Below are 115,343 nucleotides of genomic sequence, written 5' to 3'. Positions count from 1 at the left end.
TGGGCCTCGGATCTGTCACCGCCACCGCGATCAGCGATGTGCTCATCGAGCAGATCATCGGCGTGGACCCGATCAGCGAGCCAGTGCTCGCCGTCACCGCCATCGGCTACCCCGGATAGCAGCTCACAACCTGCCCCTTATAGCGTGCCCCTTATAGCGTGCACAGCGGCTGGATAGTCTCCAGCCCGCCGGTCACCGGCGAGGTCAGGAAGAAGCACGGGTTCCAGCCTCGATCCGTGATGACATCCTGGACCCGCTGCCACTGCTCGCCGGTCAGCGTGCCTGATCGGGAGAGCACGAAGCCAGAGGTGCGGGCCGGATCGCCGACGATGGCGGTCTCGTAGCCCTCGTCGATGTAGGTGACGACGTAGTTCGGTACGCCCTCGGGCGGGGAGAACGGCACCGACCCAAACGTGACCTGCAATGATGCGTTGGTCGAAGGATCTGTCACGGTTGCTTTCCCGTCGATGCCCGAGCGACCGCCCGACCACGTGGTGCAGTCATTGCGCACCGAGATGGTGCCGGGCGCTATCACCGCATAGGTGGCGCTGGTATCGCGAGCGCACTCGAGGTTGAACGGCTGCGGCACGGCGGCCACCTGCTGCCAGGTGCCCGCGTAGCGCTCCACATCGAGCGAGGAGATCGATGGCAGCGGAGCGGGCATCATCGAGCCCGGTGCGGCAGAGGAAGCGGCCGCGCTCGTCGTGACGATGCCCGCAGCAAGGATGCCTGCGGCGGCCAGCGCGGGGAGGACCGGACGTGAAAGCGAAGGGCTCATGGTGGCTCCTGATGGCTCGGTGCGTGCCGGGACTGCGCAGCACCACGGCACGATTGAAGTGACACTGCGTTAGCAATCCGTAGGCGACGGCTGCCCGGATGGGTGGAACACGCCACAATCACAGCACACGGATTGTGCGATCGTCGCAAGACCAGCACCATAGAAGCCGTGAAACCCGTCCTCGACCGAGTAATCGGCTCGGCGCCCTACGCGATGGGCTCCCTCGTCGCGATCATCGGCATCCGCCTCATCAGCGGTCACGCCCCCGACGAGGCCGTCCTGGGATCGCTCGGCAGCGGAGCCTTCGGCTGGGGCATGATGGCGCTGCTCGGGATCGGCATGCCCGTGAGCCCCGCTGCGGACCCGGCAGCCAGCGCCCGGTAGCGCGCCTAGCCGAGCCCCGGCAGCGGCGGCTCGAAGTCCAGGGACACATACGGCGCGGAGCCATCCCCCTCCGGCGGCGGCCACGTCGCGACTGCCTCGTGCACGGCATCATCGAGCTGCAGCGTCACACGGTACTCATAGGGGCCCGGAGCCTCCGTCAAGGACATCTCCTCGCCAGTGCCGAAGAACCGCACACTGCCCTCCGGGCAACCGATCGCGGCGGCATCGCTGCTGATCGACTGCGACGAGCCATCAGCAGCAACGATCTCGACGGTCACCGCCGCATTGCCCGGATCCGTGCCGAGGTTCGACACCGACATGTCCGGCCGTGCCTCGCTGAGCGGAACGAACGGCGAGGCAATGGCGAGCGTGGCCTCGGGGTCGGTGATCGTTCCATCGCTCGGCGTGGTCCAGGTGAACGAGACCGCTGCATCGCCGCTTTGGCCGCGGACCGCCAGCAGCACCTCGTACTCGCCAGCGATTCCCATCGGCTCCAGCACGAAGAGGTCATCATCGTCGCGCGACAAGGTCGATTCGAACGTGCGCGCGCACTCCCCGCTGCCGGCCGAGCGCATCCGCGCGATGAACGTCGCATCCTCCTCGGGGAAGGAGATCCGGACGTCCTCGGCCGTGCCCAGCGCCAATGGCTCGACCGGCGGGGCGCCATCCACGCAGGTGCCATCCCAGCAGTATGACCACGGCTCGAGCACATGCTCAGAACCGCCCGCGGACACCGTGATCGGTGGCGGGCCAGCGGTATCGTCCTGGGGCGCGCTCGTGGCGGGCCCGGTGCTCGTCGCCCCGCCTGGGGAGGCAGCCGGGTCGTCGGGCTCCTCGCCCCCGCCGCAACCCGCGAGCACGACAACGGATGCCAGCAGCAGCGTCGCCGCTCTCCGCGATGGCCACCTCGAAGCGGTAGATCTCACCACACGACCTCAGCCTTCTCCACGCACGGACAACTTGCGCGTGATGCTACCCGCTCGTGCAGTGGCGCATGTCACCCCAGCCGGTCAATCCATGACACGTGTCATCGCCGATCCATGACAACCGGACGAGGCGAGTGCCTCCGGCACGAGCCACGATGAATGCATGGACCAGCACACCGCCGTCAGCCTCGCCGGCGTCACCAAGCAGTTCCACCTTCGCGGCGCCACGCCCGTGCACGCCGTCCGCGGCATCGACCTGCGCATCTCCACCGGCGAGATCGTGGCGTTGCTCGGGCCCAACGGCGCCGGGAAGACCACGACCCTCGACATGATCCTCGGGCTCGCAGCGCCCACGAGTGGCACCATCGAGGTGCTCGGCACCAGTCCCCGCGACGCCGTGCGCGGCGGAAGGCTCTCCGCGCTGCTGCAGACCGGTGGACTTCTCGCTGACCTCACCGTCGCCGAGACCGCGACGATTATCCGTTCCGTCACCCCCGGGGCCCTCCCCGTCAACGAAGCGCTACAGCGAGCTGGCATCGCCGAGATCGCCGATCGCCGGGTCGGGCTCTGCTCGGGCGGGCAGCAGCAACGCCTCAAGTTCGCGCTCGCGCTGCTGCCGGACCCCGACATCCTCGTCCTCGACGAACCCACCACCGGCATGGACGTCACCGCGCGCCGCGGATTCTGGGACGCGATGCGCGCCGAGGCTGCGCGGGGCCGCACCATCCTGTTCGCTACCCACTACCTCGAGGAAGCTGACGACTTCGCCGATCGCGTAGTCCTGATCGCCGAGGGACTCGTCATCGCCGACGGCCCCACCGAGCAGATCCGCGCCACAACAATGGGGCGTACCGTCACCGCGCGCCTTGCCCCGCGCGACGCGCCAGGCATCCGCGCGCTGCTCGCCGACCAGCCGGGCGTGCGCGGAATCGACCTGCATGGCGACAGGGTCAGCATCACCACCACCGAATCCGACGACATCGCCCGCTTGCTGCTGAACCACACCAGCGCCACCGATCTCGAGATCACCAGCGCGAGCCTCGAGGCCGCCTTCGTCGCGCTCACCTCGACCCGTGAGGAAACCATGCCATGAGCATCACCTACGCCCGCATCGAGCTGCTGCGCACGATCCGCAACGTCCCCAATGTCTTCTTCATCGCGCTGCTGCCTGGCATCTTCTACCTCGTGTTCGGCGCCATGCAGGAGTACGGCTCGGAGACGGCCGGGAATGGCAACGTCGCCGCCGCGATCATGACGTCGATGGCCGCCTACGGCGCTGCCGTTGCCACGATGACCATCGGCGGTTCCGTGGCCGTCGAGCAATTCCAGGGATGGGGCCGGCAGCTCGCGCTGACCCCGATGAGCACCCAGGGATTCATCACCACCAAGGCCGTCGTCGCCATGGTCGTCGCGCTGATGCCCATCGGGGTCGTCTACGCCACCGGAGCCCTCACCGGCGCCGAGGCGACCGCGCGGGTATGGGTGCTCTCCGCCGCCGCCATCTGGGCCGGGTCGGTCATCTTCGCGCTTTTCGGCCTCGCCGTCGGATTCGCGTTCCGCACCGAGGCCGCGCTCTCCGCCGCCGGTGGAGCGCTCGTCATCCTAGCCTTCCTCGGCAACGTGTTCATCCCGCTCAGCGGAACCATGCTGGCCATCGGCAAGCTCACCCCCATGTATGGCATGGTTGCGCTAGCCCGCTACCCGCAGACCGAGGGCGCGTACTCGACCGCAGCAGGAGAGCCCCTGTGGATCCCCATCGCCAACATCGTCGCCTGGACGATCATCCTCGGCGCCGCGGCAGCGCTGCTCTCCCGCCGCGGGCGGCAGCGGCAGTGAGCAGCACCATCGAGCCTGGCCGCGAGGAGCCCAGCGACAACGGCTGGATCTTTGGCGCGGCGTGGCTGGTGTTCCTCGTTTTCCCCGCCATGCTCATCGTCGAGGACAACACTTCTCTCTCCGCGCGCGCGGCAGCCCTGGCGCTCCTCGCCGCCTACGCCATCCTCTACACGGCTGGCCTGTTCCTGCTCCGGGACATCGCGGAGGACAGTGCCCGCATCAACATCCTCGTCGCGGCGCTGATCGCCATCATCGTGGCCGTCGCGGCAATCGCCGGAATCGGGGCGGCGCTGGCGATGCTTCCCTTCGTCACCTGCTACGTCATCTTCGCCTGGCCGCTAGCACGGTCCCTCGCGCTCATCGCGATCACTGCCGCCACGATCATCTGGACGCCAGTACTCATCGATGGCACGCCCGCCGGGGCGTACTGGGAGATCCTGCTCTTCACCGCGCCCGCCGTCGTGATCTCCCTGATGTGGCGCACCCTGCTGCTCGCCGAGGACCACCGGCGCCACCTCGAGCGCGAAGTGGCCCGCCTCGGCGAGCGCGACCGCATTGCCCGCGAGGTCCATGACATCCTCGGCCACGGCCTCACCGTCATCGCCGTCAAGGCAGAGCTCGCCTCCCGCCTCATCGATGCCGATACCAATCGCGCCCGCTCCGAGATCGACGCCGTCCACGAGCTGTCCCGCACCGCCCTCGCTGAAGTGCGCGCCGCGGTCAGCGGACTGCGAACACGCGGCCTGCCCGAGGCCCTGAGCTCCGCCGAGCAAGCACTCGACGCCGCAGGAATCGACTGGCAGACCGAGATGGCCGCCAGCCCCGACCGCGCCGACATCGCCGAGGTATTCGCCTGCGCAGTGCGAGAAGGAACGACCAACATCATCCGGCACAGCGACGCTCGCGCCTGCTGCATCCACATCGAGCAGCGCAGCCTGCGCATCACCAACGACGGCGCCGCCGCTGGGCCAGTGGGCACCGTCCGCCTCGGCAACGGCCTTCGCGGGCTCGAGGAGCGAGCCACCGCCGCAGGGGGACGCATCGCGGCCGGCACGACAGCCACCGGGGAATTCGTGCTGGAGGTAGAGATCCCATGATCCGCGTGCTGCTCGCCGATGACCAGGCCCTCGTTCGCGGTGCTCTCGCCGCCCTGCTCGACCTCGAGCCCGACATCACTATCATCGCCGAGGCGGGAAATGGCGCGGAAGCCCTCGCGGCCGCGCGCGAGCACCAGCCAGATGTGTGCCTGCTCGACATCGAGATGCCCGGCCTCGACGGGATCGCCACCACAGTGCGCCTGCGCGCCGAGTGCCCCGCCTCCCGCGTGCTGATCGTCACCACGTTCGGGCGCGGTGGCTACGTGCGTCGTGCCCTTGACGCCGGGGCACATGGCTTCGTGGTCAAGGACACCCCCGCCCGCGAGCTCGCCGAAGCCGTGCGGCGCGTCCACGCGGGCGTGCGCGTCGTCGATCCAGCCCTAGCTGCGGAATCGCTGGTCACCGGCAACAACCCGCTCTCCCCGCGCGAGCAAGAGGTGCTGCGCCTTGCCCTCGACGGCGCCGTCGTCTCCGTGATCGCTCGCCGCGTCCACCTCAGCGAGGGCACGGTCCGCAACCACCTCTCCGCGGCCATCGGGAAGACCGGGGCGGCCACGCGTGCCGAGGCAGCCCGGATCGCGCAGCACAACGGCTGGTTGTAGCGGGCGGGCGTTGGTGGCTCGGGGCGCGCCACTGGTGCTGCGGGCTGCGCGGCTGGTCCTCGGGATGCGCTGCTGGCGCTGCAAACGCGATAGAAACCGCGGAAATCCCTGGTGCGCTTCTATCGCGTTTGACGGCTTCCCGTGCTTTTGCCAGCACTGCGGCCGCCCGGGGTACTGCCAGCGCTGTGGCTCAGCCGTCACGGCTGTTTCAGCGTGTTCACAAGCACCAGGCAATCCGGGCGCGAAACCGGGCAAGCAGAACAAATCGGAAGCCGAACGTGACGCCGATCTTGCGGATCCGGTCCCGCAGCGGCAGGACTGTCACCCCCTAGCAATGCGAGGAGCCATCTCTCGAAACAGGGCGTGAATAGCTTGGGTGCTGTCCCTCCGGGGATGGTTCACGACAACCAATCGAAAGGACACCATCATGGGTCTTGTTGCTGGTCTCGTAACGATCGTCGGCGATCTCCTCCACCTGCTCCTCGGCGGACTGTGATCCCTGCGCGCTGAACACCTGGACATAGTGCTGGCCCTCGCTTCAAGCGGGGGCCAGCACGCGTCGCTCGCGAAGCGCTACTGCCGCGCGACGTACTCGAGCCCGTTGCCGGACTCGCCCATCACCGTCAACCGATCGGCCTCGATGGTCGCCTCTACCGTGCCCGCGGACAGGACGGCGAGCACCGCGCTCTCTACCTCGGTCTTTTCCTCGGAGCACGCCCTCCGAGTTGTCGCCAGCGGGGTGAACTCCACCGTGGAGCCATCCACCCGAGCTGATCCCATGATGCCGTTGCAGCCGGCCGAGCCGGTCACCCGCCCTTCCTCGTCGATGCGCAGGCTCGCGCCGGACTCGGCGATGAAAGCGCCAGAGGTGACCGCATCCTCCGAGATCAGCGCTCGCAGTTCCCATGTGGTGCCCACCAGCGGCTGGTCCGGCTCGGCGACCACGCGGTCCACCAGGGTCACGGTGGTCTCCTCCGTTCGCAATACCAGCTCCTCGCCGTCGAGCTGCCATTCGGGCTCGCTGGCGAGCAAGCTGTTGAGCCATTCGTCGGCCCCGGCGGTCTCCTCCGAGCAGCCGATCAGTGTCATCGCGAGCTGCTCGGTCCGGATCCGCCCGTCGGAGAGGTCGACGCCCCCGAAGGCGGTGTTGCAGCCCGCGGTGGCATTGAGCGTGCTGTCCTCGCCGAACTCGACCCGGAGGGGACCACCACCGGGTATCGGCGTGCCCTCGACCGAGCTGGAGATGAACTCGCGCCCCTCGAGACCCGCCACTGGCTCCTCCTCGTCGCTGCTGCCGCACGACACCGCCATGCCCGCGAGGACACCGCAGGACGCGAGCACGCCAATCATGCGCTTCGACACTGATCTCACACGTCCATCCCCGTCCGTCGTATATGTACCTTGCCGTTCTACCAGAAGGTGATAGTCATCGCTGCCGGGCGAGGGAGCGCTGGTCGATCGTCTACATTCGGAGGGTGACCACACCGCAGGACCCCCAGGACCGTGACCGCTCCGATGAGGGCGCGAGCTGGCCGCCACCGCCCGGCCCGCCGCCCTACCCCGGCTCGGGCCACCATGGCGCACGGGGAGACCAGTGGGGTGACAACAGCGGCTACACGTATCCGCCGCTCGGCGGCGCCCCCCAGGGCCCATTTGGCGCGACCGGTCCAGCGCATGACCCCTACGGCCCGCCACCGGAGCATGGCTATCCGATACCGGACCCAGCGCAGGGTGGTTACTACCCGCCGCCACCGGGCCAGGGCGACTATCCCGGCTATCCACAGGGCCCTGGCTATCCACAAGTCCCTGGCTACCCGCAGGGTCCCGGCTATCCCGCTGGACCCGGATCGCCCTACGGGATGGCGCAGCGCACCAACGGGCTCGCGATCGCGTCCCTCATCGTCTCGATCGCTTCGCTGCTGTGCTGCGGGTTCTTCGCGTTCATCGGCATCATCCTCGGCGTGGTGGCGCGCAAGCAGATCCAGCAGAGCGGGGAGAACGGCGACGGGCTCGCAATCGCTGGCATCGCTATCGGAGCCGCGCTCACGGTGATCTTCGTGCTCCTGGTGGGCCTCAGCATCATCGGGAGTGCCGCGGGCTACTAGCCGAGCCGATACGCTGGCGGTCATGGCGGAGGGCAGCAATGTCGATGTGGTCGTCATCGGAGCGGGGCAGGCCGGATTGTCCGCCGCACACTTCCTGGCGCGATTCGGGCTGCGCGCAGGGGAGGGCTTCGTGGTCCTGGATGCCGCTGATCGGCCCGGGGGCGCCTGGCAGCATCGCTGGCCCTCGCTCACCCTCGCCACCGTCAACGGGGTGAGCGACCTGCCCGGCCTCGCCTTCGCCGACATCGTGGACACCACGCGCGGGGAGGTCACCGCGGCGGAGGCCGTGCCACGCTACTACGCCGCCTACGAGCAGAAATTCGGCCTGGACGTGCGACGACCGGTCGCGGTGCAGGTGGTGTGCGGGCCGCACGACGATGATCGGTTCCAGGTCGAGACCAGCGCGGGCACCTGGCGGGCGCGGGGCATCATCAACGCCACCGGTACGTGGGAGAAGCCATTCATCCCGTTCTATCCGGGAGCGGACGCCTTCCGCGGCCGGCAGCTCCACACCCGTGACTACACCACCGCTGACGAGTTCCGCGGCAAGCACACCGTGGTGATCGGCGGGGGGATCTCTGCCATCCAGCTGCTCGACGAGGTCTCCCGCGTCACCTCCACCACCTGGGTGACCCGCAGCGAGCCGCGGTTCCGCGAGGGCCCGTTCGATCCCGGAGAGGGGCGGCGCGCGGTGGCTCTGGTGGAGGACCGGGTGCGCCAAGGGCTGCCGCCCGGCTCGGTCGTGTCGGTGACAGGCCTGCCAGTGACCCCAGCGGTTCGTTCTGCTCGTGACCGGGGGGTCCTGGCGCGGCGGCCGATGTTCGCCCGTATAGAGCCCGATGGCGTGCGATGGGCCGACGGTGAATTCCAGGCGGCAGGGATCCTGTTCTGGTGCACGGGGTTCCGTTCCTCGCTCGATCACCTGGCCCCGCTCGCGCTGCGCGGGCACGGCGGTGGCATCGTCATGACGGGCCGGGCAGCGACCCAGGTCGCCGAGCAGCCACGGGTGCATCTGGCGGGCTACGGACCATCCGCCAGCACGATCGGGGCCAACCGGGCAGGACGGGACGCCGCGCGGGAGCTGCTGGGCACGCTCGGGCTCCGGTAGCAGGCCCACGCGCGCTGCCGAGGTCGTAGGATCACCACGCGGGACGAGCAAGGAGGCAACTGGGTGAGCATCACCATCGAGAGTGGCATCGCCACGGTCATCGTGTCGGATCCGGACCGGGGTTGCAGCCTGGACATCCCGGGGCTCGACCACGCCGCCACCGTGCTGCGCGAGGACGACAGCATCCGGGCAATCCTGCTGCAGGGCCCGGACGGGATGGGGTTCTGCAATGGCGGCGATGTCAAGGCATTCGCCGCGGCGGAGGACCCCGGTGCCTATCTCGCGGAGATCGCTGCACCGTTCCACCGCTTCATCTCCGCGCTGCGCGCCATTGACGCGCCCTCGATCGCTGCGGTGCGTGGTTTCGCTGCGGGCGGGGGGATGAGCATCGCGTGCGCCGCGACGCTCGCCGTGGGCGGTCCAGGCACGAGGTTCCTCCCGGCATATCCGACGATTGGCTTCTCCACCGATGGCGGGCTGAGCTGGAACCTGCCCCGCATCGTGGGGAACCGCCAGGCCGCGCGCATCATCCTCGCCAACCAGCTCCTCGATTGCACCGAGGCGCAGCGCCTCGGGCTGCTTGGTGACGTCACCGATACCGATGAAACCGTCGTGCCGCACGCGCGCGCCATCGCGGAGCAGCTTGCTGGCGCGTCGCGCACCGCGACGAGCGAGATCCTGCGCCTGCTGCGCGCGAGCGACACCAATGCCCTCGACGAGCATCTCGACGCGGAGGCTTCAGCGATCGCCCGCACGGCAGGCAGCGCTGACGGGCGCGAGGGCGTCGCGGCGTTCCTCGCCAAGCGCTCGCCCCGGTTCGAGCGATAGATCCGATCCCTGCGACCTTCTCTTCTGCGACTTTCTCTTCTGCGACCATCAACCCTGCGACCTCAAGGAAACCCATGAGCAGTGACTTCATCGAGACCCTCGACCTGCGCGGCAAGGTCGTCTTCGTGGCCGGGGGAACCAGCGGCATCAATCTTGGAATCGCTGAGGACTTTGCCCGCGCGGGCGCGAACATCGCGGTGCAGAGCCGTTCCCAGGACAAGGTCGACGCGACCGTGGCGAACCTGAAGGAGTTCGGCGTCGCCGCGTTCGGGGCCGCCGCTGATGTGCGGGACTACGCCGCCACCGAGGAAGCCCTGGCGACCGCGGCCGACGCGCTCGGGCCCATCGACGTGCTCATATCCGGCGCCGCTGGCAACTTCCCGGTCGCAGCCCTCAACATGTCCGCCAACGCGTTCAAGTCCGTCGTCGACATCGATCTGCTGGGCACCTTCAACGTGCTGCGCGCGGGCTTCCAGTTCCTGCGCCGCCCGGGCGCATCCGTCATCAACATCTCCGCGCCGCAGTCGGAACTGCCCACGATCACCCAGGCGCACGTCTGCGCGGCCAAAGCGGGAGTGGACATGCTCACCCGCACCCTCGCTCTCGAATGGGGACCGTCTGGGGTGCGGGTGAACGGCGTCATCCCGGGTCCGATCGATGGCACCGAGGGCATGTCCCGCCTTGCTCCCACCGACGAGGCGCGCGATCTGGTCACCAATAGCGTCCCCTTGCGCCGCTATGGCACCCCACGGGATGTCGCCAATGTGTGCCGCTTCCTCGCGTCCCCGCTTGCTAGCTATGTGACGGGCGTCGTGCTGCCCGCCGATGGGGGATGGGTTCTTGGTGGCGCCGCCCAGACCATGGGGGTCATCGGGGCACCGCTGATGGAGCCCAAGCAAGGCTGATCAATGGGGCCAGGCCAGGCCGGGCAAGTCGAGACTGGGCCAGTCCAGGCCAGGAAAGGCCAGTGGCCCCGTGGATCATCCACGGGGCCACTGCGTTGGGGAGGGTCAGGGGCGGTCGGCGGGGTTCCAGGGGAAGACGGGCTGGTAGAAGGACTGCTCGACGTCGACCCACTGGCCGGCCTCGGCGTCCCACTCCTGGCCGATCTCCTGGGTGCCCTGGAGCACGCCAATGAGCTCGGCCTGTCCCGCGTTCATGTCGCCGATGCCGGTGAGGAACTCTCCGAGGGCGGCGTAGTAGCTGGAGTCACCGATCAGGGCGGTGAGGATCTGCTCGAGCATGGTGCATCCTTGGTTCGTAGGGTGCGCGCCGGGCTGGGGAGTGACGCGCTGCCCCTATTTGTATTGAGCCACAGCCGGATTGGTGAGCTAGTCGCAGCAAAGGATGCGCTTCCTTGACCGGTTTGTCGCCTGGTCGATACTCGTTTAACTGCAGGTAAACGGGGGTTTTCGATAAGGGGTCCGGGGCGAGGATGCCGAGTGCTCGAGCGTGGGCCGGTTGGTTTGCCGCTTGGCGCCGAGGGTAGTCCCTAGCAGGGCAGCTCAATGGCGAGCCGCGCCCACCGAGCCGTGCCCCTGGTCAGCGATCCCGACCGACGGCGCGCCTCGAAGGCACCCCACGCGACACCCCAGGAGCTTGCTATGTCCACCGACGCCATTGTCCTGCTCAAGCAGGACCACAAGCAGATCAAGAAGCTGTTCCGCGAGTTCGAGGCAGCGGGTCCGAAAGCCCATGTCCGCAAGGGGCAGATCGTCCGAAAGATCATCGAGGCGCTGACTGTCCACACCTATCTCGAGAACGAGTCTATGTACCCCAGGGTGAGCGAGTTGCTCCCCGAATTGCGCGACGACATCCTCGAGAGCTACGAGGAGCATCATGTGGCGGACCTGCTGGTGGCAGAGCTGGCCATCCTCGACTCCGATAGCGATCGCTTCACCGCGAAGACCACGGTGCTGATCGAGAACGTCACCCACCACATCGACGAGGAGGAGAACGAGTGGTTCCCTCGCGTCCGCGAGGCGCTGGGCCGCAAGCCGCTCCAGGAGATCGGCAAGGAGATGCTCGCGATGAGGGACAAGGCGCCCCGCTCGCCGGCGCAGCCGTCCGCGCTGAAGAAGGCGCTCGATGCTGTCACCAACTGAACGCGGCTGACGGCGCGCCAATCGGCACGGGCATTGAATCGGCACGGATGCCACAGGCTGGTGGCGTAGTTGCTCTGCTCCTCCCAGGAGCGGGGGCGGGGCGCGCCCTCGCTCCCGGGATGAGCGCGACGGTCAGGCGGTGGCGCTGGAATGTCCCGCAGGGGTGTGGTGGCCCAGGCGCGGCAGCAGCAGCCCCAGGGCCAGCATTCCTAGGCCCAGCCCCAGGTGGAGCCAGTTGTCGGCCGTGTTGAGGGGCACGAAGTTGGCCTCGCTGGAGTAGTCGATCACTGCCCCGTACACAGCAAGCAGCAGGTAGATCACCCCGCCGCCCAGGAGGTACATCCGGGCAGCGCTCGCGGTGCGGGAGAGGGCGAGCCCGGCGACGCCGAACGCCAGGTGCACCAGGTTGTGCAGGATGGAGACCTGGAACACGCCGAGGAGGGCGGCCTCCGACTCGTGCCCAGCGAACTGAAGGGTGTCGAAGTCGCTGGTCACGCCGGGGATGAAGCCGGCGATGCCCGCGAGCAGGAATGCTGCGCCCACAATGGCGGCGCCGACCTGGACGGGGGCAAATGCATTGGTGGGCCGGTGGTGTGCTTCGTGGGAGACCATGATGGTCCTTCCTGGTTGGCGGCGCCCCGTGGAGGGGCGCGGGGGGCGCCGAACCGTGAATACCCCCGGGCAGGCGGCTTAACCACCCAGGCCGATCAATCACCCCAGGCCGAGCATGTCGCCAGAACCTGGCGCCTGGGAAATGGAGCGGGAGGGAAACCAGGTGGCTTCCCTCCCGCTCATCAGGGCTGGAGACGCTACGGGTTCATCGTGTAGCTATCGGACATGCTGGCGACGGCATCCCACGTGGAGCTGTCATCGCTGTCCGCGGGACGACGGATCGCAGCGATCATGCGCTTCTGCTGATCGTCGGTCGCGAGCGGCTTGGAGTACAGGGCCACCGCGTAGCTGGAGAAGTCCCGGACGATCGTGGTGAAGATCTGATCGATGAGAGCGTCCTCGATGCCTTCGATGCGGGCCTGCTCGAGGATGAGGTGGCCGTAGACGATCTGGGTGAACAATTGGCCGACCTCGAGCATGAAGTTCATGTCCTTGATCTGGTCGGCCGATGGCGTGGCCTCGGTGAGCAGCGCGAGGAACTCGGTGATCTGCTCGCGGAACACCGCGACGTTCGGGATGCGCGAAGCGGCCTCGAACTCGCTGTTCCAGTCATGGAACCGCACCTTCGACAAACCCCGGGCGGGGCCCTGGTTGAACAGGAAGCTGTCGTTGGCGGCATCGCGGCGCGTGGGCACCTCGGGCAGATCGGCGGGCTGGAACAGGTAGGCAGCCATGAACTTGTTGATCAGCGCGAGGTTCACCGCGACGGTGCCCTCGAGCTTGGGCAGGCCGCGCACGTCATTGGCGGCGATGGTGATGAAGTTGTCCTTCTCGAAGCTCTTGGCCGCCACGATGTCCCCGAGCAGGCCGATGACCTTCTCCGACTCGGTGGTCACCTTCATCTTGGTGACGGCGTTGTAGAGCAGGTAGCGGCGATCATCGGCGCTGGCCTCGCGGAAGTAGTCGATCGCCCGGTCCGAGAACAGGCGCCCACCGATCAATCGGGCGTACGCCTCGACGAACGCGGCCCGAACATGCGGCATGGTGGTCACCGCGGCGCCGTAGAGGACGCGGTTGGAGGCGTGGGTGATGGCCTCGTAGAACGCGTGGGTGGCCATGCCGATTCCGCCGAAGCACAGGTTGAACTTGCCGACGTTGACGGTGTTCATCGCGGCGGAGAACGCATCGTCGCCACGGTGGAGGATGTCCTCCTCGCGAACCGGGTAGTCGTTGAGCTGGAACGCGGCCACATACATCTGCGAGGGCACGATGTTCTTGATCAGCTCGAACGCGGGATGCGAGGAGTCGGCGCGGAAGAAGACATACTCGTGCCCGCCATCGGCCTGGTCGATGCGGCCGAACACCGAGACCGTGCGGGCGCAGTTGCCGTTACCGATGTAGTACTTGCCGCCGTTGGCCCGGTAGCCGTCCTCGGTGGCGGTGAGCCGCATGTCCGTGGAGTAGACGTCAGCGCCGTGGTCCTTGTCGGACAGCCCGAACGCGGCAACCTCGCCGCTGGCGAGGGATTCGGCAGTGATCTGGCGGGCCGAGGAATTGTTGCTCTGCCAGACCGGTCCGAGGCCGAGCGCGGTCACCTGCCAGGGGTACCAGTAGTTCAACCCGTAGAACCCGAGGATCTCTGACAGCGCGGCGACGCGGGCGGTGTCCCAGCGGGCTCCCGGCGCGGCGCCCTCCTGGCCGGCGGGGGTGAGGAACTTCGCGAACAGTTGCTTCTCGGCGACGAAGTCGAGGAACTCCTGGTAGAAGACGTGATCGTGAAAATCCTCGGTCAGCTTGCCCAGGCCGCGGGACTCGAACCAGTCGATCGTCGCGGCGAGCAGCTCGCGGGTCTCGGCGTCGAAGTGCGCGGGGTCGTAGCTGTGCGGGTGCAGCAGAAGGTCGGGGGAGGGCACGGTACCTGCCTTGGTCTCGAACGGAGCATTGCTTGGCTTGTCCTCCGAGACTATGCCTCCGCCGCGCCTGCGTGCCAGAGCACACGCCGGGACGCGATGTCCCACGAAAGCGCTGGTACCCGGCGCTACGGCACTCGCCCCGGCGCGGAGCCGGTGGGGCATTCGTGGTGCTGCCGCCTTCCGGTGTTCCCGCGGCGCCTGGGTATTGCGAAATCCCAGCAACGGAGTAATGTACAACCGTATGGTTGTATATACGGACGCAGATTCCGCTGAGCTCACCGATGGCGAGGTCGACCGGATCTTCCGGGCCCTCGCCGACGCGACGCGCCGCGACATCCTGCGCCGGACTCTCGCCGGAGAGGCGACAGTCTCGGAACTCGCTGCGGATTACGACATGTCGTTCGCCGCTGTGCAGAAGCACGTCGCCGTCCTGGAAGGAGCTGGGCTGGTGACCAAGCATCCGAAGGGCCGCGAGCGGCAAGTCCGCGGCAACCCCGAGGCAATCCGGCGGGCACAGATGCTGCTCGACCGGTACGAACAGATCTGGCGGGGCCGCGTCGCGCGACTCGATGCGCTCCTCGCCGCCGACACCTAATGATCAACTCGAACCGAGAGGCAAAGCCATGCCCGTCACATCTGTAACCCGCGACCCGGAAGCCCTCACGATGACCGTCGTCGCCGACTTCGCGGCTCCGCTCGCGCGCCTGTGGGACGCCTACACCGACCCGCGGCAGATCGAGCGCTTCTGGGGGCCACCGGCCTACCCCGCGCAGTTCACCCGCCACGATGCCGCGCCCGGTGGCCGATCGGTGTACTCGATGACCGGGCCCGAAGGGGAGACCTACCACGGTTTGTGGGAATGGGATTCCGTGCAGCCACAGCAATCATTCGAAGTGCGCGACCGATTCGCCCACGCGGACGGCAGCCCCAACAGTGATCTGCCCGCCGTGCGAATGCGATTCACCTTCGAAGGCACCGACGCGGGATCCCGGGTCACCACCGTGAGCCAGTTCGACTCGCTCGCCGAGCTCGAGAAGCTCCTCGAGATGGGCATGGACGAAGGCATGAGGGAAGCGATGGGCCAGATCGACGCCATCCTCGACGACCTCTCGTCCTTCGCCGCTGGCCGAGCGACCGGCACCACGATCCTCAGCGACACGAAGGTACGCATCAGCAGGGTCATCCGTGGCCCGATCGAGGACGTCTGGCGCGCGCACACCGACGTGAGCCTCCTGCGGCAGTGGATGCTCGGCCCCGAAGGCTGGACGATGCCGGTGTGCGAGGTCGCGGAGAGGGTCGGCGAGAGCTACCGGTACGAATGGGAAGAGGCCGGGAACGACGAGAGCAAGTTTGGGTTCGAGGGCGAGCTGCTCGAGTCGGCTCCGCCGCACCGCATGGTGACCACCGAGCGGATGATCGGAATGCCCGGGGACGGCACGGTCAACGAGATGACCCTCGCGACTGTGGAGGGTGGCACGCTGATGACGCTGGTCATCACGTATCCGAGCGTCGAGCTGCGCGACATGGTCCTCGGGACCGGCATGACCGATGGCATGGAAACGAGCTACCAGCGGCTCGAGCGCGACGTGCTGGCGACGGCAGTCGCGTGACCGTTGCTGCCTGGTGACCGTGCCTGCCGGGCAGCTCGCCTAGCGAAAACAACTGGTCCCGCGCGCCGGGGTGGTGGCACGCGGGACCAGGGGTGGCAGCAGGAGGTGTGCTACTGCTTCACGGCCTCGATGTCGAGAGTGATGGTGACCTTGTCGCCCACCACGGCGCCGCCGTTCTCGAGTGGGGCGTCGAAGCTGAGGCCGAAGTCCTTGCGGTTGATGGTGGTGCTGGCCTCGAAGCCGGCGACCTCGCCCTGGCCCATGCCGGGGCTGACGCCGTTGAACTCGAGGGCCAGGCTGACGGGCTTGGTCACGCCGCGGAGGGTGAAGTTGCCGTCGAGGTACAGCTCATCGCCGTCGCCGCGGAGCCCGGTGGAGGCGAACGTCGCGGTCGGGTTGTTGGCGGAGTCGAAGAAGTCGGCAGTGGCGAGGTGCTCGTCGCGCTGCTTGTTCTTGGTGGTGACGGAGGCGACAGCGATGTGCGCGGTGACGGCCGGGGTGCCGTCCTCGGCGACCTCGAGCTCGCCGGAGAACTCGGTGAACTCGCCGCGGACCTTGCTGACCATGAGGTGGCGGACGCTGAACGACACGGTGGAGTGGACGGGGTCGATGGTCCAGGTTCCGGTGGTGAGGTCGGGCAGGGTGGTGACGGCGGTGGTCATGGTGGCTCCTTGAAAGCGTGGAATCAATGCAAGTAGTTGCGCGAGCAACTAAAACTAGTCAAGCATTCAACCAGGCTTGTGTCGAGGGATGGTGACGGAAGTCACATGCGCGAGGCTGGGCCGCCCGCAGCGCGCTGGCTGAAAGCGGGCCGCCCGAGGGCGAAAGCACGGGGGCAAAAGCACGGGAAACCGTCAAACGCGATAGAAATCGACCTGGGTTCTCCGCGGTTTCTCTCGCGTTTGCGGCGCTGCGGTCCAGCGGCCCGGCCCGCTCGGCCGGCGGAGGCCAATGACCTAAGCCCCGACAGCCGCGGTTCGAGCGAACTAGCCGGCGAGCACCGTGTACGAGATGGAATCTGCTCCATGCCTGGCATCCTGCGCGCCCAGGCTGATCTGCCCGCTGCCGAGCAGGGGGCACTCATCCCGCCGCAGATGCACCCGGGCTCCCTCATGGGTGACCACGAAAGTCCCGTTGGTGCTCTGGTCCTCCAGCACGAACGCGCCACGCCGGTACTCGATCCGGGCATGCTTGCGCGACACCAGCGGAAGGTCCACCACCAGATCGCTGTCCTGGCCCCGCCCTAGCAGGAACGGGGTGTCGCGCTCGGACACGCTCGCGGTCCGCCCGTGGAACAACAATTGCAGCACCTTGCCAGCCTCGCCCGAGGCCGAGCGCCCCAGGCTGACGATGCGGGTCGCATCGGTGTCGTCGTCCCACAGCACCTGGTAGATATCGAGGGGCTCCTTCTTTCCCTTCACCGTGGCGCGATCCACCAGCCGCACCCGCACTGCCCCGCCCGCGGGCAGCAGGGCAACGCTCGCCCCCGACATGACGATCTGCCCCGCCCGAGCGAGCGCCACCATGCGCGCCGCCACATTCACGGCATCGCCGAAGACATCGCCGTCGTCGCGGATGATCGCCTGGCCGAAATGGAGGCCCACCCGGACGCTCATGCGGGGGCCCGCGGGCAGTGGCGCGCGCATCGCTTCCTCGATGGCGATCGCGCCCTGAGCGGCATCGGCAACAGTGCTGAACCGGACCATGACCTCATCGCCGATGGTCTTGATCACGATGCCGCCGTGGCGGCCGACCGCGCGCGCCATGCGATCCACGGCCTCGGCGATCACCATGCTCGCGGTCGCGTCTCCCAGTGATTCGTAGAGCTCGGTGCTGCCGCTGACATCGGCGAACATCACGGCCAGCGCGTCAGGCTCATCCATTCAGCACCTCTCACGCGGGAATGCGGGCAGCAGGACCAGTATTGTCTCGCTGCCCATTATCGCGTCCCGTCGAGCTCGAGCTTGCCCCGGATGGCGACGGTCACCTCATCGGCGAGCCGCAGCGCCCCGAGGAAGGCGGAGAAGGGCGTGATGCCCCAGCGGGACTGGGAGACCTCCGCGGTGACCTCGAACAGTCCGGACTCGTCGATCGAACCGGTCAGCGCAACGGGCTTGGAGACTCCCAGCAGGGCCAGGTCGCCTTCCACCCGGAGCGTGGTGCCGTCGACGACGACCGAGGTCGAGGCGAACGTCGCGGTGGGGAACGCGCTGGGCTTGAGGACCCCACGCATGTTCTTCTCCGTGGTGCGCCGATCCGATCGGGTCATGGGCTTGACGCCGCCGATGGCCTCGGTGATCGCGAGGGAACCAGTCTGGATGGTGGCCGCGATAGTGGCCTCGCCCGGACCGCTCGGCGGCACCGTTGCGCGGGCGGACCACTGGGCAGCGCTGATCACGAGATCGTGGCCGACGCGCGCGCCCACCCCCGTCCGGGAGGTCCGCACTGTGAGCTGGTCGGAATCATGGCCCGGGTTCTCCGGGCCGAGGACGTATTCACCCGCATCGAGCATGGTGTCCACGGTAGTCCGGCGAACGACTAACCGTGCCCGGTCGGCGACGATCAGGAGTCCATTATGCGCTCTAGCGCACTATTTCCTCCGCCGCCCGGTCGAGCCGCTCGGGGAGGTCTGCTTCGGGCAGGTGCAGGCGCTCCGGCAGGCGAGAAGCGATCGCCGTCCCGAATCCCGCCATCCTGATGGTGTCGAGAAGGATGACCTCGATGTCCACGGGCCAGGGAAAATCCGGCTGGCTGATCAGCAGGGAAACATACCCGTGCAAGGCGGACCACAGTCCGATCGCTAGGCGCTGCGGACTGCCCTGGAAGATCCCGGTCTCGATGCACTGCGACACGGTTTCGAGGTGGAACTTGTAGCACTCGCGCGCCGCGAGGGCGACTCCGGGCGAGGAGGACTGGCGCATCATCAATACCCGGTACTGGACGGGGTGATCGAGGGCAAAGTGCGTGAAGGCCCGTGCCTGCGCGGCGAGAGCGGTGAACGGGTCACGGTGGCGTGCCCCCGATTCGCGGACGTGGATGCCTAGTTGATCCCAGACGCGAAGGCACACCGCGTCGACGAGGGTCTCCTTGTTCTCGAAATGCAAGTAGACCGACGGAGTGGTGACCCCGGTGCGGCTGGCTACCGCGCGCATGGTCAATGCGGACTCTGTGCCCGATTCCACGAGCATCGCTTCGGCCGCGTCGAGAATGTCGTCGCGGAGCTGCGCGCCCTCTCCGGGGCGGGCGCGAGCTCGGGTGCGGTGTCGCGATTCGGGCATTCTGGAATTGTCGGCCACTCAGGTTGACACTGTCAACCTGACGTCGTTAACTTAACGATGGGAGCAACGGTGCGCCCACGGCAGCGAAAGTGAGAAACCCATGACCACCTTCGATTCCGCATCGCGGTCAGAAGAAGTCTCGCCAGGCGTCTACGAGGTGAATCTCGACGGCCGCTTCGCCGTCGGCGACAAGCTGCACGGCGGCTACCTGCTCGCCACCACGGCCCGTGCGGCAGCGCATGGGGCCCTCCGCCATCCGGATCTCAGCGCGGTCAGCGCGACATTCATCAGCCCGCCCGGACCCGGGAGGGCCGTCGTCGAGACGACCGTCCTCCGCGAGGGAAAATCGGTCACTCAGGTCCATGCGGTTCTGCGGCAAGGCGGCACGGACTGCCTAGCCGCCCTCATCACCCTCGGAGCATTGCAGAACGCGGACCCGTTCTTCTCCACGGCTGCACGGCCGCAGATCCCCGACGAGGAAAGTTGCGTGCAGATCCCAGCGAACGGGCCTTTCGTGCTGCCCATCATGGATGTCGTGCAGCACCGGGTCGACCCAGGCGTTCTCGGGTTCGTCGCAGGGAAGCCCCGGGGCTCCGGTCAGGTCGGGGCGTGGATCAGGCATGCGGACGGAGCGCCGTGGGATCCGTTCAGCCTGCTGATCCCCCTGGATGCATCTCCGCCTGTTTCCCTGGAACTCGGTGTCACCGGCTGGGCGCCGACCATCCAGTTCACGGCGTTCATCCGGAACGCCCCCGCGCCCGGCCCCGTCCAGGTGCACACCACATCGGCGGAGATCAGTAGTGGCCGGATGGACGAGACGACGACCGTGTGGGACAGCGCTGGCCGTATCGTCGGGCAGGCCATGCAGCTCGCAGGGGTTCGCCTTCCCGACTGAGCCTGGGTGCCGGACACTAATCAGGTGGCTGACAACAAGACCGTACCTACCGATATCCCGCCTGAAGAGTTTATCGCCGGGATCGAGGATGCGCGCAGGCGCGCTGATGCGGAGGAGCTCCTCGAGATCATGCGCGCGCGAACCGGCGAGAGCCCAATGATGTGGGGGCCGAGCATCATCGGGTTCGGGCGCTACCACTATCGGTATGCGAGCGGGCGGGAAGGGGATTTCATGCCGATCGGGTTCTCGCCGCGCAAGTCCGCGATCTCGCTGTACATCTATGGCGACAACGGCGCACGTACTGAGATCCTCGCCCGCCTCGGAACACACAAGCGCGGCTCGAGCTGCCTGTACGTCACGCGGTTGAGCAACATCGACACCGAGGTGCTGGGTGAACTGATCGACGACGGCCTGCGCCGCTGCGCAGCGGACTGGCCCTAGGGCTGGCCCTGCTCGAGGATGGTCTTGAGCAGGCGCAGGTCCTTGCTGCTGGCACGTCGCAGCGCGGCGGAGATCATGGGCCTGGCCAGCCGGGAGAGCCGGGGCGGTCCACCCTCGTTGGTGAGCTCCATGCGCGTGGCACCCTCGCCCGCGTCCGCCCAGGCGTAGGTGGTGCGCATGGGGAACGGTCCCTCGCGGACCTGCATCACCAGTCGCTCGCCGGGCACGTGCTCGACCACCTCGTAGGTGTAGTCGAGGGTGCGCCCGACGAACTCGGCCCGGAACGCGAGCCGCGTGCCCACCGCGAGCGGCGGCGATGTGAGCCACTCGACCGACGAGATGTTCTCGTACCAGGTGGTCGCCTTGTCGGGGTTGGCAGCGAACCGGGCTACGTCGGAACGAGGGCGGTCGATGACGATCGACGTGGTTACCGAGACCATGCCAGTGATGCTAGAGGCCTGTTCTCCTACAGGTCGAACTCGGCCCGGCGATCCTCGGGCACCATGGCTACGTAGTCGGCGTGCTTGGCAAGGAACTTCCGCACGGCCGGGCAGTACGGCAGGATCTCGAGCCCCTCGCCGCGGGTGGTGTCGAGCGCCTCCTCGATGACCTTCATCGCGAGCCCCTGGCCGCCGAACTTGTCCGCGATCTCGGTGTGGACGAAGGCACGGTACTCGCCTCGGGGCTTGTACTCGGTGAATCCGGCGAGCTCGTCATCGACCCAGATCTCGAACCGGGCCTGCTCGGTGTTGTGCTTGACCTCGATAGCCATGGGGCTCCTTGCTGGTAGTGGGCGCGGTCAGAAGTGGGCGTACATCTCCCAGATGAGTATTTCGGATTCGCTTGCCGCTGTCAGCGCTTGGCCGCCGCCATCGGTGATGCGCACGGAATCGCCCGCCGCGAGGACCTCGTCCCCGAGCGCCGCCGACCCGTCCGCAACGAACACATGCACGAACGGCGCGCTCGGCACCGTGATCGATCCGCCTTCCGGGAGCCGCGCGGCGTAGAGAGCGGCGTATTTGTTGGCGAGGCCGATGCCGGGGGACTCGGCGTGCTTGGGCAGCCCGGAAGCGACGACGAACAGCTCTCCGGAGGCGAGCTCGTTGCTGAAATCGGCCTGATCGTATGACGGAGCGAGTCCGTTTGTGTCGGGCGCGGCCCACATCTGCACCACGTGGATGTCCTCGCCCTCGCGCGACAGGCTGCGCTCGGCGTGGCTGATGCCGCGGCCGGCGGTCATGCGCTGCGCGGAGCTCGCGGGGATGCGCTGCGAATTGCCGGTGGAGTCCTCATGGACCACCTCGCCCGACATCACCCACGTGATGATCTCCATGTCCTTGTGCTGGTGGCGGTCGAAGCTGCCGCCCGGGGCCATGATGTCGTCATTGTTGACGAGCAGCACGCCGTGGCCGCCGCGATGCAGGTCGAAGTTGCCCGCGAACGGGAACGAATGCCTGCTGGTCAACCACTCCATGCGGATGGTCGTGCGCTCCTCGGCACGCTTGATGACGATGTCCATCGGATTCCTCCTGGCCACAGGGGCCTTGGTCAGCGTCCGCGGTAGGGGCGGATGCCATCGGCGGGGATCTGGCCGAACGCGCCGGACTGGAAGTCCTCGAGCGCCTCGATGATCTCCTGCTTGGTGTTCATCACGAACGGGCCGTACTGGAAGACGGGCTCGCGGATCGGTTGCCCGCCGAGCAGCAGCACCTCGAGCGCGGGACGGTTGCTGTCCTGCGCGTCCGCTGCCGCGACGGTGATGCGATCACCAGCGCCGAGGACGGCGAGCTGGCCCTGGCGGATGGGACGGGCGTCCGCGCCAACGGTGCCACGGCCGGATAGCACGTACACCAGGGCGTTGAACGCGGGGTTCCACGGGGTGGAGAGCTGCGCGCCCGGCTGGATGGTCGCGTGGGCCATCGTGATCGGCGTGTAGGTGGCGCCCGGTCCGCGGTGCCCGTCGAGGTCGCCGGCGATGACACGCACGAGCGCGCCCCCATCGGCGGAGGAGAGCAGCGTGACCTGGCCGCCCTCGAGGTTCTGGTACTTCGGGGCGAGGAACTTGTCCTTGCGGGGGAGGTTCACCCACAGCTGAAGGCCGTGGAACAAGCCGCCGGAGTCGACGAGCTCCGCGGGCGGGGTCTCGATGTGCAGCACGCCCGAGCCGGCGGTCATCCACTGGGTGGCGCCGTTCTCGATGAGCCCGCCGCCGCCGTGGGAGTCCTGGTGCTGGAACCGGCCGTCGATCATGTAGGTGACGGTCTCGAACCCGCGGTGGGGGTGCCAGTCGGTGCCGCGGGGCTCGCCCGGCGCGTAGTCGACCTCGCCCATCTGGTCCATATGGATGAAGGGGTCGAGGGCGGCGGAGGGGACCCCGGCGAAGGCGCGCGTGACGGGGAAGCCCTCGCCCTCGAAGCCGCGCGGACCGCTGGTGAGGGAGGTGACGGCGCGCTCGGTCTCGGGCGCGGTGGCGGCGTTGATGCGGGGGAGGGTGAGGGTGTTGGCGGTTACGGCAGGCATGGGATGCTCCTTTCACGGCTCTCGAACCATGCAACTAGTTGACGATTCAATCTATTCCGGGATCGGTGCTGGACTCCGGCAGCCCGAGAGGCGCCGCGGGAGACGCAGGGGGTTGCCAAGATCCCGCCATGCGCCGACCCTGGTATCGCAGGGGATTTGGTACGTTTCGGACCATCGGCGAGGCATGGTCCCGCGCCCCACGAGATCGGAGCCACCATGAGCAGCTTGGCGCCCCCCGGAGCTGGCGGATCCGCTTCGCCAGGCCAGCCAGCCCGGCCAAACCAGCAGGACGCGCCCGCGCCCCGGCATGGCGTGCCTGATCCGGGCATCCCCCTGCCTGTGATCGCCGTCCCCACGGTGCTGCTATGGGCGGCGGGCATCGGTTGGTGGGCATTCGTCGCCTGGCTCCTGCTCGGAGCCGGGGTGAGCGCCTGGATCACCATCCCGCTCCATGCCGTCGTCAACTTCACCATGTTCACCGTGCTCCACGATGCCACGCACCACGCCGTGAGCCGCCACACCTGGGTCAACGAGGTGTTCGGCCGACTGTCGGTGCCGTTCGTGGCCAGCTACGCCTCGTTCCCCCTGATCCGCTATATCCATATCGAGCATCACCGCAACACCAACGAGCCGATGACCGAGGACCCGGATGCCTGGACGAGCCACGGCCCGTGGTGGCAGCTGCCGTTCCGCTGGGCCACGATCGACGTCTGGTACGTGCTGTTCTACCTGCCCCGAGCCTTCCACTGGAAGGGGATCCTCGACAAGGACGAGCGCCCGGTCATCCGTCGCCCGCGCACCGAGGTCGCTGAATCGGTATTCCTGCTGGCGCTGTCCGCCGTTGTCTACGGCGCTCTGATCATGTCGGGGCTCGGCTGGTACCTGCTCGTCATGTACATCATCCCGCAGCGGATCGCGCTCACCGCCCTGGCCTGGTGGTTCGACTGGTTGCCCCACCACGGCCTCGAGGCGACGCACAAGCAGAACCGCTACCGCGCCACCCGCGTCCGCGTCGGCATGGAATGGCTGCTCACCCCGGCGCTGCTCTACCAGAACTATCACCTCGTGCACCACCTGCACCCGGCCATCCCGTTCTATCGCTACATCACCGCGTGGAGGCGCAACGAGGACGGCTACCTCGATGCCGATGTCGCGATCACCAAGACCTTCGGCACGGAGCTCACGCCCGACGAGTATCGCGCCTGGCGGCATATCACTCACAACCTCAAGGAGGGATCCGCGTCGCGGGCGGAGTTCCGCAAGCTCGCCCTCCACGAGGTTCTTCCGCTCACCGACGACGCGGTCTCCCTCACCTTCGACATCCCCGACGAGCTCAAGGATGAGTTCGCCTTCGTTCCAGGCCAGCACCTCACCCTCGAATTGACCGTGGACGGGGAGCGTCACCGCCGCACTTACTCGATCTGCTCCTCCGTGGACTCCGGGCGCGTGCGCATCGCGATCAAGCGCATACCGGGCGGCACCGTCTCCCACCAGCTCGTCTCGAGCGCGCGCCGAGGCGACGTGCTGGACGTGCTGCCGCCCTCGGGGCGCTTCACCCTCGACCACGCCCCCACGGACACGACCACCCACTACGTGGCGGTCGCGGCAGGCAGTGGCATCACTCCGATCCTCGCCATGATCACCACCACGCTCGAGCGCGACGAGAACGCCCGGTTCACCCTGCTCTACAGCAATAAGTCCCGCGCCCAGACCATGTTCGCCGACGAGCTCACCACGCTTGCCGAGAAGTTCGAGGGCCGACTGCGGATCAATCACTTCCTGACCACCGGCAAGGAGCCCGCGCTCGACGGAGAGCACGAGACGGTGCGGATGCGGCGGCTGCGGCCCGACGAGATCGTGGAATGCGCGGGAACGGGGCGCGACAGCATCGACGCGTGGTTCCTGTGCGGGCCGCAGGACCTGATCGACCGCGCCACCGAGGAGCTCAAGGCCGCCGGGATCGATCCCGCGACGCTCCATTCGGAGTTGTTCTTCGCCACGTCCTCGCCGCCGACGGCCATGCATGGGGTGGTGGCGGCGGTGACCGCGAGGATCGATGGCGAGCTCTTCAACGGGGTCAGCTCTGGACCCGAGACAGTCCTCGACACCGTGCTGCAGACTGGAGGCGACGCGCCCTATGCCTGCATGGGAGGGGCTTGCGGAACGTGTCGCGCCAAGCTGATCGAAGGCGATGTGGAGATGGACATCCGCTACGCGCTCACCGACGATGAGGTCGCGGACGGCTACATCCTGACCTGCCAGGCGCGGCCGACCACGCACCAGGTCGACGTCGACTACGACCAGTAGATCCTGCTGCCCAGTAGATCCTGATGTCCAGTAGAACCTGATGTCCCGGGGGGATGGCCCGCAGCAACGCTGATGCGGGCCATCCACAGGGCGGGCCGGTTCTATCCGGCGGGACCGGGGAATCCTCCGAGATCGTGGCGCGGATCACATCGCGGCGGCCTCGAGCCGAGTCTAGCGCCAATCAAATTGAAGCATCAACGATTTGGCGGATTCGCCCTGTGGATCCCCCTGCCCGCGCCGCAGCGCCAGGTCGGCCGGGCGCGAGGCCAGGAAGTGTAGCGCGCCCAGCCGGGTCGGGTCCGGCTGGGCGCGAGGGGCGGGGGAGCAGCGGTGATCGGGTGTCGTGGTGGCCTAGAAGGGGAGCCCGGCGAGCGAGCCGAAGTCCAAGCCCGCCTGGTGGAGCGGGCTGGCACCGCCGTCGAGGTAGCGGTAGCGCGGCTCGAGAGCCTTGATCTTGGCTACATAGGGCTGGGTCTGGGTCGAGTATTCCCCGCCAGAGGGCATTCCGCCGGCGCGCTGGACGGCGCCGAGGCCGGCGTTGTAGGCAGCGAGGGCGAGGTCGAGGGCATACCCGCGCATAGTGCCATTGTTCACGCCCGCGGAGGTCTGTCCGTAGAGGTGGCACATGAAGCGGCCCTGCGCCATGACGGAGTCGGGGATGCTGTAGGGGTCGGCGGAGCCGTTGCCGTCGCCGTCGGTGCCCCAGATCGCCCAGGTGCCGGGCATGAACTGGGCTGGCCCCATGGCGCCGGAGCGGCTGACGGCACGGGTGTTGAAGTCGCTCTCCGCGTGGATCTGGGCGGCGAGGACGCTGGCGCTGATGCCGGAGCATTGGGCGGCCGAGCGTTGCAGCCAGGGCTCGAAGCTCCCTGGCGCGTTGGCGGTTGCGGGGCTCGCGAGCGCGGCGGAGGCGCCGAGAGCGGCCACGGTGGTGCTGAGGATTGCTGTGAGTCTCTTCATGGCAGTGAGCAGCCTGACACGCCGGATGCTTTTCGGGATCGTTTTCAACACATTTTGATAACGGCCAGCGTGTTTCTCGTGGTGGTGCCGGGGCGCCTGTTTGGTGCTGGGGCGGGGTCAAGTAGTGGAACTCTCAAATAGTGGACAGTGTGACGCTTGTTTCCCTACGGACGATCCTCGTGCCGCGCCGTCAACACCGTGAAACAATCGCCGGTGCGGCACTCGCCAGGAAGGAGCCGTCATGCTTGTTGCCCTGCTACGGACCTACCTGCCCCGCTACCGGCGCGCGATCGCCGGCATCATCGCCCTGCAGCTCCTCGGCGCTCTCGCAGCGCTGTTCCTGCCGAGCCTCAACGCCGACATCATCGACAACGGCGTCACCGAGGGCGACATCGCCTACATCGTTCGCATCGGCGCCGTCATGCTGGCTGTCGCGCTCGTGCAGATCACCTGCACGATCAGTGCCGTCTATCTCGCCGCGCGCACCGCGACCGCCTTCGGCGCCGACGTGCGCCGCGATGTGTTCCGCCGAGTCACCGGCTTCTCCGCCCGCGAGATGGGCACCTTCGGCGCGCCCTCGCTGATCACGCGCAACACCAACGACGTCCTGCAGGTGCAGACGCTCGTCCTGATGAGCTTCACCTTGCTCGTCGTCGCGCCCATCATGGCGGTCGGCGGCATCTTCATGGCGCTGCGCGAGGAACTGCGGCTCTCCTGGATCATCGCGGTCAGCGTGCCAGCGCTCGCCCTTGCCATGGGCACCATCATCGCCCGCATGATCCCGGGATTCCGCGTGATGCAATCCCGCATCGATGCGATCAACCAAGTGCTGCGCGAGCAGATCACGGGCGTGCGCGTGGTCCGGGCCTTCGTCCGCGAGCGATGGGAGTCCCGCCGCTTCGCCACCGCGAACGATGCCCTCACCGATACGGCGCTCGGGGTGGGGCGGCTCATGGCGCTCGCGTTCCCCACCGTGATGCTCATCATGAACATCACCTCCGTGGCGGTGATCTGGTTCGGCGGCCAGGAGATCGAGGCAGGCCGCATGCAAGTGGGCTCGCTGACCGCGATGCTCAGCTATCTCATCCTCATACTCATGTCGATCATGATGGTGACCTTCATGGCCTCCCAGGTGCCCCGCGCAGCCGTCAGCGCCGATCGCATCAGTGAGGTCCTGCGCACCGAGTCGACGATCGTCCGCGCCCTCCAGCCGCGCACCGACCAGCCCCAGCCTGGCCGCATCGAGTTCCACGAGGTCGGTTTCCAGCATCCCGGGGCGGAGCAGCCCGTCCTCGAGCACATCACCTTCACCGTCGAGCCGGGCACCACCACTGCCATCATCGGCGCCACCGGATCCGGCAAGACCACCATCCTGCAGCTCATCCCGCGCTTGATCGACGCGACCGAGGGGACCATCAAGGTCGGCGGCACCAACGCGCGCGAGCTCGAGCCCACGGCGCTGCGCGCGAGCATCGGCTACGTCCCCCAGCGCGCGTTCCTCTTCTCCGGCACCATCGCGAGCAATCTGCGCTACGGGCGAGCCGACGCCACCGAGGAGGAGCTGTGGGACGCCCTGCGGATCGCCCAGGCCGAGGACTTCGTTCGCGCGCTGCCGCTCCAGCTCGACAGCCCCGTCAGCCAGGGCGGCACCACCTTCTCCGGCGGGCAGCGGCAACGCCTCGCGATCGCCCGGGCCCTGGTGCGCCGGCCCGCGATCTACTTGTTCGACGACTCGTTCTCCGCGCTCGATGTCGCCACCGATGCCCGGCTGCGAGCCGCGCTGGCGACCCGCATCGCCGACGCCGCAGTGGTGCTCGTGGGCCAGCGCATCGCCACGATCCGCGACGCGCACCAGATCATCGTGATCGATGGCGGCCGCATCGTAGGCATGGGAACGCATGACGAGCTGCTCGCGAGCTGCGGGGAGTACCGCGAGACGGTCGAGTCCCAGATGGCAACGGATGGAGCACCATGACCCGCCCCGGACCCATGGGTGGCGCCGCGGACAGCCGCGGCAACCCGAACGCCAAGGCGATGAACTTCGCGGCGTCCACCCGCAGGCTGCTCGGCCTGCTCGCGCCGCAACGCTTCGCGCTCTCCGTGATCATCGCGCTGATCGTCGTATCGGTCCTGCTCAATGCTGCAGGACCGCGAATCCTCGGCTACGGCACCGACATCATCTTCAACGGCATCATCGGCAGGCAGTTGCCCGCGGGAGCGACCCAGGCGCAAGCGGTCGAGCAATTGCGCCAGTCCGGCGAGAACACGTTTGCCGACATGGTGTCCGGCATGGATGTCACTCCCGGCCAGGGCATCGACTTCACCGCGCTGGGCCAGGTCATGATCGTCGCGCTGCTCGTCTACCTCGTCGCCGCGATGTGCGCCTGGGGCGCGGCGTACCTGCTCAACACCGTGGTGCAGAACGTCATCCGGGGGCTGCGCGCCAGCATCGAGTCCAAGATCCACCGCCTGCCGCTGGCCTACTTCGACCGCAACCAGCGCGGCGACACCCTCAGTCGCGTCACCAATGACATCGACAATCTCTCCCAGAGCCTGCAGCAGACCGTCAGCCAGATGCTCAACGCGCTGCTGACCGTGGTCGCCGTGCTCGGGATGATGCTGTGGATCTCGCCGCTGCTCGCCGCGATCGCCTTGCTCACCGTGCCGCTCTCGCTGCTCGTCGCCGCGGTCATCATGCGGCGCGCCCAGCCGCACTTCGTGGGGCAATGGCGCCACACCGGATCGGTCAACGCGCATGTCGAGGAATCCCATACCGGCCACGAGCTTCTGCTCGCCTACGGCCAGGAGGACGTCGCGCAGGCACGCTTCGACGAGCACAACGGCGAGCTGCAGCAGTCCGCGTTCAAGGCCCAGTTCCTGTCCGGGCTGATCATGCCGTTGATCATGTTCCTCGGCAACATCAACTACGTGCTCGTCGCGGTGGTCGGCGGGATGCGCGTGGCCACTGGCTCGATGAGCCTCGGCGAGGTGCAGGCCTTCATCCAGTACTCGCGCCAGTTCACCCAGCCGCTCTCGCAGCTCGCCTCGATGGTGAACGTGCTGCAGTCCGGGGTGGCTTCCGCGGAACGGGTGTTCGAGCTGCTCGATGCGGACGAGGAGCCCGCCGACGCGCAGCAGCAGCCCGTCGCTGACAAGGCCGGGGCGGATCAGGGTGGTGCCAGCCCGGCGCTGCGGGGCCGCGTGGAGTTCGATCGCGTCTCCTTCCGCTATGACCCTGGCCAGCCCCTGATCGAGGACCTGTCGCTGGTGGTCGAGCCGGGCCACATGGTTGCGATCGTCGGGCCTACCGGGGCGGGCAAGACGACGCTGGTCAACCTGATCATGCGGTTCTACGACGTCACCGAAGGCGCGATCCGCATCGACGGCGTGGACATCCGGCGCATGACTCGCGCGGACCTGCGCTCGCGCATCGGCATGGTCCTGCAGGACACCTGGCTGCTCGGTGGCACCATCGCCGAGAACATCCGGTACGGGTCCGCGCAGGCGACCGAGGAGGAAGTGGTCGAGGCGGCGCAGGAATCGTACGTCGACCGGTTTGCTCGCACCCTGCCCGACGGCTACGACACGAACCTCGGCGAGGACACCGGCACGGTCAGCGTGGGCGAGCAGCAGCTCATCACCATTGCCCGCGCCTTCGTCTCCAAGCCGCAGATCCTCATCCTCGACGAGGCCACGAGCTCTGTCGATACGCGCACCGAGCTGCTCATCCAGCAGGCGATGAGCCGCTTGCGCGCTGATCGCACCGCGTTTGTCATCGCGCACAGGCTCTCCACCATCCGGGACGCGGACGTGATCCTCGTGATGGAGCAGGGGCGCATCGTCGAGCAGGGCACGCACGATCAGCTGCTCGAGGCGCGGGGCGCCTACCATCGCCTGTACATGAGCCAGTTCGCCGGCGCCGAGATCTAGCAGGCACAGGGGCTAGCCCGCGTCGGTGTGGGGGTGGGGCTGGCGGCCGACCCAGCGTCCGGCGGCCGACCCAGCGCCCGGCGGCCGACCCAGCGCCCGGCGGCCGACCCAGCCAGCACAAACGCGATAGAAACTGTCGAAAATCCAGGGCAGTTTCTATCGCGTTTAGCGGTATCCCGTGCGTTTGGCCCGGTGGGCACCAGGCCAGGCCAGCTCAGGCCCGGTGGGGACCAGGCCCGGCCAGCTCTGGCCCGGTGGCACCAGGCCCGGCCGCTAGCTGGAGCGCTCGGCGGTGCGAGTCATGTTCTTCACCATGCCACTGAAGATCACGCCGTGGAACGGCAAGATCGAGTACCAGTAGAGGCGCCCGACAAGCCCCTTGGGGAAGAAGATGGCGCGCTGATCGAGCTGCGACCCGGTGCCCAAGGGGTGGACGCGCATCTCCAGCCAGGCGCCGCCGGGCACCTTCATCTCGGCGCGCAGGCGCAGCAGCTTGGTCGGCTCGATCTCCTCGACGCGCCACCAGTCGAGTGCTTCTCCCTTGTAGAGGTGACGCGCGTCGCGCCGGCCCCGGCGCAGGCCCACGCCGCCGACGAGGCGGTCCATCCAGCCGCGGACCGACCAGGCGAGGGGGAAGGAGTACCAGCCGTTCTCGCCGCCGATGCCCTCGACGACTTCCCACAGCTTCTCGGGGGGTGCCGCGCATTCCTGGCGGCGAATATCGGTGTAGACGGTCTCGCCGGACCAATCCGGATCGGAGGGAAGCTTCTCCGCGGGCGCGTCCGGCACCGAGGCATTGGACCATCGGGTCTCGACGTCGCCGTCGTCGATCCGTTGCAGAGCCAGTCGCACGGCGCGCCGGTATGGGGTGAGGCCCTCGGCAGGTGGCGGCACGAAGTCCTTGATGTCGGTCTCGTGGGCGATCGCCTCGCATTGCAGCGATTCGATCAGCGGCATCGCGAGCGCCTTGGGCACTGGAGTGACGAGGTTGATCCAATGCCCGGCAAGCCGGGGCGTGAGGACGGGAACCACGAGCATGTGGCGGCGGGGGAGCCCGGCGATCTCCCCGTAGGTCTGCATCATCTCGCCGTACTGCATCACGTCGGGACCACCGATATCGAAGGTCCGGTTCTCGCCCGCCGCGGTGCGCAGGTCGGCGAGCGCGAGCAGGTAGTGCAGCGCGTCGCGGATAGCGATCGGCTGGATGCGGTTCTTCACCCACTTCGGGGTGACCATGACGGGAAGCCTGTCGGTGAGATGACGGATCATCTCGAAGGAGGCGGATCCGGATCCGATGACGACACCGGCCTGCAGGACGATGGTGGGCACGGTGGAGCCGAGCAGGATGTCGCCGACCTCGGCGCGGGAACGCAGGTGGGGGGACAGTTCGCCGCGGGGCGGGTGCAGCCCGCCGAGGTAGACGATGCGCTGCACCCCGGCCGACTCAGCGGCATGGACGAGATTGAGCGCGGACTGGCGCTCGGTGTCGGCGAAGCGCGTGTCTCCACCCATCGAGTGCACGAGGTAGTAGATGACATCAATGCCCTGGCAGGCCTCTTCGAGGCTGTGGATATCGGTCAGGTCGCCCTGGACGATCTCGGCCTCGCGAGCCCAGGGAACGTCGCGAAGCTTCTCGGGTGTGCGGGCAAGGACGCGAACCGCGTTTCCCTGCTCGATCAGTCGGGGTGCGAGGCGTCCGCCGATGTAGCCAGTGGCGCCAGTGACGAGGCAACGCGTGGTGTGTGCCGAGGAGGTGTCCGCCATGCATCCACGCTACCGGGGAGAGGGGAGTGGCAATGGGTGGTGATGCGGTTTTCCGCTATGGGCGCAATGGCCTGCCCGAGGCGTCGGTGCCGCCGTTGACGAGGGTGATGATGCCGTCGATGAAGCTCCACGCGTGACCAAGGCCGCAGGTGAGGAGCGCGAGGACGAGCTGGAGGAGGCCGATCACGTAGTGCCCGGCATACAGGCGCCCAGCGCCGGGGAGGATCAGGTTGAGCACGCCGACCGCGAGGTTGCCCCGGTCGGAGTAGGGTCGACCGGTTTCGGGGTCGTAGCCATTCGGGGCGCCGGGCGTGCCGAAGATCTGGGCGTAGTCGGAGATCGCGAGCGGCTGGGTGTCGGGCTGCTCGTGCGCACCGCTCCGGCCCACCGAGCGCGGCGGCTGGCGCTCGGTGTGGCGTGCGCTGGGCTGGCGTGGTCGTTCCTCGTTCACGAGGATTAAAGCTACGACAAGGCGTATGCGGTTTGCACCTTTTGGTGACAAACCCCACGCCCTAGCGCAAATGGCTGTGACGTGGGGTTCCGAATTGTCACATTCAGTGGGGCGCGATTGCCCTCGGAGCTATTTCCGGGCGCCCACCATGAACGCATCGACGTCCCTCGCGCTTGCCCGCAGCTGCGGGTCATTGGCCAGGTAGTGCCTCGTCTCCCGCGCCACGAGCCCGGAGAGAACGAGCAGGCCAATAAGATTTGGAATGGCCATCAATCCATTCAGCACATCAGCGAATGTCCAGACCAGAGTTAGCTGGGACACCGCACCGACAAAAACCATGGCGGTGAACACCGCGCGATAAGGGACCACCCCCCGGCGCCCAACGAGCCGCTCCACGCAGCGCTCGCCATAGTACGACCAGCCGAGAATGGTCGAGAAAGCGAAGAAAGCGATGCTCAGCGCCACCACGTAGTGGCCCCAATCGCCAGGCAGGCCAGCATCGAACGCGTCAGCGGTCATGGTTCCGGATGCTTCCCGGTCCCCCTCCCACACGCCCGTGGTGATCAGTACCAGGCCGGTGAACGTCACCACGATGATCGTGTCGATGAAGGTCTGCGTCATCGAGACCAGGCCCTGCCGCACCGGATGCGTCGTTTTGGCCGCCGCTGCCGCGATGGCCGCCGATCCCATTCCCGACTCGTTGGAGAAGATGCCTCGAGCCACGCCAAGCTGCAGCGCGTAGAGGAAGGCCGAGCCGAGGAGGCCGCCCATGGCGGATTGCCCCGTGAACGCCTCCGAGAAGATCATCCCGAACGCGCCCGGGATGGCGCTGGCGTTGAGGGCCAGGATCAGAGTGCCGCACGCCAGGTACAGCACGATCATCATCGGCACGAACGCCGCGGTGACGCGGCCGATGGACTTGATGCCGCCGATCAGGACCAGCCCGGTCAGCACGAACAGCACCAGGCCCGTGATCTGCGGCGCGATACCGAACGCGTTGTCCATCTGGGCAGCCACTGCGTTGCTCTGCGTCATGTTGCCGATGCCGAACGACGCGAGCACCGCGAACACGGCGAACAGCAGGCTCAGCACGAGCCCGAAGCGGTTCGGTATGCCGCGGAACAGGTAATACTGCGGGCCGCCGGACTGCTCGCCCTTGGCGTCGGTCACGCGGAATCGCACGCCGAGGAAAGCCTCCGAGTACTTGCTCGCCATGCCGACGAGGGCGGTCACCCACATCCAGAACAGGGCACCCGGGCCACCGAGGCCGATCGCCGCGGCCACGCCGACGATGTTGCCGACGCCCACCGTGGCGGCGAGCGCGGTCGTCAATGCCTGGTACTGCGAGATGTCCCCGGTGCCGCCGTCGTCGTGGCGCTCGATCAGCGCCAGGCGGAGTGCAGGGCCCAGCTTCCGGAACTGCAGGCCACCGAGTCGGATCGTGAGGTAGAGGCCGGTGCCGAGCAGCAGCGGGATCAGCAGCCACGGGCCCCACACGTAGCTGGAGACGGTGCCGAGCGCGGACTCGAGCGCGTCGGCGAACTCTGCGATGTTGGACATTGCTGAAATGTATACGCGTGGTGTCACGGTCGCGCTTCGAACTGGTCACCAACTGTGAAAACCATGTGAGGTCCGTGCGAACCCCAGTCATTGATCGCGCCGATCACTCCGCACCGGCACACTGGACGGTATGAGACCGCACCGCCAGAGCCAACCCAGCACGCCAGCGGCGCGCTACCTGGAACTGCCGCGGCCGCGCGCCTTCGCCCACCGCGGCTGGCACATCGGCGAATGGGATGGGCTGGAGAACACGCTCGCCGCCATGCGCGCCGCCACGGAGCACGGCTACCGCTACATCGAGATCGACGTGCACGCGACCAGCGATGGCGTGGTCATCGTGCACCATGACGAGACCCTGGCCCGCGTCGCTGGCTCGGATGGCTCGGTGCGCGACCTCTCCTGGTCCCAGCTCGCCGATGTGCGCGTCAATGGCCGCGAGGCCGTCACTCGTCTCGATGCGGCACTGCGGGAGCTGCCCGAGGCCCGCTTCAACATCGACATCAAGTCCGATGCCGCGGTCAAGCCGTTCGTTGCCACCATCGACGCGGCGGGCGCCCGGCATCGTGTCAGCATCGCCTCGTTCTCCACGCGGCGGCTGCACCGGCTGCGCCGGTTGTTCTCCCGCGGTGGCGAGCTGCCCGCGGCCGCCCTCACCCGGGTCGGTGTGGCCGCGGTCTGGGCAGGCTCGCGGCTTGCCCGGCCGCTGCGTCCGCCGCTGAGCCTGCTCCGAAGGGTCGCGTGGGGCCACATGGCGCAGGTCCCGCTGCGCTACCGTGGCCAGACGCTCGTCGATCGGCGATTCGTCGACCTCTGTCATGACCTGGGCATCGAAGTGCATGCGTGGACGATCAACGACGCGGCCGAGATGAATCGCCTGCTCGATCTCGGGCTCGACGGCATCGTCACCGATCGGCCCGACACCCTCACCGCCGTGCTTGCCGACCGGGCGCAGGCCCAGCACTAGCCGTGCTCGCCGGATCCTCCCCCCGGCCTCACGCCACTCCAATGCGAACAGGAAGGAACACGCATGCGCGGGCTGCTCAAGGCCGTCATCACGCTCCTGGTGCTTCTCGCGATCATCGCGGGAGCAGCAGAGATCGCCACACGCTACGTCGTGGGCCAGGACATCCAGGAACCGCTCGGCGAGGCCTGGCAATCCGATCCAAGCACCTCATTCGGGGTGCAGCCTCTGCTCCCTGCCCTCATCAACGATCGCATTGATTCCCTCTCGATCGACAGCGGCACGATCGGAGCGGGCGACCTGCGCGGCTCTGCTCTATCGATCGACCTCGCGGACATCGACATCACCGACCGAGAGAACCCCGTAGCTGCTGATGTCACGGTCACCGCCCGCATCACGGCGGACACGATCTTCCAGGCTATCCAGGAGAATGATGGCGGCGATGTCTCCATCCTCCCCGGCGTGAGCGTCACTATCGATGGCGTGGTCCCGCAGCCCGCGCGCGAGGCTCTCGTCATCGAGCTCATGCGTGGAACCGCTACCGTCGACGCCACGCCGCGCATCGAGGACGGAGAGGTCATCATCGACCTCGGCAACGCCGAGATCCTCGGCCTGCCCCTCCCGGATCCCATCACCGATGCCATCAAGGGCGGGGCGCGACAGTCCGTGGGAGCCCTGCCCGAGGGCCTCTCGGCCACGGCTGTCACCGTCACCGAGACAGGCGTGGAGGTCACCCTGACCGGTTCCGATCTCGCGCTCGCCGACTTCCAGGAAGCGCTCTAGGCTAGGAACCCGTGGAACCCCGCCCGCAGGAGCCTTCCCGCCCGCAGCCTGCCCGTATTCTCGCCGTCCACGTCGGGCGCCCTGCGCTGCTCGGCACGCTGGGCGGAAAGGACGTGCGCAGCGCCATCAGCAAGCATCGCGTGGACAGCGCCACCATCGAGCTTCACCAGCACAACCTCGATGGCGATGAGCAAGCCGATACCGCGGTGCACGGCGGCCCCGACAAGGCGATCTACCTCTACCCGGTCGCGCACTACCACCTGTGGCGAACCGACGGCTATCCGCTGCGGGAGGGCGGCGTCGGCGAGAACGTCACGATCAGCGGCATGACCGAGGACACCGTCCGCATCGGCGATACCTGCACCTGGGGCGGGGCCGTCATCCAGGTCACCCAGCCCCGCGAGCCCTGCTACAAGCTCAGCATGCACGCCGGGGACAAAGCCATCATCGCCCGCATGATCGATACCGGCCGATGCGGGTACTACGCCCGCGTGCTCCAGCCAGCGACAGTGCCCACGGACGGGGTGCTCGAGCCGCTCGCCCGGGCCCCGCATGACGTCACCGTCGCCGAGATATTCCGCATGCTCCTCGCGCACCCGCGAACCTTCGCCACGACCGGGATCACCCCCTCCCGCATCGAGCACGCGATCAGCGTTCCTGAGCTGGCGGAGTCCGCGCGCCGAGGGCTTCGCAAGACCCTCGCCCGGCTCGATCGCGGCTGATCCAGGCACTCGGCCGGAGGGGTAGCGGGTCACAGTTCGGTGAACACATGGCCCGGATCACTCGTCGGCGCTAACAAGATCACCGGCGGGGAGCGATAAGAGGGTGAAGATGCCATCACCGAGAAAGAGGGACCATTGCGCTCCGTCCACACGCTCGCCGTCGCCATCCTCGCTGCCGGGCTCGCGCTCGCCACCGCCTGCGGCACCAGCACCGATCCTGGCGCATCCGCGTCGCTAGATTCCCCTGCACCCGATTCCACGGAAGCCGATTCCCCGGAAGCCGGGACCCCGGAAGCCGAGTCCCAGCGCCCCGCCACCCAGGCGCCCAGCGGGCAGGCGCCCACGACTGGTCCGGGGGCTATGACCAGCGAGCCCACCGCGCATCGCGGCTCTGGCGACCCGGCCGCGGGCCAGCTCGTCGTCACCGCCACCACGACCAGCGAGGCCCCGGTGCCCGGCGTGAAGTTCACCGTGTCGGCCATGGATGCGTGCTACTCCGAAGGCCCCGGTGCTGACCTCAACCCACGGTTCGCCGCGCGCGGCACCACTGGCCCCGATGGCTCGTCGACGATCGAGGGCCTCGCGCCGGGCTGCTACAGCGTCGCGCTGACGGAAGCGCCCACCGCCCACTTGCCCGTGCCGTCGGGCCTCTTCGGTGGGGAGATCACGGGAGACGACGACACGCTGACCGTTCCGTTCGAGTTCTACGATGGCCCGGCCCGCCTCCCCGAGGATGTCGTGGACACCTCCCTGCGTGTCCTTGACGTCGAGAGCAATGAGCCGATGGATGGCCTCGCGATTCGGTTGCAGCGCTGCGAGACCAGCGGCATGGATTACATCACGCCCCCATCCAATGACGCCGGCATGATCAACCTCGAACTGGCCAGCACGTGCTACGACGCGGTGGGAGTGGCAGGCACCACGGCTCCGTGCGCGCCGACGGCAGGCACCAGGTTCACCCCCGAGGGCGAGTCCTACGAGGACGTCATCCTGATCAGGCAGGATGATCAGCGGCCCGGGACCTGCTGAGCGGCTAGCGCACTGGCAGGTCGAGCACGCCACGGCAGAACTCCCACAGCCGCATCACGTCGTGCTCGTCGTGCTTGGTGCCGGGCAGCCGGAACGGGGAACGGCGATGGCGATCGTGCCAGAAGTGCCCGGACTCCGGGGCGGGCCGCGCGGCCGCGAGCCACACGATGGTGTCGGCCCCGGCGCGCGCGTCGCGCAGCAGCGGGCGCATCAGGCGGTGGAACCCAGGGAGCGCATCGACCACGCCGGGAGTGTTCGCCCAGCCTGGGTGCATCGCGTGCACCGCGATGCCGTCCGATGCCCACCGGTGCGCGAGCAGCGGCACCAGGGACACTTGCATGCGCTTGGTGCGGGCATATGCCACCGCTCCCTTGTACTCGTCCTGCGCGTACTCGGGATCGTCGACGGCCAGGCCCTGCGTGTACATCCCGCCGGAGGAGACAAAGACGACCCTGCTGGTGCCGGATGCGCGCAGGGCCGGGCGCAGCAGCTCCGACAACAGCAGCGGGCCGAGGACGTGCGTCGCGAGGGTCACCTCGTGGCCGTCAGCGGTGAGCTCCCGCTCCTTCGGCAGCACGCCCGCGTTGTGGATGACGACGTCCAGCCGGGGCTCCACGGAGAGGACATGGCGGGCCGCGCGGCGCACCGAGGTGAGATCAGCGACGTCGATGTCCACAACATCGATGTCGGCACCCGGCACTGTTTCCCGGATCCACGATGCGGTCGCGGTTCCCTTGCTCGGGGTACGCACCCCGAGCAGCACCCGGGCCCCGAGCATCGCGAGCTGCCGGGCGCACTCGGCACCGATGCCGGAACCGGCGCCGGTCACGAGCACTGTCTTGTCGCGAAGCGCATGCAGTTCCGGATCGCCCGGCCATGCTGGCAGGGCGCGGCGCGCGGACAGGCCCAGCGACGAGAAGCTCCCCACCACGGTGCCCTCGAGCACCGCATCGGCGGTGCGCGCGAGCATCCGGGCACCGCGAGGAACGAACGATGGCGTCAAGACAGGTACCTCGCTGGTTGAGCAATGAAGGATTCGTCCCCCACAGCGTAGGAGAACCTGTTGCGGTCGCGCACCGGGAATGGCCGGTAACAGTGCAGTCACGATCCAGGGTCGTTTGCGCGGCACGGCCCGTGGATGCGTGCATTAATGCTGCTTGGAGAGTGAAATATCAACTGACGCAGCAACGCCAGCAGGGGAGTGATCAGCGTGGGTGACAGAATGATGCACTCGCCGGGACGCCCGGTCTGGCGCGGCGTGCCGCTGGCGCTTGTGGCCGGAGGAGCTGCCCTCGCCGCCGCGTGCAGCTCGCCGGATTCCGAGATGGTGTACAACTACAGTCCGCTGACGCTCGACTCCACCACCGAAACCGTGGCCAATTCCGTACCTGCGGAGGCAGTTCCGGATGCGGGTGCTGCCGGCGCTGCTGATCCCGGGGCCGGTGATGCCCAGCCTGCCCCGGAGCCCACCGCTACCCCAGGAAACGCTGTGCCATCCCCGGCGCGTGTGGTGGCTGAGCCTCCGCCAATCCTTATTCTCGATGGACCCCCAGCATCAGCGCCCGCTCCCGCACCAGCGCCCGCTCCGCAGCCACCCGTAGCGGTGGAACCACCCGCTCCGGTCCCGCCTACCGAGCAGCCTCCCGCCGAGCAGCCGCCTGTGGAGCCCCCGCCTACCGAGCAGCTTCCCGCCGAGCCCGCACCAGCCGAGCAGCCGCCTGTGGAGCCCCCGCCGTCCCCAGTCGAGCCGCCTGTGGAGCCCGCGCCAGCCGAGCCAGATGGTCGTCATCTCGCCGGAGCATCGGAGCAAGCAGCGCCCGAGGCGGCGCCGCTCGAAGTGGTCGCGCGAACGCTAGGTGGCTCGCCGATCGTCGGCGTCGAGGTGCACGCCCACTTGCTCAAGGCCTGCGACGCCCCAACCGGCCCGGAACCCGTCCAACCGATCACGACCCTCACCGGCACGACAGACGAAGCAGGTCGGCTCGTCCTCGAAGGACCTCCCGGCTGCTATCACTTCACGCTCGGTGCACTGCCCGAGAACGCCTACCCCGTGCCCGAGGGGATGCGCCATGTGATGATCGATGGCTCCGGCCAGGAATCACCCGCGGAGATCCGGTTCTTCGACGGGCCTGGCGGTCTCGGCGAGGCATGGCGGGCTGGGTCGCTGAAGGTATTGGACGCGCGAACGGGAGCGGTGGTGCCTGGTGCCAGCCTGCAGCTAGTGCCATGCGAGCCCAGCGCGGGTGAGTCGTATACGACCCGGCCAGCGACAGCGACCGGGCATATCGTGCTCGCGCTCGCCCCGCAGTGCTACGACATCACCAGCGTGACAGTGGCGCACCGATCGCCACTGGTGCTCGAGGGTGGCGCTCCCCAGCGGATCGATACGTCAGGGAGTTTCCCGGAGGTGCCGGTGCGGCTCGTTCCCGCCGGTGCGGAGCCAGTGGAAGGGCCTGCCGCGCCGCCCGAGTAGGCCTTGCGCGCTCTTTCCCCGGACCAGCGCCTATGAGAAGGTAGAGACCAGGCAGGACTCGTCCACGGATGGATGCGCCGATGCAGGTCAATGACTTTCCCCTCATCGCCGGGATCCTTGCCGTGGCCGCTATTGCGGCATTGCTCGCCGTCTGGCTGAAGCAACCCCTGATCGTGGCGTTCATCGGTGTTGGCATCCTCGTTGGCCCGGTAGGCCTGGGCTGGGTGACCGCCGATGGCACGATCGAGCTGCTGGCCCACCTGGGCATCGCGATATTGCTGTTCCTTGTGGGGCTCCGGCTCGATATCCATCTGATCCGAAGTACCGGTCCGGTCGCGCTGGCGACCGGGCTCGGACAGGTCGCGTTCACGTCGATCATCGGCTTCGGCATCGCGCGCCTGCTGGGCATGGACACGGTGACCGCCCTGTATGTGGCAGTGGCGCTGACGTTCTCGTCGACGATCATCATCGTCAAGCTGCTGTCCGACAAGCGCGAGATCGACCATCTGCACGGCCGCATCGCGGTGGGCTTCCTCATCGTGCAGGACATCGTCGTCGTGGCGGTGATGATCGTTTTGACGGCATTCGGGCAGGAATCGAGCGGATCGATGCGCGCCGACATCATCACGGTCATCGCGAAGGGCGCGGCACTGGTCGTTGGCATAGTGCTGCTGATGAAGCTGGTGCTGCCACGGTTGCTGCATTCGGTAGCGCGCTCGCAGGAGTTGCTTGTGCTGTTCGGTGTCGCGTACGCGGTTTCCATTGCCGCGGTCAGCGATTGGCTGGGCTTCAGCTCCGAGGTGGGGGCGTTCCTCGCGGGCATGTCGCTAGCCTCCACGCCGTACCGCGACGCGCTCGGAGCCCGGCTCGTGAGCCTGCGGGATTTCCTGCTGCTGTTCTTCTTCCTCGCCCTGGGCGCGCAGCTAGAGTTCACCGACGCGGGGGAGCAGATCGGCGAGGCCATCGTGCTCTCGATCTTCGTCCTGGTGGGCAATCCCCTGATCGTGATGGTGATCATGGCATTGATGCGCTATCCCGTGCGAGTGGGGTTCCTCGCAGGCCTGACGGTCGCGCAGATCTCGGAGTTCTCGCTGATCCTGGCCGCGCTCGGATTGAGCCTGGGGCATATCACCAATGCCACGGTCAGCCTCATCACGGTGGTCGGCCTGATCACCATCGGCGGATCGACGTACCTGATCCTGTACTCGCACCAGATCTTCCGGCGGATCGGGCCGTGGCTCGAGCGGTTCGATCGGACGCAGGGCCGGGTGCGCCGGCCGACGCCCGAGAGGCCCCCGTGCGACGTGATCCTCTACGGGCTGGGCCGCTTTGGTGGCCGGATCGCGGATCGGCTGACCTCGGACGGTTGGCGGGTGCTCGCGGTGGACTGCGATCCCTTCCGCGTGAAGCATCGGCACAGGCACGGCATGCAGGTGGTGTTCGGGTGCGCGGAGGACGTCCACTTCCTGGAGACGTTGCCGCTCGACACCGCTCGCGCTGTCATCAGCACAGTGCCCGTCGCGGATGTGAACCGGGCGTTGCTGCACGGGCTGCGTCATCACGCCTTCCCGGGACGGATCGTGGTGACCGCGCACCATGAGCGTGACGCCCTGGATCTCGCGGGGGCGGGCATCGAGGTGGTGCTCGAGCCGTTCCGGATCGCCGCCGATGCCACCGTGGAGCTGCTCGAGGAGCTCGTTGCCAACGAGCGGCGCACGGGCGAGGGATCAACCGATCGTGGTGCCGAACGCGAGCCCGAGTAGGTAGGTGAGTGCTGCGGCGCCGTACCCGATGCTGAGCTGCCGCAGGCCGCGCTTGGCTGGCGGGCCGCCGGAGAGCAGGCCAACAACAACGCCCGTGGCGATCAGCGCGATGCCCACGAGCATGCACGCGGTGATCAAGGCCGCGAAGCCCTCGACGCCAAGGGCGTAGGGGATCACCGGGATGATGGCACCGGAGGCGAAGAACCCGAAGCTCGCCAGTGCAGCACGCACCGCGGTGCCCACCGTCTCGTGCGATTCCGCGCTCGGTTGCCCATCAGGATCGTCCGTGCGGAGCCCCGCGAGGACATCGGTGGCCCGCTGCTCGGCCTCCGCCGGGGACATGCCCCGAGCACGGTAGACCAGTGCGAGCTCGTTCTCGTTGACGTCGAGATCAGGCACCGCGTCCCGTGTGTGAAGGCTCGGGGTGGACGCCTCGAGCAGCTCCCGCTGCGACCGCACCGAGATGTACTCGCCGGCCGCCATCGACATCGCGCCCGCGAGCAGGCCGGCCGCGCCCGCTAGCAGGATGACCTCGTTGCCCGCGCCACTGCCCGCGAAGCCGAGGATGAGCGCGAGGTTGGACACCAGGCCATCGTTAGCGCCGAACACGGCGGCGCGGAACGTGCCAGAGAGCCGGTTGCGGCCGCGGGTGGCGAGCGCGCGCACGACCTCCTCATGGATGTGCTCGTCGGCCGTCATGGCGCTCGTGGCATCGGTATCGGATGCGTACGGCGATCGCTTCTCGGCCCGCTGGACGAGGGCGAGCACGAACACAGAGCCGAAGCGACGGGCAAGGAACCCGAGCATCCGGGTACGGAAATCGCCGCGCAGGGGCATGCCGACGTGATCGCCGAGGAGTTGGCGCCAGTGCGCCTCGTGGCGGCCCTCGGCGTGGGCGAGGGCGAGGAGGATCTCCCGCTCCTCGCCAGTGCGGCGCTCGGCGAGATCCATGTACACCGCGGCCTCGGCGCGCTCATTGGCGAGGTAGCGGCGCCAGCGGCGGATATCGCTCGGAGTCGGTGCCGCACGCTCGGTCGCGGGCTCGCCGGAGCGGGTGGCGCGCGGGTCATCGGCCATCGTGCTGCTCCCTCCCTGATCCGTCGGCTCGCTGGCATGACAATACCGCCCGGGCGATGTCCGCGCCGCCCGCACCGCGGTCCTCGGTGGACCCGGGAGGGAGGCAACTTCGGCGTTCTGGTCCCGCGGCGCGGCGCGTCGGGTAGAAATCGGGGTCATGAGCAAGCTGGTACGCGATCACATCCCGCACATCATCCGCGCCTCCGGAAGGGACCCGCGGGTGCATGTGGTCGATGGCGACGAGCGGCGTGCCGCATTGCTGCGCAAGCTCGGCGAGGAATGCTCCGAGCTGACCGAGGCCCATCCCGACGAGGTGCTCGACGAGGCCGCCGACTTGTACGAGGTGCTGCTCTCCCTGCTGGCCCAGCATGGTCACGGGCGGCTCGAGCTCGAGCTCGTGGCAGCGCAGAAGCGCGCCGAGCGCGGTGGCTTCGAGCACGGAGTAATGCTCGAGGCGATCGGCGACGCCGCCGTGCCCGTTGCCGGCTAGCCCGCCCGCCTAGCCCGTGCCGCGCCGCCGCTGGTGGATCTCGTAGGAATCGCGGCCCCGCCACAGCAACGTCCCGGTGGGGATCGTGGTGTAGATGCCGGTTCCCGCATCGGTGGTGCGGTCGAGCAGGACCGGCAGCCCCGACGCCGCGGAGAGCTCGCGCAGCAGGGAGCCGGGGCGCGCGATCGCTCGCTCGTGGTGATCGCGCACTGGCAGCATGGCGAGCTTGTTGCCGTTGCAGCGCGCATCGGTGAGCACGAGGTTCGCGGTGCCATCGAGCGGTATGCGCGACCACGGCAGCACGTGGTCGACATGGGGCGTGGCGCGCAGCAGAGCATCGCAGTAGAAGCAGCGGCCGTGCTGGATATCGCGCAGGGGGTCGTGCAACCGGATCAGCGACGAGCGGTCAGCGCCGAAGAGGAATCCCGCGAGATCCTCCTGGTCGAGCTCGGCGGCGTTGAACCGCACGATATCGGCGATCCAGGTCATCTCGACGACGGGGCGCAGCAGGGGAGCGCATTCGCGGAGCGCGGCGGCCACTCCCGGGCGCAGGACGAGCGGGCCGTGGGCGTCGAGGGCGGCGCGGCTGATGGAGTTGTGGAAACCGCTGGCATCGAAGAGGAAATCCGTGCTCGCCCCCTGTGGCACGCGCACGGGCGTCTGCAGGTAGGTGAGCGGGTTCCGGGCCAGCTGGTACGCGACCTCGCGGACCAGGCGCTGGTAGATCGGCGAGCCCGATTCGCGCGCGTGGCCGGCAGTGGCATGCCCCTCGGCGCGGAGCGCGGCGCGGGCCTCCTCGATCAACCGGGGAATGCGCGGCATGCCGCGGCCCGGACCTGGCGATGATCCCTGGGCCCATCCCTGCCGGAGTGGGCCGCTGGGGCTGTAGGGCTGCACCTGCGGCCAGTAGTAGGCGATCACCCGTTGCGCGAGCGCGGGGACGGTGACCGCTAGCTCTGCCGAGCCCGGTACCGGGTTCTCGACGGCCTCGTCGATCAGGGCGAGCAGCGTGGCGAGCTTGTAGGTGGACTGCCGGGCGCCAGATTCGAGCAGAGCAACAATACGCTGGGCGAGCGCGATCGAATCCTCGGTGCCGCGCGGGTCCGGCGGCGTCGGGCTCGCGGGCTGGCCGGGCATGGTCAGGCGGACATCGCGTCGGCGATGATGGCGATCACCGCGATGGCGGACACGAGCACGACCACCGTGGTGAGCGCGACGAGGTGCTTGCTGCCAGGCATATCGGATCCCGTGCGCAGGGCTCTCTCGACGACGTGCCAGCGCGCGAGGCCCGCTGCGGCGGCGGTGCCCGCGAGCACGACGAGCGAGCCGCCGATGAGGCTGCGGATCGTCTCGTTCGCGAACTCGGGAACGACGTGGATGAGCGCGACGCCCGCGACCATGAGGCCCAGTGAGGTGCGGATCCAGGCCAGGAAGGTGCGCTCGCTCGCTAGGGTGAATCGCTCGTCGGGCCGGGTAGCCTCGGTCAGCGGCTCGTCATCGACGTGTTCGTCAGGCGCATGCTTCTCGGGGCGCAACGATTCTCCGTTCTGGCGATGTGCCCGCCGTGCGGTGGGCATCAGGATGACGGCGTGCCGGGCACCGTGGCTAGCGCCCGCGCGGTGATAGCTACAGTATCCCTGCCACTTAACAGACATAGTGTGAAGTAGTTGTAACGTACATGCATGGAGTGCTGGTGGTCACAGTCCGCGCGGGTACGCGGCGGTTGCCCCCAGAGCCTGGCCAGCGGCCATCGCTCCGCTAGGCGTGGACAATGGTGGCAAGGCCGGGGCAGCGATAAGGAGCCGCATGAACGACGCAGCACTGGGCGGCAGTCCTGGTGGCGCTGTGCCCCCGCATGCGTTTCCGCTCTCGCCGGCGCAGCACGGGATGTGGCTTGCCCAGCGGGTGAATCCCGACGTGCCGCTGAACATCGCGATGTACATCGAGTTCGATGGGCCGATCGATCGTGAGCTGCTGAGCCAGGCGGCCGAGCAGGCAGGCCGGGAGCTTGGTTCCGGCTACCTGAGGATCATCGAGTCCGATGGAACCCCGTACCAGCTCGTGGATCCCGGGATCAATGACCACATCGTCCCGATCGACTTCTCCCACGAGCCCGAGCCGCGATCAGCAGCGCATGCGTTCATGCGGCAGGATAGCTCCACGCCGATCGACATCGTCAATGACCGGCTCGCGGTGTCGTACCTCCTGACGGTCGAGGCAGGCCGTCACTGGTGGTACACGCGGATGCATCACGTCACCATCGACGGCTTCGGCGCGAACACCCTGCTCAATCGGGCCGCCACGATCTACGGGGCACTGCTCGAGGGCGTGCCCGCCAAGCCCGTTCCCGCCAACTCGCTGCAGGAGCTGCAGGAGGATGAAGCCGCCTACGCCACATCCACGCGGCGCCGCCGCGACGAGGAGTACTGGCGCGCCTACACCGAGGACCTGCCCGACCCCGCTTCCCTCGCCACGCGTTCCGCCCCCGCGTGCGCCGTCAGCCGCATCGCCTCGGCGCCCCTCGATGCTGATCTCGAGCAAGGCCTCGAGGAATCCGCGCGACGGTTCAACAGCTCCATCGCGCCCCTCTCCATCGCCGCGCTCGCGACCTACCTCGCGCAGTTCACGAGGCAGGACGAGATCGTGCTGAGCCTGCCCGTCACCGCGCGCACCACCCGGTCGGCCCGCGCCTCCGGGGGGATGATGTCCAACATCGTCCCGCTGCGGTTGTCCGTGCGCCCCGGGACCACGATCGGTGAGCTGCTGCAGTCGACGCAGACGCAACTGGTCGGGGCGCTGCGGCACCAGCAGTACCGTTTCGAGGATATCCAGCGCGGCAACGGTCCAGCGGCGGCGGATCGCAGCTTCTTCGGGCCGATGGTCAACATCATGATGTTCCGGCCCGATGTGCGGTTCGGTGACGTCGTGGGACGCATCAACGTGCTCTCCACCGGGCCGGTCGATGATCTCGCCGTCAACATGTACTCGTCCTCGGGCACGGCGCGCACGCACATCGATCTGGAGGCCAACCCCGAGCGGTACAGCGCGGCGGAGCTCGACCGCCACTATCACCGGTTCATGGAGCTGCTCCGCCGATTCGCCGTCGCGGACCCCGGCACGCTGGCCACCGCCATCCCGCTGCTCGATGACAACGAGCGCGCCCTCGTGCTCACGGTCTGGAACCAGCGACGCCTCGGCATCCCCGGCGATGCCACTCTTCCGGGCATGCTGGCCCGCTCCGCGCAGCGATCGCCCCGCGCCAGCGCGCTGATCGATGCCACGTCCCGCTGGACGTACGAGGCATTCGACCATCAATCCTCCGAGCTCGCACGACTGCTCATCGATGCGGGCGTGGGCCCGGAGCGGCGAGTGGCAGTCGCCCAGCGGCGTTCCGCCGCCATGCTGGTGTCGTTCTGGGCGATCCTCAAGGCTGGCGGCGCGTACGTGCCCGTGGATCCGGATCATCCGCGCGAACGGATCGACTACGTCCTCGATTCGGCAGCGCCGACGTGCATCCTCGTCGAGCAGGCGGACCTCCCCGCCATCTCCCATCGGGCCGAGCCGGTCATGGCCGTCGACGATGCGGAGTTCGAGGCCCGCGTGCGAGGCCACGATGCTAGCCCGCTGCGCCCCGGCGAGCTCCGCGGACCGGTCCTGCCTGGCACGCTCGCCTACATTCTTTTCACCTCCGGCTCGACGGGCAAGCCCAAGGGCGTGGCGGTCAGCCACGGCGCCATCGTCAACCAAGCTGCCTGGCTGATCGACCACTACGGCTTCGGCAACGATGACGTCATCCTCCACAAGACGCCACCGACGTTCGATGTGTCGCTGTGGGAGATGACCGTGCCACTGCTCAGCGGCGGCACGGTGATCGTGGCCCCGCCGGACGCGCACCGTGATCCCGCGGAGCTCGCTGGGCTCATCGAGCGGCACGCGGTCACCGCGACGTCCTTCGTGCCCTCGATGCTGGCTGCATTCGTCGCCACCGCCGATTCCTGCCAATGCCAGTCGCTGCGCCTCGTGCTCGCGGCCGGGGAATCGCTGCCGGCGGACCTCGCGGCGCGCTTCCACCAGTTCAGCAACGCCCACCTGCACAACCTCTACGGCCCCACTGAGTTCGCGGTGCATGCCACGGCCGCGCGCATCGACACGATGCCACATCGCTCCGTTCCCATCGGTGCCCCCGTCGCCAACGCGCAGGCGTACGTGCTGGATAGGTTCCTCGAGCCGGTTCCCATCGGGGCGGCCGGCGAGCTATACCTCGCTGGCTCGCAGATCGCGCGCGGCTACCATGGCCGCGGCGACCTCACCGCGGACCGCTTCATCGCCTCGCCGCACGGCCCGCCCGGCACGCGCATGTACCGCACCGGCGATCTGGTGCGGTGGCGCGACGACGGCATGCTCGACTACATCGGCCGCACCGACTTCCAGGTCAAGATCCGCGGCCAGCGCATCGAGCTCGGCGAGATCGAAGCCGTTCTCGCCTCGCATCCCGACGTCACCAATGCCGTGGCAACGGTGCGAGCGACCGATCGCGGCCAGCGGCTCATCGCCCATGCCGTCCTCGCCAGCACCGGCACCAGTGTCGCGGACCTGCAATCCTGGGTCGGTGCCGCGCTGCCGCTGTACATGGTGCCTGATGAGATCGTCCTGCTCGACGACATGCCGCTCACCGCGAGCGGAAAGGTCGATCGCAACGCGCTGCCCGCCCCCGCTCCGGCCACGACGGGCCACGGGGCAGTCGCGCCCCGCACGCCGGCCGAGAAGGCCCTCGCGGGCATCATGGCGCAGGTCCTCGGCATCGAGGACGCCAGCGTCGACGACTCGTTCTTCGCGCTCGGTGGCGACAGCATCATCTCCATGCAGCTCGTTTCCCGGGCGCGCGACGCCGGATACCTCATAACCCCCCGGCAGGTGTTCGAGCGCCAGACGGTCGCTGAGCTCGCCAAGGTCGCCGTCCGGGATGATCGCGCCTCCCAGCCTCGTCTTGCGGAGCTGCCCGGCGGGCCCGTGGGCAGCGCGCCACTGCTGCCCAATGGGCATTGGATGCTCGAGCGGGGCAGCTACAGCAGCTACAGCCAGGCTGTGCTCGTCACCACGCCGGAGTCCGCCACCCGCACCGAGATCGAGCAAGTCTTCCAGGATCTCGTCGACCGCCATGATGCCCTGCGCCTGATCCTCGTCGACCCAGGCGGCGCCCCGCGCCTGGTGATCCGCCAGCCGGGGGAGAGCAGGGTCGCCCCGCTGCTCGATCACATCGTCGCGAGCGCGGCGCCAGGCAGCGAGGAGTTCGATGCTCTCGTCGGTGCCCAGCTCGCCGCGGCGGCCCAGCGGCTCGACCCGCTCGAGGGCGTGATCCTGCAGCTCGTCTGGTTCACCTGCCCCGGGGCCGCGGGACGGCTTCTGATCGTGGTCCATCACCTCGCGATCGACGGCGTTTCCTGGCGGATCCTGCTCCCAGACCTCGCGATGATCGGCGCCCAGCGCTCGCGGGCCAACGCTGCCCAGCCCGTGAGCGCGGAACCATCGCTTCGGGGTGGGACGTCGTTGCGCCGCTGGGCGCACGGCCTCGCCGAGCTTGCCCAGGAACACCGCGCCGGAGCCACGGTGGAGACCTGGCGGGAGCAGCTCGCCACGGCAGGGATCCCGCTGCTCGATGTGCCGTTCGACCCGCGCCGCGACACCGTCGCCACGTCCCGGACGATCCGGGCATGCTTGCCGCCCGAGGTGACCACCATGCTCCTCGAGCGTCTCCCTGTCGCCTACCGCGGCGGCATCAATGAGGCGATCATGACCGCCGTGGCGGTCAGCATCAACAAGCTCAGGGCAGAGCATGGGATCACCCCTTCGGACGTCACCGTGCTCACCGAGGGGCATGGCCGGGAGGAATCGATCCTGCCCGGTGCGGACGTTTCCCGAACAGTCGGCTGGTTCACCTCCTTGTTCCCGGTCCGGCTCGAGCTTGGTGGCATCGATATCGAGGCCGCCCTCGCCGCGCGGCCGCCCATCGGGGATGCCCTCAAGCGCATCAAGGAGCAGATCGCTGCCATCCCGGGCAAGGGGATGACCTACGGCTTGCTCCGCTATCCCGGCACTGCGGGCGAGGCGCCGGAAGGGATTTCCACAACGCCGCAGGCCAGCGTCAACTATCTGGGCCGACTGACTACCTTCGAGATTCCGGACGAGCTGCGGCAGCAGGGCTGGATCCCGGCCGCGGAGGCATCGGGCCACAACAGCTTCGCCGACCCTGCCATGGCCATGGCAGCAGCCCTCGACCTCAACGCCTACATCGAGGAGTCACCCGACGGACCACGACTCGTCGCCCGATTCGACCATGCGACCCATGTGCTGCCCAGCACCGTCGCCGCCAGGCTCGTCGCGCACTGGACCGACGCGATGCGCGCCATCGCGGCGCACCTCGCGACCCCCGGCGCCGGGGGCCTCACGCCGTCCGACCTGTCGCTCGTTTCGATCACCCAGGACGAGATCAACGACCTCGAGCGGCGCTATCGCCGCATCGACGACATCGTTGCGCTCGCCCCGCTGCAGTCCGGGCTGCGATTCCACGCCGAGCTCTCCGGCCCGGCCCGCGATGTGTACACCACCCAGATCATTCTGGAGCTCGGCGGCACGGTCGATGCGGACCGCCTTCACGATGCCGCGCAGCAACTGCTCGCGCGCCACGCTGCCTTGCGCGCCGCCTTCCCGGCCACCACTGGCGCTCCGCCCCGGCAGGTCATCGTCCATGAGACGACCGTGCCGTGGTCCGAGCACGACGACCTCGCGGGCCCCGAAGCGCTCGAGGAGCTCGCGGAGCAGCAGCGCCACGCGCCGTTCGACCTCGCTGAGCCGCCTCTGCTGCGCCTCGTCCTCGCGCGGGCCAGCACCGGCGAGCAGGCGCTGATCATCACCTGCCACCACATCCTGGTCGATGGCTGGTCACTGCCGTTGCTCGTGCGCGACCTGCTCACCCTCTACGTCCTAGGGCCCTCTGGCGCAGGCGCGGCACCCGGGCGGGCCTACCGCGACTACCTCGAGTGGCTCCAGGGCAAGCCTGGCTCGGAATCCGTGGCGGAATGGTCGCGAATGCTGGAGGGAAGCACCGAGCCCACGCTTCTCGCGCCGCTCGGCCAGGCCAGCGGCTCCGAGGGCGAGGCCGCCGACCTCGACGTCCCTCTGCCCACGCAGCTCGTGGAGGGGATCGAGGCCACATCGCGGTCGCTCAATATCACTACCAACACGATCATCCAGGCGGCCTGGGGTCTCCTCGTAGCCCGCTTGCTCGACCGCGAGGACGTCGTCTTCGGTGCCACCGTCTCAGGCCGCCCCACGGACCTGCCGGGCATCGACCAGACGATCGGGCTGTTCATCAATACCGTTCCGGTGCGGGTCCGGATCAACCCCGCCGACACCATCACCGAACTGCTGCGCCGCGTGCATGACCAGCAGGCCCGCATGCTCGACCACCACCACACCGACCTCGCTGCCATCGTCTCGGCAGTCGGGGACGGCGCCGAGTTCGACACCCTCGCGGTGTTCGAGTCGTATCCCGTGGACCGTGCCGGGATCACCGCCGACACCGACCTCGCGGGCCTGCGGCTCCGAGGCGTTCGCGTCACCGACGCGACCCACTATCCCTTCGCGCTCGTCGCTCTGGTCGAGGACGGGATCACCCTGCGCGCCAAGTACCAGCAGGCCACCTTCACCAAGGCCGACGCGCGCGCTCTGCTCCACGGCCTGAAGGGCTTGCTCGCGGCCTTCGCCAGCGACCCGACCCTGCTGCTGCGCGACACCGACATCCTCGAGGAGGAGCAGAGGGCCGCGCTCGCGCCCGTGCAGGGGCCTCCTGCTTCGGTACCCCTCCCGCTCGGCGAGATCCTCGCCGCCACCGCGCGCCGGAACCCCGTGGCGCCCGCGGTCACCGACGGCGGCCAGTCCTACAGCTACGCGCAGCTCGACCAGGCATCCAGCCAGCTCGCGCGGCACCTCCTCGAGCTCCTGGTCGCGCGCGGTGGAGCCGACGTGGAGCAGCCCATCGCGATCGCCCTGCCGCGCTCCTGGGAGGCGCTCGTCGCGATGTGGGCCATCGCCCGGAGCGGCTTGCCTTTCCTGCCCATTGATCCCCGCTACCCCAGGGACCGCATCGAGCATCTGCTGGCCGATGCGGACGCTGCGATCGGCGTGACGACGAGCGCGCATCGTAGCAGCCTGCCCGCCACCATCGACTGGGTCGTCCTCGACGATCCCGCTACGCGCGACCGTATCGGCCAGCGCGCCGCCGAGCCGCTCGCTGCCAGCGAGGCACCACGCCAGCCCAGGGCGGATTCCTGCGCCTACCTGATCTACACGTCGGGCTCGACCGGGACCCCCAAGGGCGTGGCCGTCACCCACCGCGGGCTCGCGAACTTCCGCGATGAGCAGCAGCAGCGCTACAGCGTCTCGCCCGCCAGCCGAGTGCTGCATGTCTCGTCGCCCGGGTTCGACGCTGCCGTCCTCGAGTACCTGCTGGCCTTCGGCACGGGCGCGCACTTGATCGTCGCCCCGCCCGACACCTACGCGGGGGAGCCGCTCGAGAAGCTGATCCGCGAGCACGATGTCACCCATGCGTTCATTACCCCAGGGGTGCTCGCGACCATGGCGCCGAGCGCGGTGCCCGGTCTCGCGCACCTGTGCGCGGGCGGCGAGGACGTGCCCGCCACCCTCGTCGCGCGCTGGGCGCCCGGACGGTGCCTGCACAACGGCTATGGCCCGACCGAGACCACCATCATGGTGGCGATCTCCGATCCGCTCGCGCCGGAGAACCCCGTCACCATGGGCGGCCCCATCCGCGGCACCGATGCCGTCGTCCTCGATAGCCAGCTGAGGCCCGTCCCCATCGGGGTGCCCGGCGAGCTCTATATCACCGGGCCCGGCCTCGCCCGCGGCTATCACGCCCGGCCCGGGCTGACCGCCGCGGCGTTCGTGGCCAATCCATTCGGCGCACCGGGCACGCGCCTGTACTCCACGGGCGACCGGGTGCGGTGGATCCGTGGCACCGGAGGCGACCTCGAGCTGTCCTACATCGGGCGCCGCGACCACCAGATCAAGATCCGCGGCCTGCGCGTCGAGCTCGGGGAGATCGACGCCGCGCTCGAGCGGCACCCCGCCGTGGCGACCGCCATCACTGTGGCCGTTCGCTCCGGGAACGGTGCGCAGCGCCTCGTCAGCTACGTGACGCCCGCGCATCCCGGCACCGCGGTTGGCGAGCCGAACGCCGTGGACCCAGCGGTGCTGCGCGTGCACGCCTCAACGATCCTGCCCTCGCACATGGTGCCCGCGCGGATCATCCCGCTCGAGGCGGTGCCGCTCACCGTCAACGGCAAGATCGATCGTGACCGGCTGCCCGAGCCCGATCTCGACAGCACTCCGTCCCGGCCGCCCCGCGCGGGCACCGAGCAGGCCATCGCGGACGTCTTCGCCGATGTCATCGGTGCCACCACCCTCGGCGCCGACGACTCGTTCCTCGAGCTCGGCGGCAACTCGCTCAATGCCACCATGGCCGTGGCCCGGATCAACAGCGCGCTGGGCAGCACCATCACCGTGCGGGACCTCTTCGACAATCCCACCGTCGAGTCCCTCGCGGCGCGGATCGATGACACTCCGGCGCCTGCTCGCGCCGCCCCGGGCCGTCCCACCCTGGAGCCGCGCGCCCGAACCGGCCCGATCCCGCTGTCGCACGCGCAGGAACGCATGTGGTTCCTCAACCAGCTCGATGCCACGTCGCCGCTCTACAACATCGCGTTCGCCCTCGTCCTCGATGGGCACCTCGAGCTCGATGCGCTCGAGCATGCGCTCTCCGACATCAGTGACCGCCACGAGGCGCTGCGCACCACCTACCCCAACACGGGCGAGGGACCGGTGCAGCTCATCCACCCCGCCGGGACGTCGCCGCGGCTGCTCCCCGAGGACATCGAGCCCGGCACCGTCGACAGCCGAATGGCGGCGATCGCTTCCGAAGGGTTCGACGTCACCCGCGAGCTGCCCTGGCGGGCAGTGCTGCTGCGCGAGGCGCCGGAGCGCCACCACCTCGTGCTCGTCGCCCACCACATCGCCGCCGATGGCTCCTCCATGCGGCCGCTCGCCCGCGACATCATGCTCGCCTACCAGGCGCGGCGCGCCGGTTCCCGGCCGTCCTGGGCGCCGCTGCCCGTGCAATACGTCGACTACACCCTCTGGCAGCGCGAGATGCTCGGCGACGCCGGTGACCCGGGCAGCCTCGCCGGCCAGCAGCTCGACCAGTGGCGCGCGATCCTCGACGACCTTCCCGAGGCGCTGGCCCTGCCCACCGACAAGCCTCGCCCCAGCGCGCTCTCCGGCTCGGGCGACACAGTCCGCGGCACCATCGATGCGCCCCTGCACCACGCCATCGAGCAGCTGGCCAGGGCGCATCGAGCCACCCCGTTCATGGTGGTGCACGCCGCGCTGAGCGTGCTGCTCCAGCGCATCAGCGGGCAGGACGACATCGCTATCGGGACCCCGGTAGCCGGACGTGGTGATGCGGCCCTCGACGATCTCGTCGGCCTGCTCGTCAATACGGCGGTCCTGCGCACCCAGGTGGATGCGCACCACACCTTCGACGAGCACCTCGCCAGCGTGCGATCCCGCGATGCCACAGCGTTCGACCTGCTCGATGTGCCGTTCGAGATGATCGTGAACGCGATCGACCCTGCCCGGACAGCGGCTCATGCGCCGCTGTTCCAGGTGCTGCTGACCTACCAGAACCTCGCGATCCCGGCGGTGCAGCTCGGCGAGCTCGAGGTCTCTGCCCGCGCGATCGATACCGGCACCGCCAAGTTCGACCTGCAATTCACCCTCAGCGAGGGCCTGATGAGCGGCGCCACGGGAGACGCCGGGTACGACATCGAGATCACCTACGCCACCGACCTCTTCACCGAGCGCACCGCCCGCGCGATGCTGCAACGGTTCATCCAGCTCCTCGAGCAGCTCGTCCACCAGCCGGGGGCGCGGATCGGTGACGCGCCGATCCTCCTCGATGTCGAGCAGCAAGCCCTCGCGGCGCTCGCCCGCCCGGCCGCAAGCGATTCCGGGCGCAGCATTCTCGACGACATCAGCGATCGGGTCCGCGAGCAGCCAGACGCCCTCGCGATCCGGCATCCGGCAGGCACCCTCACCTACCGCGAGCTCGACGAGCGGTCCGACCTGCTTGCCACCGAGCTCGCCAAGCACGGGATCGGCCCCGACGACATCGTCGCACTGCTGCTTCCGCGCTCGCCCGCATGGATAGTTGGAATGCTTGCCGCATGGAAGCGTGGCGCCGCCTACGCGCCCATTGATCCCGAGGCCCCCGCCGAACGCATCGAAGCGATCCTCGCCACGATGGGCGCTCGCGCAACGGTGATCGATGGGGGCCAGTCGGAACTGGTCGCGAGGCTTGGCAGACCGATCGGCATCAGCCTCCTGGGCAGGGTGGAACCGATGCCCGCGCAAGGCGCTCACGCCCACCACGCGGCGCGGAGCCTGCCAGCGCAACGGCTTGGCTACGTCATCTCCACCTCCGGTACCACAGGCATGCCCAAGCCCACCCTCGTTGACATGGCCGGCATCACCAACACGGTCCGCTGGTACATGAGCTCGATGCGCATCGCGCCCACCGATATCGCGCTCGTGGCCTCACCTCCGACCTTCGATCTGACCCAGAAGAACGTCTGGGGACCCCTTGCCGCGGGCGCGACATTGCTGCTGCCGGACCACGGCTTCGATCCACGACAGATCCTCGAAGCCATGCGCGAAGCGGGCGGTGCGACCATGGCGAACATGTCACCCACAGCGTTCGAGATCCTCCTCGAGCGAGACCGGGACCACCAGTTGCTTGGCCTTCGCGCGCTCGCCCTCGGTGGCGAGCAGCCGCGCGCTAGATTCCTCGACCTGCTCCTCGAGCAGGGCACCACCGTGATCAATGGGTATGGCCCGACCGAGGCGAGTGCTGTCGCTTCCGCCCATGTCCTCACCCGGCGCACCGAGCCCGTCCCCATTGGCGGACCCATCCCGGGAACCACGCTCCGCGTCCTCGACCATCGCCTTCGTGCCGTGCCCCCGGGAACCCCCGGCGAGCTCTATATCGGTGGCATCGGGGTGGGCCGCGGCTACCGCACGATGGCCAGTACTACTGCCTCGCGGTTCGTCGCCGATCCCTTCGGCAGCCCCGGCGCCCGGCTCTACCGCACCGGTGATCTCGTGGCCTGGCGCACCGACGGTGAGCTTGTCTATCTCGGACGGTCCGACTTCCAGGTCAAGATCAACGGTATCCGCATCGAGCCGGGCGAGGTAGAGGCAGCGTTGCTGTCCATCAGCGGCATCACCCAGGCCGTCGTGACCATGCACCACCACAGCGACCTCGGGGACCGCCTCATCGCCCATGTCACGGTCGGCGACGACGAGCCCAGCGCCGCTCGGGAGCCCGCATCGATCCGGGCCCGCCTAGCCTCTGTCCTGCCCGACTACATGGTTCCCGCCGCGATCATGGTCCTCGAGGAGATCCCGGCCACGAGCCACGGCAAGGTCGACCGGCGCGCCCTGCCCGCCCCGGACCTCGAACCGGAGATCGAGGACATCATCGAGCCCGAGGGCGAGCTCGAGCGCCTCGTCGCGGGAGTCATCGGCGACGTGCTCGGAACCACGCGGGTGGGCGCGAGCACGAGCTTCTTCGACCTCGGCGGTACGTCCCTCGCTGCGATCAGGGTCCTTGGCCGGATCAGCGAGGCGACCGGCAGCGAGGTCACCATCCGCGATCTCTTCGCGGCGCCGACGGTGCGCGGGATAGCGCGGGCTATCGCCGCGAGAACGGGCACCGAGGCGCTGCCGCCCGTCGAGGCCAGGCCACGACCTGACCACGCGCCCTTGTCCTTCGCCCAGGCACGGATGTGGATCCTCAACCAGTACGCCCCTGGCGCTGCCGAGTACAACATCCCCTTCGCCATCCGCTTCACCGGAATCCTCGACACCGATGCGCTCGAGCAGGCGCTGCGCGATGTCGTCGAGCGGCACGCGACGCTTCGGACGCGCTATCCCTCCACGCCGGACGGGCCGGTCCAGGTCGTCGATGAGGCCACCCGCATCGCTCTCGAGCCCCGGCTTACCCGCGGCGAAGCGCTGCGCCAGGACATGATCGCGCTCGCTACCACGACCTTCGACGTCGCCGCCGAGGCACCGTTCGCCGCAGCGTTGTGGCGCCTCGACGACGACCACCACGTGCTCGGCATCGTGGCTCACCACATCGCGCTCGACGGCGCATCCCTGGCACCGCTGGCCCGGGACCTGCTCACCGCCTACAACGCCCGCTGTGGCGGCACCCCTCCCGATTGGCAGCCCCTGCCTGTCACCTACATCGACTACGCCCTCTGGCAGCGGGAGGTGCTCGGCGACACGGCCAGGCCAGGAACCCGGCTGGCCGCGCAGCTCGACCACTGGGAGAACGTGCTCGCCGACCTGCCGCCCGTGCTCGAGCTGCCCACCGATCGGCCCCGCACGGCGCAGCGCACCGCTTCGGGCGCGCGCATCGACAGGCCCATCCCGGCCAGCCTGCACCAGGCCATCCATTCGCTCGCCAAGGCGCATGGCGCCACCCCCTTCATGGTGTACCACGCGGCGCTCGCGGTGCTGCTCGCGCGCATGTCAGGGATGCGGGACATCGCCATCGGCACGGCCATCGAAGGTCGCGCCAGCGAGGTACTCCACGAGCTCGTCGGCATGTTCGTCAACACCCTCGTGCTGCGGGCCGTGATCGACCCCGACGCGAGCTTCGCCACGGTCCTGCAGGACATCCGCGACCGTGACCTCGACGCGTTCAGCCACGCAGATGTCCCGTTCGAGTCGCTCGTCGAAGCGCTCGCGCCCGAACGGACCGCCGCCCACGCGCCGCTGTTCCAGGTGGCGCTCGCGGTCGGCGAGGCGCGGGAGGCCCGCATCGAGCTCCCCGGCATCATCATCGAGCCCGCCGGGATCGACGTGGACGTCACCAAGTTCGACCTGACGGTCGACGTCGAGGAACGCGCCAGCGAGGAGGGAACTCCCATCGGCGCCACCGCCCGGCTCGTCTATGCCACCGACCTGTTCGATGCCGCCACGATCGATAGGCTCGCCGAGCGACTCATCGCGCTGCTCATGACCGTGACCGAGCATGAGGCAACGATCGTCTCGCGCATCGAGATGCTGCGCCCAGCCGAGGCTGGAGCGCTCGTCCCCGCGCGCGGCGCCGAGCCCGGTCCCGCGCTCCTGCTGCCCGAGATCCTCGCCGAGGCCGTCGATCGGGCCCCGGACCACATCGCCATCGTCGCGGAGAACCGGTCCCACACCTACGCCGAGATCGACTCCTCGACCAATCAGCTCGCCCGGATCCTGATCGAGGAGGGCGCGGGCCCCGAGACAGTTGTCGCCATCTCCGCGGGCCGCGGCCTCGCCACCCTCTCCGCCATCTGGGCGGTCACGAAGACGGGCGCGGCCTACCTGCCGGTCGACCCGGCCCATCCGCCCGAGCGCGCCGAGGACATGATCCGCCGTTCCGGGGCGATCCTCGGCATCACCAGCGGTGGCGCCCCGCTGCCCGGTGGCCTGCGGCAGCTCGACCTCGACGACCCCACCACGCGAGATCGCGTGTCGGTCGCACCTGGCCTCCGCATCAAGCCACGCGAGCGACGCGGCCCGCTCGGTCCCGCCAACGCGGCATACGTCATCTTCACCTCGGGCTCCACCGGCGTCCCCAAGGGCGTGATGGTGCCCCACGCCGGGCTCGCGACCGTGGCCCGCGAGGAACTGCGCCTGCTTGGCGTCGGCCGCGACTCCCGAGTCACCCACCTGGCCTCGCCCAGCTTCGACGCAGCCGTGTTCGAGATGCTCATGGCATTGTGCGCGAGCGCCACTACCGTGATCGTGCCGCCGAGCATCACCGCCGGCGAGCCGCTCGCCGCGGTCCTCGCCGAGCAGCGCATCAGCCACGCGTTCCTCACCCCCTCGGTGCTCGCATCGCTGGGCCTGCCCAGCGACCTGCCGCACCTGCGAGCGCTGGCCGTCGCGGGCGAGGCATGCCCGCCAGAACTCGTCGACACCTGGGCCCCGCACGTGGCCATGCACAACTTGTACGGCCCCACCGAGACCACGATCTGGACCACCACCACCGGTGCGATGCGCGCCGGCGAGCCCGTCACCATTGGGCGCCCGATCGCTGGCAACGCGGTCCTCGTCCTCGACGAGCGGCTCCGGCCGGTCCCCGTCGGGGTCCCCGGCGAGCTCTACATCGTCTCGGTGGGGGAGGCCCGCGGCTACCTCGGCCAGCACGACCTGACCTCGGCCAGGTTCGTCGCCAACCCCTACGGCAAGCCAGGGCAACGCATGTACCGCTCCGGCGATCTCGTGCGCTGGGACCACGACCATGCCCTGCACTACCTGGGACGCACCGATTTCCAGGTCAAGCTGCGCGGCCTGCGGATCGAGCTCGGCGAGGCCGAGGCGATTATCGCCAGCCACCCCGGAGTCACCGCGGCCGTGGCGATGGTGCACCGTGACGAGAGCCTCGGTGACCACCTCATTGCCTACATCACCGCCACGAGCCCCGGCATCGATATCGACGAGGTCCGCGCCCACGTTGCCCGCCGCGCCCCGTCCTACCTCGTGCCCACGCAGATCCTGCTCGTCGCGGAATGGCCCGTCACCGTCAACGGCAAGCTCGACCGCGCGCGCCTGCCGCGCCCCGACTTCGCCAGCACCAGCACCGAGCATCGATCGCCCGCCACGCCTACCGAGGAACTGCTCACCGACGTCTTCGCCGACGTGCTGGGCACCCGCCAGATCAGTACCACCACCAGCTTCTTCGACCTGGGTGGCAACTCGCTGTCCGCGGCCAAGGCCGCGGCCCGGGCCAGCGATGCGCTTGGCGTGGCCATCAGCGTGCGCGACCTCTTCGATGCCCCCTCCATCGTCGAGCTCGCGGCTCGCCTGGGGCGGCGAGGCTCGACAACACGCGTTCCGCTCGCGCCCATGGATCGGCCCGCCGAGCTTCCCCTGTCGCTCGCGCAGCAGCGCATGCGCATCCTCAACGACATCGACCCCGGCAACGCCGTCTACAACATCCCGCTGGCCATCCGGTTGCGCGGCACGCTCGACGTCGATGCCATGAGCGCTGCCCTCGACGACGTCCTCGCGCGCCACGAGGTACTGCGCACCCTCTACCCGAGCACACCGAACGGGCCCATCCAGGTCATCCTGCCGGTCGAGCGCGCGCCACGTCTTGAGCACCTCGCCGCCGCGAGCGCCGCCGAGGCGCATGGCCACGCGATGGAGATCGTGACGACAGCCTTCGACACCAGTGCCGCTATCCCGATGCGCGCCGCGCTGATCAGCATCAGCGACACGGACGAGCACATCCTCGCCGTCGCCGTGCACCATGTCTCCGCGGACGGCGCGTCCATGGCGCCGCTGGCCCGTGACCTGATGCTCGCGTACCAGGCGCGCACCGATGGGCTCGAGCCTGGCTGGAACCCGCTGCCCGTGCAGTACGCGGACTTCGCGATCTGGCAGCGCCTGGTCCTCGGGGACCCCAGCGATCCCGCCTCGCTCGCGGCCTCGGAGCTGGGCTACTGGACGGACCAGCTCGCTGAGCTGCCCGAGCTACTGCCGCTGCCCACTGATCGCCCCCGACCCGCCCGCCAGGGCACGCGCGGCGCTACCTACCGCGCGCCCCTTCCCGCGGAAGCCATCGAACGCCTCAACAGCCTCGCGCGCGAGCACCGCGCGACGCCGTTCATGGCAATGCACGCCGTGCTCGCCGCGCTGCTGTCCACGCAATCCGGCACTACCGATATCGCCATCGGCACCCCCATCGCCGGACGGGGCGAGGCCGCGCTCGACGACCTCGTCGGCATGTTCGTCAATACGCTCGTGCTGCGCCTGCGCGTCGATGGCGGCCAATCCTTCGAGGACTTGCTCGCGGAGGCGCGCCGCGTCGACCTCGAGGCGTTCGACCACACCGATGTTCCGTTCGAGCAGGTCGTCGATGCCGTGGATCCGCCGCGGTCCCGCGCGCACACGCCCCTCTTCCAGGTGATGCTGTCGTTCCAGAACCAAGCCGTGCCAGTGCTGCGGCTCGCCGGGCTCGAAGCCGAGTTCCTCGACGCCGATGGCGCGACCGCGAAGTTCGACCTGCAGTTCACCATCACCGAGCCGACCGAGCATGCGCCCCGCGAGGTCATCGTTACCTACGCGGCAGAGCTGTTCGATCACCACACCATCGAGGTGCTCGTCGATCGGCTCCTCCTCCTCATCGATCACGTCACCACGGTCCCCGCGGCCCCGCTGCGCGACCACCCGCTGCTCACGGACCGCGAGCGCGAGCAGATCGCCGAATGGGGGACAGGCACCACGGCAACTCCTCCCGCGACGCCACTGGCATTGATCCGCGAGCAGGCCCGCCAGCGGCCCGGGGCCCGAGCGGTCGCGGCCGCCGATGGCTCCCTCACCTATGCCGAGCTGGAACACTGGTCCGGGCAGATCGCGCACCAGCTGATCGAGCGGGGCATCGGCCCCGAGGATGTCGTGGCGCTCGCGGTACCCCGGTCCCGTGCCTGGATCGTCGGCATGGTCGCTGCCTGGAAGGCCGGGGCCGCGTACCTACCGGTGGATCCCACCCTGCCCCCTGCCCGCATCGCCACGATCCTTGAGGACACTGGCGCGAGCATCGTTGCCTGCCTGCCCGGCTGGAAGCACAGCGAAGCGATCGGACCCGGCCGCGCCATCACCATCGGCACGATGCCGCCGGGCTCGATGTCCCCGGGCTCGATGCCCGGCATCTTGCCTGATCGATGGACCGATCCCGGCGCCCGCCATCGCCTGGGATACGTCATCACCACCTCGGGATCCACGGGTCGGCCAAAGCCCACCCTGGTGCCGATCGGAGGCATCCTCAACACCCTCCACTGGTACCTCGGCGAGCTTGACGTCCTGGCCGGGGAAGGCGTGCTCGTCGCGTCCGCGCCGACCTTCGACCTCACCCAGAAGCAGGTGTGGTCCGCGCTGTGCCTCGGGGCGACCCTCCACCTCGCCGAGCCGCGATTCGACCCCGCCAGCATCCTGCGCGCGGTGGCGGACGAGGGCATCGTGCTCGCGAACATGGCCCCCAGCGCGTTCGAAGCACTCGTCGAGGCCGACAACGACAGCATCCTCGCGGGCCTGCGCACCGTGTACCTCGGCGGCGAGCCCATCCGCATGAACATGGTCCGCGAGCTCATCGACCGCGGCGTGCGCATCATCAACAGCTACGGGCCCACCGAGGCCTCCGACATCGTCGCGCGCTGGACTGTCGGCCCCGACATCGATCCGGCCCCGATCGGTACCCCGATCGCGAACGCCCGCCTGCATGTGCTCGACGACTGGCTGCGCCCGGTCCCGCCCGGACTGCCTGGTGAGCTCTACATCGGCGGGCTGCCCGTGGCTCGCGGGTACGGCAACCTGCCCGGGCTGACCGCGCAGCGATTCGTCGCGGATCCCTTCGCGGCGGGGGGACGGCTGTACCGCACCGGTGACCTCGTGCGCTGGCGCTCCGACGGTGCCCTCGACTACCTAGGGCGCACCGATTTCCAGGTCAAGATCCGTGGCCTGCGCATCGAGCTCGGCGAGATCGAGGCGGCTCTCCTCGCGCTCGGCACCGTCAACCAGGCACTCGTCGTCGCCGAGGGCGACCAGCTCATCGCCTACGCCGCCACCAGCTCGCTCGACGAGGACTTCCCCCGCACGGCACGAGCCGCGCTGGCCAGCACGCTGCCCGACTACATGATCCCCGCCCACATCATCGCGCTGCCGGAGTTCCCGCTCTCCGCGAGCGGCAAGATCGACCGCCGGGCACTGCCCGCGCCCGCAGCACGGCCCTCCACGGGCAGCATCGTGGCTCCGGCGACCGGTACGGAGGAACTGCTCGCCGGCATCTTCGTCGACGTCCTCGGAATCGAGAACGCCAGCACCGATGTCTCCTTCTTCGAGCTCGGCGGACACTCGCTCACCGCGCTGAAGGTCGTCGCCCGCGCCAGCGCCGCTACCGGTACCACCCTGCGCGCCCAGGACATCTTCGAGCAGCCCACCATCGCGGGGCTTGCCAGCATCCTCGACGAGCGAGCCACCGGCCCGGCACGACCGCCGCTCGCGCCCCGCGTTCATCCAGCGCATCCGCCGCTCTCCCCGGCTCAGGAACGCATGCACATCCTCAACCGGTGGGACCCTGCGCTCGCGACCTACAACATCCCGGTCGCCCTGCGCCTGCGCGGCACCCTCGACCGTGCAGCCCTGAGAGCTGCGGTCAAGGACATCCTCGAGCGCCACCTCATGCTGCGCACCATCTTCCCGAGCGAGGCCGGGGAACCGTACCAGCGCGTCCTCGACACCCAGGCGGTGAGCGCCACCGTGCTCACCGAGCTCTCGCTCGCTCCCGCAGACGCCACCGACGGTCTCCTCGGCCTCGTTGGCCGGGGTTTCGACGTCACCTCCGAAGCGCCCATCCGGATCGAGGTGATCAGCACCGGCACCAACGAGCACATCCTCGCGCTGGTGGTGCATCACATCGCCGCCGATGGCGAATCGATCCCGCCGCTGGTGCGTGACATGATCTCCGCCTATGCCGCCCGCGCCGCTGGCACCGAACCTGGCTGGGAGCCACTACCGATCAGCTACCTCGACTACGCGGCCTGGCAGCATGACCTGCTTGGCGACCCGCGCGATCCGGGCTCGTTGTGGTCCGAGCAGATCACGTTCTGGCGGCGCGCTCTCGCCGGGACACCCGATGTGCTCGATCTGCCGCTCGACAAGCCCCGGCCGGCCATTCCCGCGGCGGATGGCGGTGCCGTGGACCTGCCACTGGCCCCGGGCCTCGAGAAGGGACTCGCGGCGACTGCGCGGGAAACCGGAACCACCACGTTCATGGTGCTGCACGCGGCACTGGCCGTGCTGCTCGCCCGCATCACCGGTAGCAGCGACATCGTCGTGGGCACCCCCACGGCGGGGCGAAGCGACCCAGCGCTGGCTGACCTCGTGGGGATGTTCGTCAACACCCTCCCGCTGCGCACCCTTATCGACCCCACCGCCACCGCGGCGGAAGTGATCAGCCAGGCACGGCGTGCCGATATTGCCGCCTACTCGCACGCGGACGTGCCATTCGAGGCGATCGTGGACGCCGTGATGCCGCGCCGCCCGATCACCCACAGCCCCGTCTACCAGGTGCTGCTCTCGGTCGACCGCGCCCGGCCAGGCACGGCCACGTTCGCCGGGCTCGAGATCGCGGCGCTCGACCACGGCCTGCACGTCGCCAAGACCGACCTCACCTTTGGCATCGTCGAGGACGAGAACAGGTTGAGCGGCAGCATCACGTATCGACGGGACCTCTTCGAGGAGAAGACTGTCCGGCGCATCGCCGCCTGGTACGCCACCATCCTCGAGACGCTCGTTACCAGTCCAGGGACGACGGTGGGCGACATCGCGCTGGCCGGGCACGAGGATGGGGTGGCCGACGCGGCGCCGGTGCTCTCCCCGGAACGGATCGAGGGCGAGGCGGTGGCAGGCGCGCCCGCTACGCTCCTGCAAGCCATCGAGGCGGCCATCGAGAATGGTCCGACTGCCATCGCCGCCCGCCGCAACGACTCCGAGCTCACGTTCCGCAACCTCGATCGCAGGTCATCGCGCCTCGCCCGGCTGCTCCTTGGCCGCGGTGCCCGGGCCGGCACCACAGTGCGGGTGGCAGTGCCCCCGTCCCTGGAGCTGGTCGTCGCGCTGCTCGCCGTGGTCAAGACTGGCGCGACGATCGTGATGACCGAAGGAACACCCGCCGCGACCACGCGGTCCGACCTCGGTATCGGCCTCGACGAGGACAGCACGGCTGGATCCGAGGCGACCGAATGGATCCTGCTCGGCGATGCGGCGACCGCGACACAGATCAAGCAGCAACCCGCGAGCCCGGTCACCTTCTACGACCGTCCGCATCCCCTGCGCGAGACGACCCCAGCGATCATCGTGCCCCACGGTGGCGAATCGATCGCCCTCACCCAGCTTGGCGCCGCGCTGCTCACCGGGCCCGGAAGCGCTCCGGCCGGACAGATGGCGATCATCCAGGCGCTCTCCATGGGCTCGACCATCGACCTCGACGACGCCCTCATCGACGCCACGGGCCCGGATCTTGCTGGAATCCTGCTGCACGGTGACGCGCGCGGCATCGAGCCAGCACCAGGCATCACCCTGCGCATACTCGACGAGCAGCTCGCGCCCGCCACTGCCGGACAGCTATACGCCTGCGATGCTGGCCTCGCTAGCCATCTCGTCTCCGGAGCCGGGAGCACCGCCGCCACCCTGGTCGCGGACCCGCACGCCACTAGCCCTGGTGGTCGCTTGATCCGCCTCGGGCTCGGCGCCCGCCTCGGCTCCAGCGGCAGGATCGAGCTGGCGGAGCGAGGGACCGGCTAGCTACGCGTTGGCCGCAGCCTGCTGCTCGGCGAGGAACGCATCGATGTGCGGCCAGGTGTGCTCGGGCGCTCCGGGCCCCGCCAGCACACCGAGATGGCTGCCTGGCGCGGTCTCGAAGCGCACCCCGGGGGAACCGGTGAGGACCGTGCCGAGGTGGCGGGCAGCGGGAACCGACGTGATGGCATCCCCGGTGCCGGCGATCGCGAGAACCGGCTTGTTCACCCGTCCGAGGTCGATGCGCCGATCGCCGAGGATGAGCTGCCCCTTGGCGAGATCATTGCGCAGCATGATGCGCTGCCACAGCTGCAGGTAGAGCCGCCCGGGGTAGCCAGGCATCTGTCCCATGAAGCGCTCGATGGATTCCATCCGCGCGAGTGTCTCGGTATTGCCGAGATTGCGGGCGATGAACCACGGCTTCTTCAGTTCCCGCTGGAACGCGGTGGCACGGAAGGTCAGCTTGACGAAGGGAGAGGGCATGCCGCCCATCAGCTTCGTGCCATAGGTGGTGAATCGTCCGCCGGTGAAGCGGGCAGCCGTGCGCAGGGGCACGAGGTTGGGCAGCTTCGCGTAATCGATGGGGGTGGCGACGGTGGCGATGGAACGGATCTGCTGCTCGGGGTGCGCGGCGGCGGAGAGCAGGGTCATGGTTCCGCCCAGGCACCAGGCCACCACATCGATCGGCTTGCCGCCATTCTCGGCGGAGACACGCTTGATGGCCGCGGGGATGATGTCGTCGATCCATTCCTCGAACCCGAGGTCGCGGTCGGCGAAGGAGATGGTGCCGTAGTCGATGACGTAGGGCGCGTGGCCGGTATCGATGAGGTGCTGGGCGAGGCTCTGCTCGGGGCGCAGGTCGAAGCAGGAGATGTCGACCGCGAGCGGCGGCACGAGCAGCACGGGATGGTCGTCGTGGTTGCCGTCCGCGGGCACGTCGTACTTGCGCAGCGTGCGGTGGGGGCCGTCGTCGATCACGCGGGACGGGGTGGGCGTATAGGGCTCGAGGCCCTCGCCGAGGGTGAGGTTCCAGGCATTGCGCGCAGCCGTGGGAAGCTTGACGGCAGGAACCCTGACGCTCGGAACCCTGGAGGCCAGCGCGCTCGGCGCTCCAAGCCGGGCCGCGAGCGTGCGCGCGGTGGCGCGCGGTGGCTGGTTGGCTGCTGTGGTGGCCGGGGGAGCCGCGGGGAGGTCGAGGCTGGCGCTCATGCTGGTGGGCTCCTTCTGGGACAGGCAAGTCGTGGCAAGGCAGTGCTGGGTTGCCGTGAAGCGTGCGACCGCTATTAATGAGGCATTTTGTCACAGTAGGTTTAGGTGGCGTAACCCATGGGTGAACAACACCACACCGGACAAAGCCGCCGCGCCCCGAGAACTAGTGTCATGCAATCGACGGATCGTCAGCAAAACCCTCATCAATTAGGGTAGAAAACACGAGCACGGTTGCTCCACGTGACGAGATGCACCAATCCCCGCCACGATTGGTTACGGATCACCAGCAATGCGACGACAAGACGGTATGCCTGTAACGCTTCGGGGGGCTCGATGGATAGTCACAGTGTGAAAGGCAGCACGCGCGACGAGAAGCCCGCACCCCGGGGCGGCCATGGCATCCCGCTCACGGCATCGCAAGCCAACGCATGGTTCGTGCAACGCATGAGCCCCAGCGTCCCCGATTGCCTCACCCGCTACGTCACCATCGACGGGCCGCTCGACATCGCCCTCCTGGCACGCTCCGTCGACCGGGCCGCCCACGAGCTCGGATTCACCAGCACGCGCATCGTCGAGCATGACGGCTGGCCCTATCAGGGGACCACGAGCGCCCCGCGCGGCGCAGGCCTGGCCGTCGTAGACCTCACCGGCGAGGACGATCCCGCGGGCGCGGCCCAGGACTGGATGTGCCTCCACCGCTCCACCCCGGTCGACATTCTCAACGGCCCGCTCCTCGACACCGCGCTGCTCGCGATCGGGCCAGGCCAGCACATCTGGTACATGAGGGCCCACCGCATAATCGCCGATCCGGCATCATGCCAGCTGTTCCTTCGTCGTGTCGCGCAGGTGCACAACGCCACGCTCGCCGACCGGGCAGTCCCAGCGTTCAGCGGCCTGCCCATCGCGGACCTCATCGAGCAGGACCAGGCCTACCGTGGCTCGGATGCCTACGACGAGGACCGCGACTACTGGGCCACCACTCTCGACGGCGCGACCGAGGCCATCAGCCTCGCCGGCACGACCGCGCCAGCCTCGGTGGCGACCATCCGCAAGTCGGCGACGATCCCCGGTGACACTGCCGCGATGATCGATGAGATCGCGCAATACTCCGGCAGCACCGTCGCCGCGATCGTCACCGCGGCCTTCGCCGGCTACGTGAGCCGCATCACCGGAACCCGCGACACCACCCTCACGCTGCCCGTCGCCGCGCGCACCCGGATCGCGATCCGTCGATCGGCGAGCGCACTGGGCAACACCGTCCCGCTGCGCACCGGCATCAACGAGAACACCAGCATCGCCCAGGCCATCCGCGCGGCGCGCGACAGCATCGCCGGAGCGATCGCGCACCAGCGCTTCCGCAACGATGACATCATCCGCGAGCACGGGCTGATCGGCGACCACGCCCACGCGTTCGGTCCCACGATCAATCTCGCTCTCGCCGATCCCACCGTCCCGATCGACGGCACCACCGCGATAAGCCACGCGCTCACCGACGGACTCGTTCACGATCTCGTCGTCACCCTGCGCTACGACCACGCTGGCGAGCTGGCGCTGGACATCGAGGCGAACCCCCACCTCTACATCCACGAGGAGATCGCCGCGCACCTGCAACGATTCCTCAACTTCCTCGGCAACTTTGCCCACAGCGACCCGCGAACACCGTTGCGCTCGGTCGCTGGCACCAGGCCGCTCCTCCAGGTCGTCTAGCGCTTCCCTTGCGGCGGGCCACGTCGGCCACGGGCCTACCGCCCGCCGACCGAGCCGCCGCCCCCGCCGCCGCCGACCGAGCCGCCACTGAACCCGCCTGCGGCGCCGGCGGCCGGTTGCGCCCCGGTCGACCCGAAACCACCCTGCATGGCGATGAACACGACGGGGCTGAAGGGGCGGGGACCGATGAACCAGTGCGGCGCGACGCCCTCGGCCTCGTACTTGTCGGACAAGCGCTCCACCCAGTCCTTCGCGGCCCCGCAGAGCATGGCTTGCGGCAGGGCGCGCTCATGGAACTCGATGACCGGGAACTCGCTGCCGGGCAGATCGCCCGTGCCGTGCGTGCTGGTGCGCGCGGATCCCACCGAGTCGAAGTATTTTGCCGTCGCGTCGAGCTGGTCCACCACGGGCCGGCCCTTCTCGGTCAGGGGCCGGATATCGAACGCCAGCACGATCGCGGGCAGAGCAACCACCACTGCGCCGATGGCGACCGCGATCCGCCAGTCCGGTCCCAGGATGGCGAGCGCGATGATCGCCGCCACCGCTCCCGCGAGCGCCACGGCACCCGCAGCGACCACGCCCCGCGGCACCGGCACCTTTCGGCGGTAGCCGTCGGTGACGACCTCCTCCTTGATCCGGCGGCGCAGCGCAGCGATCGCGCTCGCGGTGCTCGAGCTGGGCTCGCTGAGATCGTGGACCGTGTTGCCCGCGGGGAACAAGGCATCGATGAGTTCCTGCTCGTCCGCGTCGAGGCCGGTCGGATCCACCAGCTCCGCCCGATACTTATGGTCCTGGCCGCTCTCGACCTCGACTAGCCGGATCGCGCCGCGGATCGCGAGATCGACGATCTGTGCCGGGACTGCTCGCGCTTCCATCGTCGTACCGTGGATAGCGGCCATCCGCAGGATCGAGAGCTCCTGCGGCACCGAGTACGAGGCGGTGATAGCGCTGCTCCGGGGCACCGATCGCCCGACCGTGGCCCGGATCCGGATGGCCAGCGCCAGAGCTCCCGCCGCGAGCAGGGCAGCAGCGCCGGTCAGCGCGGACGCGACCACCCCCAGCGTTCCCTCCGTGTAGGGCTCGAAGGCGCCCTCGGCGAAGCCCGCGACGACTGTCATGCCCTCGCCCTCGCGAAGCGGCCGCGTGGAGGTGAAGCGCACCTCGTCGTTGTCGATGCTCACCTCGCATTCCCGCGTCGAGCCCTCCGCGCCCTCCAGGCAGCGCGCGCGGCCGTCGAACAGCCCGGCCACCTCCGGCGAAAGCTCCAGCGTCACGGTCACGGGCCCATAGGGCTGCGCCGATCCCGCGGGAAGCACATCCCAGTACCACTCCTGCGCGCCGCCGACGTCGTCGATCACATCGCGCATCCGGTACTCGATCGAGAAGACCTGCTCGCCCCGCAGGAAATCATCCGTGCCCGTGGCGACCAGCAGCTCGTCGCCCTCGCTGGTCTCCGAATAGATCGGTTCCGGCTCGCCGTTGCGCGTCACCGATTCCACCTCGGTGCCCAGCGGATGGCCGTCATGCTTGCGCGGCAATCCCCGCACGATTCCCTTGTTCTGGTCGCGGTCCGGGAACACCGCGGTCAACGTCTCGGTGACGTGCATGCGCGCGCGGCCCTCGGCATCACGTTCGAGCAGGTACACCGCCTCGACACCATCGAACTCGAAATCATCGGCGGATGACTGCGCTGCCGCGCTACCTGCTCCCGCGAGCGTGAAAGATCCCACGACTCCTGCGAGCATCACCCGGACCACGAGACCGCGACGCATGGACCCTCCCTCGGCCAGCAACAAACCCTGCGGCTGACGCTATCAGCGCGGATCACCGCTTGCCCGGTACGGGATCGAGAGTCCCCGTTCGGTGGCGGCGCGCACTAGTATCGGGACGACTGCCGGGCACGGACGGACCAGGGGAGGAGCCCATGGAGTACAGCTTCCTCTCCGGGCATCCCTTCATCGTGGTGTATCTCGCCCTGTTCGGCATCGTCTTCCTCCGTGCCCAGGCCACCTATTGGCTTGGACGGCTCCTCGGGGCGGGCCTGTACCGGACGCGTCTCGGCGCCCGCATCGAGCCGCGGCTCGAGCGTTCCCGCGCCATCATCGATCGCTACGGGCCACCCGCTGTCACCGCCTCCTTCCTCACCATTGGATTGCAGACCGCCGTCAATGCGACTGCCGGTGCGACCCGCATGCGATTCGTCCGCTACCTGATCGCCATGCTCGTTGGATGCGCGGCATGGGCTGCCATCTATTCACTCGGTGGTATCGCCATCCTGACTGCCTGGTGGCGTGCCTTCACCTACTCGCCGCCCCTGGCCATCGCGCTGTTGCTCCTCCTTGCCACGGCGGTGGCGTGGTGGTTGCAGCATCGTCGCGTGGACGAACAGCGCTAGACCTGGAGAAAAACGAGCCAAGCAGAAGCGTGGGTCTCTAAAAAGCTGATGCCGGAGGAAAATAGACCTGGAAACTCTCCCTATTCGTGCGAAAAGCGCGCAAGATTACCGGTGGGAGCACGGCCATCCGAGGCCGCGCACCGTCGGAGAAGGACCACCACCATGACCACCACCGTGCTGCGAGGACGGTCGCTCGCTGCGAGCGCCATCACCCTCGCCGTGCTGGCTGCCGGCTGCGGCAGCGACGACACCGAGCCCAGCGCTGGAGGCACCACCACTGGGGGCAGTGAAACCACCACCACCGCGCCGAGTGACACGACCACCGCCGCGGACGAGCAACCCGGCGCAAACCTCGAGCGCGGGCCTGTTGTCACGGTGGGCGAGGGCGAGGCCAGCGCCTTCGTCACCGTCGACGCCGAGGACAACCCCCGCGAGGTGGGAATCCGGATCACCGAGGATGCCCTCGAGGGATTGCCCGATGATCCGGACGCGCCCCCGACGGTGTGGACGCTCGAGCTGCCCGAGAGCGCGGGATCCACCATGTTCAACCATGTGTCGCTCGACTGGGCAAGTGGCGGCCACGAGCCGCCCGGCCTGTTCGACAAGCCCCACTTCGATATGCACTTCTTCATGATCGACGAGACCGACGTCGCCGAGATCATGCCCACTGATCCGGAATTCACCGCGAAGGCCGCGAACCTTCCCGACGAGCCCTACATGCCTGAGGGCTACGTGGTGCCGCCGGAGCCTCCGATCGAGATGCAGGGCGTGCCGAACATGGGCGTGCACTGGCTCGATAGCGCCGACGAGCTCGTCCCTGGCGAGTACGTCTTCGAGTCCACGCTCATCATGGGCAGCTGGGACGGCGAGTTCATCTTCGTGGAGCCGATGATCACCCGGGAATGGCTGCTCGGCAAGCCCTCCCTGGAGCAGGACATCCCGCAGCCCGAGGCCTTCACGCGCGACGGATACTTCCCCACCACCTACTCCGTCGAGTTCGACGAGGAGACCAGCGAGTACGTGATCACCCTCGGCGGTCTGGAGGAACGCTCCAGCGAATAGCCTGCTAGTTGCCGGCGCAGGGATTAGTGCTGGCGCCGCGGTCGGCGATCGCGGCGCGCAGTACCGAAGCGGCGACGGGTCCGGCACTGCTAGCGCCACCCCGGTCCGTTCCTGTCGCGGAGTCCGCGAGGACCCGCACCGCGACGACGATGTTGCTGCCCTCCACCGGAGCGATGGCGACGATCCAGCCGTCGTACAGGCCGTCGCTGTTCTCGGCGGTTCCGGTCTTGGCGGCGATGTCCTCGGTGAGCCCGTATAGGGCGGGCACGTTGCCGGTGCTGACGGAGAGCTCCATGCCCTCGCGGATGCGCTGTGCTGCCTCGGGCTCGATGACACGCTCGCGAGCCGGTGCATCGGTCGGGGCGTAGCGGTCGCCGCGGCACGCACCGATGATGGAGCGGGGCGGGCTGCTCGTGCCTCCGGTGGCGACGATCGCTGCGACGTGCGCCATAGCGAGGGGAGTGGCACGCACATCCTGCTGGCCGAAACCGGTGCGAGCGATCGCATCGGGGTCGCCGAGCCCACCGAGCGCCACGGGCCTGCTGGCGAACGTGGTGCCGTCGTTGTCCCAGCCGCTCATCGCATCGGTCATCCCGCGGATCCGGTCGGCTCCGATCTCGATGGCGAGCTCCGCGAAAGCGGTGTTGGAGGACTCGGCCAGTGCCTCCTCCAGGGTTCCGCCGGCAGGGCCAAGATCATGGTTGTGGACGGTGCCGAAGCCGCCGGGAGGGGTGTACTCGGAGCGGCTCTCGGTCTGCCCCTCCAGCCCGGCATCGAGCACCGCGGCCGCTGTGATGATCTTGTAGGTGGAACCGGGCGCGGAGTCCGCGGCCAGCGCCGGATGCCCATTGCCCCAGCGCCCGGAAGCATCAGGCGTCGAGTAGGCCGCGAGCACCGAGCTCGTGGCGGTATCGAGGACAACGACGTCCCCGGACACGCCGCCGAGAGCGTCGCGCGCAGCGGCCTGCACCGTCGGCGACAGCGCGGAGACAGCGGGCTGCGGCGGGCAGTCAAGATCGAGCATCAGCCGCCACCAGCTACCGCAATTCGGCCATTCCTGGATGCGATTGTCCACGACACTGATCAAGCGCTGATTGGCATCGGTCATTCCCGCCACCTGATGCACGGTCCGGCTGGTCCCGCTCGCATCGTGGGTGGTGCTCGCAAGCACCTGGCCATCGCGGGCCAGCAGGTCGCTGCGCTTGTCGAGCGGCACGAAGCTGCCGAACTGCGAGGCGGGCAACGGATCCACCACGGCCGTGGCAATGACCGTGCCCGCGACGACAAGCACCCAGAACGCGGGGATGCCTGGGGTGACGCGCGCGATGCGCCGGGTGAGATCCCGCTCGCTGCGCGGCGCATTGAGATTGACCGCCCGGGAACCAGCGCCCGCGATCAGGCCGATCGTGAACCACATGCCGATCAGCGCGCTGCCGCCCTTCGACAGGAATGGCGTGACCATCCCCGTCATGGGCACCACGCCGAGATTGCCGAGAATGACGTAGGCAGCCTGGATGCTGAACATCGCCGTCAGCCCTGCCGTGATCAGCCGCATCGCCAGCGTGCGAGCACGCAGCGCCGAGTACCACCCGGCGAGGCTGATCACGAGGAACAGCGCAACGATCACCAACAGCGTGACGTAGCCGCGCTCCTCGCCAATGCCAGCGAGCACATAGTCGCTCTCCACCACGGGCACCACAGTGGGATTGCCGCGGTTGAAGCCACTGCCGAACCAGCCCCCGCGCGAGAGAGCCATCTGCGCCATCCCGTTCTGCCGGATGCTGCCATCAGGAAGAACGGGCTCCCATATCTCGGATACACGGTCGCGCACCTTGCCCGAGACCAGATACACCAGCCCGAGCAGCACCGCACCGGCCCCGGCGAGCCACAGGGCGTAGCGCATCTTGGGCAGGCACAGCGTGATGATCGTGGCACCGCCCGCGAAGATCGCCAGCGCTGGGCCCAGATCGTCGAGGTAGAGCGCGAGCAGCCCGGCCGCGAAGAGCGGCACCGCAGTGATCGCGATGGTCTGCTTGGTGGCCTTGCGGAATGACGAGGCCGTCGACAATGCCAGCAACGCCACGGAGATGACGATGAGCGGGCGCGCGAACTCGACGGGCTGCGCGGTGAACGGGCCGAGCTGGATCCAGGCACGCACCTCGCCCACTGTGTAGGCCAAGGACGGCACCAGCGGCAGCGCCATCAGGGCCAGGCCGAGGGCGGCGATCATCGCGGCGTGCAGCCGGGACACCCGCGGATGCCAGCGGCTGGTGAACAGCGCCGAGACGACGAACGCGGTGACCGCGAGGCCAAGCCACAGCATGGTGGTGATGAAGCTGCCCGGCGCTAGCCGGAAGCCGGTGACCAGGCCGAGGCAGGTGAGGAACCACGCTGCCCACGGCATCGCGAGGGAGACCTGCGGGCCGATTGCCGCGCGCACCGCCACGGTGAGCAGCAGCGGTGCCACCAGGGAAGCGATCAGCAGGAGGATGCCCTGCCCCAGCGGCCAGCCGAGCCTGCCCAGCGAGGTGAGCACCAGCAGTCCGCTCGATGCCGCTACGAGCAGCGCCATCCGCCATTCACGGGTGGACGTCGAGGCCACCGGCGATTCATGCCAAGTCCAGCGCGGGCCAGTGGAGGCACTGGGGTCGGGCACAGTAGTGGAAGTCATCGCGTCCGCTTCGTCGTGCCGCCACGGCCCTTCTTGGCGCCATCCTTGGCATCGGGCTTGCCGCTAGTGGGTTTTCCGCCGGTGGATTTTCCGCTGGGGGACTTGCTGCTGGTGGGTTTTCCGCTAGGGGGCTTGCCCTCGGGAGGCAGGCCCAGCATTCGCGTGGCGAGCGATCGCGAACCGGTCCCGTCGCTGCCGGAACGGCGTGCCTTCGCTCCCGTGGCCGATTTCGTGCTCGGCGGGGCTCCCTTTGTGCCGCTTGCCCGTCCCGAACCTGCTACCGGTGCGTTTCCGGAGGCCCGGGAGACCTCCTTCGGCGGACGCTCGCGCAGGACCACGTGCGCGAGAAGGGGCAGAGCGATGATGAGGACAGCCGCATGGGCGAGGAAGTTGTTGATCATCGCCGGCCCGCTAGAGCGCCGCGAGATGGACGAAGCGAACCGGGACGCGTCCAGCGAGATCGATGGTGGTGTCCTTGGTGATCGTGAGGGGGCGGTCGAGCTTCTTCTTGTCGAGCCACGTCCCGTTGGTGCTCGACAAGTCAGTAATGGTCAGCGAGTCGCCCTTCGCGGTGATGCTGGCATGCTCGCGGCTGACGATCGGCTCGTTGATGATGATGTCGCACGTGCCCCCGGCCCCGATCTTCCACGCACGGCCCTCCGAGATCGGAACAGCCTTGCCCGAGGGCGGTTCGATCAACCACTGCGCGCGCCCGACCACCTGCGTGACATCACCGGTGGGGCGCGGCGCGGAGCGGCGGACCCGGGCACCGGCAGGAGCGGCTGACTTGTTCAGGATGGTATCGACACGACGCCGGTGGAACCGCTCGTTCTCCGCGAGGGTGAACCGCACGTCGCCGGTGATGTAGTCCTCATCGGCCGCGGACGACAGCACATAGTTGGCGAGATCATCAGTGAACGAATCCCAGTTCCTGGTGATCCTGCTCGCCACCTCGGGCGCCACGATCAGCACCACGCTCTCGGGCAGCACCCGGGTGCTCAGCGTCCGCTCGGACTTGCGCAGGATCTGCTCGCCAATGCGGTGGATGAGCGCATCGAGAGGCTCCTCGGGCAGGCGAGACTCGGCGCCGCGCACCAGGTTGGCGACCGCGCCGCGAGCCACCGACGACAGGGCACGCGCGCGGGCCTGCTGCCACGCCCACCACGAGGCGCCCGCGATGATCGCGAGGAACACCATGATGACGAGTACGTCCATGCCGTGAACTCCTGACCGTTTCCTGCTGCTGCTTGCCTCTTGCGGTTTCGTGCTTGCCCGGGACTATTGCTTGCTACGGTGCTTGCCATGCCAGGAGACAACGCATGCTCCAGGTTCATCGGACCAGGACCGTCGCCTCCAAGCATGCAGCCAGGCTGACCATCGCGCCAATGGCCGCACCAGCCCGGAACTGTAGCGCGATTCCCCGACATCCCCCTGCGAGAAGCTGGCCACCCCTCCCGAGTGGCCATGGCTCGCCCACCCACGATAATGGACGCATGGACGAAACGGACCACCTCGGTGCGGCCTATCACACCTTCCGCGACGAGATCACCCAGTACAACGTCGCCACGGACCGCACCTCCGGCGATAAGTTCCGCTTCTACCTCCTCAACCGGCGATTCGAGCACGTGCAGCCCGTGGTGATCTACAACGGCTTCGGATCCACCCCCAACACCACCCTCGGCCAGCGGTACCTCTGGTCCTACGCCCAGCACCTCGAGCGCCCGATCATCGCGCCCATGGCCGACCATGTCCACCGCCGCACCGACCGCCGCAGGTTCGCCGACAGCCACGCCCACGCCCTCGCGCGGATCCACCCCGACCCGCTCCACGTTGCGGGGATGTCCTGGGGCGGCATTGTCGCCTACTCCGTCGCCGAGTCCCTCCAGGACCACGCCGACCACCTCGTCACCCTCTCGTCCGTCGGGACGATGGACGGCCTGCACCGCCACGTCCTGCGCGCCGTCCACATGCTCCGCCGCGAGGGCCCCATCGTCCGCGACGCCATCGAGACCATCGTCGGCGACTTCGATCCCCACGACCACGAGCACCCCGCGCCGACAATGGACCCGCTCAGCAAGCTCCGCCGCTCCATGATCATGCGGCGCAAGTCTTTCCATGAGCTGCCCGACACCCTGAATCCCGCGACCACCTGGCACGACATCATCGGCGTGCATGATGCGCTCACCAGCCACTCCGACCACATCGACGCCGTGCTGCGGCGAAACACCCGCCACCCGGGAAGCACGGCCATCACCGTCATACGCAACCACGGCCACATGTGGGCACACATGCGCCCTACCCTCGCCGAGCTCCTCGCCGAATCCCTGCACCGCAAGGAGTCCGGCCACTACCAGGAAGCCACGATCGCCCGCACCCGCGACGACTTCACCGCCGTCGATATGGTTCCGGCGGTGGGGGCTGTGAGTCCCGGGTCCCTGGCTCGCGAGAGTGCGAAAAACGACAGCGATCGTGAGAAAGGCTGACGGAATTCGCACACTCGCGGGGCGAGGATTCCCGCAGCCGGGTCGAGCGATTCAGGCCCGGCGGTACCGGTACGCATGGGTGAGGTAGGGCAGCTCGATGCGGGACCGGCCGCGCAGATCAGGATGCGATGCCAGCAACTCCTCGATCCGCGCATCCACCTCGGCACGCTCTGCAGCGTTGGCCACCAGGTAATTGCTCCGGCTGCGCACCAGCTCCCGAAGCTCATCGGGCGTGAGGGTCCGCGCCCACTCGTGCGTCGCCGCGGCCTCCTGGGTGAAGGGCGCCGCCACGCGGGGGCCCTCGCCGCGCAGCATGTCCTCCGCCGGACTGCGCTGCATGATCCCGGTGAGCTCCCGCACCCACGGCACAGCCTCGTCGCGGATGTTCCACAGCAAGAGCAACGACCCGCCGGGCGCCAGCACACGATCCACCTCCCGCGAGGCCGCAGCCACATCCACCCAGTGCCAGGCTTGCCCGAGCACCACCGCCGTGGCCGTGGCATCGGCGAGCGGCATTGATTCAGCCCGGCCCTCCAGCGCCGTGACACTGGGCAGCACCGCCCGCAGCCGGTCGAGCATGCGCGCGTCCGGGTCCACCGCGATCACCTCGTGCCCGAGCGCCACGAGCTCGGCGGTGAGGATGCCTGTTCCCGCGCCGCAATCCACGATGACCCCGGGCCCGGTCGGCAGCATCCGCGCGAGCAGCTCCCGCGGGTAGCGCGGACGCACCTGGTCGTAGCTGGCCGCAGCCTCGCCGAAGCTCCGTGCGCGATCACTCACGTTCCACCTCCGGGCGTACGGTCGGCTCGGCATATGCGCGAGAATTCGGGCGCCTGAGCCAGGGCGGACCCCAGCGAGAGTGCGAGAAATGACAGGTTGCGCCGATAACCCTGACGGAATTCGCACACTCGCGGCGGGATCGTGGCGCATCGCTCGGCAGGCCGCACGAGTTCGGCATGAGATCGAGAGCCGGGGGTGATTGCTCGGGCGAGGCAGGCCATACCTGGATACTGCCACGCGCGAGTCGCTGGTGCCCCGCCTCGATCATGTAAATCCAGCCGCGCAGGATGTGGCTGGATCTTCACGATCGGCGTCGGCATCGGCGGCGGCATCGAAGGGGAGGCCACTCGCTCCGTTTCGCCGCATCGATTCCTCCGGTAGGTTGGCCGGGTGCTGCCCGCCGCGCTTCGAGATTTCCCTACCGTGACCCTCCGTTCGCTCGTGGGGGAGGCGACGTTCTGGCGTGGCATGGGATATGCCCGCGATGGCGCCGTGCAGGACCATTCCTGGGACGCGGCAGCCTCCGCGCTGCGCGGTATCGTCGCTGGCAGTGGCCGCAACTCGTACCGCACCTCGGCGGTATTCACCGTGGTGGGCGGCGAGCTGCGATTCGATCATGGCCGGTGCAGCTGCCCGATGCGGCAGGACTGCAAGCACACGGTCGCGCTGGTGGCCACGGCGGTGGATGCGGTGCGCGAGTCCGAGCCTGCCCTGCAGCTCGCGGCGTGGGAGCAGGCGCTGGCCGGGCTGCTGCCCGACGATGAGCCTCCGCCGGAGAGCGCGATACTCGGCATGGAGCTGGCCGCGCAGCCGTTGACGTCGGCCCAGCAGCGGGCGGGCATGGTGGGGACGCGACTGGTGGCACGGCTGGTCACACAGGGCCGTCGGGGCTGGCTGTCCACGGCGATCTCATGGAACGAGCTGCCCTATGTGCAGCATCGCATGACCATCGACGGGGAGCAGCTGAGGTTGCTGCGGGAATTCCATGCCGTCTACCAGGCGGGGCGGGGCGGGGCGCGCGGCTCGGCTCTTGATGGGCAGCTTGATCTCGCCGAGTTCCACAGCATCCGGTTCTGGCCGATCCTGCTGGATCTCCTGGGCAGCGGCGTCGTGCTGCTGGACCGGGATCGGGACTGGGCGATGGTGGATCTGCATCCGCCCGCGGAGCTGACGCTGGATGTGCAGCGCTGCGAGGGCGGCGACCTGCGGATCGAGGCGAGCGTGCCACCGGGGGCGGATCCGGCGGGTACCGCGGGGACCGTTCCACTGTTGCGGCCGATCGGGTTCCTCGGTGCCGAGGGGCATGGCGTCGCGTATCGCGACGACCTGGGCTGCCTGCATCTCGCTGCCTGCCCGGCGGGAGTGCCCGAGCCACTGCGGCCCGCGGTGCTCGACGCGGATCCACTATCCGTGCCCGCTGCCGATGCGCACCGGTTTGCTACCGCGTACTACCCGCGGCTGCGGGCCCGCGCCGCGATCCGGTCGAGGGACGAGTCGTTCTCCCCGCCGAAGGTCACGGGCCCCCGTCTGCTGGTGGAACTGGTCTTTGACAGCGACTATCGCGCGGCGAGCCTCTGCTCCTGGCGCTACCGGATCGACGACACGGTCGCGGACTTTCCCGTGCTGGACCCGATCGAGCCGGACGGGATCCGCGACCCCGCGGCCGAGCAGGAGGTGGCCCGCAGTATCGGCACGCTGGTTTCCCTGGAGCCCACGGCCTATCAGGGCATGGACACCGTCACCCTCGTCGAGGACATCCTGCCGCCGCTGCGCGAGCTTGCCCGCGTCGACGTCGAGATCTCCGGCGAGATCCCCGAGTTCCGCGACGCCGACGATACGTTTGCCATCACCTTGTCCACGACGCACCTGACCGGGCAGTCAGACTGGTTCGACCTCGATGTGGCGGTCAGTGTCGACGGCACCAATCTCGCGTTCCCCGATGTCTTCCGCGCCCTCGACAGCGGCGAGTCCCGCATGATCCTGCCTGGTGGGGCGTACTTCACCCTTGATCGTCCCGAGCTTGATGCGTTGCGCTCGCTCATCAGCGAGGCCAAGGCGCTCACCGACAAGCCTGGTGACGGGCTGCGCATCAACCGCTACCAGATCAGTTGGTGGGACGAGCTCGTCGAGTGCGGCGTGGTCGGCCAGCAAGCCGCCGAATGGGACCGGCACATCACCGCCATGCGCACCGACAGGCCCACCGCCGCCGATCTGCCCCACGGGCTTCGGGCCACCTTGCGCCCCTACCAGCAGGACGGCTACGACTGGCTCGCTTTCCTGTGGCGCAACAAGCTCGGCGGAATCCTCGCTGACGACATGGGGCTGGGCAAGACCCTGCAAACCCTCACCCTGATCGCCCACGCCCGCGAGCAGCATCCTGGCGCGCCGCCCTTCCTCATCGTCGCCCCCACCAGCGTCGTCCCCAACTGGGCCGACGAGGCCGCGCGCTTCACCCCGGGCCTCACCGTCGTCACCCTCACCGACACGCTCGGCAAGCGTCGCACCACCCTCGACGCCACCACGTCGGGCGCGGATATCGTGGTGACCTCCTACACGCTGTTCCGGCTCGACAACGAAGCCCACCAGGAGCATTCCTGGTCCGGGCTGATCCTCGACGAGGCGCAGATCGCGAAGAACCATCAATCCAAGATCCATAATTGCTGCCGCACCGTCCCGGCCCCCTTCAAGCTCGGCATCAGCGGCACCCCCATCGAGAACAACCTCATGGAACTGTGGTCGCTGCTCGCCATCACCGCGCCCGGCCTGTTCCCCAACCCGCGGTCCTTCAAGCAGACCTACGCCGAGCCCATCGAGAAGATCGGCGACACCGAATGCCTCGGGCAGTTGCAGCGCCGCATCGCGCCCCTGCTGCGCCGCCGCACCAAGGAGGCTGTCGCCAGCGATCTGCCCGCCAAGCAGGAAACCCTCCTCGACATCCCCCTCCACCCCAAGCACCGCAAGGCCTACGACACACGGTTGCAGCGGGAGAGGCAGAAGATCCTCGGGCTCGTCGACGACATCGACAAGCATCGCATCACCATCCTGCAATCGCTGACGACGCTGCGGAAGCTCAGCCTGCACGCCGCCCTCGTCGACCCCGCCCACGAGCGGGTGCCATCCGCGAAGATCCAGATCCTCCACGAGCACCTCGACGACATCATCGCTGGTGGCCACCGCGCGCTCGTGTTTAGCCAGTTCACCAGCTTCCTCGCGCTCGTCCGCCAGAGCCTCGATAGCGCTGGCATCCCTTACGCCTATCTCGATGGCAGCACGCGTGACCGCGGCAAGGTCATCGACGCGTTCCGCTCGGGAGCCGCGCCGGTGTTCCTCATCAGCCTCAAGGCCGGGGGATTCGGCCTCAACCTCACCGAGGCCGACTACGTCTACATCCTCGATCCCTGGTGGAACCCCGCCACCGAGGCCCAAGCCGTCGACCGCACGCACCGCATCGGCCAGACCCGCCCCGTCAACGTCTATCGGCTGATCTCCCGCGGCACCATCGAGGAAAAGGTCGCGGAGCTCAAGCAGCGCAAGGCGCAGCTATCGAGCAACGTTCTCGATGACGGTGCCGGGTTCAGCAATGCCCTCACCGCCGACGACATCCGCGGCCTGTTCACGTAGGCCGAGTCCTCGCATTGTTGGCAAAAGCACGGGAAATCGGCAAAAGCACGGGAAACTGCGGCGGTTTTCCAGCAGCTTCTATCGCGTTTGCCCCGCCAGCCGGCCAGCCCGCCAGCCCGCCAGCCCGCCAGCCGACCAGCCCGCCAGCCCTGCGGCTACGGAACGGTGCCGTTGACGTCGAACATCACGGCGGCGGTGCAGACGAGGGTGTCCCCGTGGAGCGGGCGCAGCGCATCGCGCATGTGGGAGAGCACGAGCGCCCATTCACGGTTCTCGGCATGCTGGGCAAGGGTTTGGCGCCAGGCGAGCGGTTGCCGCCGCAGCGGGGCGAGATGGTCGAAAGGCCCGGTGCCCGAGTTCCATTCGTCGCTGCTCGATTGCCACATCAACCAGCGCTCCACACCGCGCACGAGCAGCGGGATCGACAGCGTTGTTGGCGCGACGACGACGGCGGCCCGCGCGGATCCGGGAGCGGTGTCGGGGATGTCGACATGCACCCGCTGGCCCTGCTCGAGGATCAGCACCATGGACACGGCATCCTCGGTCCATTGGCAGTCGAGGATGATCGAGTCATGGACGCGGGCCCCGTCCTCGTTGCGAAACTCGACGTTCATGCGGTGCCGTCGCCCCGGCTGGAAGCGCAACGCTGCCGCACGGAACAATTCCGGAGGAGTCAAGCACGTCACTGTGAGGCTCACCCGGGCCACCTCCTCGGCGTCCTGGTCCGCTAATCCACGAACTACCCCCATTCTGTTATGCAGATCACACATTTTTCAGCAGAATCGGGCAAAAGTGTCTGTGAGTGCTTGGCAATTCCGTGATTCCGGTTCCTGGTGGGTCTGATTGGCCACTTACAGTTCGACTCGGCGCCGCAGACGTCGATCGCGGGCTTTGCGAGGACAGTGGCCAGTGCTGCCTGAGAATGCCCTGAGATCATGATCGTCAGCGGGCAAGACCGGAATCGACGCTCGGGGACCCTTGTTGTACCGGGTAGACGCGCGTCACTCCCCGCTACTCGCGCATCGCCGGTAGCGTGGGAGGACCATAACGGGAGGAGACGCCCATGAGCACGTCAGAACGTCCCCGCGACCGCGAAGAACTGAATCGTGAGATCACGGACCTACAGTCCGAGATCAATGGCCTGCGCCGCCAGCTCGCTGCCGACCCGCAGCGGGTCCGCGAGCTAGAGGCGCGCATCGAGTCGCTCACCGCCCGCAACGCCAAGCTCCTCGACACGCTCAAGGAAGCGCGCCAGCAGCTGCTCAACCTGCGCGAGGAGGTCGACCGCCTCGGGCAGCCACCGAGCGGCTACGGCGTCGTCGTGGGCATTCCGGATGATGAGACTGCCGACGTGTTCACCTCCGGGCGCCGCATGCGCCTGCAATGCTCCCCGAACATCGATGCCACCACCTTGCGCAAGGGGCAGACGGTCCGCCTCAACGAAGCGCTGACGATCATCGAGGCGGGATCGTTCGAGCAGGTCGGCGAGATCAGCACGCTCCGCGAGCTGCTCGACGACGGCCACCGTGCCCTCGTGGTCGGGCACGCCGATGAGGAGCGCGTCGTCTGGCTCGCTGATCCTCTCGTCAACCCCGTGGATCTCGACCCCTATACCCCCACGCGGGCCCTGCGCCCCGGGGATTCCCTGCTCGTCGACACCAAATCGAGCTACGCCTTCGAGCGCATCCCCAAGGCCGAGGTCGAGGACCTCGTGCTCGAGGAGGTCCCCGACGTCGACTACCACGACATCGGCGGCCTCTCCCGGCAGATCGAGCAGATCCGCGACGCCGTCGAGCTGCCCTTCCTGCACCGCGATCTCTTCCGCGAGTACGCGCTGCGCCCGCCCAAGGGCGTTCTGCTCTATGGCCCTCCCGGCTGCGGCAAGACACTCATCGCCAAGGCTGTCGCCAACTCGCTCGCCAAGAAGATCGCCGAGGTCCGCGGGGAGGACACCAAGGAAGCCAAGTCCTTCTTCCTCAACATCAAGGGCCCCGAGCTGCTCAACAAGTTCGTGGGCGAGACCGAGCGGCACATCCGGCTGATCTTCCAGCGCGCGCGGGAGAAGGCATCGGAAGGCACGCCCGTCATCGTGTTCTTCGACGAGATGGACTCGATCTTCCGCACCCGCGGCTCCGGAGTCTCCTCCGACGTCGAGACCACCGTCGTGCCCCAGCTGCTCAGCGAGATCGACGGTGTCGAGGGGCTCGAGAACGTCATCGTCATCGGTGCATCCAACCGCGAGGACATGATCGACCCCGCGATCCTGCGCCCTGGTCGCCTCGACGTCAAGATCAAGATCGAGCGCCCCGACGCCGAGGCCGCGATCGACATCTTCTCCAAGTACCTCACCAGCGATCTGCCGATCAACGAGGAGGACATCGCCGAGTTCAGCGGCGACCGGGACGCCTGCGTGCACGGCATCATCGAGCGCGTCGTCGAGCGCATGTACGCCGAGACCGACGACAACCGCTTCCTCGAGGTCACCTACGCCAACGGCGACAAGGAAGTCCTCTACTTCAAGGACTTCAACTCCGGCGCGATGATCCAGAACATCGTCGACCGGGCCAAGAAGTTCGCCATCAAGGAGTTCCTCGACACCGGCAAGCGCGGGCTTCGCGTGCAGCACCTCTTTGACTCGATCATTGACGAGTTCTCCGAGAACGAGGACCTGCCCAACACCACCAACCCCGATGACTGGGCTCGCATCTCCGGCAAGAAGGGCGAGCGCATCGTCTACATCCGCACTCTTGTCACCGGCAAGAACGCCAGCACTAGCCGGGCCATCGACACCGAGTCCCAGACCGGCCAGTACCTGTAGGCCTAGGGCTAGAGGGCGCCGGAATCCGCCTATGAAGCTCAACGAGAACCGGACAGGAACGCCCGCGATCGTTGAGCTTCATAGGATTCTGGCCTAGAGCCCTTCCGGGTCCAGCTAGCTCAGCGCCACAGAATCGGCGTGCGTCGCCCAGAACACGTCAGAGCTTGGGTAAGCGCAAGTGATGGAGACCTCGCCCGCTACTGCTCCTTCGAGGACGACGATCGCGGTGCCGGACTCGTCAACGGGCACCCATCCGTCCTCCTTGATGGCCAGCCCAGCCTCGGCGGGGTCGGCGCGGCATTCCATCTCGGGGTCGGCGCCCTGGATGAGCACGGCGGTGGCGATGCCGGCGTTGACGGCGGTCGCGGAGAGGGAGGTGTCCTCCGCGGCACAGATCTGCTCGCATTCGCTCCAGTGGTCGGCGAGCGCGGTGGGGGCGCCGAGGATGGCCGCTGCTGGCATGAGTGCGATGGCGGTAGCGATCCGGCGTGTTGCTCGCATGGCGCGTGCCTCCTTGGCTTGGTTGATGATCTTCCAATCCGGATGCTACTCGTCCGCGCGAAGCCATTGCCACGCATTCGCTGTCGTGCCCGGGCGCCCCTTCCGTCAGGGAGATCGCCTAGGCTTTGGACCCATGCAGCGCATCATGGGCACGGAAGTGGAATACGGGATCAGCTCGCCGGATGACAAGTCCGCGAACCCGATCCTCACCTCGACCCAGGCGGTGCTCGCCTATGCCGCGGCGGCGGGGGTACCGCGCTCGCGGCGGACCCGGTGGGACTACGAGGTCGAGTCCCCGTTGCGTGATGCGCGCGGCTTCGACCTGGGGCGCTACAGCGGCCCGGCGCCGGTGATCGATGCCGATGAGGTGGGCGCGGCGAACATGATCCTCACCAATGGGGCCCGCTTGTATGTCGATCATGCGCACCCGGAGTACTCGGCCCCCGAGGTCGTGGACCCGCTTGACGCGGTGATCTGGGACAAGGCGGGGGAGCGCGTCATGGAGGCCGCCGCGCGCTACAGCTCGTCCGTGCCCGGAAACCCGCGGCTGCAGCTGTACAAGAACAACGTGGACGGCAAGGGCGCCTCGTATGGCACCCACGAGAACTACCTGATGAAGCGGGAGACGCCGTTCGCGAAGATCGTGTCGGGGCTGACGCCGTTCTTCGCGTCCCGGCAGGTGATCTGCGGGCAGGGGCGCGTTGGCCTCGGCCAGCACGGTGACCAGGAAGGTTTCCAGCTGTCCCAGCGGTCGGACTACATCGAGGTGGAGGTCGGGCTCGAGACGACCCTCAAGCGCGGCATCATCAACACGCGCGACGAGCCGCACGCGGACGCCGACAAGTACCGGCGCCTGCACGTCATCATCGGCGATGCCAATCTCGCCGAGACTGCTACCTACCTCAAGGTCGGGACCACCGCGCTGGTGCTCGACATGGTGGAGGCGAACAATGATTTCGCGGACCTGCAGCTGCGCCATCCGGTCGACGCCGTGCATGCGATCAGCCACGATCCCACCCTGCAGGCCACGGTGGAGCTCGTCGATGGGCGCGAGCTGACGGGATTGCAGATCCAGCGCGCGTATGCCGAGCGGGTGCTGGCATTCCTGGATCGGCGTGGCGACGATGACGAGCGTGCGCGGCACGTCGTAGCGACCTGGCTGGAGGTGCTGGGCAAGCTCGAGGGCGACCCGATGGATTGCGCCGACCTGCTCGATTGGCCGGCGAAGCTGCGCCTGCTCGAGGGCTTTCGCAAGCGCGAGGGGCTGGCCTGGTCGGCGCCGCGGCTGCACCTGGTGGACCTGCAGTACTCGGATGTGCGGCTCGACAAGGGCCTGTACAACCGGTTGGTGGCGCGCGGGTCGATGAAGCGCATGGTCAGCGAGGAAGAGGTCATGCGCGCGGTGACGAATCCGCCGGAGACGACGCGCGCGTACTTCCGGGGCGAGTGCCTGCGCCGGTTCGGCGCGGATATCGCGGCGGCGAGCTGGGACTCGGTGATCTTCGACCTGGGCGGGGAGTCGCTGGTGCGGGTACCGACGCTGGAGCCACTGCGGGGGACCAAGCGCCATGTCCAGGGCCTGCTCGATTCAGTGGGGTCCGCGCGCGAGCTCGTCGAGCAGCTAGGCAAGTAGGCGCGTTGCGTGGGCTGGGGCGCCGGCGCTGCGAGCGAACAACACCGGCATTCCGGGACGTTGTCGTGGTCTCCCGGTACTGTTGAATTATCGCCCGGGTGAACGAGATCCGACGCCCCGGCGAGACGCACCGATCGAGGAGGTGGCCGCTATGGCTCAGGAGCAGATCAAGCGGGGCGGTGGCAACGAGGACGACGATGCCACCCAGGGAACCGGAGGCCAGGAGCGCGTCGAGAAGGTCACCGAGGACACAGACGATCTCCTCGACGAGATCGATGACGTCCTCGAGGAGAATGCCGAGGACTTCGTGCGCGCCTACGTGCAGAAGGGCGGACAGTGACGGGGCAGGATCTGTGGCGCATGATGCAGCGCGACGCGGGGGCGCAGCGGTACTCGCAGCTGTCATCGTTCAGCGATTACCTGCGCATCCATGCGCCCGACCTCCTGCCGGGCAGCCGGTCCGCTGACCTTCACGGGCGTGGTGGCAGCGAGGACCTAGCGCCGCATGGCACCACGATCGTCGCGCTCGCGTTCGAGGGCGGCGTGCTGATCGCGGGTGATCGCCGGGCCACCATGGGAAATATCGTAGCGAGCCGCGATATCGACAAGGTGTTCATCACCGATGAGCATTCCGCGGTGGGCATCGCCGGAACGGCGGGCGTCGCGGTCGAGCTGGTGCGCCTGTTCGCGGTCGAGCTGGAGCACTACGAGAAGATCGAGGGCGTGGCGCTGACGCTCGACGGCAAGGCGAACCGCCTGGCCACGATGGTGCGCGGCAACCTGGGCGCGGCCCTGCAGGGTCTCGCGGTGGTGCCCCTGTTCGTGGGCTTCGATGTGGATGCCGCGAGCGACGCCGCAGCAGGACGGATCGTGTCGTTCGACGTCACGGGCGGGCGCTACGAGGAGCACGCCGGCTACTACTCGGTGGGCTCGGGATCCCTGTTCGCCCGGTCCGCGCTGAAGAAGACCTACCGCAAGGGGCTCCCGCGCGAGGAGGCCGAGCACGCGGCGGTCGCGGCACTGTTCGATGCTTCCGATGATGACACCGCCACCGGCGGCTTCGATGCGATCCGCCAGCTGTATCCCACGATGGCCGTGATCACGAGGTCCGGGGCGGAGGCGGTTGCCGCGGAGCGGATCAGCCAGATCGCCGAGGAGATCATCAACCAGCGCAGGGCATCCGCCGGGGAGGACCAGCAACCGTGACGTTCCCGTACTACGCATCCGCCGAACAGGTGATGCGCGACCGCTCCGAGCTCGCGCGCAAGGGCATCGGCCGGGGCCGCAGCGTCATCGTTCTCGCCTACGCCGACGGCATCCTGCTGGTCGCGGAGAATCCCTCGACGGCGCTGCACAAGATCAGCGAGCTCTATGATCGTCTCGGCTTCGCTGCCGTCGGCAAGTACAACGAGTTCGAGAACCTCCGTCGAGCCGGGATTCTGCACGCCGACATGCGCGGCTATTCCTATGATCGTCGTGACGTGACCGGGCGCGCCCTCGCCAATGCCTACGCGCAGCTGCTCGGCACGATCTTCACCGAGCAGCCCAAGCCCTACGAGGTCGAGCTGTGCGTCGCCGAGGTGGGCCCGGCGGGGGCGGATCGTTCCCCGCAGCTCTACCGCATCTCCTACGACGGATCCATCGCCGACGAGCGCAACTATGTGGTCATGGGGGGCTCCACCGAGCCGATCCTTGCGGATCTGCGCACCACCTACCAGCCGGGTCTCGGTCTCGCCGACGCGCTGCGCACCGCGGTCACGGCGCTGCAGAAGGCACCCGCGCCCGGAGGGCAGGCCGACACCCGCACGCTGGATCCAACGGGGCTCGAGGTGGCAGTCCTCGAGAGCACGCGACCGCGGCGAGCTTTCCGCCGAATCCGTGGCGCCGATCTCGCCGAGCTGCTCGGATAGCTGGGGCGACGGGCGCGCCGGGCGGAAACCACCGATGGGCGCGCGCGAGTGGAAACTGCTCCCGCTCCACGGAGGAAAAACTTCAACTTGCCCCTGCGGAACCAGGCACTACTCGACGGTGGCGGAATCCGCGCTCCACAGGCGCCGGGTGAGCAGTGCCACGGAAACCCCGACGACACCTCCGGCGACGACATCAGAGGGCCAGTGCACTCCGGTGTGGACCCGCGAGTAGGCCACGGCGGCGGCAAGGGGTGCGATGAGGTAGCCCGCGAGCGGCGATTCGATCGCCACGCCGGTGGCGAACGCCGCTGCGAGCGCGGAGTGCGCCGAGGGGAACGATGGGGTGGACGGCGAGCTGCCGAGGCGGCGCGTCCCAGGAATGGCGTTCTCCGGGGGCCGGTTGCGCGGGAAGAGCGGCTTGAGCAGTCGGCTCGCGACAAAGGTGCTCGCACCGAGCACGACCGCGCCGCGAACGGCGCCGCGGCGGGCGTTTCCGCCGGAGGCCACAAGGATGGCGGCCACGCCCATCCAGACCTGGCCCTTGCTCGTCGAGCGGCTGAGGGCAATCATGGCGCGATCCATCGGGGTGGGTCGCCATTGGGCGGAGCGCGCGACGAATCGACGGTCTGCTTGACCGACCGCGCGGCGCACGGCACGGGGCGCAGCGGCGGCCGCGGCGCGGCGGGACCCCACCGGAGCGGCTGCCACGTGGGCAGTCGCTTCTTCCGCGGGGCCGGTTTCGGCGCAGCCGGGCGCATCCATATCGTCAAGAGTAGGCATTGCCGCCGTGCATGCAATGCAAAAGTGACGATCGGTGATGATTTGTTGCGGTAGTCGCCGCTGACGACAGTGGCGGTGGCGGTAGTGTGGCGAGGGTGCAGCGAAGAATCATGGGTATCGAGACGGAATTCGGTGTCACCTGCACGTTTCATGGGCATCGTCGATTGAGCCCGGACGAGGTGGCGCGGTATTTGTTCCGGCGTGTCGTGTCGTGGGGGCGCAGTTCCAACGTGTTCCTGCGCAATGGGGCCCGCTTGTACCTCGACGTGGGCTCCCATCCGGAGTACGCGACCGCGGAGTGCGATGGATTGCGCCAGCTCGTCGCGCATGATCGCGCCGGCGAGATGATCCTCGAGGAACTGCTGCTCGATGCGGAGCAGCGTCTCGCCGACGAGGGCATCGCGGGTGACATCTATCTGTTCAAGAACAACACGGATTCCGCGGGCAACTCGTATGGCTGCCACGAGAACTTCCTGGTCTCGCGGACGGGGGAGTTCTCGCGCATCTCCGATGTGCTGCTGCCCTTCCTCGTGACGCGGCAATTGATCTGCGGCGCGGGCAAGGTGCTCCACACCGTCAAGGCGCCGATCTTCACGCTCTCGCAGCGCGCGGAGCACATCTGGGAGGGCGTGTCCTCGGCGACGACGCGGTCACGGCCCATCATCAATACCCGTGACGAGCCCCATGCGGATGCGGAGAAGTTCCGCCGCCTGCATGTCATCGTGGGTGATTCGAACATGGCGGAGACCACGACCCTGTTGAAGGTCGGCTCGGCGGCGCTCGTGCTGGAGATGATCGAGGCGGGCGTGCCGTTCCGGGATTTCGCGCTGGACAACCCGATCCGGGCGATCCGCGAGATCAGCCACGACATCACGGGCACCAAGCCGGTGCGGCTAGCAGGCGGGCGCCAGGCGAGTGCCCTGGAGATCCAGCGCGAGTACCACGCGCGGGCCGTGGAGTACCTGGCCACCAGGGAGCCGAGCGAGGAGCTCGATCAAGTGGTGGACCTGTGGGGGCGGATGCTCGATGCGGTGGAGTCGCAGGATTTCAGCAAGGTCGATACCGAGATCGATTGGGTGATCAAGCACAAGCTGTTCTCCCGGTACGAGGAACGGCACGGCCTGTCCCTGGGTGATCCGAAGATCGCGCAGATCGATCTGGCCTACCATGACATCAAGCAGGGCCGCGGTGTGTTCGACGTGCTGCGGCGCAAGGGCCTCGTCGCCCGGGTCACCTCCGACGAGCAGGTCAAGCAGGCCACGGCCGTGCCGCCGCAGACCACGCGGGCACGCTTGCGCGGCGAGTTCATCGCGGCCGCGCAGGACCGCGGCCGGGACTTCACCGTTGACTGGGTTCATCTCAAGCTCAACGATCAGGCGCAGCGGACCGTGCTGTGCAAGGACCCGTTCCGGTCGGTCGATGAGCGGGTGGAACGGCTCATCGCAGCCATGTGACGTGGGAGCGAGCGCTCAGCGGGAAGGGATGATCGGGTGGCGGCGGCACGAGCGGAACGACTTGTCAACCTGGTGATCGCGTTGCTGTCGACGCGGCAGTTCCTCACCGCGGACCAGATCCGGGAGACGGTCGCGGGCTATCCGCGCGATGGCAGCGACGATGCGTACTACCGCATGTTCGAGCGGGACAAGGCAGAGCTGCGGGATCTTGGCATCCCGCTGGAGACCGGGCGGGCATCGTGGCATTCGACGACGGAGGGCTACCGCATCCGGCGCGATGCCTACGAGCTGCCAGATGTGCAGCTTGACCAGGACGAGGCCGCGGCGGTCGCCGTGGCGGCGCAGCTGTGGCAGTCGCCGGAGCTGCATGCGGCCACGCAGGCCGCGCTGCTGAAGCTGCGCGCGGGCGGGGTGCCGGTGATCGAGGGCGTGCCGGTGACGATGGTGCCGCAGCGCGCGCGCACATCGGAGCAGGCCGTGCGGGTGCTGCTCGAGGCGATCGATTCGGGAACCGCGGTGCGGTTCGAGCACCGAGGCAGCGCTGGGGGGGATTTCCTGGTCCGCGAGGTGGAGCCGTGGGGCATCGGCACCTGGCGGGGCAGGTGGTACCTGGTGGGGCGGGACCGCGACAAGCAGGCGGTGCGCACGTTCCGGCTGTCGCGCATCGCGGGCGAGGTGACCACCGTGGGCAAGCGCGGGATGGTGCGCAAGCCCGAGGACGTCGATATCCATGAGCTGATCGCGCGCGCGGTCGCGAGCGGCACGGCGCCCCGGTTGCCCGCGAGCGTGTGGGTGGCGTCGGGCCGGGTGCATGAGCTCAGGCGCATGGCGTCGGCATCGGCCCCGCATGTGCTCGACGACGCGGATGGGGATCTGCTGGAGGTGGAGGCATCGTCGTGGGAGTGGCTGGCCCGCGCGGTAGCCGGGCATGGACCCGATGCCGTGGCGATGGAGCCGCCGGAACTCGTCCGCGAGGTGGTCGCGGTGCTCGAGGGCGCGCTGCGAGCCGCGGGAGGTGATCGATGATGGCGTCGTCGAGGCTGTCAGTGAAGCTGGTGCGCCTGCTCAACCTGGTGCCGTACGTCATGGCCAATCCCGGGATCTCCAAGGCCGACCTTGCCCGGGAGATGGGCGTGACGCAGAAGGAGCTGATCGATGATCTGAACCTGCTGTGGATGTGCGGGCTGCCGGGCTATGGCCCGGGTGACCTGATCGATCTCTCGTTCGAGGGCGAGACGGTGGCGGTGACCTACGCGGCCGGGATGGAGCGTCCGCTGCGGCTGGCCGGGCCGGAGGCCACCGCGTTGCTCGTGGCGCTTCGCGCGCTGCTCGACCAGCCAGGGATGGCGGATCCCGCTGCGGTGCGGCGAGCGATCGCGAAGATCGAGTCCGCGGCTGGCGTCGCGGCATCGGGCATAGGCCAGGACGCGCCGGGCCAGGGCGGCCAGGATCAGGGCAGCCAGGATGAGGGCGCTCGAGCATCGGGGGAACCTGATGCCGAGGACCTCGCGGCGGGGGCCAGGCTCGCGGTGGTCCGGGACGCGGTGCGTCGCAAGCGCGCCCTGAGCATCGTGTACTACTCGGCATCGCGCGATGTGGTGAGCGAGCGCGTGGCCGACCCGATGGGGATGCTGCTCGTCGATGACCAGGCCTACCTGCAGGCGTGGTGCCGCATGGCCGAGGATGTGCGATTGTTCCGCCTCGACCGGATCGAGTCCGCCCGGTTGCTCGACGAGCCCGCGCGCGTTCCCGCCAATGCCCAGCGCGCCCAGGCCGATGGCTTGTTCAGCGAGCATGAGCACCTGGGCGTGGCCCGGCTGGTGATCGAGCCGTCGGCTGGATGGTTCGTCGACTACTACCCCGTGGAGAACGAGCAGCGCCTCCCTGATGGACGTGTGCAGGTGGATATGCGCTACGCCTCCGACGAGTGGATGGCACGGATGCTGCTGGGGTTCGGCGCGAGCATCACGGTCGTCCAGCCGGCCGGGCTCGCGGAGCGGATGCGCGAGCAGGCGATCGCGGGCCTGGAGCGCTACCGGCACCGCCCGTGATGGTGGTGCTCGAGACGATGGATGAAGCCTAGGTGAACGCCGGTGCGTGGGGCCGCCGCCCCCGCCTGATCTCGGGTAGCATCGGTGACGACGTCAATGTGGGAGGCTGAAAAACAATGGGATTCACGAGCCCGTGGCACTGGTTGATCCTGATCCTCGTCATCGTGGTGCTGTTCGGCTCCAAGCGGCTGCCGGACGCGGCCCGCGGGCTGGGGCGCTCGATGCGCATCTTCAAGAGCGAGATCAAGGAGATGGGCAACGACGGGGGCACCGAGAACGCCCAGCAGGCCCCGCAGTCCGCGCCTCCGCAGATCAATGCGGCACCGACCACCGACTCCGAGCGTGCCGCAGGGAATCGCGCCCAGGGCAACTTCACCCAGCAAGGCACCCAGCAGCAGCCTGATCAGCACGCATAGTGCGTGGCCTGCGCAGCGCCAGTCCGATAGCGGCTGGCGTTGCGTCATTCCGGCCGGATCCCTATCCCTGTGAGCGAGAAGAATGACCGCGGTGCGACTATCCCTGAAGCCTGGGCGCCGGAAGCGCAAGCTGAACCCCGACGGCACCATGCCGCTCACCGAGCACCTGCACGAGCTGCGGACACGATTGCTGATCGCTCTCGCCGCGGTAGCCGTCACGACGATCGTCGGCTTCCTGTGGTACTCGTTCTCGGTGCTGGGCATTCCCGCGCTCGGTGATCTGCTGCGTGGCCCCTACTGCGAGCTGCCGCCAGAGGCGCGCGCCTCGCTGACTCTGGACAGCGACGAGTGCCGGCTCCTCGCCACGGGCCCGTTCGAGCAATTCATGCTGCGCTTGAAAGTCGCGGTCACTGCTGGGATCGTGATGGCCAGCCCAGTGTGGCTCTACCAGGTGTGGGCTTTCGTGGTGCCGGGCCTGCACCGCAGCGAGCGTCGCTTCGGCCTGGTCTTTGTCATGATTGGCGCGCTACTGTTCATCGCGGGTGCGGTGATGGCCTACTTCCTCGTCGCGTTCGCGCTGGACTTCCTGCTCAGCATTGGTGACAACGTCCAGGTCACCGCGTTGAGCGGGCAGGAGTACTTCGGTTTCATCATCAGCCTGATCATCATCTTCGGCGTCAGCTTCGAGCTGCCTTTGATCGTGGCGATGCTCAACGTGGTGGGCATCCTGCCGTACGAGAAGCTGAAGTCCTGGCGCCGCGGCATCATCTTTTCCTTGTTCGTCTTCGCCGCGTTCGTCACCCCGCACGATCCGTTCTCGATGATCGTGCTCGCGCTCACGCTGACCCTGCTGTTCGAGCTCGCGGTCCAGTTCGCGCGGCTCAACGACAAGCGCCGCGCGCGCCGCGCTGGCAAGTGGGGGCACCTCGCCGATGATGAGTCGGAGCCACTTGAGGCCCCCGGTCCCGTCGCCGATGACACGTCCGGGCAGCAGGAGCGATAACGTAGGACGGGATGAGCACTACTGCCCCTGAGGTGGCGGCATTCGCCGCGCAACTACCGTTCCCGCTCGACCCGTTCCAGCGCAGCGCCTGCGAGGCGCTCGAGGCCGGTCACGGCGTGCTCGTCTGCGCGCCCACCGGGGCGGGCAAGACCATCGTCGGCGAGTTCGCCGTGCACCTGGCGCTGAGCGCGGGCCGCAAGTGCTTCTACACCACGCCCATCAAGGCGTTGTCGAACCAGAAGTTCCACGACCTCGTCGCCCGCTATGACCGTGACACCGTGGGCCTGCTCACCGGCGACCAGAGCATCAACTCCGACGCGCCGATCGTGGTGATGACCACCGAGGTGCTGCGCAACATGCTCTACGCGGGCTCGGACCGGCTTCGCGGGCTCTCGCACGTGGTGATGGACGAGGTGCACTTCCTCGCCGACAGGTTCCGCGGCGCGGTGTGGGAGGAAGTGATCCTCCACCTCGCCGAGGATGTCGCCCTCGTGAGCCTGTCCGCCACGGTGAGCAATGCCGAGGAGTTCGGTTCCTGGATGGAGACCGTGCGCGGCGATACCACCGTGATCGTCGACGAGACCCGCCCCATCCCGCTGTGGCAGCACATGCTTGTCGGCCGGCGCATCCTCGACCTCTTCCCCAGCCGCATCAGCGGGGGCCCGCCCGCTCGTGGCCAGCGCAAGCTCAACCCGGACCTGCTCGCGCACATCCGCAAGCGCCTCGCGATCGAGGATGCCGAGCGTCCCGCGCATCGCCGAGGCGGGGGCCGCGATCGCCGGGGCCGTGGCGGGCCGCCCAGCCGCTACCGGCCACCGTCGCGGCCCGAGGTGATCCTCCAGCTCGACAAGGCCGGGCTGCTGCCCGCCATCACCTTCATCTTCAGCCGCGCGGGCTGCGATGCCGCCGTCGGCCAGTGCGTCCGCTCCGGGCTGACCCTCACCACGGAGGACGAGGCCGCCCGCGTGCGCGAGATCATCGAGCGCCATACCGGCGAGCTACCGCGCGCGGACCTGCGCATCCTCGGCTACGACCAGTGGTGCACCGCGCTCGAGCGGGGCATCGCCGCCCACCACGCGGGCATGCTGCCCGCCTTCCGCCACACCGTCGAGGAACTGTTCGTCAACGGCCTCGTCAAGGCTGTGTTCGCGACCGAGACCCTCGCCCTGGGCATCAACATGCCCGCCCGCAGCGTGGTGCTCGAGCGGCTGGTCAAGTTCAACGGCGACACCCACGCCGACCTCACCCCCGGCGAGTACACGCAGCTCACCGGCCGGGCCGGGCGGCGCGGCATCGATATCGAGGGCCATGCGGTGGTGCTGTGGGAGCCCAGCGTGGATCCCGACATGGTGGCGGGCCTCGCCTCGACACGCACGTTCCCGCTGCGGAGCTCCTTCGCTCCCGGCTACAACATGGCCGTCAACCTGCTGCGGCACCTTCCCGCGGACGAGGCCCGCGCCCTGCTCGAGCGGTCCTTCGCGCAGTTCCAGACCGACCGCAACGTCGTCGGGGTCTCGCGCGCCATCGAGCGCAACGAGCAGGAGCTGCAGCGTCTCGCAGGGTCCACCGACTGCCATCTCGGTGACTTCGCCGAGTACGCCGAGCTGCGGCGCGCCGTCAGCGAGCGGGAGCGCGAGCTCAAGCGCGGCGCCACCGGGGAGAAGCGCAACTCGGTCGCCGAGTCGCTGGTGCGGCTGCGGCGCGGTGATGTGATCATCGTCCCGGCCGGGCGACGGGCGGGTCCAGCGGTGGTCCTCGAGCCTGACCGCGAGTTCGCTGACCCGCATCCGCTGGTGATGACCTCCGGTGGCTGGTCGGGAAGGCTATCGCCCAAGGACTTCGCGGACCCCGTGGACGCGGTGGGCTCGATCCGGCTGCCCCGGCACATCGACTTCCGTGACGCCCAGGTGCGCCGCGACATCGGCTCGACGCTGCGCAACAAGGGCTTTGCCCCTGCGTCAGGGCCGGGCAAGCACGGCAAGCATGGCAAGAAGAACCGCGGAGCGACCCACGACCGCGAGCTCGCCCGGCTGCGCCGCGAGCTCAAGCAGCATCCCTGCCACGACTGCCCCGACCGCGAGGAGCACGCCCGCTGGGCCGAGAAGTCCCATCGCCTCACCGTGGAGACGCAGAAGCTGCGTACCCGGATGGACGTGGCATCCTCGTCGCTGGCGCGCACGTTCGACCGGATCGTGGAGCTGCTCGCCGAGCGCGCCTACCTCGAGCCGGACGGCGACCCGGTGGTCACCGAGGAGGGCGGCTGGCTGCGCCGCATCTACAGCGAGAGCGACCTGCTCATCGCCGAAGCGCTGCGGCGCGGCATCTGGAAGGGGCTCGGCCCCGCCGAGCTCGCCGCCGTTGCCTCCACCGTGGTGTACGAGGCGCGCCGCGACGCCACGGTCGCGAGCACCATGCCGACCGGGCCACTGCGCCGGGCCGTTGCCGATACGCAGAGCATCTGGGAGGAGATCCAGTCCGACGAGATCCGCCACCAGCTGCCCATAACCCGGGAGCCTGATACGGGTTTCGTGCACGCCATCCACGTGTGGGCGCAGGGTGCTCCGCTGCTCGATGCGCTGCTCGCCGCCAACGAGATCCCGCCCGGTGATTTCGTGCGCTGGTGCCGCCAGGTGCTCGATCTGCTCGAGCAGCTCCGCGTCGTCGCGCCGGACCCGCAGGTGCGTTCCACCGCGGGCAAGGCGATCGCGGCGATCAAGCGGGGAGTCGTCTCGATCGACGCCACCACGGAATAGCACTCGCCGCCCAATAGCCGGGCAGTGGCGGGGAACTGCTGACGCGCACGGCGTGGCACGGCATGATGGGAACCATGAGCGCCCGCCCCCTGCCCACGGCCGAGGAGCTGCATGACCTCGCCATCGCTGCCCTGCACGCATGCGGGGCCGACGTCATCCCCGAATCGGTGTTCACCGGCACGATTCTCCCGGTGGGAACGGGCGAGCCACTCGACGCTCGCACACCGATCCTCGGAGCTGACCTGCTGACGATCACGGCTAGCTCGCCCGCCGACGTCGATGATGCGATCGCCGGGGCCACCGAGGCCTTCGCGGTGTGGCGCTCCGTTCCCGCGCCCCGGCGAGGCGACGTGGTGCGCGAACTGGGCGTCCTGCTGCGCGAGCACAAGGCGGACCTCGCGACGCTCGTGACGATCGAGGCGGGCAAGATCACCTCCGAGGCGCTCGGCGAGGTGCAGGAGATGATCGATATCTGCGACTTCGCCGTGGGACTGTCGCGGCAGCTCTACGGCTTGACCATGGCCTCGGAGCGGCCCGGGCACCGGCTCGCCGAGACCTGGCATCCCCTCGGCGTGGTCGGGCTTATCACCGCGTTCAACTTCCCCGTGGCGGTGTGGGCGTGGAACACCGCGATCGCGCTGGTATGCGGCGACCCGGTGGTGTGGAAGCCCTCGGAGTCCACGCCGATGACCGCGCTTGCCTGCGATGCGCTGCTCGCCCGCGCGATCGCCGAGCAGGACGCGCCCGAGAGCCTGCACACGGTGGTGATCGGGGCCCGGGACGTGGGGGAGCAACTCGTCGACGATGAGCGCATCTCGCTGCTCAGCGCGACCGGCTCGGTACGCATGGGCCATGAGATCGGGCCACGGGTGGCGGCCCGGTTCGGACGCTCGCTGCTCGAGCTCGGTGGCAACAATGCCGCGATCATCGCTCCCTCCGCGGACCTCGATCTCGCGGCGCGCGCGGTGGTGTTCGCGGCGGCGGGCACCGCGGGGCAGCGCTGCACCACGCTGCGGCGCCTCATCGTGCACCGCTCGATCCTCGACGAGGTGGTGGATCGCGTCGCGGCGGCGTACGGTACGCTGGTCGTGGGGGATCCCTTCCGCGAGGACGTGCTGGTGGGACCGTTGATCTCGGGCACAGCCGGGGACGCGATGCGCGATGCGCTCGAGCGTGCCACGGAATCAGGCGGCACCGTTGTCAGCGGAGGCGAGCGCATCACCGTCGAGGGCGCGGAGGACGGGGTGTATATCGCGCCGGCGATCGTGCGGATGCCCGGCATGGCCCCGGTGGTTCGGGAGGAGACGTTCGCGCCGATCCTCTACGTGCTCGCCTACGACGATCTCGACGAGGCCATCGCCCTGCACAACGCGGTCCCGCAGGGCCTGTCCTCGGCGATCTTCACCACTGACCTGCGCGAGGCGGAGCGGTTCCTCGGACCCGAGGGCTCGGACTGCGGCATCGCCAACGTCAACATCGGCACCTCCGGCGCGGAGATCGGCGGAGCGTTCGGCGGCGAGAAGCACACCGGTGGCGGCCGCGAATCCGGCTCGGACGCGTGGCGCAACTACATGCGGCGATCCACGAGCACCATCAACTATTCCTCGGAGCTGCCGCTCGCCCAGGGCGTGCGGTTCGCCTGATCAGGGATTCGCGGCGAGGGCGGCGAGCAGCCGCGCGAGCGCGTTCTCGATGCCGTAGTCGTGCCCGAGATCGGCGAGGCTGTGCCGGCCGGATGGTTCCCGGGGAACATCATCCGGCCGCGACAGCAAGACCGGGGCATCCGTGGCGACGCGCACAACCTTCTCCGCGGCCGCGACATAGTCCACGCTCGCGGTGAGCTTGTTGCGTACTCCCGGTGCGAGATTGCTCGCGGGATCCGCCGCGGCCGCCATGACAGCAGCGAGCGAGCCATGCTCGAGGAGCAGGCGCGACGCGGTCTTCTCGCCCACGCCCGCCACGCCCGGCAGTCCGTCGGAGGGGTCCCCGCGCAGCAGCGCCAGCTCGGCATAGGCCGCGCCAGCGCGATCCCCGGGCACACCGAACCGCGCGGCGACCTCGGCCGGGCCGAACAGCTCCGCCTTGGCCATGCCCCGCCCCACATACAGCACCCGCACCGGCACTGGCTCGTCAGCGACGACTTGCAGCAGGTCACGGTCGCCGCTCACCACGATCACTGGATCGCTCGTCTCCCGCGCGGCGAGCGTGCCCAGCACGTCATCGGCCTCGTAGCCATCCGCGCCCGCGGTGGCGATGCCGATCGCATCGAGCACGTCGAGGATCATGTCCACCTGCGGGGGCAACGACTCCGGGACATCCTCCGCTCCTCCCGCTGGATCCTCGGTCGCGGCGACGCGATGCGCCTTGTAGGAGGGGATCGCGGCAACCCGGAACGCGGGGCGCCAATCGTTGTCGAGGCACACCACCAGGCGGGATGGCTTGTGGGAGCGGACCAGCGAGGCGATCGTATCGAGGAAACCGCGCACTGCGTTGACGGGGCGACCATCGGGAGCGGTCAGCGACTCGGGCAGCGCGTGAAACGACCGGAACCATAGGCTCGCGCCGTCGAGCAGAACAACCGGTGCATCCATGGTCTTGTATCATGCCAGGCCGTGGCGGTTCGTTCGCAGCGGGATAGGCTGGGGGGCATGGCTGATCCCGATACCGGAGCCCCGTCCGCCACCTACGCCGCGCGGCTGGAATCCGCCGCGAGCATGCTGGGCGAGCGGGGCGTCGATGCGCTCCTGATCACCCCGGGGCCCGACCTGCAGTACCTGACTGGCTCCACGATGGCCTCCTTCGAGAGGCTCACCTGTCTCGTGGTCCCCGCCTCGGGTCAACCTCGGATGATCGTGCCGCGGCTCGAGGTCGCGGCCCTGCGGGGCACGGCCTTCGACGATCTCGACGTCGCCATCATGCCGTGGGTAGATGGCGAGGACCCGCACGGCATGATCGTCGAGGCGATCGGCGCGGACGCTCGGGCCGCCATCGCCGACGCGACGCCCGCGCTGCATGTGATTCCCCTGCAGGCTCGGCTCGGCCAGCCGCTCATGCTTGCCACCGAGGTGCTGCGCGAGCGACGGATGATCAAGGATGAGGCGGAGAAGGCCGCGTTGCGGGAGGCGGGCGCCGCGATCGATCGCGTCCATGCCCGGATGGGCGAGTTCCTGCGCGCGGGCCGGACCGAGGCCGAGGTTGCCGCGAGCATCACCGCCGCGATCGTCGAGGAGGGGCACACCGGGGCAGCCTTTGTCATCGTCGGCTCCGGCCCGCACGGCGCGGACCCGCACCACGAGGTCTCCGATCGGGTCATCTCGCGCGGCGACATCGTCGTCATCGACATCGGCGGTCCCGTGCCCGCGGGCTACTTCTCCGACTGCACCCGCACCTACAGCATCGGCGAGCCGGATCCCGCCGCGGCCGAGCGCATCGCCATCCTCGAGGAAGCACAAGCGCGCGCCGTGGCCACCGCCCGTCCCGGCGCCACCTCCGGGCAGATCGACGCGGCCGCGCGCGATCATCTCGCCGCCCACGGCCTCAGCGAGTACTTCGTGCATCGCACTGGCCACGGGATCGGACTGTCGGTCCACGAGGAGCCCTACATCATGACGGGTGGCGAGCAGGTGCTGCGCGAGGGCATGGCGTTCAGCATCGAGCCCGGCATCTATCTCCCGGGCGAGTGGGGCGCGCGCATCGAGGACATCGTGATCCTCACCGCGGATGGATGCGAGCCGGTCAACCGCCAGCCGCACGGCCTGACCGTGCTCGCAGGGTGATCACGAAGCGCTGAGGAACGGACGGTGGTGAGAGTGGTGGAGGAACGGGGCTCGTCCTACCCCCGCGTGCGGCGGATCGGGGCCTTGCTGGTCATCGTGCTCGTCGTGCTTGTTGTCCTGATCATCTTCACCCGCGGCGAGGAGCAAACCACCGGTGCCGGGGATGCCAGCGCCACTGCCACCACCACGGCCACCGGCGATAGCGGGGCCTCTCGCGTCGTGCGCATCGATCACGGGGATCCGCGGCAGGAGCGGCGCGTGGTCGTCACCCTCGTCGAGGATTACACGTGCGAGGCGTGCGCGGCCTTCGCCGAGCAGTACCGCGCGGCACTGCGTTCCCTCGTGACCACCTTCGACGCCGCCGTCGAGCATGTTCCCGTGGCCCTCGGTGACGATGCGGCCGCGATGCGCCTCGCGAATGCCTCGCTGTGCGTTGCCGACGACACCATCGAGGACTGGATGGCGTTCCGGTCCGCCATGTTCGACGTTGGCACCGTGAGCGGCGCAGCGCTGGTCACCGACGCACAACTCGTGCGCATCGCGCAGGCCACTGGAGCGTCGCACGGAGTGACGGCATGCATCACCGAGCGCCACCATGCTTCGGACGTCGAGGCGAGCAGTGCCGCCTGGTCCAGCGCCGGAGTGGAGCTGCCGCATATCGAGATCAATGGGGAAACCTACGTGCCGTCGAGCCCCGAGGCGCTCGCCGAGCTCGTGCGCGGGCTCTGAGCAAGCGCAGGTTCAGGAATGCGGCGGCTCGCCGGTCAACCGGTGGTCGGCGTGGTTGAATCCTTCGCGGACCAGCCTGGCGAGATGGCCGTCACGGATGCGATAGACAATGCGCCGGCCGTCGCGCCGGGTATCGACCATCCCACCGAGGCGCAGCTTCGCGAGGTGCTGGCTGATCGAGGTGCGGGAGGCGCCCGTGGCCCCGGTGAGGGTGCTGACATCCGCCTCGCTCCGAGCGAGCAACCAGAGCACATGCAGGCGCGTGGGATCCGACAGCATGCGGAAGGTATCGCTGGCGGCATCGAGATGCGCCTGGTCCGGGGGAGCGTCATGGACGAGGCTGGGGGGTCCTGCGCTGGTGGCTCCTGCGCTGGGGGCTCCTGAGCTGGGGAGTGGCTGGCGCAGGGGATTCGATGCCGTCACGAGGCTATCCACCTCTCGTTTCAACCCGGGGAGCGTGATCGGTCGATGGCCACGCGGCTGCCGCGGTGGCCGCCCCCGCAGCAGCGAGAAGCGTGAGCACGAGGGTAGCAGTGACCTGGCCTGCCGCTAGCCCGAGCCAGCCCGCGATCGGGTAGGTCAGCAGGAAGCAGGCGTGGCTCAGCGAGAACTGGGCCGCGAAGACAGCGGGCCGGCTAGTGGGCGAGGAGCCCCGCCGCAGCAACCGGGCAGCCGGCGTGAGGATCATTGACGTGCCCGCGCCCATCATTGCCCATGCGAGCACGAGCGGCAGCCAGGCGATCCCCGGCGCGGTCCCCGCGGCCACGCTGGTCATGGGTGCGACGAGAGCGGTGGTCGCAGCAAGGCCGGTGACGCTGAGCATCGCGCCGCCGAGCATCACGGTACGGTCGGTGCGATGGCGGAGCGCGCCTGGAACCAGGACGGCGGCGAGCACCGACGCTGTGCCGAAGCAGGCCAGCGCGATCGCCACCCCAGTGCCCGTGTCGCTGGTCATCGCCTGCACGTGGATGACGGTGTTCACCAGCACGATCGAGGTGGCGGCGGCAACGACCATATCAAGGGCCAGCAGCGCCTGGAGCTCTCTGCGCCGCAGCATGATCCGGGACCCTTGCAGGATCCGCGCGAGAAACGGTGGGGGCGCGGATGGCGTGGGCATGCGCGGGAGCGCGCTCCACAGCACGATGATGCCGGACAGCAGGAATCCCGCTGCCGTGCCCAGGAAGAGCGAATCGTAGGAGTAGACCGCGAGCAGCGCGATCGCGATCACGGGGCTCGCGAGGGCTTCGAGGTCATAGGCGATCCGTGAGCAGGACAAGCCCTGGGTGTACTCATCCTCGTCGATGAGCACGGCCGGGAGGATCGCTTGGAACGCGGGGGTGAACGTGGCCGAGGCTGCTTGGAGGACCGCGATGAGCAGGTAGATCTGCCAGGCCTCATCGACGAGCGGGAGGGCGAGAGCCACGGAGGCGCGGATGGCATCGGCGGCTACGAGCAGCAGCTTCCGCGGGACGCGGTGCGCGAGGGCTGAGATCACGGGCGCGATGCCGACATAGGCGACCATCTTGATGGTGAACGCGGTGCCGAGCACCGCGCCCGCGCTGCTGCCCGCGATGTCGACGGCGAGCAGGCTCAGGGCGATCGTGAGCAGCCCTGTGCCGAGCAGCGCGAGCACCTGGGCGGTGAGCAGCCTGCGAAAGAGCGGATTGCCCAGTGCGCCGTGCAAAGTGATGGAGTGGCGTGTGCGCGCCATACATCGATTTTATATGTGCGCACATGCGCACGCAATGGCTGGGAGCAGCGAGCGCAGGATGCCTGGAACGGGGCGTGGCCGGGCGCTTCCCTCGCCCGGCCACGGGCCAACCGTAGCACAGCGTCGAACGCATGTTCGATAGTGGATTCCGTGTCGCGAATCCTCGGTGCCCGGTTTCCCCATTGGTGGAAACTTTTCCCCCTCCGAGCGGGAAAAGTTTCCACTGTCCAGCAGCCGCCCTGCCCGCAGCAGCCGCTCTACTTCCCGAGCAACGACCGGGAGCCGAGGATGCGGGTCACCGTGATCTCGATGACGACGCGGCGCGGGTTCTCCCGCGGCACCCGGTATCGGCCGGCATAGCGCTCCTCGGCCTCGCGCACGACCTCGGGCTCGCGGCGGACGGTCGCAGTGCCCTCGAGGGCGAGCCAGCGGGCCCGGTCCACCTGGAACACCGTGGCGTGCCCGGCTCGTTCCACGTTGACCACCTTCTGGCTGCCCTCGCTGGTGATCACCCGTGCCTTGCGCGCCTCGGGGTCCCAGGTGAAGCCGACCGCGACGACGTGTGGCAGGCCGTTGCCGCGCAGGGTGGTCAGCGATCCGAGGTGCCGCTCCGCGAGGAACGTCGCGGCATCGTCGGTCAGGTCATCGGGGGTGTATGCCATGGCGTTCACCGTAGTCGAGCACACTAGGAGCGTGAGCCATGCAGATTTGCCGTCCCCGTCCCGCGCGCGCCTCGCCGATCGGTTCGATCCTGGACCGGTGGTGATCCTCGGCGGTCGCAGCGAGATCGGCCTGGAGGTAGCACAGCGCCTTGCCCCTGGACGGGTCGTGGTGCTCGCGGCCCGGCGCAGCGAGGATCTAGCGAACGAGCAGCAGATCGTTCGGGATGCTGGCGCGACAGACGTGGTGCCGGTGGAGTTCGATGCCGACGATACGGCCTCCCACGAGTCGTTCCTCGACGATCTCGAGGCGCGCGTGGGCCTGCCCGGCGTGGTCATCCTGTGCTTCGGGATCCTCGGCGATCAAGACCGTGCCGAGGAGGACGCGGCGCACGCCGTGCAGATCCTCCACACCGACTACGTGGCGCAGGCGAGCGTGCTGACGAGCCTTGCGCGGCGCATGAGGCAGCGGGGCCGCGGGCAGCTCGTGGTGTTCTCGTCGGTGGCGGGTGCCCGGGTGCGGCGCGCCAACTACGTCTACGGCTCCGCGAAGGCTGGTCTCGACGGCTTCGCCAGCGGGCTCGCTGATGCCCTGCACGGAACGGGCGTGCACCTATTGATCGTGCGGCCTGGATTCGTGATCGGCCGCATGACCGAGGGCATGGATCCAGCACCGTTCCCCAGCACCCCCGGCCAGGTGGCGGACGCGGTGGTCGAGGCGGGGGCGCGCCGCCGCCGCGTGGTGTGGGTGCCGTTCCAGCTGAAGCTGCTGTTCATGGCGTTGCGCTTGCTGCCGCAGTGGGTGTGGCGGAGGATGCCCCGGTGACTGGTTCCCCCGCTGCTGTCGCAGCTGTGACGGGCGGGCCCCGCGTCGCGGTGGTGGGCATCGGTGCTGATGGCTGGGCGGGGCTCGGCGATCCGGCCCGCGACGCCATCCGCGCGGCCCGCACCATCCACGGCTCGGCCCGCCAGCTCGCCCTGCTGCCGGACGACGTAGCCGGACAGCGCATGGCCTGGCCCTCGCCCTTGCTGCCCGCCTTGCCCGGGCTGATCGAGGAGCACGGCTCGGGCGGAATGTGCGTCCTCGCCAGCGGTGACCCGATGATGCACGGGATCGGGGCGACCCTCGCCCGCCTCGTGGGCGTCGAGCGACTGCGGGTGCTGCCACACGCATCGAGCGTGTCGCTGGCCTGCGCGCGGCTCGGCTGGGCCATCCAGGACACGCCTGTCGTATCGGCTGTCAACAAACCCATCGCGGCGATCCTGCGGGAAGTGGCTCCGCGCCGCCGGGTATTGGTGCTCAGCGAGAACGAGGCCACCCCGCGGCAGGTCGCGGGCTTGCTGGCTGCGCACGGCTGGGGCGGAAGTCGCCTCACGGTGCTCGAGCAGCTTGGCGGACCACGGGAGAACGCGTTCTCGGGCAACGCGGGCGGATGGGAACTGCCCGAGGGCGATCCGCTGAACATCGTCGCCGTCGAATGCGACGCGGGGCCCGAGCACCAGCACGGACTCGTGCCCGGGCTGCCGGACGAGGCGTACGGCGATAGCCAGCTGACCAAGCAGGAGGTGCGGGCGGTGACCCTCGCGGCGCTCGCCCCTTTGCCGGGCGAGGTGCTGTGGGACGTGGGCGCGGGCACGGGCAGCATCGCCATCGAATGGATGCGCGCGCATCCCTCCTGCCGGGCCGTGGCATTCGAGCAGGATCCGGCGCGCGCGGATCGGCTTCGGGGCAACGCGGATTCCTTGGGCGTCCCGTCGCTGCATGCGGAGGGGGCCGCGCCCGCCGCCTTCGCGGACGTGCCCAGGTCCCTCGCGGTACCGGATGCGATCATGGTCGGCGGTGGCGCCACCACCCTCGGTCTGCTCGACGCCTGCTGGGACCGATTGCGCCCCGGCGGACGGATCGTCGTCAACGCAGTGACCGCGGAATCCGAATCGCTCGTGCTGCGCTGGCACGGCGCGCACGGGGGGATGCTGCGCCGCCTGCAGGTGCATCGCGCGGCACCGCTCGGGGCGTTCACCACCTGGCGACCGCACTTGCCCGTGACCCAATGGAAAGGGACCAAGCCGTGACCGTGTTCTTCGTGGGCGCCGGGCCAGGTGCCCCGGACCTACTGACCCTGCGAGCGATCCGCGTCCTCGAGCGGGCCCCGGTGTGCCTGTACGCGGGCTCGCTCGTGCCCGAGGAGGTGCTGGATCATTGCCCCCCGGGTGCCCGCGTGATCAACACTGCTCGCATGCGCCTGCCCGATATCGTCGACATCATGGCCGAGGCCAATGCGCGCGCCGAGGACGTGGCTCGCCTGCACTCGGGCGACCCGTCGATCTACAGCGCCGTGGCCGAGCAGATCCGGTTGCTCGCCGAGCGCGGCATCGACTACCAGATCGTGCCGGGCGTGCCTGCTTTCGCCGCCGCCGCCGCGGCGCTGGGCCGGGAGCTGACCGTGCCGGGGGTGGGGCAGTCGCTGCTGATCACCCGCATCGCCGTCCGTGCCACCTCCATGCCGCCGGGCGAGGAGCTCGAGCGCCTCGCGAGCACCGGGGTGACCCTCGCGCTGCATCTCGCCGCCGCCCATATGGACCAGGTGATCGCTGCCCTAGCGCCGCACTACGGCACGGATTGCCCCGCTGCGGTCGTGGCGTTCGCCAGCCGGCCCGAGGAAGTGGTGCTGCGCGCCACGGTGGGCACCCTTGCCGAGCGCATGGCCGAGCAGGGCATCACCAAGACCGCCGTCATCCTGGTGGGCCGCGCGCTCACCGCCGATGGTTTCCCGGATAGCTACCTGTACTCGGAGGAGCGGGCGAGGGCGTTGCCATCATGCGGGTCCTGATCCTCGGTGGCACGGGCGAGGCCCGGGAGCTAGCGGGCCTGCTGGCGTGCCGGCATGACGTGGTGTCGTCGCTGGCGGGGCGGGTGCGGGAACCATTGCTGCCGGTCGGGGAGGTGCGATCGGGGGGCTTCGGTGGCGAGAGCGGATTCGCGGCGCATCTTCGTGCGGACGGGATCGATGCGGTGATCGATGCGACGCACCCCTTCGCCGAGACGATGACCCGCACCGCGGCACGCGTGACCGCCGGGCTGGGCTTGCCGCTCGTGCGGCTGCAGCGGCCAGCCTGGCAGCCCGGGCCTGGCGATGAGTGGCTCGATGCGGCCGAGGTCGCGGATGCCGCGCGGATTGTCGATGGCTTGCTGCGCGCGGGCCGGGCGACGCGCGCCTTGCTGACGGTGGGCAGGCAGGAGCTCGCGGCGTTCGGCGGCCTGCCGCGCGGCACCGTGGTGGCGCGGATGATCGATCCTCCTGCGACCGTCCCGGATTCGGTGCGGGAGATCGTTCTCGCCCGCGGGCCGTTCACTGTCGAGGCGGAGCATGCGGCGCTGGAGCACATCGGCGCGGATCTCCTGGTCAGCAAGAACAGCGGGGGAGCGGCCACAGCGGCCAAGCTGGTCGCGGCGCGGGAGCGCGGCGTCCCGGTAGTGATGGTGCGACGTCCGTCCCTGCCCGAGGGTGTGAGGGTGGTGACGAGCGTCGCGGAGGCGGCCGCGTGGGCTGATGGGGCGCGACGCCCTGCTACCGGGTAGAGCGGCACCAGTGGTGCGGAAGTGAATCCTGAGAATTCTGGTGAAACTGCGGCACGAGTGAAGTGCTTGCCTACGATAAGGATCGTTGCTCGTCCCCGATCCCAGGAGAACCCGTGGCATCCCGTCGTGACTTCATCCGCAACGCCGCTATCGGCGGGCTTGCCGCCATGCAGGCGGGCGGCGCATTCTCCTCGCTCGGCGATCTCGTTCCCGGAAACTCGCGGCCCCCCGCGCCCACCTCGCCGGGCACGCCTACCTCTCCGAGCGTGCCCACGACCCCCGGAGGCGATGACACCGGTCAGATCCTCATCGACTATGCCGCGGGAGTGCCGTCCGCAGCATCGATCAAGCGTGCCGGATACCGCGGCGTCATCCGCTACATGTCCGAGCCGCGCGCGAGCTGGATGATCGGCAAGCCCATGCGGGCCAGCGAGGTCGCCGACATGAAGTCCCAGGGCCTCGCGATCGTCTCGTGCTACCAGTTCGGCAAAGACGTCACCTCGGACTGGCGCGCTGGCTACAACGGCGGCATCCGCCACGCCGCCATCGGGCAGCGACTGCACCTCGCCGCGGGCGGCCCCGCGAACGCGGTGATCTACGCGGCCATCGACAGCAACCCGAGCAGCAGCGAGCTCGAGCTCGTCGCCGGCTACATCCGGGGCTGGCAGGACACCATCGGCGCGGCCCGCACCGGTGTCTACGCGAACTACCCCACCATCGAGTTCCTCCGCGGCCGGGGGCTTGGCCGCTACTTCTGGATGCACAACTGGGGGTCGGGCGGACGCGTGCATCCCGCGGCCCACATCCACCAGTTCGAGATCGACCGGCTCTCCGTGGACGGGGTGGGCATCGACCGCAACCGGATCCTCAAGCCCAGCTACGGCCAGTGGTGATCCCCACACCGAGGGGCACCCCCGCTTCTCGGGCCTAGGGCCTACGCTCGGATCCGTAGACCGACGGAGAATCCGGGGCCCGCATGATCATCGATACTTCTGCCGCGCAGCGCCGCGCCCTCACTGTCCTGGTCATCGCCCAGGTGCTCAGTGGCGCGGGGCTGGCGGCAGGAATCACCGTCGGCGCGCTGCTCGCCCGTGATGTGCTCTCCTCGACCAGCCTCGCCGGTGTGCCGGTGGCGCTGTTCACCGTCGGCGCGGCGCTCGCGGCCGTGCTGGTCGGCCGGGCATCGCAGGCGCACGGTAGAAGGGTAGGACTCGCGCTTGGCTACGGCGCGGGCGGGCTTGGCGCGATCGGCGTCGTGGTCGCCGCGGCTCTGCCCTCGACTCCCTTGCTGTTCCTCTCCTTGTTCGTCTACGGGGCAGGCATGGCCACCAACCTGCAGGCGCGCTACGCGGGCGCCGACCTTGCTCCCGCGCACCGCAAGGGCAGCGCGGTCAGCATCGTTCTTGTCGCCACGACGCTGGGGGCAGTGGTGGGCCCCAACACTGTCGGCCTGACCGGGCGCCTGGCCGGCACGGTAGGCATCCCGGCGCTCGCGGGACCGTTCTTGCTCGCTGCGGTCGCCTATGGCATCGCCGCGGTGGTGCTGTGGATCTGGCTGCGACCGGATCCGCTGCTGCTCGCCCGCGAGCTGCGACTCGACGAACCCGTGGTGGCCAGCAGTGATTCGCCCGCGGCGACGGTGGCGGACTGGCGTCCGACAGTGCTCCTCGGTGCCGCGATCATGACGGTCACCCAGCTGGTGATGGCCGCGATCATGACCATGACGCCCGTGCACATGCAGGATCACGGTCACTCGCTCGGCGCGGCGGGGCTCGTGATCGGCTTCCACGTCGCGGCGATGTACTTGCCGTCACCGCTGTCCGGGATGCTCGTCGATCGTCTCGGGGCTCGTGTGGTGGCACTGGCGGCGGCGATGACGATGCTGCTGGCGGGGGCATCCGCGGCCGCTTTCACGGGGATAGCGGGATTGACCCTCGCCCTGGTGCTGCTCGGGCTGGGCTGGAACCTTGGGCTCATCAGCGGCACGACCTTGATCACCCAAGCTGCTCCGCTGCGGCAGCGGGCGGCCGTGCAGGGCAACGTGGATCTCTCCATCACCCTGGCAGGGGCGGGCGGCGGATTCGCCTCCGGGATGGTCGTGGCGGCCTCGAGCTACGCGCTGCTCTCGATCGTGGGCGCGGTCCTGGCGCTGTTGATCATCCCCGTGGTACTGCGCCGGAGGGTCGTCGCCTGAACCGGCGCGCCTAGTGTAGCGGCCGACCGGGTGGCCCGGCTGGCAGTGGAGGCACGTTGGGGGAGGGGCCCGCTAGGGACCAAAGTCACCGAGCAATTCGGGCAAAATGACCTCCTAATTGGGGACAGTTGATTACTAAACTTGTGTTGCAAATCACGCTAGTCTTGTGGGGCGGACACACCACTGGCCGCGCTCCCACCAGCGGGATCATCGATGATCCCGCCCCAGCATCCGGAGAGAATCCATGCGTACATCCCTCAAGGCCGGAATCGCCACCATCGGTGCCCTCACCGTCATCGTTCCTGGCAGCCTTGCGCACGCGCAGCTCGACACTGGCACCACCCTCGTCACCGCTACGCTCCTCGCCGGACCGCTGACCATCGTGCCGCCCGCTGCGGCCGTGATTTCGCCCGCGCTCGACCAGCTCTCCGCCAGCGGCCAGGTCCTCGCCGTGACCGTCAGCGACCTTCGGCTCTCCAACGCCGGCTGGACCACCACGGCCGTGATCACTGACTTCACCGACCTCTCGTCCAACGTGATCCCCGCCGCCAACACCACCTACACCCCGGCCAGTGCCGTCACTACCGGTTCCGTCACTGTCACGCCTTCGGGTGCGGTCGTGATCGATAGCGCCCAGAACGTCCAGACCGCCACCGCGTCCGGCGCCAACACCGCCATCTGGGACGCCACCCTCGATCTCGACACCACGGGCGCGGTCGCGGGCGTCTACACCGCCACGCTCACCCACTCCGTATTCTGATCCACCCCGAGCGAATCGAGATAGTGACGTGCGTCGTCTCCTCCCACTCGTGATCGCGGCGACGCTGCTCGCACCGGTGTCGGCTGTGCACGCGCAGCCGGTACCGGAGCCCGGTCCCACTGACAATCCCGGGCTCGGCATCCGGCTCATGGAAGTGCCCCTGCACCTTCAGGACGACCCGCGCGCCCAGGTCTACGTCATCGACAACCTCGAGGCAGGCGACTCCTTCGACCGGCGCCTCGAGATCTCCAACCGCACCGGCGCCACCCAGGACGTCGACCTCTACGTCGGAGCCGCCGACGTCGACGCCCAGGACGGCTTCAAGGTCGCCGACGGCGCCGGGGCGAACGAGCTCACCGAATGGGCCGAGCTCGACACCAGCGAGGTCACGCTCGAGGATCGCGAGAACGCCGAGATCGTCCTCAGCATCGACGTTCCCGAGGAAGCCGAGGACGGAGAGCGCTACGGCGTTGTCTGGGCCGAGATGACCAGCGAGCGGCCCGAAGAGGGAGGAGCCATCGCCGTCAATCGTGTCGGCGTGCGCATCTACCTCGCCATCGGCGATGCCGAAGCGCTACCCGCGGACTTCACCATCACCGGCATGACCCCGCGCCGCACCTCCGAGGGCGTGGCGGAGCTCGTCGTCGACATCGACAACACCGGCGGACGCGCTGTCGACATCACCGGGTCGCTCGACCTCGCTGACGGCCCGGGCGGCATCCGTCTCGACACCGTTCGCTCCAGCCAGGCCACCGTGCCCGCGGGAGAGCCCGGCCAAGTTGTGTTCGCCCTCTCCGACACTTTGCCGAACGGGCCCTGGCAAGCGACCGTCACTCTGGCAAGTGGACTTCTCGAGCGGACCACGACAGCCGAGGTGACCTTCCCTGACACGGGAGCCGGGGACTCTGTAGGCGCCGAGCAGGAAAGCCAGCAGACCTGGTGGTGGATCCTTGTGGTCCTCGCTGTGCTGGCCGTGCTCGCCGCGATCCTTCTCATCCGCCATCGACGCCGGAACACATGATGAATCATCGACACCGCACCGTGGCCTGGGCGATGTGCGGAGCCAGCATTCTCGCTGGCGCCGGGCTCGCCCCGGCGAGCCACGCGCAACCCGTCCCCGCGACACCCGAGTGCACCACCGTTGCCGACACGCAGGACTGCGTGATCGAGGATGGCGAGCCGGCGGCGCCCCCCGTCGCGCCCACGACGACGGTGGCGCCGGAGCCGGAGCCCGAGCCGGCACTAGAACCCCCGCCGCCGGCGCTAGAAACCGAGCCGGAACCGGAGCCACTGAACGCGATAGTTCCCGACGCTCCGCCCGAGGAGCTGGAAGCACCGTCGAACGAGGATCCCGCGGCTATCCAGGACCCGAGCCCCCCTGAACCTGTGATGCCCGAGCCCCCGGCACAGGAAGCAGTGACCACTGAAGCGGTAGAACCCGCCGCGCCTGAGCCTCCGGCGCCCGAGCTGACGGAGCCGCCCGCGCCCGAGCAATTGGTCAACGAGACGTCGCAACAGGTAGCGCCACCGGAGGAGGCTGCAAGCGACGATCCCGGTCCCGAGGAATCGGGCTCCGATGAGTCAATGGATGGTGATCCGACGGAGGCTCCGACCACGACCGAGGAAGCCGCCGAGGAAGCCGCTTCCGAGGACGAGGCGACTACCGAGGGCGAGACGACTGAGGAAGCCACCGAGGACGAGACGACCGAGGTGGAGCCGACCGAGGCGGGGATGCTGACCATCACCGTTCCCGGCGATCTGGTGCTCGCGCAGCAGGGCGAGGGGGCGGTCCGCCGGGGCTCGCTGAGCGTGCGGGTTCTCGATACGCGCGCGGGCAGCCCGGGGTGGACAGCCTTCGCCTCGATGGCTGCATTCTCGGGCGAATCCACCGGCGCCGTGCTGGTTCCGCGGGCGGTCCGCTACAAGGCGAGCGACACCGAGTGCAGCGTGTCCACCGGTCGGCAGGTGCTCGGCGATGCCGAGGTGCAGGTGCAGGTCGCGGAGGGCCCCTGCAGCGCCACCTGGGTAGCCGATATCGAGGTGGTGTTCCCCAGCGCGGGGGTCGCCGCGGACAGGTACGCGACGGCGATCACGCACTCGGTGTACTAGCTCGGCGAGGAGCATGTTCGGCTCGATATCGACCGCTTGGGTCGCAAAAGCACGGGAAATCGTCAAACGCGATAGAAGCCACCTGGATCATTCAGCGGCTTCTATCGCGTTTGCGGCTGGTCTTTACGGTCGCCGCTAGTTTCCGAGGGAGCCGGGATCGAGGCAGATCGACCCGAGGTCGAATCCGCCGCAGGTGTCGGGCCCGGGGGCTGCCTCGGTGTAGGTGATGGTCACGCTCGGGGTGTCGCCGGTGACGGTGGGGGTGCCGCCGAAGGACGAGCCGCCGCCTCCTCCGCCGCCGCCCGAGTAGGCGTTGCCCGTGCCCGCGCCGCCCCCGCCGCCCGCGTATCCGCCGCCCCCGCCTCCGCCGCACACAGATCCGTTGGCGCCTGCCCCGCCGACGCCCCCCACACCGGGGGCTCCGCCGTAGAAGCCCGTGCCCCCGGCGCCGGGGACCAGGCCGACTCCGGGCGCCCCGCCCCCGCCGCCGTTCGTGCCGTCGCCGCCGGCCGCGCCCGCCGCCCCGCCGTCTCCGCCCGAGGGCATGGAGCCGCCGAAGTTCAGGGCCCCGCCCCCACCGCCACCTCCGCCTGCCACCACGACCGGAGCAATCCCGCGCAACACGCTGGAGGCTCCGCCACCGCCGCCACCGCTGGCCGAGCCGCCGCAGGAGCTGGCGCCCCCGCCGCCGAACCCGCCGCCCACGCCTACGCCGCCGGTCGCGGTCACTCCGTTGCCGGCGACCGTGACGGTGAGCGACTCGCCGGGGGCGGCCATCACCGCGTCGGCCTGCACGCGGGCGCCCTGCCCGCCCTGTCCAGCGGTGGTGTCGGCGCCGTTGGCGAAACCGCCGCCCCCGGCACCGCCGGTGGCAGTGATGTCGAGGCTGGTGACTCCTGCGGGCACGGTGAAGGTGTGGGTGCCGCCGGTGTCGCCCGCGAAGCTGTAGACGCAGGTGATCGTGCCGGTGCCCTGGCCTGTGCAGGCCTCATCGGCGGAGGCGGTGCCGGGCATGGCGAGCGCGAGCCCGGCCGAGGCGAGGGCGGCCGCGGAAGCCAGGGCGAGGGGGCGCCGGGGTTGTGGTCGGGCGGGTGCGGGCATGGGGGTACTCCTTCGAATGAGGGGGTATCTCTAGTGAGGGGGGAACTGCTGTACCGCTAGCTAAAAATTCCACACTGGGAACCGCAAGCGACATGAAATGCCAACTTCTTTCCGAAATTGCGGCTGTCCAGCCCCCGCTAGCGTGCGTGCGCGCAGAAGCAGCGAATCGCGGGCTCGCTCAACCGGTGCCCAGGCCGGGCGACCGCTAGCCCCGCGCGCGCAACCAGCCGATGCCGAGGGTGTCGATGCAGCGCAGCGCGAGCCCGAGGTCGGCGTGGTCGCCGTGATGCGCGGTGCCGATGAGGGCGAATGCTTGCTCCACCCGGTATCGGACGGTGTTCTTGTGCACCTGGAGGTGGCGGGCGGCATCAGTGGGGCTGCCGCCAGTGCTGATGTATGCCGCGACGGTCTCGCGCAGGCGTGCGGCGTGCTCGGTGGGCTCGGCGAGCGGTCCGAGGGCGCGGGCAAGGAACTCGCGAAGGGCTTCGGTGTCCCGGCTCAAGAGGTAGGGGAGCTCCACCTCGCGGTAGAGGGTGCAGGCTCGCGTGCTGGTGGAGACCGAGGCGATCAGCTGGGCAGCGACGGCGTCGCGATGGCTCTGCCGGAACCCCGAGCTGCCGCGCGCGGGCGAACCAACAGCGATGCGAGTCCCCGCGGGAACGCCGATTCCGGCAATGACGTCGGTGCTCGCAGGTGATTCAGTGGCGATCCACGCCCAGTGCCCGCGCGCGCCGGAGGGGACCGAGATGACGTGCCCACGGGCATCGAGGGCCTGCGCCGCTTGCCGGATCACTTTCTCGCGGTGCCCGAGGGCTTCGGTGTCATCGGTGTCGCTCCACAGGATCATCGCGGTGTGCCACGGGCGCAGTGGGTAATCCAGCCGTGTGGAAGCGGTGTCGATGGGGATCGAGGTGCCGTCGAGCAGGGCGTGGATGGTGTCGGCCCGTCGTGCGGTGGCACCGCGCTCCAGGGTGGCGCGCTCGCTGGTGTAGGCGGCGAGCAGGACGTCCGTGGAGAGCTCGAGCCAGGAGATCGCCGATTCCCAGAAGCTAATGAGTGCGCTCATCTTTTGCTCGGCATCCACGGGCACGGATTGCACGATCTCGGTGAGGATGTTGATCGCGGTTGTGCGCCCGGTGCCGTAGACGCGCAGCAGCACCTTGACGTCCATGCCGCGCCGGGCGACGGTCCGGGCGAGCGCTATCGCTGCTGGTGGTGGCTGGTACTCGGCTTGCTCGTTGGCGATGGCCGCGATGAAGGCACGCACTTGGCCGCGGGTGCTGGCGTCGAGGTCGCGGCGCAGCTCCTCGTCATCGCGGAGCGCGGGGAGAGCGGCGAGGATGTCGCCATTGACGCGCTCGACCATCGCATCGAGCTCGTATGGGCGCAGGGCCTCTGCGGTGAGGCGGGAGATCCAATCGGCAAGCTGATCCTCGGCCATCGCACGTCCTCCCGCCCACCAGATTTGTATCCACAATACAAAGAATTGCGCGAAATTGGGTGTGGAAAGCCTAGTTGTCGAGCCGCCGCGGGGAGCACAGTGATACCTACAAGCAAAACTCTCGATCCAAGGAGCACCATGAGCAAGCCACTGCACGGGCACGTCGTCGCCATCACCGGCGGAGCGCGGGGCATCGGGCTGGCCACCGCCACCCACCTCGCCTCCCTCGGCGCGAAGGTCGTCATCGGCGACATCGATGAGGCCGAGCTGCCCCGTGCTGCGGCAGCGTCCGGAGCGATCGCGCACACCCGCGTGGATGTGACCGACCGGGATTCGTTCGCCGCGTTCCTTGATCTTGTCGAGCGCGACGCCGGGCCGCTGACAGTGCTGGTCAACAACGCGGGCATCATGCCCGTGGGACGAGTCATCGACGAGCCGGAGCATATCGCGCGCCGCATGATGGACATCAACGTGCTGGGCGTCATCACGGGCACCAAGCTTGCCCTCGAGCGCATGCTGCCGCGCCGCTCCGGCCACATCATCAACATCGCCTCGCTGGCGGGGGAGTACCAGTTCCCGGGACTCGCCACGTACTGCGCCACCAAGCATGCTGTCCTCGGATTCACCGGCACGGTGCGCAAGGAGGTCGCCGGCGACGGCATCAGCGTGTGCGCGGTGCTGCCCACCCTCACCAACACGCAGCTCGGCTCGGGCGCCTCCGGGATCCGCGGCGTGCGCGTCCCCGAGGCCGTGGAGATCGCCGCCGCCATCGAGCGTCAGATCCGCAAGCCCGTGCCACGGCTGCGGGTGACCCGCCTCGCGGGCGTGCTCGTGCAGTCGCAGCACTACCTGCCGCCGTTCGTCTACCAGGCGATCAGCCGGGCCCTGGGCGCGGAGACGATGTTCATCAGCGGAATCGATGAGGAAGTGCGTCGCAGCTACGAGGAGCGCATCCGCACCAGCTAGCTACCCCCGCCCGGCAGCCTTGCCGCATCGAGCACGGCCAGAACCATCCCGAACCAGGAGCAAGCATCATGCCCGCACCCACCCAGGAAACTTTCGACCGGCTCGCCGCGCTCGTGGCCATCGAGGAGCCGCAGCAGCGCGAGCAGCGCACCGTGCGCGAGGTCTTCACCGGCCGCGAGCTCGCCACCATCCCCGTCGGCACCGCTGACGACGCGGCCGCGGCGATCAGCAAGGCCCGTGCCGCGCAGCGCGAATGGGCGGCCCGTCCCGTCGAGGAGCGCG

Annotated in this window: 93 protein-coding genes (2 of these 93 running past the window's edge); 56 read left to right on the top strand and 37 right to left on the bottom strand. The window is 68.7% G+C overall.

Annotated elements, in window-relative coordinates; all coding sequences use genetic code 11:
- Window positions 1-119: the 3' end of a SagB family peptide dehydrogenase gene (locus QC765_RS01795; protein WP_278312703.1), read on the top strand. 958 nt of this gene lie to the left of the window's left edge; 119 of the gene's 1,077 nt are visible here — the last part of the coding sequence; its start codon lies beyond the left edge, outside the window; its stop codon occupies window positions 117-119.
- 32 nt (window positions 120-151) lie between these two features.
- Here the strand turns inward: QC765_RS01795 and QC765_RS01790 are convergent, their stop codons facing one another.
- Window positions 152-778: a lipocalin family protein gene (locus QC765_RS01790; protein WP_278312702.1), complete on the bottom strand. Its 627-nt coding sequence runs from the start codon at window positions 776-778 to the stop codon at window positions 152-154.
- A gap of 168 nt (window positions 779-946) precedes the next feature.
- Between QC765_RS01790 and QC765_RS01785 the strand changes: the two genes are divergently transcribed.
- Window positions 947-1,162, top strand: coding sequence for a hypothetical protein (locus tag QC765_RS01785; protein ID WP_278312701.1), 216 nt, complete (start codon window positions 947-949; stop codon window positions 1,160-1,162).
- Between the two features lie 5 nt (window positions 1,163-1,167).
- Here the strand turns inward: QC765_RS01785 and QC765_RS01780 are convergent, their stop codons facing one another.
- Window positions 1,168-2,088: a hypothetical protein gene (locus QC765_RS01780; RefSeq protein WP_278312700.1), complete on the bottom strand. Its 921-nt coding sequence runs from the start codon at window positions 2,086-2,088 to the stop codon at window positions 1,168-1,170.
- 163 nt (window positions 2,089-2,251) lie between these two features.
- Between QC765_RS01780 and QC765_RS01775 the strand changes: the two genes are divergently transcribed.
- From QC765_RS01775 to QC765_RS01760, 4 genes are read left to right on the top strand one after another with little or no spacing between them, the layout of a single operon-like run.
- Entirely contained in the window at window positions 2,252-3,181 is a 930-nt protein-coding gene (locus tag QC765_RS01775; RefSeq protein WP_278312699.1) for an ABC transporter ATP-binding protein, read from the top strand.
- Window positions 3,178-3,924: an ABC transporter permease gene (locus QC765_RS01770; protein WP_278312698.1), complete on the top strand. Its 747-nt coding sequence runs from the start codon at window positions 3,178-3,180 to the stop codon at window positions 3,922-3,924. Before QC765_RS01775 ends, QC765_RS01770 begins: the two co-directional genes overlap by 4 nt.
- The gene (locus QC765_RS01765) at window positions 3,921-5,021 is read left to right on the top strand and encodes a sensor histidine kinase (protein WP_278312697.1); all 1,101 of its coding nucleotides are present in this window, start codon (window positions 3,921-3,923) and stop codon (window positions 5,019-5,021) included. Before QC765_RS01770 ends, QC765_RS01765 begins: the two co-directional genes overlap by 4 nt.
- Window positions 5,018-5,623, top strand: a complete 606-nt coding sequence (locus tag QC765_RS01760; RefSeq protein ID WP_278312696.1) for a response regulator transcription factor — start codon at window positions 5,018-5,020, stop codon at window positions 5,621-5,623. The genes QC765_RS01765 and QC765_RS01760 overlap by 4 nt, the downstream gene beginning before the upstream one ends.
- A gap of 573 nt (window positions 5,624-6,196) precedes the next feature.
- Here QC765_RS01760 and QC765_RS01755 read toward each other — a convergent pair.
- Window positions 6,197-6,994, bottom strand: coding sequence for an META domain-containing protein (locus tag QC765_RS01755; RefSeq protein WP_278312695.1), 798 nt, complete (start codon window positions 6,992-6,994; stop codon window positions 6,197-6,199).
- Between the two features lie 104 nt (window positions 6,995-7,098).
- Here QC765_RS01755 and QC765_RS01750 point away from each other — a divergent pair, with 104 nt between their 5' ends.
- From QC765_RS01750 to QC765_RS01735, 4 genes are all read left to right on the top strand, one after another.
- The gene (locus QC765_RS01750) at window positions 7,099-7,728 is read left to right on the top strand and encodes a DUF4190 domain-containing protein (protein ID WP_278312694.1); all 630 of its coding nucleotides are present in this window, start codon (window positions 7,099-7,101) and stop codon (window positions 7,726-7,728) included.
- Between the two features lie 22 nt (window positions 7,729-7,750).
- Entirely contained in the window at window positions 7,751-8,836 is a 1,086-nt protein-coding gene (locus tag QC765_RS01745; RefSeq protein ID WP_278312693.1) for an NAD(P)-binding domain-containing protein, read from the top strand.
- A 63-nt stretch (window positions 8,837-8,899) separates the two neighbouring features.
- A complete protein-coding gene (locus QC765_RS01740) occupies window positions 8,900-9,664 on the top strand; it encodes an enoyl-CoA hydratase/isomerase family protein (RefSeq protein WP_278312692.1) in 765 nt (254 codons plus the stop codon).
- A 74-nt stretch (window positions 9,665-9,738) separates the two neighbouring features.
- On the top strand, window positions 9,739-10,569 hold the full coding sequence (locus tag QC765_RS01735; protein ID WP_278312691.1) for an SDR family oxidoreductase: 831 nt from the start codon (window positions 9,739-9,741) through the stop codon (window positions 10,567-10,569).
- A 105-nt stretch (window positions 10,570-10,674) separates the two neighbouring features.
- On the opposite strand, the gene QC765_RS01730 is transcribed toward QC765_RS01735, so the two are convergent.
- Window positions 10,675-10,908, bottom strand: coding sequence for a hypothetical protein (locus tag QC765_RS01730; RefSeq protein WP_278312690.1), 234 nt, complete (start codon window positions 10,906-10,908; stop codon window positions 10,675-10,677).
- 360 nt (window positions 10,909-11,268) lie between these two features.
- Here QC765_RS01730 and QC765_RS01725 point away from each other — a divergent pair, with 360 nt between their 5' ends.
- A complete protein-coding gene (locus tag QC765_RS01725) occupies window positions 11,269-11,769 on the top strand; it encodes a hemerythrin domain-containing protein (protein WP_278312689.1) in 501 nt (166 codons plus the stop codon).
- A gap of 132 nt (window positions 11,770-11,901) precedes the next feature.
- Here QC765_RS01725 and QC765_RS01720 read toward each other — a convergent pair whose 3' ends face one another.
- Together QC765_RS01720 and QC765_RS01715 are read right to left on the bottom strand one after the other, a co-directional pair.
- A complete protein-coding gene (locus QC765_RS01720) occupies window positions 11,902-12,381 on the bottom strand; it encodes a DUF4383 domain-containing protein (RefSeq protein ID WP_278312688.1) in 480 nt (159 codons plus the stop codon).
- 197 nt (window positions 12,382-12,578) lie between these two features.
- A complete protein-coding gene (locus QC765_RS01715; RefSeq protein ID WP_309297285.1) occupies window positions 12,579-14,294 on the bottom strand; it encodes an acyl-CoA dehydrogenase family protein in 1,716 nt (571 codons plus the stop codon).
- 241 nt (window positions 14,295-14,535) lie between these two features.
- On the opposite strand from QC765_RS01715, the gene QC765_RS01710 reads away from it, so the two are divergent.
- The gene (locus QC765_RS01710; protein ID WP_278312687.1) at window positions 14,536-14,889 is read left to right on the top strand and encodes an ArsR/SmtB family transcription factor; all 354 of its coding nucleotides are present in this window, start codon (window positions 14,536-14,538) and stop codon (window positions 14,887-14,889) included.
- Window positions 14,890-14,917: 28 nt separating this feature from the next.
- Complete coding sequence (locus tag QC765_RS01705; protein ID WP_278312686.1) at window positions 14,918-15,904, top strand: SRPBCC family protein; 987 nt, start codon at window positions 14,918-14,920, stop codon at window positions 15,902-15,904.
- 110 nt (window positions 15,905-16,014) lie between these two features.
- Here the strand turns inward: QC765_RS01705 and QC765_RS01700 are convergent, their stop codons facing one another.
- The 4 genes from QC765_RS01700 to QC765_RS01685 form a co-directional block, all read right to left on the bottom strand.
- Complete coding sequence (locus QC765_RS01700; RefSeq protein WP_278312685.1) at window positions 16,015-16,566, bottom strand: YceI family protein; 552 nt, start codon at window positions 16,564-16,566, stop codon at window positions 16,015-16,017.
- A gap of 324 nt (window positions 16,567-16,890) precedes the next feature.
- Window positions 16,891-17,787, bottom strand: a complete 897-nt coding sequence (locus QC765_RS01695; RefSeq protein ID WP_278312684.1) for an adenylate/guanylate cyclase domain-containing protein — start codon at window positions 17,785-17,787, stop codon at window positions 16,891-16,893.
- Between the two features lie 56 nt (window positions 17,788-17,843).
- Window positions 17,844-18,416, bottom strand: coding sequence for a YceI family protein (locus tag QC765_RS01690; RefSeq protein WP_278312683.1), 573 nt, complete (start codon window positions 18,414-18,416; stop codon window positions 17,844-17,846).
- A gap of 70 nt (window positions 18,417-18,486) precedes the next feature.
- On the bottom strand, window positions 18,487-19,182 hold the full coding sequence (locus QC765_RS01685) for a TetR/AcrR family transcriptional regulator (RefSeq protein ID WP_278312682.1): 696 nt from the start codon (window positions 19,180-19,182) through the stop codon (window positions 18,487-18,489).
- Window positions 19,183-19,282: 100 nt separating this feature from the next.
- On the opposite strand from QC765_RS01685, the gene QC765_RS01680 reads away from it, so the two are divergent.
- Complete coding sequence (locus QC765_RS01680) at window positions 19,283-20,077, top strand: thioesterase family protein (protein WP_278312681.1); 795 nt, start codon at window positions 19,283-19,285, stop codon at window positions 20,075-20,077.
- Window positions 20,078-20,101: 24 nt separating this feature from the next.
- On the top strand, window positions 20,102-20,518 hold the full coding sequence (locus QC765_RS01675; RefSeq protein ID WP_278312680.1) for a DUF1801 domain-containing protein: 417 nt from the start codon (window positions 20,102-20,104) through the stop codon (window positions 20,516-20,518).
- Here QC765_RS01675 and QC765_RS01670 read toward each other — a convergent pair.
- Genes QC765_RS01670 through QC765_RS01655 form a run of 4 tightly spaced genes read right to left on the bottom strand, consistent with a single transcriptional unit; the run spans window position 20,515 to window position 23,038 of the window.
- Window positions 20,515-20,958: an SRPBCC family protein gene (locus tag QC765_RS01670; RefSeq protein WP_278312679.1), complete on the bottom strand. Its 444-nt coding sequence runs from the start codon at window positions 20,956-20,958 to the stop codon at window positions 20,515-20,517. The genes QC765_RS01675 and QC765_RS01670 overlap by 4 nt on opposite strands.
- A gap of 26 nt (window positions 20,959-20,984) precedes the next feature.
- Window positions 20,985-21,290 (bottom strand): GNAT family N-acetyltransferase, encoded by a 306-nt coding sequence (locus QC765_RS01665; protein WP_278312678.1) that lies wholly within the window; start codon window positions 21,288-21,290, stop codon window positions 20,985-20,987.
- A 27-nt stretch (window positions 21,291-21,317) separates the two neighbouring features.
- Window positions 21,318-22,037 (bottom strand): pirin family protein, encoded by a 720-nt coding sequence (locus tag QC765_RS01660; protein ID WP_278312677.1) that lies wholly within the window; start codon window positions 22,035-22,037, stop codon window positions 21,318-21,320.
- A gap of 29 nt (window positions 22,038-22,066) precedes the next feature.
- The gene (locus tag QC765_RS01655; protein WP_278312676.1) at window positions 22,067-23,038 is read right to left on the bottom strand and encodes a pirin family protein; all 972 of its coding nucleotides are present in this window, start codon (window positions 23,036-23,038) and stop codon (window positions 22,067-22,069) included.
- A 216-nt stretch (window positions 23,039-23,254) separates the two neighbouring features.
- Between QC765_RS01655 and QC765_RS01650 the strand changes: the two genes are divergently transcribed.
- Window positions 23,255-25,345 carry a fatty acid desaturase gene (locus QC765_RS01650; protein ID WP_278312675.1) on the top strand — a complete coding sequence of 697 codons (2,091 nt, stop codon included), beginning with the start codon at window positions 23,255-23,257 and terminating at the stop codon, window positions 25,343-25,345.
- Between the two features lie 351 nt (window positions 25,346-25,696).
- Here QC765_RS01650 and QC765_RS01645 read toward each other — a convergent pair whose 3' ends face one another.
- Window positions 25,697-26,305 carry a lytic transglycosylase domain-containing protein gene (locus QC765_RS01645; protein WP_278312674.1) on the bottom strand — a complete coding sequence of 203 codons (609 nt, stop codon included), beginning with the start codon at window positions 26,303-26,305 and terminating at the stop codon, window positions 25,697-25,699.
- Window positions 26,306-26,546: 241 nt separating this feature from the next.
- Here QC765_RS01645 and QC765_RS01640 point away from each other — a divergent pair, with 241 nt between their 5' ends.
- Both QC765_RS01640 and QC765_RS01635 read left to right on the top strand, forming a co-directional pair.
- Entirely contained in the window at window positions 26,547-28,280 is a 1,734-nt protein-coding gene (locus QC765_RS01640; protein ID WP_278312673.1) for an ABC transporter ATP-binding protein, read from the top strand.
- The gene (locus QC765_RS01635) at window positions 28,277-30,235 is read left to right on the top strand and encodes an ABC transporter ATP-binding protein (protein WP_278312672.1); all 1,959 of its coding nucleotides are present in this window, start codon (window positions 28,277-28,279) and stop codon (window positions 30,233-30,235) included. Before QC765_RS01640 ends, QC765_RS01635 begins: the two co-directional genes overlap by 4 nt.
- Window positions 30,236-30,508: 273 nt before the next feature.
- Here QC765_RS01635 and QC765_RS01630 read toward each other — a convergent pair whose 3' ends face one another.
- The 3 genes from QC765_RS01630 to QC765_RS01620 form a co-directional block, all read right to left on the bottom strand.
- Window positions 30,509-31,999: an SDR family oxidoreductase gene (locus tag QC765_RS01630; protein ID WP_278312671.1), complete on the bottom strand. Its 1,491-nt coding sequence runs from the start codon at window positions 31,997-31,999 to the stop codon at window positions 30,509-30,511.
- Window positions 32,000-32,054: 55 nt separating this feature from the next.
- Window positions 32,055-32,450, bottom strand: a complete 396-nt coding sequence (locus QC765_RS01625; RefSeq protein ID WP_278312670.1) for a hypothetical protein — start codon at window positions 32,448-32,450, stop codon at window positions 32,055-32,057.
- 129 nt (window positions 32,451-32,579) lie between these two features.
- Window positions 32,580-34,010, bottom strand: a complete 1,431-nt coding sequence (locus tag QC765_RS01620; protein WP_278312669.1) for an alanine/glycine:cation symporter family protein — start codon at window positions 34,008-34,010, stop codon at window positions 32,580-32,582.
- 130 nt (window positions 34,011-34,140) lie between these two features.
- Between QC765_RS01620 and QC765_RS01615 the strand changes: the two genes are divergently transcribed.
- The 4 genes from QC765_RS01615 (at window position 34,141) to QC765_RS01600 (ending at window position 37,505) form a co-directional block, all read left to right on the top strand.
- The gene (locus QC765_RS01615; protein WP_278312668.1) at window positions 34,141-34,974 is read left to right on the top strand and encodes a glycerophosphodiester phosphodiesterase family protein; all 834 of its coding nucleotides are present in this window, start codon (window positions 34,141-34,143) and stop codon (window positions 34,972-34,974) included.
- Between the two features lie 63 nt (window positions 34,975-35,037).
- Window positions 35,038-35,754: an LmeA family phospholipid-binding protein gene (locus QC765_RS01610; RefSeq protein WP_278312667.1), complete on the top strand. Its 717-nt coding sequence runs from the start codon at window positions 35,038-35,040 to the stop codon at window positions 35,752-35,754.
- A gap of 11 nt (window positions 35,755-35,765) precedes the next feature.
- Complete coding sequence (locus QC765_RS01605) at window positions 35,766-36,476, top strand: MOSC domain-containing protein (protein WP_278312666.1); 711 nt, start codon at window positions 35,766-35,768, stop codon at window positions 36,474-36,476.
- A 135-nt stretch (window positions 36,477-36,611) separates the two neighbouring features.
- Window positions 36,612-37,505 carry a SpaA isopeptide-forming pilin-related protein gene (locus tag QC765_RS01600; protein WP_278312665.1) on the top strand — a complete coding sequence of 298 codons (894 nt, stop codon included), beginning with the start codon at window positions 36,612-36,614 and terminating at the stop codon, window positions 37,503-37,505.
- A gap of 4 nt (window positions 37,506-37,509) precedes the next feature.
- Here QC765_RS01600 and QC765_RS01595 read toward each other — a convergent pair whose 3' ends face one another.
- Window positions 37,510-38,508 (bottom strand): SDR family NAD(P)-dependent oxidoreductase, encoded by a 999-nt coding sequence (locus QC765_RS01595; RefSeq protein ID WP_278312664.1) that lies wholly within the window; start codon window positions 38,506-38,508, stop codon window positions 37,510-37,512.
- A 657-nt stretch (window positions 38,509-39,165) separates the two neighbouring features.
- Here QC765_RS01595 and QC765_RS01590 point away from each other — a divergent pair.
- Window positions 39,166-39,978, top strand: coding sequence for a hypothetical protein (locus tag QC765_RS01590; protein WP_278312663.1), 813 nt, complete (start codon window positions 39,166-39,168; stop codon window positions 39,976-39,978).
- 68 nt (window positions 39,979-40,046) lie between these two features.
- Window positions 40,047-41,741: a cation:proton antiporter gene (locus QC765_RS01585; RefSeq protein ID WP_309297284.1), complete on the top strand. Its 1,695-nt coding sequence runs from the start codon at window positions 40,047-40,049 to the stop codon at window positions 41,739-41,741.
- On the opposite strand, the gene QC765_RS01580 is transcribed toward QC765_RS01585, so the two are convergent.
- Window positions 41,706-42,818 carry a VIT1/CCC1 transporter family protein gene (locus QC765_RS01580; protein ID WP_278312662.1) on the bottom strand — a complete coding sequence of 371 codons (1,113 nt, stop codon included), beginning with the start codon at window positions 42,816-42,818 and terminating at the stop codon, window positions 41,706-41,708. The genes QC765_RS01585 and QC765_RS01580 overlap by 36 nt on opposite strands.
- Window positions 42,819-42,975: 157 nt before the next feature.
- On the opposite strand from QC765_RS01580, the gene QC765_RS01575 reads away from it, so the two are divergent.
- Window positions 42,976-43,308 carry a nucleoside triphosphate pyrophosphohydrolase gene (locus QC765_RS01575; RefSeq protein WP_278312661.1) on the top strand — a complete coding sequence of 111 codons (333 nt, stop codon included), beginning with the start codon at window positions 42,976-42,978 and terminating at the stop codon, window positions 43,306-43,308.
- Window positions 43,309-43,317: 9 nt separating this feature from the next.
- Here QC765_RS01575 and QC765_RS01570 read toward each other — a convergent pair whose 3' ends face one another.
- Both QC765_RS01570 and QC765_RS01565 read right to left on the bottom strand, forming a co-directional pair.
- Entirely contained in the window at window positions 43,318-44,445 is a 1,128-nt protein-coding gene (locus QC765_RS01570) for an HNH endonuclease (protein ID WP_278312660.1), read from the bottom strand.
- 2 nt (window positions 44,446-44,447) lie between these two features.
- A complete protein-coding gene (locus QC765_RS01565) occupies window positions 44,448-44,885 on the bottom strand; it encodes a YidH family protein (RefSeq protein ID WP_278312659.1) in 438 nt (145 codons plus the stop codon).
- 229 nt (window positions 44,886-45,114) lie between these two features.
- On the opposite strand from QC765_RS01565, the gene QC765_RS01560 reads away from it, so the two are divergent.
- Window positions 45,115-64,794, top strand: a complete 19,680-nt coding sequence (locus tag QC765_RS01560) for a non-ribosomal peptide synthetase (RefSeq protein ID WP_278312658.1) — start codon at window positions 45,115-45,117, stop codon at window positions 64,792-64,794.
- On the opposite strand, the gene QC765_RS01555 is transcribed toward QC765_RS01560, so the two are convergent.
- Window positions 64,795-65,997, bottom strand: coding sequence for a polyhydroxyalkanoate synthase family protein (locus QC765_RS01555; RefSeq protein WP_278312657.1), 1,203 nt, complete (start codon window positions 65,995-65,997; stop codon window positions 64,795-64,797). It lies immediately after the preceding gene.
- Window positions 65,998-66,345: 348 nt separating this feature from the next.
- Here QC765_RS01555 and QC765_RS01550 point away from each other — a divergent pair, with 348 nt between their 5' ends.
- Window positions 66,346-67,704, top strand: a complete 1,359-nt coding sequence (locus QC765_RS01550) for a condensation domain-containing protein (RefSeq protein WP_278312656.1) — start codon at window positions 66,346-66,348, stop codon at window positions 67,702-67,704.
- 35 nt (window positions 67,705-67,739) lie between these two features.
- Here QC765_RS01550 and QC765_RS01545 read toward each other — a convergent pair whose 3' ends face one another.
- The gene (locus QC765_RS01545; protein WP_278312655.1) at window positions 67,740-69,476 is read right to left on the bottom strand and encodes a DUF2207 family protein; all 1,737 of its coding nucleotides are present in this window, start codon (window positions 69,474-69,476) and stop codon (window positions 67,740-67,742) included.
- Window positions 69,477-69,628: 152 nt separating this feature from the next.
- On the opposite strand from QC765_RS01545, the gene QC765_RS01540 reads away from it, so the two are divergent.
- Both QC765_RS01540 and QC765_RS01535 read left to right on the top strand, forming a co-directional pair.
- Window positions 69,629-70,099 (top strand): DedA family protein, encoded by a 471-nt coding sequence (locus QC765_RS01540; RefSeq protein WP_278312654.1) that lies wholly within the window; start codon window positions 69,629-69,631, stop codon window positions 70,097-70,099.
- A gap of 162 nt (window positions 70,100-70,261) precedes the next feature.
- Window positions 70,262-71,161, top strand: a complete 900-nt coding sequence (locus QC765_RS01535; protein WP_278312653.1) for a DUF5602 domain-containing protein — start codon at window positions 70,262-70,264, stop codon at window positions 71,159-71,161.
- A gap of 4 nt (window positions 71,162-71,165) precedes the next feature.
- On the opposite strand, the gene QC765_RS01530 is transcribed toward QC765_RS01535, so the two are convergent.
- The 3 genes from QC765_RS01530 to QC765_RS01520 are packed head-to-tail and all read right to left on the bottom strand — an operon-like array spanning window position 71,166 to window position 75,047.
- On the bottom strand, window positions 71,166-73,832 hold the full coding sequence (locus QC765_RS01530; protein ID WP_278312652.1) for an FtsW/RodA/SpoVE family cell cycle protein: 2,667 nt from the start codon (window positions 73,830-73,832) through the stop codon (window positions 71,166-71,168).
- Complete coding sequence (locus QC765_RS01525) at window positions 73,829-74,233, bottom strand: hypothetical protein (RefSeq protein WP_278312651.1); 405 nt, start codon at window positions 74,231-74,233, stop codon at window positions 73,829-73,831. The genes QC765_RS01530 and QC765_RS01525 overlap by 4 nt, the downstream gene beginning before the upstream one ends.
- A 10-nt stretch (window positions 74,234-74,243) precedes the next feature.
- A complete protein-coding gene (locus QC765_RS01520) occupies window positions 74,244-75,047 on the bottom strand; it encodes an FHA domain-containing protein (RefSeq protein ID WP_278312650.1) in 804 nt (267 codons plus the stop codon).
- Between the two features lie 278 nt (window positions 75,048-75,325).
- On the opposite strand from QC765_RS01520, the gene QC765_RS01515 reads away from it, so the two are divergent.
- Window positions 75,326-76,315: an alpha/beta fold hydrolase gene (locus tag QC765_RS01515; protein ID WP_278312649.1), complete on the top strand. Its 990-nt coding sequence runs from the start codon at window positions 75,326-75,328 to the stop codon at window positions 76,313-76,315.
- A gap of 51 nt (window positions 76,316-76,366) precedes the next feature.
- Here QC765_RS01515 and QC765_RS01510 read toward each other — a convergent pair whose 3' ends face one another.
- The gene (locus QC765_RS01510; protein ID WP_278312648.1) at window positions 76,367-77,095 is read right to left on the bottom strand and encodes a class I SAM-dependent methyltransferase; all 729 of its coding nucleotides are present in this window, start codon (window positions 77,093-77,095) and stop codon (window positions 76,367-76,369) included.
- A gap of 423 nt (window positions 77,096-77,518) precedes the next feature.
- Between QC765_RS01510 and QC765_RS01505 the strand changes: the two genes are divergently transcribed.
- Complete coding sequence (locus QC765_RS01505; RefSeq protein ID WP_278312647.1) at window positions 77,519-80,716, top strand: DEAD/DEAH box helicase; 3,198 nt, start codon at window positions 77,519-77,521, stop codon at window positions 80,714-80,716.
- A gap of 155 nt (window positions 80,717-80,871) precedes the next feature.
- On the opposite strand, the gene QC765_RS01500 is transcribed toward QC765_RS01505, so the two are convergent.
- Window positions 80,872-81,330: a hypothetical protein gene (locus QC765_RS01500; RefSeq protein WP_278312646.1), complete on the bottom strand. Its 459-nt coding sequence runs from the start codon at window positions 81,328-81,330 to the stop codon at window positions 80,872-80,874.
- 449 nt (window positions 81,331-81,779) lie between these two features.
- Here QC765_RS01500 and arc point away from each other — a divergent pair, with 449 nt between their 5' ends.
- On the top strand, window positions 81,780-83,534 hold the full coding sequence (arc, locus tag QC765_RS01495; protein ID WP_278312645.1) for a proteasome ATPase: 1,755 nt from the start codon (window positions 81,780-81,782) through the stop codon (window positions 83,532-83,534).
- A gap of 114 nt (window positions 83,535-83,648) precedes the next feature.
- Here the strand turns inward: arc and QC765_RS01490 are convergent, their stop codons facing one another.
- A complete protein-coding gene (locus QC765_RS01490) occupies window positions 83,649-84,035 on the bottom strand; it encodes a hypothetical protein (protein WP_278312644.1) in 387 nt (128 codons plus the stop codon).
- Between the two features lie 133 nt (window positions 84,036-84,168).
- Between QC765_RS01490 and dop the strand changes: the two genes are divergently transcribed.
- From dop to prcA, 4 genes are all read left to right on the top strand, one after another.
- A complete protein-coding gene (gene dop / locus QC765_RS01485; RefSeq protein ID WP_278312643.1) occupies window positions 84,169-85,668 on the top strand; it encodes a depupylase/deamidase Dop in 1,500 nt (499 codons plus the stop codon).
- A gap of 151 nt (window positions 85,669-85,819) precedes the next feature.
- A complete protein-coding gene (locus QC765_RS01480; protein ID WP_278312642.1) occupies window positions 85,820-86,008 on the top strand; it encodes a ubiquitin-like protein Pup in 189 nt (62 codons plus the stop codon).
- On the top strand, window positions 86,005-86,874 hold the full coding sequence (gene prcB / locus QC765_RS01475; protein WP_373876626.1) for a proteasome subunit beta: 870 nt from the start codon (window positions 86,005-86,007) through the stop codon (window positions 86,872-86,874). The genes QC765_RS01480 and prcB overlap by 4 nt, the downstream gene beginning before the upstream one ends.
- Window positions 86,871-87,578: a proteasome subunit alpha gene (prcA, locus tag QC765_RS01470; RefSeq protein WP_278312640.1), complete on the top strand. Its 708-nt coding sequence runs from the start codon at window positions 86,871-86,873 to the stop codon at window positions 87,576-87,578. The genes prcB and prcA overlap by 4 nt, the downstream gene beginning before the upstream one ends.
- A gap of 108 nt (window positions 87,579-87,686) precedes the next feature.
- Here prcA and QC765_RS01465 read toward each other — a convergent pair whose 3' ends face one another.
- Entirely contained in the window at window positions 87,687-88,286 is a 600-nt protein-coding gene (locus tag QC765_RS01465; protein ID WP_278312639.1) for a phosphatase PAP2 family protein, read from the bottom strand.
- 167 nt (window positions 88,287-88,453) lie between these two features.
- Here QC765_RS01465 and pafA point away from each other — a divergent pair, with 167 nt between their 5' ends.
- The 7 genes from pafA (at window position 88,454) to amaB (ending at window position 97,678) form a co-directional block, all read left to right on the top strand.
- The gene (gene pafA, locus QC765_RS01460) at window positions 88,454-89,812 is read left to right on the top strand and encodes a Pup--protein ligase (RefSeq protein WP_278312638.1); all 1,359 of its coding nucleotides are present in this window, start codon (window positions 88,454-88,456) and stop codon (window positions 89,810-89,812) included.
- 36 nt (window positions 89,813-89,848) lie between these two features.
- Window positions 89,849-90,838, top strand: coding sequence for a helix-turn-helix transcriptional regulator (locus tag QC765_RS01455; protein WP_278312637.1), 990 nt, complete (start codon window positions 89,849-89,851; stop codon window positions 90,836-90,838).
- Window positions 90,838-91,863, top strand: coding sequence for a helix-turn-helix transcriptional regulator (locus QC765_RS01450; RefSeq protein ID WP_278312636.1), 1,026 nt, complete (start codon window positions 90,838-90,840; stop codon window positions 91,861-91,863). Before QC765_RS01455 ends, QC765_RS01450 begins: the two co-directional genes overlap by 1 nt.
- Before the next feature lie 116 nt (window positions 91,864-91,979).
- The gene (gene tatA, locus QC765_RS01445; protein WP_278312635.1) at window positions 91,980-92,279 is read left to right on the top strand and encodes a Sec-independent protein translocase subunit TatA; all 300 of its coding nucleotides are present in this window, start codon (window positions 91,980-91,982) and stop codon (window positions 92,277-92,279) included.
- Window positions 92,280-92,370: 91 nt separating this feature from the next.
- A complete protein-coding gene (gene tatC / locus QC765_RS01440) occupies window positions 92,371-93,282 on the top strand; it encodes a twin-arginine translocase subunit TatC (protein ID WP_278312634.1) in 912 nt (303 codons plus the stop codon).
- A gap of 11 nt (window positions 93,283-93,293) precedes the next feature.
- Window positions 93,294-96,035: a DEAD/DEAH box helicase gene (locus QC765_RS01435; RefSeq protein WP_278312633.1), complete on the top strand. Its 2,742-nt coding sequence runs from the start codon at window positions 93,294-93,296 to the stop codon at window positions 96,033-96,035.
- A 74-nt stretch (window positions 96,036-96,109) separates the two neighbouring features.
- Complete coding sequence (amaB, locus tag QC765_RS01430) at window positions 96,110-97,678, top strand: L-piperidine-6-carboxylate dehydrogenase (RefSeq protein ID WP_278312632.1); 1,569 nt, start codon at window positions 96,110-96,112, stop codon at window positions 97,676-97,678.
- Here the strand turns inward: amaB and QC765_RS01425 are convergent, their stop codons facing one another.
- Entirely contained in the window at window positions 97,679-98,626 is a 948-nt protein-coding gene (locus QC765_RS01425; protein ID WP_278312631.1) for a 5'-3' exonuclease, read from the bottom strand.
- A gap of 57 nt (window positions 98,627-98,683) precedes the next feature.
- Between QC765_RS01425 and QC765_RS01420 the strand changes: the two genes are divergently transcribed.
- Both QC765_RS01420 and QC765_RS01415 read left to right on the top strand, forming a co-directional pair.
- Complete coding sequence (locus QC765_RS01420) at window positions 98,684-99,811, top strand: M24 family metallopeptidase (protein WP_278312630.1); 1,128 nt, start codon at window positions 98,684-98,686, stop codon at window positions 99,809-99,811.
- Between the two features lie 24 nt (window positions 99,812-99,835).
- Window positions 99,836-100,540, top strand: coding sequence for a DsbA family protein (locus tag QC765_RS01415; protein WP_278312629.1), 705 nt, complete (start codon window positions 99,836-99,838; stop codon window positions 100,538-100,540).
- 12 nt (window positions 100,541-100,552) lie between these two features.
- Here QC765_RS01415 and QC765_RS01410 read toward each other — a convergent pair whose 3' ends face one another.
- The 3 genes from QC765_RS01410 to QC765_RS01400 form a co-directional block, all read right to left on the bottom strand.
- Window positions 100,553-100,945: an ArsR/SmtB family transcription factor gene (locus tag QC765_RS01410; protein WP_373876638.1), complete on the bottom strand. Its 393-nt coding sequence runs from the start codon at window positions 100,943-100,945 to the stop codon at window positions 100,553-100,555.
- A 22-nt stretch (window positions 100,946-100,967) separates the two neighbouring features.
- The gene (locus tag QC765_RS01405) at window positions 100,968-102,251 is read right to left on the bottom strand and encodes an MFS transporter (protein ID WP_278312627.1); all 1,284 of its coding nucleotides are present in this window, start codon (window positions 102,249-102,251) and stop codon (window positions 100,968-100,970) included.
- A gap of 257 nt (window positions 102,252-102,508) precedes the next feature.
- Window positions 102,509-102,913, bottom strand: coding sequence for a pyridoxamine 5'-phosphate oxidase family protein (locus QC765_RS01400; RefSeq protein ID WP_278312626.1), 405 nt, complete (start codon window positions 102,911-102,913; stop codon window positions 102,509-102,511).
- A 31-nt stretch (window positions 102,914-102,944) separates the two neighbouring features.
- On the opposite strand from QC765_RS01400, the gene dprE2 reads away from it, so the two are divergent.
- The 9 genes from dprE2 to QC765_RS01355 all read left to right on the top strand — a co-directional run bounded on the left by dprE2 (window position 102,945) and on the right by QC765_RS01355 (window position 111,553).
- Window positions 102,945-103,736: a decaprenylphospho-beta-D-erythro-pentofuranosid-2-ulose 2-reductase gene (dprE2, locus tag QC765_RS01395; RefSeq protein WP_278312625.1), complete on the top strand. Its 792-nt coding sequence runs from the start codon at window positions 102,945-102,947 to the stop codon at window positions 103,734-103,736.
- Complete coding sequence (cbiE, locus tag QC765_RS01390) at window positions 103,733-104,983, top strand: precorrin-6y C5,15-methyltransferase (decarboxylating) subunit CbiE (RefSeq protein ID WP_278312624.1); 1,251 nt, start codon at window positions 103,733-103,735, stop codon at window positions 104,981-104,983. The genes dprE2 and cbiE overlap by 4 nt, the downstream gene beginning before the upstream one ends.
- Entirely contained in the window at window positions 104,980-105,741 is a 762-nt protein-coding gene (gene cobM / locus QC765_RS01385) for a precorrin-4 C(11)-methyltransferase (protein ID WP_278312623.1), read from the top strand. Before cbiE ends, cobM begins: the two co-directional genes overlap by 4 nt.
- Entirely contained in the window at window positions 105,726-106,490 is a 765-nt protein-coding gene (locus QC765_RS01380) for a cobalt-precorrin-6A reductase (RefSeq protein ID WP_373876637.1), read from the top strand. Before cobM ends, QC765_RS01380 begins: the two co-directional genes overlap by 16 nt.
- Before the next feature lie 113 nt (window positions 106,491-106,603).
- Entirely contained in the window at window positions 106,604-107,383 is a 780-nt protein-coding gene (locus QC765_RS01375; RefSeq protein ID WP_278312621.1) for a DUF1906 domain-containing protein, read from the top strand.
- Window positions 107,384-107,466: 83 nt separating this feature from the next.
- Window positions 107,467-108,684 carry an MFS transporter gene (locus tag QC765_RS01370; protein WP_278312620.1) on the top strand — a complete coding sequence of 406 codons (1,218 nt, stop codon included), beginning with the start codon at window positions 107,467-107,469 and terminating at the stop codon, window positions 108,682-108,684.
- 244 nt (window positions 108,685-108,928) lie between these two features.
- A complete protein-coding gene (locus QC765_RS01365) occupies window positions 108,929-109,444 on the top strand; it encodes a WxL domain-containing protein (protein WP_278312619.1) in 516 nt (171 codons plus the stop codon).
- 28 nt (window positions 109,445-109,472) lie between these two features.
- On the top strand, window positions 109,473-110,465 hold the full coding sequence (locus QC765_RS01360) for a hypothetical protein (protein WP_278312618.1): 993 nt from the start codon (window positions 109,473-109,475) through the stop codon (window positions 110,463-110,465).
- Complete coding sequence (locus QC765_RS01355) at window positions 110,462-111,553, top strand: hypothetical protein (RefSeq protein ID WP_278312617.1); 1,092 nt, start codon at window positions 110,462-110,464, stop codon at window positions 111,551-111,553. The genes QC765_RS01360 and QC765_RS01355 overlap by 4 nt, the downstream gene beginning before the upstream one ends.
- A gap of 135 nt (window positions 111,554-111,688) precedes the next feature.
- On the opposite strand, the gene QC765_RS01350 is transcribed toward QC765_RS01355, so the two are convergent.
- Both QC765_RS01350 and QC765_RS01345 read right to left on the bottom strand, forming a co-directional pair.
- Window positions 111,689-112,654, bottom strand: coding sequence for a hypothetical protein (locus QC765_RS01350; protein ID WP_278312616.1), 966 nt, complete (start codon window positions 112,652-112,654; stop codon window positions 111,689-111,691).
- Window positions 112,655-112,859: 205 nt separating this feature from the next.
- The gene (locus QC765_RS01345; RefSeq protein ID WP_278312615.1) at window positions 112,860-114,095 is read right to left on the bottom strand and encodes a PucR family transcriptional regulator; all 1,236 of its coding nucleotides are present in this window, start codon (window positions 114,093-114,095) and stop codon (window positions 112,860-112,862) included.
- A gap of 138 nt (window positions 114,096-114,233) precedes the next feature.
- On the opposite strand from QC765_RS01345, the gene QC765_RS01340 reads away from it, so the two are divergent.
- Window positions 114,234-115,061 (top strand): SDR family oxidoreductase, encoded by an 828-nt coding sequence (locus tag QC765_RS01340; RefSeq protein WP_278312614.1) that lies wholly within the window; start codon window positions 114,234-114,236, stop codon window positions 115,059-115,061.
- Between the two features lie 68 nt (window positions 115,062-115,129).
- Window positions 115,130-115,343, top strand: partial view of a succinic semialdehyde dehydrogenase gene (locus QC765_RS01335; protein ID WP_278312613.1) — the 5' portion only. 1,340 nt of this gene lie beyond the right edge of the window; only the first 214 of its 1,554 coding nucleotides appear in the window; the start codon lies at window positions 115,130-115,132; the stop codon falls past the right edge of the window.

This window comes from Hoyosella levis, from assembly GCF_026008515.1.
In the GTDB taxonomy this organism is placed as follows: Bacteria; Actinomycetota; Actinomycetes; order Mycobacteriales; family Mycobacteriaceae; genus Lolliginicoccus; species Lolliginicoccus levis.
This window is presented reverse-complemented; position numbering and strand designations above follow the sequence as displayed.

Coding starts and splice junctions, on each gene's coding strand:
- QC765_RS01790 (WP_278312702.1), bottom strand. CDS start 778: ATGAGCCCTTCGCTTTCACGTCCGGTCCTCCCCGCGCTGGCCGCCGCA.
- QC765_RS01775 (WP_278312699.1), top strand. CDS start 2,252: ATGGACCAGCACACCGCCGTCAGCCTCGCCGGCGTCACCAAGCAGTTC.
- QC765_RS01770 (WP_278312698.1), top strand. CDS start 3,178: ATGAGCATCACCTACGCCCGCATCGAGCTGCTGCGCACGATCCGCAAC.
- QC765_RS01760 (WP_278312696.1), top strand. CDS start 5,018: ATGATCCGCGTGCTGCTCGCCGATGACCAGGCCCTCGTTCGCGGTGCT.
- QC765_RS01745 (WP_278312693.1), top strand. CDS start 7,751: ATGGCGGAGGGCAGCAATGTCGATGTGGTCGTCATCGGAGCGGGGCAG.
- QC765_RS01735 (WP_278312691.1), top strand. CDS start 9,739: ATGAGCAGTGACTTCATCGAGACCCTCGACCTGCGCGGCAAGGTCGTC.
- QC765_RS01730 (WP_278312690.1), bottom strand. CDS start 10,908: ATGCTCGAGCAGATCCTCACCGCCCTGATCGGTGACTCCAGCTACTAC.
- QC765_RS01725 (WP_278312689.1), top strand. CDS start 11,269: ATGTCCACCGACGCCATTGTCCTGCTCAAGCAGGACCACAAGCAGATC.
- QC765_RS01720 (WP_278312688.1), bottom strand. CDS start 12,381: ATGGTCTCCCACGAAGCACACCACCGGCCCACCAATGCATTTGCCCCC.
- QC765_RS01710 (WP_278312687.1), top strand. CDS start 14,536: ATGGTTGTATATACGGACGCAGATTCCGCTGAGCTCACCGATGGCGAG.
- QC765_RS01705 (WP_278312686.1), top strand. CDS start 14,918: ATGCCCGTCACATCTGTAACCCGCGACCCGGAAGCCCTCACGATGACC.
- QC765_RS01700 (WP_278312685.1), bottom strand. CDS start 16,566: ATGACCACCGCCGTCACCACCCTGCCCGACCTCACCACCGGAACCTGG.
- QC765_RS01695 (WP_278312684.1), bottom strand. CDS start 17,787: ATGGATGAGCCTGACGCGCTGGCCGTGATGTTCGCCGATGTCAGCGGC.
- QC765_RS01690 (WP_278312683.1), bottom strand. CDS start 18,416: ATGCTCGATGCGGGTGAATACGTCCTCGGCCCGGAGAACCCGGGCCAT.
- QC765_RS01685 (WP_278312682.1), bottom strand. CDS start 19,182: ATGCCCGAATCGCGACACCGCACCCGAGCTCGCGCCCGCCCCGGAGAG.
- QC765_RS01680 (WP_278312681.1), top strand. CDS start 19,283: ATGACCACCTTCGATTCCGCATCGCGGTCAGAAGAAGTCTCGCCAGGC.
- QC765_RS01670 (WP_278312679.1), bottom strand. CDS start 20,958: ATGGTCTCGGTAACCACGTCGATCGTCATCGACCGCCCTCGTTCCGAC.
- QC765_RS01665 (WP_278312678.1), bottom strand. CDS start 21,290: ATGGCTATCGAGGTCAAGCACAACACCGAGCAGGCCCGGTTCGAGATC.
- QC765_RS01660 (WP_278312677.1), bottom strand. CDS start 22,037: ATGGACATCGTCATCAAGCGTGCCGAGGAGCGCACGACCATCCGCATG.
- QC765_RS01655 (WP_278312676.1), bottom strand. CDS start 23,038: ATGCCTGCCGTAACCGCCAACACCCTCACCCTCCCCCGCATCAACGCC.
- QC765_RS01650 (WP_278312675.1), top strand. CDS start 23,255: ATGAGCAGCTTGGCGCCCCCCGGAGCTGGCGGATCCGCTTCGCCAGGC.
- QC765_RS01645 (WP_278312674.1), bottom strand. CDS start 26,305: ATGAAGAGACTCACAGCAATCCTCAGCACCACCGTGGCCGCTCTCGGC.
- QC765_RS01640 (WP_278312673.1), top strand. CDS start 26,547: ATGCTTGTTGCCCTGCTACGGACCTACCTGCCCCGCTACCGGCGCGCG.
- QC765_RS01635 (WP_278312672.1), top strand. CDS start 28,277: ATGACCCGCCCCGGACCCATGGGTGGCGCCGCGGACAGCCGCGGCAAC.
- QC765_RS01630 (WP_278312671.1), bottom strand. CDS start 31,999: ATGGCGGACACCTCCTCGGCACACACCACGCGTTGCCTCGTCACTGGC.
- QC765_RS01620 (WP_278312669.1), bottom strand. CDS start 34,010: ATGTCCAACATCGCAGAGTTCGCCGACGCGCTCGAGTCCGCGCTCGGC.
- QC765_RS01615 (WP_278312668.1), top strand. CDS start 34,141: ATGAGACCGCACCGCCAGAGCCAACCCAGCACGCCAGCGGCGCGCTAC.
- QC765_RS01610 (WP_278312667.1), top strand. CDS start 35,038: ATGCGCGGGCTGCTCAAGGCCGTCATCACGCTCCTGGTGCTTCTCGCG.
- QC765_RS01585 (WP_309297284.1), top strand. CDS start 40,047: ATGGATGCGCCGATGCAGGTCAATGACTTTCCCCTCATCGCCGGGATC.
- QC765_RS01580 (WP_278312662.1), bottom strand. CDS start 42,818: ATGGCCGATGACCCGCGCGCCACCCGCTCCGGCGAGCCCGCGACCGAG.
- QC765_RS01575 (WP_278312661.1), top strand. CDS start 42,976: ATGAGCAAGCTGGTACGCGATCACATCCCGCACATCATCCGCGCCTCC.
- QC765_RS01570 (WP_278312660.1), bottom strand. CDS start 44,445: ATGCCCGGCCAGCCCGCGAGCCCGACGCCGCCGGACCCGCGCGGCACC.
- QC765_RS01565 (WP_278312659.1), bottom strand. CDS start 44,885: ATGCCCACCGCACGGCGGGCACATCGCCAGAACGGAGAATCGTTGCGC.
- QC765_RS01560 (WP_278312658.1), top strand. CDS start 45,115: ATGAACGACGCAGCACTGGGCGGCAGTCCTGGTGGCGCTGTGCCCCCG.
- QC765_RS01555 (WP_278312657.1), bottom strand. CDS start 65,997: ATGAGCGCCAGCCTCGACCTCCCCGCGGCTCCCCCGGCCACCACAGCA.
- QC765_RS01545 (WP_278312655.1), bottom strand. CDS start 69,476: ATGCGTCGCGGTCTCGTGGTCCGGGTGATGCTCGCAGGAGTCGTGGGA.
- QC765_RS01540 (WP_278312654.1), top strand. CDS start 69,629: ATGGAGTACAGCTTCCTCTCCGGGCATCCCTTCATCGTGGTGTATCTC.
- QC765_RS01535 (WP_278312653.1), top strand. CDS start 70,262: ATGACCACCACCGTGCTGCGAGGACGGTCGCTCGCTGCGAGCGCCATC.
- QC765_RS01530 (WP_278312652.1), bottom strand. CDS start 73,832: ATGACTTCCACTACTGTGCCCGACCCCAGTGCCTCCACTGGCCCGCGC.
- QC765_RS01525 (WP_278312651.1), bottom strand. CDS start 74,233: ATGATCAACAACTTCCTCGCCCATGCGGCTGTCCTCATCATCGCTCTG.
- QC765_RS01520 (WP_278312650.1), bottom strand. CDS start 75,047: ATGGACGTACTCGTCATCATGGTGTTCCTCGCGATCATCGCGGGCGCC.
- QC765_RS01515 (WP_278312649.1), top strand. CDS start 75,326: ATGGACGAAACGGACCACCTCGGTGCGGCCTATCACACCTTCCGCGAC.
- QC765_RS01500 (WP_278312646.1), bottom strand. CDS start 81,330: ATGAACGTCGAGTTTCGCAACGAGGACGGGGCCCGCGTCCATGACTCG.
- arc (WP_278312645.1), top strand. CDS start 81,780: ATGAGCACGTCAGAACGTCCCCGCGACCGCGAAGAACTGAATCGTGAG.
- QC765_RS01490 (WP_278312644.1), bottom strand. CDS start 84,035: ATGCGAGCAACACGCCGGATCGCTACCGCCATCGCACTCATGCCAGCA.
- dop (WP_278312643.1), top strand. CDS start 84,169: ATGCAGCGCATCATGGGCACGGAAGTGGAATACGGGATCAGCTCGCCG.
- QC765_RS01480 (WP_278312642.1), top strand. CDS start 85,820: ATGGCTCAGGAGCAGATCAAGCGGGGCGGTGGCAACGAGGACGACGAT.
- QC765_RS01450 (WP_278312636.1), top strand. CDS start 90,838: ATGGCGTCGTCGAGGCTGTCAGTGAAGCTGGTGCGCCTGCTCAACCTG.
- tatA (WP_278312635.1), top strand. CDS start 91,980: ATGGGATTCACGAGCCCGTGGCACTGGTTGATCCTGATCCTCGTCATC.
- QC765_RS01435 (WP_278312633.1), top strand. CDS start 93,294: ATGAGCACTACTGCCCCTGAGGTGGCGGCATTCGCCGCGCAACTACCG.
- amaB (WP_278312632.1), top strand. CDS start 96,110: ATGAGCGCCCGCCCCCTGCCCACGGCCGAGGAGCTGCATGACCTCGCC.
- QC765_RS01425 (WP_278312631.1), bottom strand. CDS start 98,626: ATGGATGCACCGGTTGTTCTGCTCGACGGCGCGAGCCTATGGTTCCGG.
- QC765_RS01420 (WP_278312630.1), top strand. CDS start 98,684: ATGGCTGATCCCGATACCGGAGCCCCGTCCGCCACCTACGCCGCGCGG.
- QC765_RS01405 (WP_278312627.1), bottom strand. CDS start 102,251: ATGGCGCGCACACGCCACTCCATCACTTTGCACGGCGCACTGGGCAAT.
- QC765_RS01400 (WP_278312626.1), bottom strand. CDS start 102,913: ATGGCATACACCCCCGATGACCTGACCGACGATGCCGCGACGTTCCTC.
- QC765_RS01370 (WP_278312620.1), top strand. CDS start 107,467: ATGATCATCGATACTTCTGCCGCGCAGCGCCGCGCCCTCACTGTCCTG.
- QC765_RS01365 (WP_278312619.1), top strand. CDS start 108,929: ATGCGTACATCCCTCAAGGCCGGAATCGCCACCATCGGTGCCCTCACC.
- QC765_RS01355 (WP_278312617.1), top strand. CDS start 110,462: ATGATGAATCATCGACACCGCACCGTGGCCTGGGCGATGTGCGGAGCC.
- QC765_RS01350 (WP_278312616.1), bottom strand. CDS start 112,654: ATGCCCGCACCCGCCCGACCACAACCCCGGCGCCCCCTCGCCCTGGCT.
- QC765_RS01345 (WP_278312615.1), bottom strand. CDS start 114,095: ATGGCCGAGGATCAGCTTGCCGATTGGATCTCCCGCCTCACCGCAGAG.
- QC765_RS01340 (WP_278312614.1), top strand. CDS start 114,234: ATGAGCAAGCCACTGCACGGGCACGTCGTCGCCATCACCGGCGGAGCG.